A 115343-nucleotide genomic window follows, 5' to 3' on the forward strand; every position below is an offset into this window, starting at 1 on the left:
GCCGTAGGAGAAGGGCTTCTCCGTCGCGGAGCAGGTCGTCGGTGGTGAGCCGGACGACCCGCGTAAGGGGTTGCGCGTAGAGGAGCACGATGATGCCAGCGACACGCAGAAGTTGGGGAACGTCAGCATCGATGAGCAGGCGACGGAGGGCAGCGAGGCGCTCGTTCTCGGTCATGGGGGTTCGGCGGGAGATCTTCATCGGGGGCAGAGACAGTGAGCGTGAGCACTGACGGCTCTTCTTGGCCCAGGTGAGAAAGGCTCGTAGCCGTTTGCGGGCATGTTCGGTGTTCTGGGCATACCAGGCGTCAATGTCGCTCTGGCGGCAAGAGGCGAGCGTGCGGTCGCGCTTGTCGAGCCCTCGTTCTATACGGTTCCCCAAAAAGGCGCGCAGCAGATCGCGGGCGGAGACGGAGACCTGGCCGGCGACCTCATCGTCGGCGTGGGCCGGCACGCCTCCAGCTCCGTGTAGCCGTTGGGCGGCAGCTGCTCGGCGATCGCCACAGGCCGTGCGCTGCGACCACGACTATCTCCCCTCCGGCTGTCAAGTCCCGATATTTCGCGACATGACAGCAGTTCTTTCGAACAGCTCTACTGGAGGCGACTTCGAGCACGGTAACGAACGGGCGCGAGGTCGCCTCCCGCCCTCCGGCGGTGGCACCGACCTGAGGCTGCCGCTTGGTGGGCGCCGAGCGAGCAGCTGACGTTCGGGGTCGTCACCGACAACGAAACGGCAGCCGGGCAAATACAGAGAACGGGGAGACCTATGGGATGGGGATTGGGCGACATTGCCGACGCCGTCTCCGACGTTGCCTCCGGGGCCGGCGGCCTGGTCGAAGATGCCGTCGACACCGCCACCGACCTCGTCGAGGGGGCCGTCGACGAAGTCCTGGACACCGCGGGCGGTTGGCTGGGGGACGCCAACGGGTGGCTATGCGCCAACGGACCCAGCTGGCTGTGTCATACGAGCAACGTCGTGCTAGGAGGCATCCGAGGCCTCGTCAACAACGCTTCCGACCTCGTCGAAGACGCAGCCGACCTGCTGAGAGACGGCGGAGCGATCGTCGCAGACGTGCTGCGCGGCGACTTCTGCAAACTGGTGAACGATCTCGGCAATCTCGGGGTCGATGCCCTCGACGCCGGCGTCGACCTCACACGCACAGTGACGGGCGGCTACATCGTGGGCGGGTGGCTGGATGCCCGCGACCGTGAACACCTTCGCCGATTCATCGATCAGCGCCTCGAGCAGAAGTTCAGCAGCGACCTCCCGACGCTGGAGAAGATCCGCGAGCACATCGGCCTGGACCGAGCCTCGTACGGACTGCCGCTCAAGGCCGAACACTACGTGTGGCGGCTTGACAGCATCAACGCCAAGCTCGCCGAATGGCACCACGAAGGCACCCTCGACCTGTACGCGCTGGCGCATCTCTTCAGCGATCGCGACACCTGCGAACTCTGGAATCTCACCGGCCCCGCCGCCCGCACCGTCGTCAAGTTCGTCGATGAGAACGGCGTCGAGGGCACCGGACCCATCCGCCGCTCTCAACTGCGGAAATACATCGACAGCAACGGCGCCACGGGACGCATCCGCGTCTACGCCATGAAAGATCGGGTCGTCGCCCACAAGACGAACATCGCCACCAAGAAGTGCAAGCGCATCGGCGTCGACCTGAACTGGAATTCCAGCGAACGGTTCCCGCAGTTCGGCCAGTACGCCGTCCGAGACATCACCGAACGCGACGAGTACCTGTTCCGCGTCGAACTCGCAGCCAACGGGGTGAGCGTGAACACCGACCTCGGCGACTACCTTCGCAACGCCGGGCTACGCGCGACGAACCCCGGCCCGCGCTCTCCCGAGGAGTGCATCATCGTCGCCATCGGCGCCTTCCGCTACACCTCAGACAAACTGCTGGGCGCCTGCAGCGGCCGCAATATCGCCGAAGGCGCCACCTGTACAACGCCGCCTGACCGTACCGATCCCTGCTGCGTGACCGTCCATCGAAGCGGCGGCTCAGGGGTCATCCACCGCGACGTTTCACCATACAAGGTCTTCGAGTACGTCCTGGTCCATGAAATCGGACACTACCTGGGGCTGTGTCACAGCGGTCACGACAGCCCGGCGCACATCATGTGGGTTTCACGCACGCAAGGATGGGTCGGGTGGAGCCTGCTTGGCTACTACGCCAACAGCGGCCCCTACTTCACGCGGGCTGACGGCGAGAACGTCTGGCGGTTCCTGATCGACCAGATGCCGCAGTGCCTTGCCGCCGACCACTCCGTACGGCCTCCGAGAACCCCGCAGCTGATGTAGCTCGACCGCATCATCCACGTGAAGGACGCGGGGTGGTGGGCCTGGTGCTCGGGTTCCGGGCACCAGGCCGGGGTCACCGGGTCGCTAGGCGGTCAGGTGGCGCTCCCACCAGTCGAGGATGGCCTCGAAGCGGGCCACCCGGTGGGACGGCAGCCCCGAGCGCGACATCTCGTGCCCTTCGCCGGGGAACAGCAGCATCTCGGTCTCCACCCCGCGCAGCTTCAGCGCCACGAACAGCCGTTGCGCCTGCTCGACGGGGCACCGCCAGTCGTGCTCCGAGTGGATGATCAGGAACGGCAGGTCGATGCCGGACGCGTGGCTGAGCGGGCTGAGCTCCGCACACCCGGCGGGGTCGGCCCCGTAGAGGTCGAGCGCGAACGCCCAGCCGATGTCGCTGGAGCCGTGGAAGCTGTCGATCGCGTTGACGGCCCGCTCGCTGATCGCCGCCCGGAACCGGTCGCCGTGGTGGGCGGCCAGCCACGTGGTCATGTAGCCGCCGTGCGAGCCGCCCAGCACGCCGACGCGTCCGCTGTCGAGGCCGCCGGTGGCGAGGGCTGCGTCGAGGAGGGCGAGCAGGTCGGTGGCCGAGACGGCGCCGACGTCGCCGATGACGGCCTTGCCGTGGGCCTGGCCGTAGCCGGAGGAACCGCGCGGGTTGCCCATGACGACCGCGTATCCGGCGGCGGCGTAGACCTGGGCCTCGTCGAAGACGTGCCAGCCGTACTGGGTGAAGGGGCCACCGTGGATCATCAGCAGCACGGGGTGCGGGCCGTCCCCGGTGGGGCGGACGATCCAGCCGTGCACGGGGTAGCCGTCGGGCGCGGCGGTGGTGATCTCTTCGAGGGGGAGCGGGGTGAGGGCGGCGAAGGCGGTGAGGGTGATCTCCTTGCCGTCGCGGAGGGCGACGAGCTCGCCGGCGCTGGTCTGGTCGGCGACGGTGGCGACGATGGTGCCGGCGGCGTGCGCGGGCGCGTAGACCTCGCGCGCGCCGGAGATCAGGATCTCGGGGTCGGCGCCGTCGTAGGGCACGAGCAGCAGGTCGGAGGCGCCCCGGTTCTCCGAGGGGAACAGCACGCCGTCGCCGGTGGTGGCGATGACGCCGTTGTTGGCCAGGTGGTACGGCTCGGCGGCGGTGAGGCGGCGGGGCGGGGCCGAGCCGTCGGCGGGCACGGACCAGACGCCGTAATGCTCGGCGACGAGGGTGCGGCCGGTGGGGCCGGGCGCGGCGGCCACGAAGCAGACGGTGGCGCCGTCGGGGGTGAAGCGCGGCTGGCCGGCCGACAGGGTGGTGTCGGTGATCTGGCGGAGTCCGGTGCCGTCGGGGCCGGCGAGCCAGATGTCGGCGTAGTGGGTGTGGTGGCGGGTGTCGTGCCGGGCGGCGCTGAAGGCCAGCAGGGTGCCGTCGGGGCTCCAGGCCGGGGCGTCGTGGTCGAAGTCGCCTTCGGTCACCTGGACGGCGGGCGGCACGGCGGTGCGGGAGGCGTGGGGGTCGGTGACGAAGACGTGGGAGCGCCGGTCGGTGTAGAAGCCGAGGTTGTCCAGGCGGTATTTCAGGGTGGTGATGCGCCGGGGCCGTTCCTTGTCCGGCTTGGCGTCGCCGTACCGGCCCTCTTCGGGGACGCGGGCGACGAACGCGATGCGGCGCGAGTCGGGGCTCCACACGGGTTTGCCGGCGCCCAGCGGCTGGTCGGTGACCTTCCATGGTTCACCGCCCGCGGTGGGCATGACGTGCACCTGGGGGCGGCCGCCTGATTCGGCGCGGGTGAAGGCGAGCCACTGGCCGTCGGGGGAGTAGGCGGGTTCGGCGTCCCTGCGTCCGGCGGTGAGCTGCCGGGGTGGGGCGCCGCCGTCGGTGGGCACCAGCCAGAGCTCGCCGCGGTATTCGTCGGCGTCGAGGTCGGGCCGGGTCACGGCGACGACCGCGTGGGTGCCGTCGGGGGACACGGTCGGGGTGCCGAGCGTGTGCAGAAGGGAGATATCTGCGGGTTTCATGGCCGAGACCCTATCTGCCGGGCCTCGGCGGCGACGGCGTTGCGGAGGTCTCGGATGCCGGGGCGGCCGCGGAGCGGGTGGACGGCGTTGGTGAGCAGGACGACGGTCAGCCGGTGGGCCGGGTCGACGATCAGCGAGGTGCCGGTGAACCCGGAGTGCCCGTAGGCGTCGGTGAGCGGGCCGACGATGCCGGGGTCGCCGATGCGGACGCCGAGGCCGTGGCGGAAGGGGGCGTCCTGGACGGGGTGCTCGCGGGTCATCTCGCCGGTGAGGGGAAGGGCGCCGAGGCGCAGCGCCTCGCCGAAGCGGAGCAGGTCGTCGGCGGTGGAGAAGAGGCCGGCGTGCCCGGCGACGCCGCCGAGGGAGTGGGCGGTCTCGTCGTGCACCTCGCCGAGGGCGCGGTGGCATTCGGTCTTGGCGATGCGGGCGAGGTCGGCCTGGTCGCCGGGGGCGCCGATCGGGCGGTAGCGGGTGTCGGCGAGGCCGAGCGGGGTGGTGACCCGGTCGCGGACGAGGGTGTCGAGCGGCGCGTCGCCGGCGATCTCGGCGATCCGGCCGGCGGTGATCATGCCGACGTCGGTGTACAGGTAGGGTCCGCCGACCGGCGAGGTGATGGGGGTGGCGAGGATGGTGTCGAGGCGGTCGGCCGGGGGCACGTCGTCGACGCGGTGGGTGGGCTGGAGCCCCGCGGTGTGGGTGAGCAGGTGGCGCGGGGTGATGTGGGTGCGGTGGCCGTAGTGGTCGGGCAGCCACGTGGCGGCGGGGGCGTCGAGGTCGAGGCGTCCTTCGGCGGCCAGGGACAGGATCACCGCGGTGGTGAAGATCTTGCTGACCGAGGCGAGGTCGAAGACGGAGTCGCGGCGGGCGGGGGGCCGGGCCGGGGCGAGCGTGCCCTGGGAGTCGGTGTAGCGGACGAGCTCGCCTGCCGCCGCGGCGTCGGCGATCTCGCCGTCCACGGCGATCAGCGCGACGGCCGCGGGTACGACGGAGGGGGTGGCGGCGGCCAGGATGTCAGCGAGCATGCCGTACCTCTTCCAGGCGGGAGCCGTGTGATTCCAGCAGCGCCTGTGCCTCGTCGGCGTCGACGCCGTGCTCGATCATCACGACGGCGATCTTGGCCTGGCCGCCGGCGGCGTCCAGCGCCTTCCTGGCCTCCTCGGGGTCGGCGCCGGTGATGTCGCTGACCATGCGGGCGGCGCGGCCGGCCAGCTTGGTGTTCATCGCGGACATCTCGATCATCTTGTTCCCGTAGGTGCGGCCCAGCTTGATCATCGAGATGGTGGAGATCATGTTGAGCACCAGCTTCTGCGCGGTGCCGGCCTTGAGCCTGGTGGAGCCGGTCACCACCTCGGGTCCCACGACGACCTCGATGGCGTGCTCGGCGGCGGCCGACAGGGGCGTCTGGTGGTTGCACGACAGGGCCACGGTGAGGGCGTCACGCCGGCCGGCCTCGGCCAGGGCGCCGAGGACGAACGGCGCCGTCCCGCTGGCGGAGATGCCCACGACGGAGTCGAGCCGGCCGACGTCGAGGTCGGCCAGGGCCCGCTGGCCGGCGGGGAAGTCGTCCTCGGCGCCTTCCACGGACCTGGTCAGCGCGGGCCGGCCGCCCGCGATGACGCCCTGGACGAGCGAGGGGTCGGTGCCGAAGGTGGGTGGGCACTCCGAGGCGTCGAGGACGGCCAGGCGGCCGGAGGTGCCCGCGCCGACGTACAGCAGCCTGCCTCCGGCCTGCATGCGCGTGGCGATCGCGTCGATGGCGGTGGTGATGGCGGGCAGGGCCGCGCCGACCGCGGCGGGCACGGTGGCGTCCGCCTGGTTCATCAACTGGGCGATCTCCGAGGTCGGCAGCCGGTCGATCTGGCTGTAGCGCGGATCGCTCTGCTCCGTGGACAGCTCGGGGAGTCGATCAATCATGACGCTAATTTCCACCTTTGGCATCTCGTATGCAAATAAGCTTCAGGTATGTCTTACGTACGTACCGGAGCCGAACGGCTGGCCATGGATCCAGGCCTCGTGACCGGCGACCGGCTTGGCCTGATCACCAACCAGACCGGAGTGCTGAGCGATCTGACTCCCACGCCCACAGTCCTGCGCGGCCTGACCGCCCTGTTCAGCCCTGAACACGGCATCAGAGGCACGGCGCAGGCCGGGTTCAGCGAAGGCGGGGGAGAGTGTTACGGCCTGCCCGTCCACGACACCTACCAGAAGACGGGGGCGGAGCTGGACGGCCTGGTGGCCGCCTCGGGTGTCGACACCCTGGTGTTCGACCTGTTCGACGTGGGTGCGCGCTTCTACACCTACGTCTGGACGATGAAGGATCTGATGGAGTCGGCCAGGCGGCTCGGTGTCGGCTTCGTCGTGCTGGACCGGCCCAACCCGATCGGCGGGACCGTGGCGGAGGGTCCGCCGCTCGACATGGCGTTCGCCAGCCCCGTGGGCGGCGCGGCCGTTCCCGCCAGGCACGGGCTGACGGTGGGAGAGCTGGCGCGGCTGCTCGACCCCGAGGTGCGGGTGATCACGATGGAGGGCTGGCACAGGGACCTGCCGTTCGCCGAGACGGGACTGCCGTGGGTGATGCCATCGGTGAACATGCCCACACTCGACACCGCGCTCGTCTATCCGGGCACCGGGCTCGTCGAGGGCACGAACCTGTCGGAGGGGCGCGGCACGACCCGGCCCTTCGAGCTGGTCGGCGCGCCGTACCTGGACGACAGGTTCGCGCCGGCGCTCAACGAGCTCGGACTGCCGGGCGTGCGCTTTCGCGACCTGTGGTTCACCCCGACCTTCAGCAAGCACGCCGGTGCCGCCGTCCGGGGGGTGCAGCTGCACGTCACCGACCCGCGGGCGTTCCGGCCGGTGTTCACCGCGGTGTCGCTGATCCACGTGGCGCGCTCGCAGCATCCCGAGGAGTTCGCGACCAACGACTTCCTCGACCACCTGTGGGGGTCCGACACGCTCCGGCGCTGCCTGGAGGCAGGACAGGACCCGCGCGGGCTGTGCCCGGAGCCCACCCTCCCCCGGGGTGAGCTGCTCTACCGGTGATCTCAACGCAGATCGCGCCGGTAGAGCCAGAAGACCCGCTCTGCTCGCGCGCCCACGGCGCGCGAGTAGAAGCGGAGCGGGCCCACCCAGCCGATCTGCGTCTCGGTCAGGCCCGCGGCGTGCTGGTCGGCCAGGCAGCGGCGCAGCAGCCTGCCGCCCACGCCGAGACCGCGCGCCGCGGGGGCGGTGCCCATCGGGCCGAACCACAGCGGCCTGGCGCCCCAGGCCGCGAAGGCGACGATCTCGCCCTCGAGCGTGGCGTAGTGCAGGCCGGTGGCGTTGGCCGCCTCCCAGGCCCAGTTCGCGTTCCACTCCCGCTCGGCGAAGGCGGCCACGCGTGCGCGGTCCTCGCCGGAGGCGGCGGTGTGCAGTTCGACGCCGGGCCGCAGCGGCGGCTCCTCCTCGGCGGCGACGGGCAGCCGGGCGGTCATGTTCCAGGCGACGTGATAGCGCTCGTAGCCGGCGCTCTCGGCCAGGCACGCGGCGGCGGTGTAGCGCACGTCGATGCCGGGCCAGGCGTAGGCCGGCGGGTTGCCGGCGAAGCGCGCCTGCGTCGCCCCCTCGGCACGCAACCACGTCTCGGCGGCGGCGACGAGCTCGCGCCCGCGTCCCTTGCCCTGGGCGTCCGGGTGGACGGCCAGCAGGTCGATGTGCCCGATCGTCGGGTCGCGCTCCGACAGCGAGACCATGACGAGGCCGCCGTCGGTGGTCAGCGCCTTCCACCTGCGGGTGGGAGGCGGCGACATGAGCCGGTCGACCAGGGCGGGAGCCTCGGCGGCGTCGAAGGTGAGCGCCGCGCGCGCGATCTCGCGCGGCCCTGTCATCCGCGCTCCACATGGGTGGCCACGACGCTGCGCCGCTGGGGGTGGAAGCAGGCGTGCCGCTGCGGGACGTCGCCGGTGATGCCGAGCACGGGACGGCTCGCCTCGCACTCGGCCGTCCTGAACGGGCAGCGCCTGGCGAACAGGCAGCCGGCGTCCTGGTGGCTCTCGTCCAGCGACTCGGTCGGCACCACCGGCTCGGCGCCCGGCACCTCCAGGCCGTGCAGCACGGGGATGGCCGACAGCAGCGACTGGGTGTAGGGGTGGACGGGGTCGGCGATGATCGTGTCGACCGGGCCGCGCTCGATGACCTGGCCGCGGTAGATGACGTACAGCTCGCCGTCGTCGCCGATGTAGCGGGCGGTGGCCACGTCGTGGGTGATGAACAGCACGCTCACCCCGAGGCTCTCCCGCAGGTCCTTCAGCAGCGCCAGGATGCCGAGGCGGAGCGACACGTCGATCATGGAGGTGGCCTCGTCGGCGACGAGCATCTCGGGGTCGACGGTCAGCGCGCGGGCGATGACCACGCGCTGGCGCATGCCGCCCGACAGCTGGTGCGGGTAGCGGCCGAGCACGGAGGCCGGGTCCAGGCCGACCAGGGACAGCACCTCGGCGGCGCGCGCCTCGATCCACGACTTCGGCCTGCCGGTCTGCCTGGCGCGCAGCTCGAGCGGGGCCTGGAGCGTCTGGTGGATGGTCCTGGTCGGGTTCAGCGCCGAGTAGGGGTCCTGGTGGATCATCTGGATCTTGCGGAAGTGCGGCTGCCTGGCCTTCGGCTTCAGCGACGACATCTCCACGCCGTCGATGCTGATCTGGCCGTCGTCGTAGCTCTCCAGTCCCGCGATGATCCTGCCGAGCGTCGTCTTGCCGCAGCCGGACTCGCCGATGAAGGAGGCCGCGCCGCCCTTGGGGATCTCGAAGTCGACCCCGCGCAGGGCCTGCACGGTCCGTCCCGACAGGACGCTTCCCCGCTGCTTGAAGGTCTTGGTGATGCCCTTGCCGCTGATCATGCGTTTTCCTTCACCTTGACCGCGTGGCAGGCGACGATCCGGTCCCCGTGCGGCAGCGCCTCGGGGTCGGCGGTCTCGCAGACGTCCATGCGCAGGGCGCAGCGCTCCCTGAACACGCATCCCTCCTTCGGCACGGTGGCCAGCGTGGGCGGCCGGCCTGGCAGGGCCTGCGCCTCGTTGATGTCGCCGGTCAGGCGGGGGATGGCCTTGATCAGGCCGCGCGTGTAGGGGTGCTGGGGGTCGGCGAGCACCTGGCGGGTGGGGCCCTGCTCGACCAGCCGCCCGCCGTACATGACCGCCAGCCGGTCGGCGACCTCGGCCACCACGCCGATGTCGTGGGTGATGACCATGGTGGTCAGCCCGCGCTCGGCGTGGACCTCGCGGATGATCCGCAGGATCGTCGCCTGGGTGATCATGTCGAGCGCGGTGGTGGGCTCGTCGAGCACGACCACGTGGGCGTTGAGCACCAGCGCCAGCATGATGCCGACGCGCTGGCGCATGCCGCCCGACAGCTCGTGCTGGTGGGAGTCGAGCACCCGCGCGCCGTCCAGGCCCATGCGGGCCAGCAGGTCCTTGGCGTCCTTCACCAGGCCCCGCAGGTCCTCGACGCCGTGGGAGCGGCCGAGGTCGAGCAGCTGCTTGCCGACGGTCTTGAGCGGGTTCAGCGAGTTCTGCGCGGCCTGGAAGACGTAGCCGATGTGGGCGCCGCGCGCCTTGCGCAGCCGCTCGCCCTCGAAGGTGACCACGTCGCCCAGGTCGTCGATCTCGACGCTGCCCGCGCTGATCCGCCCGGGCGGCTGCACCGCGTTGAGCAGGGAGAACGCCAGCGTGGACTTGCCGGAGCCGGATTCGCCGACGATGCCGGTGATCGTGCCGGCGGGCAGTTCCATGCTGACGTTCCTGACGGCGGGCAGCTCGCCCGCCGAGGTCTTGTAGACGACCGTGAGGCCGTCGATGCGCACGCCCGGCGCCTGCTTTGCCACTTCCTACTACTCCTCGCGCAGCCGGGGGTTGAAGATCTCGTCCATGGCGTCGACCACGAGCACGATCCCGAGCGTCAGCAGCAGGATCGCCAGCAGCGGCGCCAGCAGGTAGCCGAGCGCGGTCGGCGTGATCATGGCGCCGGCCTGGAAGACGGCGAGGTTGAGCATGACGCCCCAGTTGTCGGACTCGTACGGGAGCACGCCCAGGAAGAACAGGCCGACCTGCGCGTAGACGGCGCCGGTCACCGCGATGAGCATGTTCATCGCGATGTAGGGAGCCATGCTCGGCAGCAGCTCCTTGCTGACGATGTGCGTGGTGGACAGGCCGAGGCCGCGTGCCGCCTCGATGAAGCCGCGCTCCCGCAGAGAAAGGGTCTGCGCGCGTACGGCACGCGCCACACCGCCCCAGCCGAGCAGGCCGAGCACCAGCCCCATCTGGATCGGGTTGCCGAACTTCCACACCGTCGCCAGCACCAGCAGCAGCGGCAGGCCGGGGATGGTGAGCTTCATGTCGGTGATCCGCATGAGCACCGTGTCCCAGCGGCCCCGCCTGAAGCCGGAGTAGAGGCCGAGCGCGGTGCCGAAGACCACCGTGATGAGGGCGGTCACCGCGGCGCTGAGCAGCACGTAGCGCGAGCCGGTGATGACCAGCGCGAGCACGTCCCTGCCCTGCGGGTCGGTGCCGAACCAGTGCTGCCAGCTCGGCGGCTGGGTGATGGCGTCGGGGTTGTCCGGCAGCGGGCTCGGGAAGAACATCGGCCCGAAGACGCCCATGAACGCGAAGCCCAGGATGATGATCACCCCGGCCATACGGCTGGGCTTGCGCTTCATCACGCGCCAGACGCCGTACCAGAAGTTGCGGCGGATGGTCGCCGTGCTGCTCTCCAGCACGATGGCGCTCATCGTCCCCCCTCCCCGCTGCGCACCCGCGGGTCGATCACGGTGTAGAACAGGTCGGCCACGATGTTGGCCACGACGACCGACACGGTGATCAGCAGGAACGCGCCGCCCATCAGGGCGTAGTCGCGCAGGGTGATGCTGTCGATGAGCAGCCACCCGAGGCCCGGATAGTTGAAGATCTTCTCGATGAAGACCGCGCCGCCGAGCAGCAGACCGAGCGAGAGCGCCAGGATCGTGAACAGCGGCAGGATCGCGTTGCGCGCGACGTACCTGAAGATGATCGACCGCTTCATCCCGCGTAGTTCGGCGGCCAGGATGAAGTCGTCGCCGAGCACCGTGACGACGCTCGACTTCATGGCCAGGATCCAGCCGCCGTAGGCCGACAGCGCGTAGGTCGCGACCGGCAGTACGGCGTGTTCGGCCAGGGAGCCGAGGTAGCCGGCGTTGAAGCCGGGCTCGAACAGGATGTCCACCGGGCCGTCCGCCGGCAGGATCGGGATCAGCGTCGCGAAGATGACCACCAGCAGCATCGCCAGCACGTACTGCGGGATGCCGTGCAGCAGCGAGCCGGAGATGGCCAGCGCGTCACCCAGCTTGCCGGTGCGCTTGATGGCCGCGTACACGCCCAGGATCACCCCGACCAGGAAGCTGAGCAGGGTGCCGAGCAGCACCGGTAGAACGGTCCACTTGGCCGCGTCCGTCAGGACGTCGAGGACGGGCGTCCCCGGCCTGGTGACCGAGACGCCGAGGTCGAAGCGGAGCAGGCCGCCCATGTAGTCGACGTACTGCTCCCACATCGTGCCCGAGGGCAGGAAGCCGTACATCACCTTGGTGGCCTGCATGGCCGCCTCCGGCGACATGCCCCCCTCGACGAGCTTCTCGTAACGGGCGGCGACGGGGTCGCCGGGGATGTTGTTGACGATGAAGAAGCTGATCGAGGCGACCACGAGGATCATGACGATCCCGCGGGCCAGGTGGCCCGCGAGTCGCCGAGCGATAACCGTCATGTGCTACTGCTTCTTCTTGACCAGACCCTGCTGGATCCAGACACCAGAGGGAAGGACGCCCTGTCCGAGACGCAGGACCTCGTCGTCGTGCGGCCAGCCGGTGAAGCGGCTGTTGTTGACGAACTGGTTGTTGATGTAGTCCCACAGCTGGATGACCGGGAGGTCCTGGTTGGCGGCCGTGGCCAGCTGCGCCATGATCGGCTTGGCCTCCTCGGGGCCGACCGAGTTCAGCTTGCCGGTGAGCTCGCCGGGGTTGACCTTGGTGCCGTCGACCTCGGTCTCCTCGGGGCTGCCCATCCAGTTGCCGGCCTCGCCGGGGGCGGAGTGCTTGACCTTGCCGCCGACGTTGGCCCAGCCGTTGGAGGCGCCGTAGAGGCGCTGGAAGATGTCGTACGGCGCGGGGCCGAGCGCCATCAGCCAGAAGCCGACGTCGTACTTACCTGCCGCCAGCTCCTCCAGGTAGACCGGGTAGTCGGCGGTGGTGACCACCTCGGCGTCGATCCCGGCCTTGATGAGCTGGCTCTTGATGTTCTCCTGGGCCGACAGCCAGTCGGAGAAGCCGGCCGGCGCGTGCATGGAGACCTTCCACGGCGTGCCGTCGGCCAGCGTCCACTTGCCGTCCTTCTTGGTCAGGCCGGCGGCCTTGAACTCCTCCTCGGCCTTGGCCGGGTCGACCTTGTACGGCTCCAGCTTGGGCAGCGTCTCGGGGATCCAGGCGTTGGCGGCCTTCTGGTGGATGCCGGTGATGGTGGTCGCCGCGGTGCCGCCCTCGGGCGAGGCGACCTTGGTGACCTGCTCGCGGTCGATCAGGTAGGCCAGGCCCTTGCGGACGTGCACGTTGTCGTAGGGCTTCTTGGCCTGGTTGAAGGCCATGCCGACGGCCACGGGGGAGTAGCCCTTGATGACCTCGCTGCCCGGCGCGGCCTTGATCCGGTTCATCACGTCGGTCGGAGCGGCGACGAAGCCGGAGTGGTCGAGCTTGCCCTGGGTGAGGTAGTTCCAGATCTGCTCGTTGCCGGTGTAGTTGAGGAACTTCACCTGGTCGGGCGCCACGTTGGCGGCGTTGAAGAAGTGCTTGTTCTTGACCAGCAGCGCCTCGCCGGGGTTGACCCGCGACAGCACGAACGGCCCGCCCGCGACGTCGGTCGGCGGGGCGAAGGCGATCACCTTCTCGCCCAGCGCGGTGATCTCCTCGCGGGCCTTCTCCGCTTCGGGGCCGTCACCGCGGGCGGTCTTGATCGTGTCCCAGATGGTGGCGGGCACCGCGCTGCTCCACACGTGGGCGGGCAGCACCGTGGTGTCGAGCACGCCGCGCGCGAACTTGGGGCTGGGGTTCTCGGGGTCCTGCGTGATCTTGATGGTCTTCTCGTCGACGACCGTGACCTCGGCCGCCGCGCCGGCCGCGCCGGGGGTGACGGCGAAGGCCGTGCTGCCCTGGGTGTAGGCGAGGGCGATGGAGAGCTTCACGTCTTCGGCGGTGACCGGCTTGCCGTCGGACCACTTGGCGTTCGGCTGCAGCTTGAGCGTGATGGAGGAGTTGTCCGGGGCGATCTCCCAACTGGCCGCCATGCCGGGCAGCGCCTTGTTGGGGTCGGTCAGGTGGTTGACGACCCACCCGATCTTCATCGTGGTGTAGCCCGGGAAGGCGTTGCCCTTGGGGTTGTAAGGGTTGGCAGGGGCGCTCGCGTCGATGCCAGGCCTGTTCACGTCGATCGTGGTGAAGAGGCCGCCGCCGGCGCTCCCACCACCGCCCGCGGACTTGTTGTCGGTGCTGCTGCACGCCGTCGTCGTGGCGAGACCGAGCAGCGCCACTACGGCTGCTAGTCGCTTCATGTACCGCTCCGTGGGGGGCTTATCGATGGGTCCGGTATAGATCGGGGATTGTCCGGACCCTATGGTCAGCCCGCGGATGCGTCAATAATCTCCAGCAGTTGTGAGGTGAATGTAACTTTCCTTCATCACCCGCCATGCTGGAAAAAGGGCGTCACAAGGGGGGTGGGGGCCGCGCGACGCGCAGGGCACGCGCCGGGACCCCCGTAGTGTATCCGCTGGTCAACGGCTTCCAAAGAGTTCGTTGACGCGCGCGTTGGCGGCGGTCAGCGCGGTGGCGGCATCCTTCTGCCCCAGCCAGACCTCCTCCAGCGCCGTCTGCACGATCTGCCCGATCTCGTCACCGTGGTCGCTGACCGGCAGCAGGAAGGTGCCGTCCTCGGCGTCTGCGATGGAGGTGAAGGCCGACACGTCACGCCCCGCCTTCTCGTGCGCCTTCATCGCCCGCTCGGCAGAGGACGAGATGGCGGGGAAGACCACGGCGCTGTCGCCCACCAGGTCCTGGCAGCCGGTCGAGCCCAGGAACTTCACCCACTTCCAGGCCGCCTCCTGGTGCTGGGTGCCGGCGTAGATGACGTCGGCCAGGCCGTTGAAGGACGACTTCCGACCCTGGGGGCCCTCCGGCAGCGGGGCGAAGGCGAACTTCCCGTCCGCCAGATAGGTGTTGATCATCCAGGAGCCGGTGATGCCCAGCGCGGCCTTGCCCGAGGCGAGAACGGCGTCCGGGCCCAGCGAGCTGGTCTTGTCGTAGGAGGCGGTGTAGCCCTTGTCAGCCAGGCGCTTGAACCACTCGACGGTCTCGGCGAGCTTCGGGTCGTCGTAGAAGTACCTGGTGCCGAACGGGTTCTTGTCGATGAAGCCGAAGCCGTTGGAGACGGCCAGGTCGCCCCAGCCGTTCTGGCCGAGCGCGCCGTCGCGCAGCTCCGGGACGTAGCCGTGGACGGCCACCTTGCCCTTGTCGAACCCGGGCTCGTCACCGCGCCTGCCGGCCGAGTCGACGGTGAGCCGGGCGATCGCCTTCTCGAAGGTGCCGCCGTCGGCGGGGTTCCAGGTGAGGTCCTTGAGGTCGACGCCCGCCTTCCCGGCCTGCTCGACGTTGTAGACGACGGCCATCGTGTCCCAGTCCTTGGGCAGGCCGTACCGCTTGCCGTCCTTGACCCACAGCTCGGCCAGGCCCGCGCGGTACTGCGACAGGTCCACCTTGTCGGCCCGCACCATCGGCTCGATGTCGAGCAGTTGGCCGTTCTTGACGAACTGCGGGTAGTAGGAGGCCTGCATGGTGATCACGTCGGGGGCCTCGCCGGAGACCATCTGGGTGGTGAGGTTCTGCCAGTACTGGTCCCAGGCGCTCTGCTGGATCTTGATCGTGATGCCGGGGTTGGCCTGCTGGAAGGCGTCCGCGCACTTCTGGTAGGCGCCCTGCTGGACGTCGTCCCACAGGCCGTAGGTGAGTGTGACGTTCCCGCCGTCCTGCTGCCCGGAGGTGCCGCAGGCGGCCGTCAGCAACAGGACGGCCAGCGCCGCCGCTCTTCTCATGGGGAAACTCTCCTATTTGAGTCCGCTGAACTGGATGGAGTCCACGAGGCGGCGGCCGAAGAAGACCAGCAGCAACAGGACGGGGATCACCGACAGCGCCGAGCCGGCCATCAGGCCGGTCCAGTCGGGCGCGGTGTTGGGCGACTGCTTGAGGAAGATGCCGAGCGCGGCGGTCAGCACGCGCGTCTCCTCGCCCGGCGCGACCAGCAGCGGCCACAGGTAGTCGTTCCAGGCCCAGACCGCGGTGGTCAGGGCGAGGGTGAGCAGCGGACCCCTGGTCATGGGGAGCACCACCCGCCAGAACAGCGTCCACCTGCCCGCGCCGTCGATCGTCGCGGCCTGCTCCACCTCGCGGGGGAAGCCGAGGAAGAACTGCCGCAGGAAGAAGACCGCGAAAGGGGTCATCAACAGGCTGGGCGCGACCAGGCCCTGGACGGTGTTGAGCCAGCCCAGCTGCTTGACCACGGCGAAGCCGGGCAGCAGCGTGAAGATCGGCGGCACCATCAGGGCGGCGACGAACAGCCCGAACAGCGCGTTCCTGAAGGGGAAGCGGAGCCTGGCGAAGGCGTAGCCGGCCATCGCGCAGAAAAGCGTCTGCACCACCGTGATCAGGCCGGTGTAGACCAGGGAGTTGCGCAGGTAGAGGAAGAAGTCGAGGTTGGCGCCCGAGCCGCCGGCCGCCCTGGTCTCCTCGCGGGAGGCCAGGCCGAGCACGCGCTCGAAGTTGACCAGGGTCGGATGCTCGGGCAGCAGCCCGAGGTTGTCGGCGGCCAGTTCCCTGCCGGGGGTGATGGCGGTGCGCAGCATCCAGTAGAAGGGGAAGAGTGTGATCAGGATGGCCAGGGCGAGGCATGCCCACGCGAGGAGTCTTCTCATGCGGGATCCCATCACGCGAGGTCCGAGGTCGAGGCGCGGAGCATGCGCATCTGGACGAAGGTCAGCACGCCGAGGATGAGCACCAGCGTGAGGGCCATCGCCGAGGCGTAGCCCATCTTGAAGTGGGTGAAGGCCTGCTCGTAGATGTAGTAGTAGACGACTCTGGTGGCGTTGACGGGGCCGCCCTTGGTGGTCACGGCGACGGTGTCGAACAGCTGGAACGACCCGATCAGTGACACGACCAGCACGAACGCCAGGATCGGCCGCATGAGCGGCAGCGTGACCCTGAAGAAGGTGCGCAGCTCGCCGGCGCCGTCGAGCGCGGCGGCCTCGTAGACCTGCTTGGGCACCAGGCACATCCCGGCGTACAGCAGCAGGGCGGTGTAGCCGGTCGAGGTCCAGGCGTTGATCATGGACACGCTCGGCATGGCCAGCTCGGGCGAGGTCAGGAAGCCCTGGTTGTCCAGCCCCATGCCGGTCAGCAGGTGGTTGAAGAAGCCGAGGTTGGCGTCCAGCAGCCACATCCAGAGCAGGCCCACCGTCACGTTCGGCACCAGCCAGGGCACCACGAGCAGCGAGCGCAGCACGACCGAGCGGGTCAGCCGGTGCATGAGCGCGGCCAGGAACAGGCCGCCGAGCAGCTGGACGCTGATCGTCAGCACGACGTAGTAGCCGGTGACCTTGAGCGAGTTCCAGAACAGCGAGTCGTGAAGGAGCGTCACGAAGTTGTCGGCGCCCACGAAGGCGGGCTCGGACAACAGGTTCCAGTCCGTCATCGAGTACCAGGCGCCGAGCAGGGCCGGATACACGTAGAAGACGCCGAAGCCGACCAGCGCGGGGGCGAGGAAGAGCAGAGCCACCCGTCTGTCGTCGCGCCCTCGGTTCGGCAGCGAGAGTGTGGACACGGGGCCAACTCTTGGGAACTTGCGAAAACTTGTCAATACCTTCGCTTCGATTCCTATTTTGAAAGACTTGACAAGTCATCGAAGGCGCTGGGACCGTTCCTGCCCATGGCCACAACAGATTTCGACCTGCTCGTCGTGGGAGACGCCAACCCCGACGTGATCGTGGCGGGAACACCGTCCACGCTCGCCTTCGGGCAGCGCGAGCAGCTGGTCGACACGGGGGAGCTGGTCCTCGGCGGATCGGGCGCGATCACCGCCTGCGGGGCGGCCAGGCTCGGCCTGCGCACCGCCTTCGCCGGCCGGGTCGGCGCCGACGCCGCCGGCGACTTCGTGCTCGACACCCTCGCCAGGCACGGGGTGGACGTCTCCGCCTGCGTCGTCGACCCCGCCAGGCCCACCGCGCTCACCGTGGTGCTCGTGCGCGGCGCCGACCGGGCGATCCTGACCGCGCCCGGCTGCCTGTCCGACCCGTGGCAGGTCCCGCCATCGGTGCTCGCCAGGGCCGCCCACGCGCACGTCTCCTCCTTCTTCCTGCAACCCGGGCTGGACGTCGCCGCGCTGTTCGCGACGGCACGCGAGCTCGGCCTCGGCACCTCCCTCGACACCAACGACGACCCGGCCGGCCGGTGGGAGGGGCTGGAGCGGGTCATCCCCCTCACCGACGTGCTGCTCCCCAACGACGCCGAGGCTGTCGCGATCGCCGGCAGCGCCGGTCCCGCCGGTCATGCCGATAGCGCCGGTCCCGCCGGCCACGACGTGCCGGCCGCAGCGCGCGTCCTGGCCGCGACGGGGACGCTCCCGGTCGTGAAGTGCGGTGCCGACGGCGCGCTGGCCTGGACGCCCGACGGCGCCCTGCGGGTCGCCGCCGCGCCCGCTCCCACCTTCGCCGACGCGGTGGGCGCGGGCGACAGCTTCAACGCCGGATTCCTGGCCGCCAGGCTCAACGGGCTGCCGCTGGAGGACTGTCTGCGCCTGGCAGTCAGGGCGGGCACCCTGTCCACCCGAGCCGCGGGGGGCACCGCGGCGCAACCGACCTGGGAGGAAGCCACCTCATGAGAAACCCCAAGATCGTGTTCGTGGGCGCGGGAAGCGTCGTCTTCACCCAGGGACTGCTGGCCGACCTCCTGCGCCACCCCGAACTGTCGTCGCTCCACCTGGCGCTGCACGACATCGACCCCGAGCGGCTCGAGGTCGCCGAGGCCGTCGCCCACCGCATCGCGGCCGCGAGGGGCGCCAGGCCGCGCATCACCGCGACCCTCGACCGCAGGGCCGCCCTCGACGGCGCCGACTTCGTCATCAACATGATCCAGGTCGGCGGGCACGACGCCACCGTCACCGACTTCGAGATCCCCGCCCGCTACGGCCTGCGCCAGACCATCGCCGACACCATCGGCGTCGGCGGCGTCTTCCGCGCGCTGCGCACCTTCCCCGTTCTCGACGCGCTGGCCGCCGACATGGCCGCCGTCTGCCCCGACGCGCTGCTGATGAACTACACCAACCCGATGGCCATGAACGTGTGGTACCTGTCCAGCCGGGTGCGCAACGTCGTCGGGCTGTGCCACTCGGTCTACTGGACGATGCGCGGGCTGGCCGAGCTGGTCGGCGTGCCGTACGAGGAGGTCTCCTACCGGGCGGCGGGCGTCAACCACCAGGCCTGGGTGCTCGGCTTCGAACGCGACGGCGAGGACCTGTACGGCAGGCTCGACGCCCGCATCGACGCCGACGCCGAGCTGCGGCGCAGGGTCCGGGTGGAGATGTACCGGCGCCTGGGCCACTACCCGACCGAGACCAGCGAGCACTCGGCCGAGTACGTGCCGTGGCTGCTGCGCCACGGCGGCGAGATCGAGCGGCTGCGCATCCCCGTCGGCGAGTACCTGAGGGTCAGCGAGGAGAACGTGCGCGAGTACAGGCGCACCCGCGACGCCGTCCGGCACGGGGTGGAGCTGGAGATCGCCGGCACCGACGAGTACGCGCCGCAGATCGTCCACAGCATGGTCACCGGCACGCCGCGCGTCATCTACGGCAACGTGGTCAACGACGGGCTGATCTCCAACCTGCCCGGCGGCTGCGTGGTCGAGGTGCCGTGCGCGGTCGACGGCACCGGCGTGCGACCCACCCGCGTGGGCGCGCTGCCGCCGCAGTGCGCGGCGCTCAACCGCGCCTACGTCAGCGTCAACGAGCTGACCGTCCGCGCGGCCGAGGAGGGCAGGCCCGAGCACGTACGGCACGCCGTCATGGTCGATCCGAACGCCTCGGCCACCCTGTCGCTGGACGACATCTGGCGCATGTGCGACGAGCTGACCGCGGCCCACGGCGACCTGCTGCCCGAGCCGCTGAGGGTCAGGCCGGCGATCTGACCGGCGAGCCGGACCTCCAGCCCCCGCTGCGGGCCACGTCGGCGGCCTAACCGGCGAGCTGGACCTCCAGCCCCCGCTCGCGCAGCCGCGCCACCTCGGCGGGGTCGGCCGACTCGCCGGTGATGAGCAGGTCGACCTCCGGCAGCAGGCAGATGGGGGCCAGCTCGATCCTGCCGAGCTTGGTGGAGTCGGCCACCATGACGCGCCTGGTGGCCGACCGCAGCATGCGCTGCTTCATCTCGGCGTCCGGCAGGTTGACGTTGGTGAAGCCGCTGTCGGCGTGGACGCCGCCGCAGCCGAGGAACACCGTGCCGGCTCTGATGCCCTCGAGGAGCCTGCCCGCCATCGGGTCGACGAGGGAGTGCTGCTGGCGGCGCAGGCTGCCGCCGGTGACCACCACGGAGAAGCGGGGGATGGCGGGCTCCAGCTCCAGCGCCGTGCGCAGGCCGTTGGTGAAGACCGTCACCTCGGTCAGGTCGGCGCGGGCCACCAGCTCCCTGGCCACGTAGGCGGTCGTGGTGCCCGCGCCCATCAGCACGCTCTCGCCCGAGCTGATCAGGCGGGCGGCGGCCTTGGCGATCAGGCCCTTCTCCACGGCGGCGGCGCCGAGCGACATCTCGAACGACGGCTCGGTGAGCGTGGGCCCCGCGGCGACCGCGCCGCCGCGGACCCTGCGCACCTTGCCCTGCTCCTCCAGCGCGTCGAGGTCGGCGCGGACGGTCACGCCGGAGACGCCGAACGCCTCGGCCAGCTCGTTGACCCTGGCGAAGTCCTGCTCGCGCAGCAGGCCGAGCATGCGCTCGCGGCGCACCTCCGTCGGCATCGGCTCCTTCACCGGCGCACCTCCCACGGCCTGGCGGCCGCCCGCCCAGGCCGGCCCCGCCGGACCGGCCGGCTCATCCGCGCACCGCCTCGGGCAGCAGCTCGCCGTGAGCGGCCAGCAGTTCCTCGCACAGCGCCTCGATGGCCGGCAGCGGGAGCGTCGCCGCGGTGTTCGGGTCGAGCATCGCCGCGTGCAGGACGTGGCGCCGGTCGCCGTCGAGCACCGCCCGCACGGTCAGCTCCACCACGTTGAGGAAGGTGCGGTTGAGCGCGGCGAGCTGGATCGGCAGCTCGCCGACCGGTTGCGGACGGATCCCCGTCGCGTCGACCACCGCCGGCACCTCCACGCACGCCTCCTCCGGCAGGTTGCCGATCAGCCCGCCGTTGCGGACGTTGACGTGGACGAGCTTCTCCCGCCCGGTCAGCATGGCCAGCAGCGCCGCCGCCGCCGGCTCCTGGTGCTGCCATCTGATGAGCAGCGGCCGGCCCGCCGCCAGCGCCCGCCTGGTCTCCTCGTAGACGTGCAAGCTCATGCCGGCCCTGCGCAGGTACTCCTCGACCGGCACGCCGAGTCTCGAGGTCTCCTCCGCGTGGCGCATGATCCACGGCACGTACTCGGCGGCGTGCTCGCTGGACTCGGTGGGGAAGAAACCGAAACGGCGGTACATCTCCACCCGCACGTGGCTCTTCAGCTCGGGGTCGGCGGCCAGCGCGGCGTCCAGGTCGGAGTAGAGGCACCGGCCGGCGTCGTCGGCGAAGACGAGCACGAACGACTGGTGGTTGACGCCGGCGCTGCGCAGGGTCAGCTCGTCGAGGTCGCGGCCCACGAGGTCGGCCAGGTAGGCGTGGGTATCGCAGACCGCGTGGCAGACCCCGGCGAACCTGGTGAAGCCCGTCGCCTCGTGCATCGCCCACCCGGTCATCGCCATCGGGTCGGTGTGGCTGAGCAGCCAGGCGTCGGGGCACAGCGCGGCCATCTCACGGCCCAGCTCGACGGCGGCCGGAATGGTGCGCAGGCCGCGGAAGATGCCGCCGATGCCGATGGTGTCGCCGATGGTCTGGCGCAGGCCGTAGCGGTGGGGGATCTGGAAGTCGCGCAGCGTGGCCTCGAAGCCGCCCACCTCGATGGTGGCGACCACGTGGTCGGCGCCGTCGAGCGCCCGGCGCCGGTCGGCGTGGGCGCTGACGCGCGCCCCCGCGCCCGCCTCCGCGTCCAGCGCCCTGGTGAGGGCCTCGGCGGTGGCCAGCCGGGCGGGGTCCTCGTCGTGCAGGACGATGTCGAGCTCGCCGCGCAGCGGCTCGGACAGGAAGAGGTCGGACAGGATCTTGCGGGTCAGCTCGACGCTGCCCGCCCCGACGAAGACGATCCGCGACATCCGCACCTCCTACCTGGGCGACCAGTATTCCACGACGCTCTTGTGCGCGAAGTTGTTGAAATTCCGGCCGACATGGGCAACTCTAGGCATGTGCTGGCGTGGGCACCCCGCCCTTCCCCCGGGCCGCGCCACCGCCTGCGTGCCGTGGGCCTGGCCGCATGAGCGGAGTGAGGAACAGCATCCCGTGCGCCCTTGCCGATCATCTGCGAGGACAAGCATGAGAGCGTGGAAAACCCTGATCGCCGTCCTGCTCACCTGGGCGGCCTGCCTCGTCGTCCCCGCCTCCGCCGAGGCGGGCACCACCGCGCCGACCCCGACCCCCTGCCCGGGCTGCTGGAAGCCGGCGCTCGACACCAGCTGGCAGTGGCAGCTGTCGTCGGTGCCGAAGGAGCCGTTCCTGAACGTCACGATGTACGACATCGACGGGTTCAACGCCACCGCGGCGACCGTCCGGCGGCTGCACGAGACCAGGGCCGGCCGCAAGGTCGTCTGCTACATCAGCGCCGGCACCTACGAGGACTGGCGGCCCGACGCCGGCCGCTTCCCCGCCGCGATCCTCGGCGCCAACCTCGACGAGTGGCCCGGTGAACGCTGGCTGGACATCAGGCAGTACGCGGGCGAGCTCGGCACGATCATGCGGTCGCGCCTGGACATGTGCAAGGCGAAGGGCTTCGACGCGGTCGAGTTCGACAACCTCGACGCCTACACCAACGACAGCGGCTTCCCGCTGACGGCCGCCCACCAGATCGAGTACAACGCCTGGCTGGCCAACGAGGCCCACGCGCGCGGGCTGTCGGCGGGCCTGAAGAACGACATCGCGCAGATCCCGCGGCTGCTGCCGTACTTCGACTGGGCGCTGAACGAGCAGTGCTGGCAGTACGACGAGTGCACCACCGCGCAGAACGGCGGCTACGGCTACGACCAGTTCGTCCGGGCGGGCAAGGCGGTGTTCACCGTGGAGTACGAGCTGGCCGCCAAGGCCTTCTGCGCCAGGTCGAACGCGCAGAACTTCAACTCCCTGCGCAAGAAGTACGAGCTGGACGCGTACCGGGTGGCCTGCCGCTGAGGCACGCACTGGCCGAGGGGCGGTCGAGGGCCGCCCCTCGGCCGATAAACCGGGTGAGCGGACCGACACGCGTCGCTATCCTTCCGGCATGGCAGACGACCTTGGGGTGACCCCGCAGAGTGAGGACTTCTCGGCCTGGTACAACGAGCTGGTCGCCAAGGCACAGCTCGTCGACCGGGGCCCGGCGAAGGGCACCATGGTCATCCGACCGTACGGCTACCGCCTGTGGGAGCTGCTCCAGGGCTTGCTCGACCGGCGGATCAAGGACACCGGCCACGAGAACGCCTACTTCCCGCTGCTGATCCCCGAGAGCTACCTGCGGCGCGAGGCCCAGCACGTCGAGGGCTTCTCGCCGGAACTCGCCGTCGTCACCCACGCCGGTGGCAAGGAGCTCGAGGAGCCGCTGGTCGTGCGCCCCACCTCGGAGACCGTCATCGGCGAGATGATGGCCAGGTGGATCTCCTCGCACCGTGACCTTCCGCTGCTGCTGAACCAGTGGGCGAACGTCGTGCGCTGGGAGCTGCGGCCCCGCATGTTCCTGCGCACCACCGAGTTCCTGTGGCAGGAGGGCCACACCGCGCACGCCGACGCGGCCGACGCGATGCGGGAGACGATGCTCGCCCTCGACCTCTACACCGAGGTGGCGCGGGACATCGCCGCCATTCCCGTGGTGGCGGGCGAGAAGACCGCAGGCGAACGGTTCGCCGGAGCGGTGCGCACCTTCACCATCGAGGGCATGATGCGCGACGGCAAGGCGCTGCAGGCCGGCACCTCCCACTACATGGGCACCAACTTCGCCGCGGCCTTCGACATCCACTACACCTCCGCGGCCGGCCGCCTCGAGCTGTGCCACACGACGTCGTGGGGCATGTCCACCCGGATGATCGGCGGCGTCATCATGACGCACGGCGACGACAAGGGGCTGGTGCTGCCGCCCAGGCTCGCGCCGTACCAGGTCGTCATCGTCCCGATCGGCCGCGGGGAGCAGGGGGAGCGGACGCTGGCGGCCGCCCGTGACCTCGCGGCGCGGCTGACGGCGGCCGGTGTGCGCGCCCACGTCGACGACCGCGCCCAGCTCTCGCCGGGCTTCCGGTTCAACGACTGGGAGCTGCGCGGGGTGCCGATCCGCCTCGAACTGGGCCCCCGCGACCTGGAGTCGGACACCGTGGTCATGGCCAGGAGGCTGGGCGAGGAGGGCAAGCAGTCGCTCCCGCTGGCCGCCGTGCCCGCGAGCATGCCGGGGATCCTCGCGGAGTTCCAGGAGTTCCTGCTGCGCCGGGCCACCGCGTTCCGCGACGAGCGCACCACGCCGGTCGGCACGTGGGAGTCCTTCGCCGCCGCGGTCGGCTCGGGGTGGGCGCTGGCGCTGCACTGTGGCAAACCCTCGTGCGAGGACGACATCAAGGCGCGCACCGCCGCCACCCCGCGCTGCGTTCCGCTCGACGGCGCGGCCGAGACCGGGACCTGCGTGCGCTGCGGGGAACCCTCCGCCTACGGCAAGCGGGTCGTCTTCGGCCGCTCCTACTGAGCCCTGCCCCGGCGGGTCATGGTCAGATCGCGTCCCAGGCGACGTCCTCGTACAGGGCGAGCAGCCGGGCGGCGAACGCCTCGTCGAGCTTGAGGGCGGCCTCCTCGAGCCGGCCGACCATGACCACGCCGTGGGAGTTGGTGAGGAAGACCGCCTCGTAGGCGGGCAGGTCGGCGACCCTGACGGGGCGGCGCTCCTGCGGGATGCCGGCCGGCTCCAGCGCGCGCTCCATCAGCTGCATGGTGATGCCGTGCAGCATCGGCGCGTCGGGCCAGATGACCGCGGTCCCGTCGAAGCAGCCGAGGTTGGTGATCAGGCCTTCGGAGATCAGGCCGTCGGGACCGGTGAGCAGGCCCTCGTCGTAGCCCTCGGCGTGGAGCAGGCTTCCGTAGTACGCCTGGGGGAGGCCGCCCAGGTGCTTGATGTGCGGAAGGAAGCGCTGGTAGCCGACGGGTCTGACGCTGCGCGGCGTGGTGGCGACCGCGATGGGCGGGCGGGCGGTGACGAACACGTGCGGGCGTTCGTCGGCGTCGGCCGCCTGGACGTAGACGCGGACGCTGGCGTCGGTGAGGTCGTCGCCGAGCGCGGTCCTGATCGAGTCGATGACGAGCGCGGTGTCGAGGTCGAGGCCGAACAGCTCGCGGTTGGCCGCCCTCAGGCGGGCCAGGTGCAGGTCGAGGCCGCGGGTGCGCCGGTCGCGCACCTGCATGGCGGTGAAGTGGCCGTAGCGGGCCAGGAGCGGCAGGCCGGCCTCGGGCCCGGCGACCCGGCCGTCGATGACGGTGATCACCCGACCAGCTTACGGGCGGCCGGGACTGTCGTGTGTAGCAAGCGTTTGGTTAGATCCGGGCATGGACGAACGTGAGGTCGCCGACCGGCTGGAGATCGCCGGGCTGCTCGCCCGCTACGCCAGGGCCGTCGACGCCGGGGAGTGGGACCGGCTCGCGGAGGTGTTCACCGCCGACGCCGTGATCGACTACCGGTCGGCGGGCGGGATCGCGGGCGGGCTGGAGGAGGTCAGCGCCTGGCTGGCCGCGGCGCTGGCGCCGTGGCCCGGACGGCTGCACCTGGTCGGGGCGCCGGTCATCGACTTCACCGCCGCGGACGGCGACGCCGATGCCGCGGCTGGTACGGCGGCGGGCACCGAGGCCGTGGTGCTGGCGCCGTTCACCGACACGCTGGCGCCCTCGAGGACGATGCTGGCCGCCGGGGCCAAGGGGGTGTGCCAGGGCGGCGGCTGGTATCACCACCGCATGGTCCGCACCGCCGCGGGATGGCGCAGCAGGGAACTGGTGGAGGAACAGACCTGGCGCACGATCAGCTGACCACGTCGCGGCGGCCCGCCCCGCACGCCGGAGCGGCGTGATGGACGGGCCCCGCCCCGTGACCGCGGTGGCCTCTCGGGGGCTTGCCGTACGAGAGGGGCTGCCGGACGCGGGACTTCTCACCGACGCCGGGCTCCTCGCCGACGCCGCACTCCTCGCCGGACGGGCAGGGGAGCGAGCCGACGGGTCAGGACGTCGCGGGCGACAGGCGCGACAGCGCGAGCGAGGCGTAGAGCGCCGCGCCGTCCGGCAGGACGGCGTCGTCGAACCGCGCCTCGGGGGAGTGGTTGTACGGCGCGCTCGCCGGGTCCCGGTCGGGCGGGCACGCGCCGAGGAAGACGAAGGCTCCGGGCACGTCCTCGAGCACGTAGGAGAAGTCCTCCGAGCCCATGACCGGCTGCGGGGCCACGAAGAAGCGGCCGGGACCGAAGAGCCCGTCGATGGTCTCGCCCGCGAGTGACGCCTCGTCCGGGGTGTTGACCGTGACCGGATAGCCCATGCCGAAGGACGCCTCGACCCGCAGGCCGTGCGCCGCGCCGATGCCCTCGACCAGCTGCACGGCGCGCTGCTTGACGCGGGCCCTGGTGTCCTTGTTGAAGGTCCTGATCGTGGCCGAGAAACGGGCGTCGTCGGGGATGACGTTGTCGACGGTGCCCGCGTGGAAGCTGCCGACGGTCACCACGACCGGGTCGAACACGTCGAAGGCCCTGGTCACCAGAGTCTGCAGGGCGGTGACCATCTCGCAGGCGGCCGGGATGGGGTCCAGCGCCCGCTGCGGGGTGGACCCGTGGCCGCCCCTGCCGATCACGTGCACGTCGAAGGTGTCGGCCGCGGCCATGATGGGCCCGCCGCGCGAGGAGAACGTCGCGGGCGGCAGCATCGCCGAGACCACGTGCATGCCGTAGGCGGCCACGGCCCGCGAGCCGGCCGCGTCGAGCACGCCCTCGTCGATCATGACTTTGGCGCCCTCGTAGCCTTCCTCGCCCGGCTGGAACATGAACACCACGTCGCCGGCGAGCTGCTCCCGCCGGGCGGCCAGCAGGTGGGCGGCCCCGGCGAGCATGGTGGTGTGCAGGTCGTGGCCGCAGGCGTGCATCCTGCCCTCGTGGGTGGAGATGTACGGCAGGTCGTTGCGCTCGGCGACGGGCAGCGCGTCCATGTCGCCTCTGAGCAGGACGGCGGGGCCCGGCCTGCCGCCGCGCAGCACCGCGGTGACCGAGCTGAGCGACTCGCCCGTGCTGATCTCCAGCGGCAGGCCGTCGAGCGCGGCCAGCACCTTCTCCTGCGTGACGGGCAGGTGGAGCCCGACCTCGGGCGTGGTGTGCAGCGAGTGGCGGAGCCGGACGAGCTCGTCCCGCATGTCCTGTGCTGATTCAAGAAGCGACATGGAGCACATTCTTCACACGCCCGCCACTGGCTGGACAAGTGGTCATTTGTAGGATGGCCGCGTGACTGAGCGTAAGCCCATCCAGACCTGGTTGTCCGACATGGACGGCGTCCTGGTGCACGAGGGGCATCCCGTGCCCGGCGCCGAGGTGTTCGTCAAGCGCTTGCGCGAGTCGGGCAAGAGCTTCAAGCTGCTCACGAACAACTCCATCTACACCCCGCGCGACCTCGCCGTACGGCTGCGCGCGGGCGGCCTGGACGTGCCGGAGGAGGCCATCTTCACCTCGGCGATGGCGACCGCGCGCTTCCTGGACGACCAGCGTCCCGGCGGCTCCGCCTACGTGATTGGCGAGGCGGGGCTGACGACGGAGCTGCACGAGATCGGCTACGTGCTGACCGACATCGACCCGGACTACGTGGTGCTGGGCGAGACGCGCACCTACAGCTTCACCCAGATCACCAAGGCCATCAGGCTGGTCGAGGCCGGCGCCAGGTTCATCGCGACGAACCCGGATCCGGTGGGTCCGTCGAACGAGGGCTCGCTCCCGGCCTGCGGCGCCGTGGCGGCGATGATCACCAAGGCCACGGGGGTCGAGCCCTACTTCGTCGGCAAGCCCAACCCCATGATGATGCGCCACGCGCTGAACGCCATCGACGGCCACAGCGAGACCACCGCGATGATCGGCGACCGGATGGACACCGACATCGTCTGCGGCATGGAGGCGGGCCTCTACACGATCCTGGTGCTGAGCGGCGTGACGCAGCGCGAGCAGGTCGACCGCTTCCCCTTCCGGCCGTCGCTGATCGTGGACTCGGTGGCCGATCTCGTCGACCGGATCTGATTCCTGACGCACCCTGTCAGGTACGGCTGGCAGGCTGGCTCTCATGCACCGCATCTACCTGGAGCTCGGCCCCAAGAAGGTGTTCGCCTGCTCGCTCGACTGGCCCGGCTGGTGCCGCGTCGACAGAAGCGAGGAGCCGGCCATCGACCGGCTGACCGACTACGCCCCGCGCTACCGCGTGATCGCCGAGCGGGCGGGCCTCGACTTCGCGCCCGGCGAGCCCGTCGTGGTCGAGCGGGTCAAGGGCTCCAGCACCACCGACTTCGGCGCGCCCGACGCCGAGCCGTCCGCCGACGCCGAGCCCGCCGGCCCGGCGACGCTCGCCCGTGACGTCGCGCTGCTGCGCGCGGCCTGGGCGCTGTTCGACGAGACCGCCGCCGCCACGCCCGAGGAACTGCGCAAGGGGCCGCGCGGCGGCGGGCGCGACCGCACCAGGATGGTCGAGCACGTCACCGAGGCCGAACGCGCCTACGCCCGCCGGCTCGGCGTCAGGTACCCGCCGTACAGGTCGGTCGCCGACCGCGACGCCATGCGGGAGGAGCTGGCGGCGCTCCTGCTGGAGGGCCGTTCGGGCGCCTGGTCCACCCGCTACGCCTGCCGCCGCGTCGCCTGGCACGTCATCGATCACCTGTGGGAGATGGAGGACCGCAGGTCGTTCTCGTAGGCGAGGATGACCAGCTGGACCCTGTCCCTGACGCCCAGCTTGGTGATCGCGCGCGAGATGTGCGTCTTGACGGTGAGCGGGCTGATCACCAGGTGGTGGGCGATCTCCTCGTTCGACAGCCCGGCGGCGATCAGGCCCACGACCTCCAGCTCGCGCGCCGTCAGCGCCTCCAGCGTGCCGGAGGGCCCCGGACGGCCGGCGAAGCGCTCGACGACCTTGCGGGTGACGCCGGGCGACAGCAGCGAGTCGCCCGCGTGGACCACCGCGACCGCCCGGCGCAGCTCGGCGGGCTCCACCTCCTTGGTCAGGAAGCCGCTGGCGCCCGCGCGCAGCGCGGCGAAGACGTTCTCGTCGGTGTCGAAGGTGGTCAGGATGATGATCCGGCACTCGGGCAGCTCGGCGAGGATGCGCCTGGTGGCGGCGATGCCGTCCGAGCCGGGCATGCGGATGTCCATCAGCACCACGTCGGGCCTGAGGTGGCGCGCCTGCCGTACCGCCTCCTCGCCGGTGGCGGCCTCGCCGACCACGGCGATCTCCTCGTCCTTGGCCAGCAGGGCGCGGAAGCCGGCGCGCACCAGCGCCTGGTCGTCGGCGAGCAGCACGTTGATCGTCATACCGGCAATCCTGCCCTGACCGCGAAGCCGTCGTCGGCCTCGATCTCCAGCCAGCCGCCGAGGGCGCCGACCCGCTCGCGCATGCCGGTCAGGCCGTGGCCCTCGGTGTAGGGGACGGGGCCCGTGCCGTCGTCGACCACCTCGAGCCGCACCTGGCGGGAGGAGTAGTCCAGGTGGACGAGCAGACGGCGGGCGTCGGAGTGCTTCAGCGCGTTGGTCATCGCCTCCTGCACGATGCGGAAGGCGGCCATGGCCTGCGCGGCGGGCACCTCGGTGGGGTCGCCGCGCTCGTCGAGGGTGACGTCGAGCCCCGCCTCCCTGGCCCTGGCGACCAGGTCGGCGATCGAGGAGAGCTCGGGCTGCGGCTCGCCCGACACGTCGCGCAGCACGCCGATCAGCGACCTGAGGTCGGCCATCGCCTTCTTGCGGACATCGGCGGCGACCCCGATGGCCGCCCGCGCCTCCGGCAGCGTGTCGGCCTCGGCGGCGACGTTCAGGTGGAGGCCGACGACCGTGAGGGTGTGCGCGACGACGTCGTGCAGCTCGCGGGCGATCTGCAGCCGCTGCTCGGCCAGCCTGGTCGTGGCGGCCTCGCGTAGCCTGGCCTCGTGCTCGGCGCGCCAGCGCAGGTGCTGGCGGTAGCCGTGGGCCAGGGCCAGCACGAGAGCGAGCCACAGCAGCTCAGCCCCGCCCCTGGCCAGGTCCAACGTGGGGGCGACGCCCGCCGCCAGGGTGAGCGTGCAGATCACGCCCGCCCACGGCAGGTTCGCCAGCCCCGCGGAGAAGACCGCGACCGACATCGGCCAGATGACGCCGCCCTCGAACAGCCCGCCGTACTGGGCGCCGACCAGCACCGCGGCCGACAGCGCCAGCACGGTGACCGGCGCGTACCGCCTGCCCAGCAGCAGCAGCCCGAGCGAGATGGAGACGGGGACGGTGCCGTTCCAGGTCAGCGGGGCGCCCACGGAGGCCAGCGAGGTGAGGGCGCAGACCGTCGTCAGGACGGCGAGCGCGGCGTCGAGCCGCAGGAAGGAACGGGACATGCCCCGAACGGTAGCGAGGGCGGCGTCCGGCGGTCGTCCTCCGTCGTGAGTCACCCGGCTACTTCGATCGATGTATGAGGCGGGGCAGCGAGGTGATGTGCGCGGCCAGGTAGTCGCCCAGGGCCTCGGGAACCAGGTGCCGCGAGGTGATCTCGGCCGGGTCGAGGGGCAGCCGCTCGACGTCGTAGGCGCCGCTCGAGGGGTCCTCGCACTCGGGGCCGTGCCGCAGGGCGGGATCCATGCTGACCAGGCGGCAGCCGTACACGTGCTGGGTCTTGACCCCGCCCTGGTGGGGGTAGGTGAGCGTGGTCAGCGGGGTGACCGCGGAGACGACCGCGCCCAGCTCCTCCAGCAGCTCCCTGCGGAGCGTGTGCTCCAGGGTCTGGTCCTCCGGCTCGACATGGCCGCCGGGGACCGACCAGTACAACGCCTTTCCGGGGACCGTGCGCCGGAAGACGATCAGCCGTTCGTCATCATCGAGCAGGACACCTCGGACACTAGGTCGCATAAAGACCCTCCAATTTCTTGGGGTAGCCTAACTTACGGTTGCGTAGCTTGAAGGAGATGAACTTTATGGTGATGAGTCAGACGGAGCTGCTGCACGAGCTCGAGCCGGTGGTGGCGAACGAGCTGGACCGCCATCTCAAGGTGGCCAAGGAGTGGTTCCCGCACGAGTACGTGCCGTGGAGCCAGGGCCGCGACTTCGACGGCGTCCTCGGCGGCGAGGCCTGGCAGCCCAGCGACTCGACCATCCCGGAGGCGGCCCGCATCTCGCTGATCGTCAACCTCCTCACCGAGGACAACCTCCCCAGCTACCACCACGAGATCGCCACCACCTTCGGCCGCGACGGCGCGTGGGGCACCTGGGTGGGCCGGTGGACCGCCGAGGAGGGCAGGCACGCCGTCGCCATCCGCGACTACCTGACCGTCACGCGTGCCGTCGACCCCGTCGCCCTCGAGCGCGCCCGCATGGTCCACATGGAGGGCGGGTTCCAGACCGAGTACACCAGCATGCTGGAGCAGCTGGCCTACGTCTCCTTCCAGGAACTGGCCACCCGCATCTCGCACCGCAACACCGGCAAGGCCGCGGGCGACCCCGACTGCGACCGCCTGCTCGCCAAGATCGCCGCTGACGAGAACCTCCACATGCTCTTCTACCGCAACCTGCTCAAGGCGGCCTTCGAGCTCGACCCCAACCAGACGATGCGCGCCATCACCGACGTCGTGACGACCTTCCAGATGCCGGGCACCACCATCGAGGGCTTCACCCGCAAGGCGATGATCATCGCCAACGAGGGGATCTACGACCTGCGCCTCCACCTCGACGACGTGCTCATGCCCGTGCTGCGCCAGTGGGGCGTCTTCGAGAAGACCGACCTGGACGGCGACGGCGCCAAGGCTCGCGACGAGCTGGCCGCCTTCCTGGCCAGGACCGAGACGACGGCCACCAGGTTCGTCGAGCGCAGGGAGGAGCGCAGGGCACGCGCCGCGGCCATGCGATGATCTGCGGGTGTACCTGCTCATCACCCCCTCGCTAGCCGTCGTCGTCCTGCTGCTGGCGACGGCTACGCAGCGCCTGCTCGACGTCAGGTTCGGCCCGGTCCGCATGGCGCTGGCCGTCCTGCTGGGGATGACGCTCGCCCCGGTGTTCCTGGCGCCGGTCTTCCAGTCGTTCGAGAAGTTCGACCCCAGCCGCGACCCCAGCCTCGGTCCGCTGTGGATCGTGATCCTGGTGTCGATGTGCGTCGTGCTCATCCCCATGGTCATCCTGGTGCTCGGCGAGGCGCTCGTGCCGCCAGGCTCCATACCGGGGCCGATCGAGCTGATCAGGTCGCTGCGCGGGCGACTGGCCCGCGCCCGCCGCTACTCTCAGATCACCAGGATCGCCTTCCGTCACGGCCTGGGCCCCTACCTGAGAGGGAGGGGCGACGACCCCGGCGACCGGAGCGGCAGGGTACGGCTGGCCGCCTCGCTGCGCGAGGCCCTCGACGAGGGCGGCGTGACGTTCGTCAAGCTCGGGCAGGTGCTGTCCACCCGGCGCGACCTGCTGCCGCCCGAGTTCGTCGACGAGCTCGGCAAGCTGCAGGACCACGTCAAACCAGCCTCGTGGGAGGAGATCGCCCAGGTCGTCGACCTCGCCGCCTTCGCCTCCTTCGACCGCACGCCGCTGGCCGCCGCCTCGATCGCCCAGGTCCACGCGGCCCGGCTGCACAGCGGCGAGGAGGTCGTCGTCAAGGTCCAGCGGCCCGGCATCGCGCCGCTCGTCGCCCGGGACCTCGACATCGTCGCGCGGCTGGCCGCCACGCTCGAGGCCAGGACGAGGTGGGGCCGCTCGCTCGGCCTCAAGGAGCTGGCCGCGGGCTTCGCCGTGGCGCTGCGCGAGGAGCTCGACTTCCGCATCGAGGCGGGCAACATGGCCGCCGTCGCGGCCACGGCCACCGGTGCGGTCACCTATCCGACCCCCTACGAGCCGCTGTGCACCGACCGGGTGCTGGTGATGCAGCGCCTGTCGGGCAAGCCGCTGGCGACCGCCTCCCCGGCCGAAGGCCCGGCGCTGGCCCGCACGCTGCTCGAGTGCCTGCTGCGCCAGATCCTGCTCGACGGTGTCTTCCACGCCGACCCGCACCCCGGCAACATCATGCTGCTGTCCGACGGCGAGGTCGGCCTGCTCGACTTCGGCTCGGTCGGGCGCCTGGACGCCTCGCTGCGCGCCTCGCTGCAGCGCTTCCTGCTGGCGATGGACCGGCAGGACCCCCTCGGGGTCACCGACGCGCTCCTCGAGGTCGTGCCCAGGCCGGAGGACATCGACGAGGCGGCGCTCGAGCGCGCCCTCGGCCAGTTCATGGCCCGGCACCTGGGCCCCGGCATGGACAGCGTCGCCATGTTCACCGACCTGTTCAAGATCGTCTCCGCGTACGGCCTGTCGATCCCGCCGGAGGTCGCGGCCGTCTTCCGCGCGCTGGCCACGCTGGAGGGCACCCTCGTCCGGCTCTCGCCGGGCTTCAACCTCATCGGCGAGGCCAGGGCGTTCGCCGGGCGCTACCTGGCCGAGCAGATCAACCCCGCCACCGTGAAGGAGGCGGTGACGCAGGAGGTCACCGCGCTGCTGCCGATGCTGCGGCGGCTGCCCCGGCGGATCGAGCGGATCGCCAGCGCGGCCGAGCACGGCAGGTTCACGATGAACGTGCGGCCGCTGGGCGACGAGCGCGACCGCGCGTTCGTCACGCACCTGCTGCACCAGACGCTGCTGACGGTGCTCGGGGCGACGGCCGGGCTGATGGCGGTGCTGCTTCTCGGCACCGAGGGCGGGCCGGTGGTGATCGCCGGGCAGATGTCGCTGTTCCAGCTGATCGGCTACAACCTGCTGGTGGTCAGCTCGGTGCTCGTGCTGCGCGTGCTCATCCTCATCTTCCGCCGCAGACCACCCGCGTAGCGCCGCGGCACCGGTTCGCGCGGGTCGCGGCGCCGGCCCGCGCGGGGCTCGGGGGTTCCGCGGGTCCGTGGATCGTCGAGTCGTGCGGGTCCGCGGGGTTCGGCGGCGAGGGGGTCGGGGGGGCAAGGGCTCGGCGGCGCGGGGCTCGGGGGGCAAGGGTTCGGGGGCCCGGGGTTCGGGGGCCTGGGGTCGGGGAGGCGGGGGTGCGCGGGTCGGCCGGGTAGCGCCTGAGAGGGACCCGCGAAGATCACGCCGAGGGGCGACGCCCGGCGACGGCCGCGATTCCTAGCGTTCGCCGCATGGTCAGGAAATCCCTCGCAGCCGGTGCGCTGCTGCTCGGCGCCGCCGCGTTCGCCGTCCCATCCTCGCCCGGCGAACGGCTGGTCAGGGTCTACGGCGATCTCGCCACCGCCGACCGCGTCGCGGTCATCGTGCCGGGCACCGACACGACCGCCGCCACCTTCGAGAACGGCACCCACCGCCCGGGAGGAGCGGCCAGGGCGCTGCTGGCCGAGGCGCGCGCGATCGACCCCGGCACGAGGCTGGCGGTCGTCGCGTGGCTCGGCTACGACAGCCCGCGCCTGTGGAGCCTGGGCGCGATCACGCGCGGGGCGGCCGAGAGCGGCGCGGAGGAGCTGCGCGCGTGGATGCGCGGCCTGCCGAAGGTGCCGGTATCGCTGCTGTGCCACAGCTACGGCTCGGTCGTCTGCGCGCGCGCCGCGGCCCGACCACAGGCCGCCGACCTCGCTGACCTCGTCGTCGTGGGCAGCCCCGGCATGGGTGGCGCGCGTACGGCGGCCGCCGTCGGGCCGCGCGTCTGGGCCGGGCGGGGCGCCCGCGACTGGGTGGCCGACGTGCCCCATCTCACGGTGGGCCCGTTCGGGTTCGGCGCCGACCCGATGGGCCCGGCGTTCGGCGCCCGGATCTTCGCCACGGGCCCCGGCGGGCACAGCGACTACTTCGACCCCGGCACCGCCTCCCTGCGCAACCTCGCCCTCATCGCGCTCGGCCGCGGCGCGGAGGTCGGCGGTGCTTGACGTCCGCGGGATCGAGGCCGCCACGCCGGTCGGCCGCGACAGGGGCGTCGACGCCCTGCGGGCGGCGGCCATCGTGGGCGTCGTGTTGGGCCACTGGCTGGTCAGCGCGTGGGAGCGGAACCCGCACCTGGCCATCTCCTCGCCGCTGGCGTACATGCCGGAGCTCGCGCCCGTCTCCTGGGTGCTCCAGACGCTCGCCCTGTTCTTCTTCGTCGGGGGCTACGCGGCCGCCCGGGGACTGCGCGCGCCCCACCGTTCGTGGATCGTGACGCAGCTGGGCCGCCTGGCCAGGCCCGTGCTGCCGCTGCTGCTGGGGTGGGCCGCCCTGGCGGTCATGGTGACGGTGCTGAACGGCCAGCCGATCACGTCGGTCCGCGCGCTGGCCAAGTCCGCCCTCGGCCCGCTGTGGTTCCTCGCCGTGTTCGCCGGGCTGAGCGCGCTCACGCCGTGGCTGGTCAGGACGCGGGCGGTGGTGGTCGGCGTGGCGGTCGCGGTCGTGGCGCTGGTGGATCTGCTGCGGTTCGGGCTGGGCGCCCCCGCCGCGGTCGGGTGGGTGAACCTCGGGGCGGCGTGGCTGGTGCCGTACGTGCTGGGCATCCTGTGGGCCCGCGGCGAGCTGCGCCCCCGCAGGGACGGGGCCTGGCTGCTGGCGGGCGGCGGCGCGGCGGCGTTCGCGCTGGTGGCCTGGGGCGGCTACCCCGCGGCCATGATCGGGATCACCGGGCGGCCGCTCTCCAACCTCAGCCCGCCCACGCTGGCCGCGGTCTGCTTCGGCCTCGCCCAGGTGGGCCTCGCGCTGCTGCTGCACGGGCCGCTGGGCGCGCTGATGCGCCGGCCGCGGCTGTGGGCGCCGGTGGCGCTGGCCAACCTGGGGGCCATGCCGATCTTCCTGTGGCACCAGACGGCGCTGGTGGTGACCGTGCTCGCCGGCGGCCTGTACGGCAGGCCCGACACGCCCGCCTGGCTGCTCGAACGGCTGGCCTGGCTGCCCGTCGTCGCGGCGGTCCTGCTTTTTATGACATGGTGTCACCAACGGCTTGACGTGAGGCGCCGATTTTGGTGACACTATGTCATGACCTTCTCCGAGACGCTGCGCAACGCCACCTGGGGCGACCACGAGTCCGCCGAGGACGAGAGCTACCTCAAGGAACTCATGGCCGGGCGGCTCAGCGCCGAGGAATACGGCGAGATGGTCGCCCAGCACTACTTCGCCTATCTCGCCCTCGACGGCGTCGCCGAGCGCCTGGCCGACCACCCCGTGGCGGGAGCCTTCGTCTTTCCTTCCCTGTACCGGCAGGCCGCACTCGAACGCGACCTGGCCGCCATCTACGGCCCCTCCTGGCGCGAGCGCATCGCCCCCTCCAAGGCGACCAGGACACTGGTGGCCCGCATCGAGCAGATCGCCGACTGGCCGGGCGGCTACATCGCCCACCACTACACGCGCTACATGGGCGACCTGTCCGGCGGCCAGTTCATCAGGATGGAACTGCAGAAGATCTACGGGTACGGCAAGGGCGGCGGCGTCGACTTCTACATCTTCGACGAGGTCGGTTCGCTGCCCCGGTTCAAGAACGAGTACCGGGCCAGGCTCGACGCCCTGACCGCCGACGAGGCCGAACAGCAGCGCATCATCCGCGAGGTGCGCCTGGCCTACCAGCTCAACACCGAGGTCCTGACCGAGCTGCTGCGCGCCATCCGGCCCGCGGCCTAACATGGGCTCATGCCCAGGATCTCCGCCGCGACGATCGGCGAGCACCGCGCCCAGACGCAGGACCGGATCCTGCAGGCGGTCTCCCGGCTGTCGCGCGTCCAGGGCATCCAGGAGATCTCGATGACGGACGTGGCGCAGGAGGCGGGCATCACCCGCACCGTGCTCTACAACTACTACCCCGACAAGGCGGCGCTGCTGCTGGCGTTCACCGAGCGGGTGACCCACTACTTCATCGAGTCCTACACCAGGGAACTGCCCGCCTCCGCCACGCCCGCCGAGCGGCTGCGCGCCTTCATCCGGCTCCAGCTGGCCGGGCTCCTCGCACACCCCCACCCGGGAGCGGCGGGGCTCAGCGCCGCCCTCGGGCCCGACGCCTACCAGCGGCTGGCCGAGCATGTGGCGCCGATGCAGCGGATCCTGGTCGAGATCCTCGACTCCGGGGCGAGCTCCGGCGACTTCCAGATGCAGGACGTGGCGGCGACGGCCCGCATGATCCTCGCGGTGATCGGCGCCGAGCGGGAGTCGTTGATCAGCGGCCGGGTGAGCGTGGAGGCGGCCGAGGAGATCGTCTCCGGGTTCGTGCTACGCGCCCTGAACAGCACCCTCTGACCTGTCCCCAGACCCTTCTCTGCACGCGGCGTTTGTGGGCCGCGTCGGGCTCCTGCGGCGCGCCGGGCGGCACCGCCTCACCCCCCGCCGTCGCGCCCAGCGGGGCTATGTCTCGTCCTCCGCCGTCGCGCCCAAGGCCGGTGTGCTGCCCGCGGTGAGCAGGTAGCAGCCGTTGACCTGGCCCCGACCCGCCCAGCACCGGCTGGTCCGTGTCTCTGGACGCCCGCCCAGTTCTGGCTCGTCCGGGACTCTGGACGCCCGGCAGGTACCGGCTGGTCCGCGGCTTCGGTCACCCGCCCCGTACTGAGGTCCCGGGCTCTGGACGCCCGCCCGGCAGCGGCTCGTCCGTGGCTTCGGCCGCCCGATAGGCGCCCGTCGAGGGCCGGACTCCCACACCTCCGAATCTGTCGGTCCCGTCGGATAGCTTCCGATCACCGATCCGACGAGGAGGTCCACGTTGTTCCGTCAGGGAGACATCCTGATCGTGCCGGTGGCGGAGGAGTCCGTGCCCGCACGGGTCAAAACCCTCCCCCCGGCCCCGCGCGACTCCCGCGGCCGCCTGGTCCTCGCGCTGGGTGAGGCGACCGGCCACGCCCACGCCATCCCCGGCCCTGGCACCCTCCTGCTCGACGACGCCTACACCGGTGCCGACTACCTCCACCTTCCCGCCGGCACCCGCCTCGTCCACGAGGAACACGACGCGATCATGCTGCCGAAGGGCTGGTTCCGGGTGGTGCGGCAGCGCGAGTACGTCCCCGGCTCCTACCGCACGGTCGCCGACTGACCGACCGGCCGGCCGACGCCCGAGACATCCCCCTCTCCCAGGAAGCCTCCGACCCTGATGACGACCCCCGCAGCACCCGCGCCCCTGCCGGCTGAGCTGGCCGGCCACCTGACCGCAGCTGCCCGCCGCTGGCGCGACATCGCCCGCACCGCGGGCCCCGCTGATCGCACCGCCGCCGAGCTCGGGGTACGGCGCGCCTACCGCAACGCCGGTCTTCCCGAGCCCGAGGCGATCGTCTGGCTCGCCTCCCCCGCGCAGGGCGCGCTCGCCGCCGCACTCCTCGTCGGCGACGCGAACACGGTCCGCACGTTCCACGAGGTCGGCCTCACCGCCTACATCGGACCGGTCCTCACCGCCCTCACACCCCGGACGCCCGGCGATCCCACATCCGAGCCGCCCTCCACCCTCACGCCGCCACACTCGTCATCGGCGTCCCCAGGAAACGCCCCGAACCCCATCGCGGCCCCAGGCACCGTTGCCGCCCTGGAGACCGTTGCCACTCCGGATACTGTTGCCGCTCCGGACCCCATTGCGGCCCCGGGCATCATTGCCGCCCTGGAGACCGTTGCCGCTCCGGGCACTGTTGCAGCCCTGGACCCCATTGCGGCCCCGCTCACCGTTGCCGCTCCGGGCGCCGTTGCTGCCTCGGGCGCCGTCGCTGCTCCGAACACCACTGCGGCCCCGGGCACTGTCGCTCCTGCAACCACTGCCGACCCGGACATCCTGGTCGCGCAGCTGAACGATCTCCGCGCCATCGCTGGTGCCTCCGTGCGCCACGCCGTACGGAACCTGCCATGGGAGCGGGCCCGCGCCGCGGCCGCCACCTCCCTGGGCACGGTGGCGTGGCCGCGCGCCTGGGCGCTCACCGGCGACCTGCTGTGGCCGGAGGTGAACACTCTCGCCGCCGATCTGCGCCGCGCGATCGGCAACCTGCCTCAGTCCGCGACCACCGGCGACACCTACAGCGCCCCTCGGGTCGACGGCCGCGACACGGATGACGACGCCGCCGCGCTCCTCCGTGAGCAGGCCGGGTCGCTCCTCCGCCAGGCCACGCTCGACGCGGTCCTCGGCCAGCACGAGGCGCCTTGGCTCGCCCTGTTCGACGGTCTCACTGCCCACGCGACGGCCGGGCCGGACGGCGGGACAGGGGCGCCGGGCAGCTCGATGGGGTCGCTCGACGGCCTGGCGCAGGTGGCGAAGGCGGCCGGGTGGTGGTGGCCGTTCGAACGGCTGGCGATCGTGTGCGAGCGTCCGGCCGACCTGCACCTTGACGACCTGGGACGGTTGCACCGCGCCGACGGTCCCGCGATGGGGTTCCCCGACGGGTTCGCGCTGCACGCGTGGCACGGCATGCCGGTGCCCGCCTCGTTCGGCGTGGCCATGGCCGGGCTCGACGCCAAGCGGATCCAGGCCGAGGAGAACGCCGAGCTGCGCCGGGTGATGCTCGAGCACTACGGCTACGAACGATATCTGGCGGAGTCAGGCGCCAAACCCACACACGAGGACGAGACCGGTGTGCTGTGGCGCATCGACCTGGCGGACGACGAGCCGGTGGTGATGGTGGAGGTGGTCAACTCCACTCCCGAACCGGACGGCACCAGCCGCACGTACTTCCTGCGCGTGCCGCCGTGGGTGACTCGGGCGCGTGAGGGCGTGGCGTGGACGTTCGGGGTGTCCGAGCAGGACTACCAGCCCGAGAAGCAGACCTGACCAGGCCTGACGCGAGCCATCCGGACCTCGCGCCCCAAGACCTGCCGGGGTACGGGGCGCGAGGTCGCACGTAGCTCACCGCCGGAGCGCGCTACGAACTGTTCCGATCGCAACCGCGACTGCCCTCTCGGCCTGAGGGATGCTCTCGGGCCGGGTTCCAGAAGTGCGGGGCCCGAAGTGATGGCCAGATGGCGCGGAGACAGGAACGTGGGCCGGCTCCCCGCCTGCGGGGTGGGCGGACCCGGTCCAGGGGGTCGGGCGGTGCGTGGTTGGAGGCGGCGGTCGGAATCCAGGACGGCAGGTGATCCATGGCACGTGGTCGGAATCCAAGGGGCGGGTGGTTCGTGGGACGTGGTCGGAATTCAAGGGTTAGTGGGACGCAGTCGGAATCCGGGAGGGTGGGCGGCTCGCTGACCTAGGGGTGGGGGACACACTCCAGAAGCGCGGGGCCGTGGCTCATGGAGGTGGTCTGCGGTCCAGGAACGCAGGCGGCCTTCTCGCCGAGGGACCGGCGGCGGTCTCACCGTGGGGAAGTCCATCCGTGCCGGGGGAAGAGCTGGGGGTGGGCCGGCCTCATGAGCGGCGGTTTCCGGTTCAGCGGAGACCCGTCGATACCGAAGCGCGTCCGGTGGTGACCGGATCAGTGTGGGGCCACATGGCCGGGATGCGTTCCAGGATGCCGCCGCTGAACGTGTCGTACAGCCCCAGCGGCTCCAGGTGCACGTAGCCGATGTGGCAGTCGCACACCTCCAGCGGGCATCCGCGAGGAGCGAGCGCCCGCAGGGCGGTCCCGTCGTACAGGTTGCCGAGCACGGCCGGTACGAAGTGGCAGCGGCGCACGGTGCCCTCCCCGTCCACCGACACCACGCTCTCCCCGGTACGGCAGGCCAGCCCCAGGCTCCGGTGCGGGAACCTGCTGTGGCGGAACAGCGGGTCGACGCCGGTCCACGCGGCCGCCTCGTCGTCGGTGTAGGTGTGTCCCTCGGCCGCGTTGATCCACACGTAGACGGAGGGCGGCAGTGCCTCCCGCAGGGCGCGCGCCTCGGCGAGGTGTTCGGGCAGGCCGACGACGCCGACGCTGAAGCGCACGCCGAGTGCGCTCAGTTCCGCGCATCTGGCCAGGAACCGCTGCCTGGTGACCTGCCCCGGGTGGTAGGTGGTCCAGAGGGCGAGCGTCGTGAGGTCGGCGGTGGGCAGCCAAGACGTCCGGAAGCTGAGGTTGGTCTGGATGGCGACGCGTGGCACGTGCGGGAGATGGCTGAGCTCGACGAGCGCGCGACGGTACCAGGATCGGACGGCGCCCTCGCCCCACGGCGTGAACAGCACCGACACCTGGAAGGGCTGCTCGGCGACCCATGCGGTGAAACGTTCGAGGGCGGCCCGGTCGGCACGCAGTTGCTCGGGCGTGTCGCGGCGCTTGGCGAACGGGCAGTAGGGGCAGTCGTAGTCGCAGCTGGCCAGGGGCCCGCGGTAGAGGATCGTCAGGTGCTCAACGCTGGTCATAGCTCTCCATCAGCGCCTGGACCTCGGTGGAGAACAGCGCCGGCCCGATGGTGTCGGAGTGGGCCAGCCCGTCGGCGGTCAGCCAGGCGCGTGCCGTGTCGGTCTCGATCCAGCCGCGGGTGACGAACGGCGTGAGGTCGAAGTCGTCGAGCGCCTCGGTGCCGAACTCCTCCCGGTATCCGGCCAGGGACAGCCCGGGGACCTGGAGCAGCGACTGGATGAGGTGGCGGCGGCGGCGCTCGGCGGCGTCGAGGAGGAAGCCGACGTTGGCGTGGTCGAAGCTTCCGGCTCGGACGTACTCGTCGATGATCGCGCGGACGTGTCGGACGCCGACGGCGTACTCGAAGGAGTAGTGCAGGTGCGAGGTGTAGGAGCGCGCGCCGCAGCCGAGGCCGATCATCCCGTCGGTCTGGCAGCAGTACTCGGTCGAGGCCCCCACCGGGGTCGGCGCGGCCGGCACCGGAGGACCCGCCAGGGCCGATCCGAGAGCCTCCGCCGCCGTCGCGCTACTCGCCAGGCGGAACATGCGCATCGACACCTGTTCGTACCCGCTGGCCAGCAGGTGGTCGCGTCCGATCCGGTACAGCGTGAGCCGCTGGTCGTCCCATTCCTTGCCGAGCAGCCCGAGGCCGGTCAGCGGCCGGACGTACAGCGGATACAGGTAGATCTCTTCCGGTTTCCAGTCGAGCGCGGCGTTCAGCGAGTAGAGCCACGACCGCGAGGTCTGCCCGTCGATGCCGTAGATCAGGTCGATGTTCAGCGTCGGGATCCCGGCCGCGCGGATGGTCTCCAGCGCCCGCTCGACCTCGGTACGGCGCTGCGGCCGGACCGCCGCGCGTGCCTCGGCGTCGATGAAGCTCTGCACGCCGATCGACACCCGCGTGGTGCCGCGTTCGGCGAGGACGGCCAGCCGGTCAGGGGTGGCGGTGGCGGGCGACGTTTCGACACCGAGCGGGATGGCGGTGAAGTCGGCCCCCATGGCCCGAGTCGCCAGGTCGAACAGCCTGGTGAGCTCGGCGGCCGACAGGTAGGTGGGGGTGCCGCCGCCGATGGCGGCGGTCGCGAAGCGCGCGTCCGGTACGGCCCGCCGTACGGCGTGGGCCTGCCGTTCGAGCGCGGACAGGTAGGCGGCGACGAGCTCCTCGGGCGCGCCGGTCCTGGTGAACAGGTTGCAGAAGCCGCAGCGCATCTCGCAGAACGGGATGTGCAGGTAGAGGAAGAGCGCGTCGGTGCGCTCCCGCTCCCACACCGACGCCAGCGACGGCCGCGGATCGAGCGGCCGGTAGGCGGTCTTGTGTGGGTATGCGTAAACATATCCCTGGTATGGCGAACCCTGGTGCGGCGCGCTCACGCCCACGCCCCTTTCTCCAGCACGAACTCCCCGTAGGGGACGGTCCACACCACCGGATGGCCGATGCGGTGCCCGACATGTCCGTCTTCGCCGTAGGCGGTGCCGTGGTCGGAGCACACGATCGCCAGGCACGGCCGCCGCGCCGTCATCACCGCGAACAGCCTGGCCAGCTGCCGGTCGACGTACTCCAGCGCGGCCGCGTGGCTGTCGATCGAGTCGCCTGGCCCGCCGGAGTAGAACCAGTTCGGCTGGTGCAGCGCCGACACGTTGACGAACAGGAAGACGGGCCGTTCCACCCGCTCGACCGCCGCCGCCGCGCACGCGATCTGCGCCTCGAAGGACGAGGGCGACGTCACCCCGAAGGACGGGTCCCAGTGCGACTCGGCGAACAGGGACGGCAGCGCCGAACCCAGTGGCGTGAGCTTGTTGAAGAACCCGACGCCACCGACGCACACCGTGTGATAGCCGGCCGCGGCCAGCCCGGCCGGCAGGTCGGCCGCCTCGAACCGCCACGTGCCCGGCGCGGTCGTCTCGCTGCCGGGGAAGGCGGCGGCGAACAGCCGTGGGTGCGGGCCCGGCGCGACGGGGGTCGGCAGGAACCCGGCCAGGATCGCGGCGTGCGCGGCGTAGGTGAAGCTGCCCGGCGTGTGGCGCTCCTCCCACACCCCGCCGGGCAGGACGGCGGCGAGCGTCGGCAGCCGTCCCGCGGCCAGCAGGTCGGCCGCCACGTCGTAACGCAGCGTGTCGAGCGTCACCAGCAGCAGGTCGTGGCTGCCGATGACGGCGTTCATGTCACGCACGCGCGCCCGCCTCGACCTCGTCGTCACGCCCGGCGCCCGCGCGGGCGCGCACATGTGTCTCGACCTCGTCGTCACGCCCGGCGGCCACGTAGGGGAGCGTCCGCGCCTCGCAGGAGAGGGTCCGCGTCTCGTTGAGGAGCGTCCGAGTCTCGTAGGGGAGGGCCCGCGTCTGGCAGCGGGGCATCTGCGTCTCGTAGGCGCGCACCTGCGTCTCGTAGGTGTCGAGCCCCTCGGCGCCGCTGCCCGGCAGCCCGGTCAGGCCGGGCAGCAGGTCGCCGAACGCGTTGACCTCCGCCACCGCGAAGCGCCGCAGGCCCGCGCCCACCATCAGGTCGACGCCGACCGCCGGGCTGCGCGGGAAGCAGGCCGCCGCCCGCGCGCAGATCTCCAGCGCCCTGGCCCACCCTGCGGGGCCGAGCGCCGCCATGACCGTCTCCAGCGAGCCGCGCGCGCCGCCCAGGTGCAGGTTCGTCATCGGCGCCCGGCTGGTGCGGACGACCGCGTGAGTGGGCCGTCCGGCCACCACGACCACCCGCAGGTCGAACACCCGGCCGCCGACGGCCGCCTTGGGGAACCACTCCTCGACGTGCAGCCCGTCGGGCGCCAGCGCGTCGACGATCGCGGCGACGGTGGTCTCGTCGTGGTAGTCGCGCACCCGCAGCGAGTTGTGCAGCTCGCCCCCGGCCGGCTCGACCGATGTCGTCGCCTTCACCAGCGAGCCGTTCGTCTGGAAGGCGACGACGCCCGAGGCCGACGAGCCGTGCGCGGGTTTGACGAACACCCTGGCCATCCCGCGGTCGGCCATGAGCCGCCGCAGGTCGGCGTAGCCGCCGACGGGCGCGGGGCCGAGCGCCGCCGGGACCGGCACCCCCGCGGCGGCGAGCCGCGCGTGCGTGCGCCGTTTGTCGAACATCTCCGCGATCTCGCCCACGTCGCCCAGCACCCGCGCCCCCGCGGCCGACGCCGCGTCCGCCACCCTGGCGAGCCCGGCGACGAGGCGGGAGTGCCACAGCGCGCCGCCGCCCACCCGGGTCGGCGCGCCGGGGCCGCGCAGCAGCGCGTCGGCGGCGGTGTCCTCGCCCGGCGAGTCGATCCGCACCCGGGCACCCGGCGGGATGGCGATCTGACCCGCCAGCACGTCAGGCCAGGCGACCACCTGGGGCGGGCGCAAGCCGTACCGGGTGAGGGCGGCGGCGAACATCGTCACCCGCCGGTCCCCGGGGGTGCCGACGACGACGTAGGTCATTCCGGCACCGCGACGTGGCGGGTGCCGGGTGACCAGTCGTAGCTGCGGCCGGTGGCGCCGGCCACCGGTTCGACGCCGGGCAGCGCGGCCCGCAGCCGCGCGACGTGCGCGAAGACCGTCATTCGGACACCGCCACGTAGCGCCACTCGTCGTCCTCGTCCTGCCGGTCGGACAGGTCGACCTCGACCCCGGCCAGCGCGGCGCGTACCCGCTGCTGCATGGCGTCGCTCAGATAGTGGTGGCTCAGGTCGAGCGAGCGCAGGTGGGTCAGCGGCTGGCCGGACAGCAGCGCCTCCGCGCCGGTGTCGCTCAGCGTGCCCATCGACAGGTCGAGCGACTCCAGCCTGGCCACGATCGGTGCCGCCGCCACCGCGGCGGCGACCTCGTCCTGCAGCTCGCTGTCCTGCAACCCGAGGTGGCGCAGCGCGGGCAGCCGCTCGCCGCGCAGGATCCGCGCCCAGTCGGCGGGGCGCGAGTCGCCGGAATAGTTCTCCTCGCCCAGCCACAGCTCCAGATGGCGCAGCGCGGGCAGCGAGCTGTCGCCGACCGCGCGCACCACGCCGGCGGGCAGCCCGCCCGACTCGAAGCGGAGCGTCTCCAGCGACTCGTGGACCACGGGGGCGAGCTTCAGCCCGGTGCCGCCGCGCACGTCAAGCCGCCGCAGCCGGGGAAAGGCGGTCAGCAGCGGGGTGACGTCGCCGTGCTCGATCCAGGAGATCTCGCACTCCTCGGACACGATGTCGCCGACGAAGACGGCCTCGAGCGCGGTCAGGCGGTCGGCGGCGGCGGTGATCGACGCGATGGGGATGTCGGAGCGCTGCCCCTCCCACCCCGCACCCCACCAGCCCACGACGAGCGCCCTGATCGAGCCCGGGTCGACGGTCGCCAGCAGCCGCTCGAAGCTGTCGGCGAAGGCGGGCTTCTCCTCGTCGAACGGCGCGGCGGCCACCCGCCAGGCCACGTTCCCCGGGTCCTCGCCGGACGGCACGGCGCCGCGCCAGGCCGCGTCCCCGGGCGCGTCCTCGGCGACGTCCCGAGGGTCGTCGCCCAGCTCGCGGACGGCGAGCCCGTGGAAGGACTCCAGGTGCTGGTAGATGCTCAACGGGTCTCCTTGAAGGGGGGAGTCCAGTCCTACCAGAGCCCTACGACAAGATTGCTGTCATGGACGTCCAGCTCAAATCCGCACGGGGGAGGTGGATCCTGGCGGCGACCGTGCTCGGTTCCGGCCTGGCCCTCCTCGACAGCACGATCGTCAACGTCGCCCTACCGGCGCTGCGCGCCGAGCTGAACGCCGACATGGCCGGCCTCCAGTGGACGGTCAACGCCTACACCCTCACCCTGGCGGCCCTGATCCTGCTCGGCGGCTCGCTCGGTGACCGCTACGGCCGCCGCAAGATCTTCCTCATCGGCACTGTCTGGTTCGCGCTGGCCTCCGCGTTGTGCGGGCTCGCGCCCAACATCGAACTGCTGGTCCTGGCCCGCGCCCTGCAAGGCATCGGCGGCGCGCTGCTCACGCCGGGGTCGCTGGCCATCATCCAGTCGAACTTCGCCCCGGGCGACCGGCCGCGGGCGGTGGGCGCGTGGTCGGGCATGACCGGCGTGGCGGCCGCGATCGGCCCGCTGGTGGGCGGCTGGCTGGTGGAGCACGCGGGCTGGCGCTGGGCGTTCCTGGTCAACCTGCCGTTCGCCGTGCTGGTGGTCGTCATGACGATCAAGCACGTGCCGGAGACGAAGGACGAGCAGGCCGCCGGCAGGTTCGACGTCCTCGGCTCGGTCCTGGCCGCGCTGGCCCTGGCCGGCATCACCTACGGGCTGACCGAGGAAGGCCAGGTGCTGCCGCTGATCGGCGGCCTGGTGGCCGGGATCGCCTTCGTGGTGCTGGAGATCCGCCGCTCGCCCGACGCGCTGGTGCCGGTGGGCCTGTTCAGGAACGCCGTCTTCAGCGCGGTGAACGTGGTCACGCTGATCATGTACGCCGCGATGGGCGTGGTCTTCTTCCTGCTCACCCTGCAGCTGATGACGGTCGCGGGCTTCGACGCCGTCGCCGCCGGTTCGGCGCTGCTGCCGGTGACGATCCTCATGCTGCTGCTGTCGGCGCGTGCCGGCGAGACGGCCAAGAGGTACGGCCCGCGGCTGCCGATGACGGTGGGCATCCTCGTGGCGGGTGCCGGGTTCCTGCTGATGAGCACGATCGACAAGGGCTCCAGCTACTGGCTGCACGTCCTGCCGGCCGTCTCGGTCTTCGGCCTCGGCCTGTCGGCGGCGGTGGCGCCGCTGACCGCGACCGTGCTGGCCACGGCCGACGACCGCTACGCCGGTACGGCGAGCGGCATCAACAACGCCGTCGCCAGGACCGGCAGCCTGCTGGCGGTGGCGGCGATCCCGCCGCTCGTCGGCCTGACGGGCGACGCGGTCAGTGATCCCCGGATGTACGCCGCGGGATTCACCAGGGCGATGCTGATCAGCGCCGGCATGATGGCCGTCGCCGCGCTGATCACCTTCGTCACGATCAGGACGAACGTGCTGGCGCCGGACAGCCGTCAGCGCTCTCAGAACGTGAAGGACTGACTGCGCACGCTGTTGTCGAAGTTGGACACCAGCAGCTCCGGCTCGCCCACCGACCTGACGCCGGGCAACCTGGTCAGCAGCTCGCGGAACATCGTCCGCATCTCCTGCCTGGCCAGGTTGGCCCCGAGGCAGAAGTGCGGCCCCGGGCCGCCGAAACCGACGTGCGGCTTGGTGTCGCGGGTGATGTCGAAGGCGTCAGGGTCGGGGAAGACGTCCTCGTCGCGATTGGCCGAGCCGTAGAACAGAACCACCCGGTCGCCCTTCCTGAGCCGCAGGCCGCGCAAGGAGTAGTCGTCGGTGACGGTCCTGCGGAACTGGATGATCGGCGAGACGTGCCTGACCATCTCCTCGATCGCCCCGTTGATGTGCCCGTCGAAGTCGCTCATCAGCAGCTCGCGCTGGTCGGGGTGGTCGGTCAGCAGCTTGATGCCGTGGGCCATCGTGTTGCGGGCCGTCTCGTTGCCGGCCACCAGCAGCAGCGCGAAGAACGAGCCGAGCTCCTTGTCGGTGAGCTTCTCGCCGTCGGGGTTGGCCGTGACCAGGGCCGAGACCAGGTCGGTGCCGGGGTCGGCGACGCGCTGGTGGCCGAGCTGGATGACCATGCGCTGCAGGGCCAGCAGCGCGACCACGTTCTTGCCGGCCAGGCGGGCGCTCTGCAGCACGCTCGGCCGCACGCCGCTGTAGGCGGTCGAGGCGTCGACGTGCTCGTGGACCTTCGCCCGGTACTCCTCGGGAATGCCCATCATGTCGCAGATGACGTGGATGGGCAGGCGGGCGGCGACCTGCGAGACGAAGTCGCGGGGCCCGGAGGCGATCACGTCGTCGACGATCCGCCGGCACGCCTTCTCGATGTCGGCCTGCAGGTTCTGCAGCATCTTGGGACTGAAGGCGCGCGAGACGATGCGCCGGAGCCTGGCGTGCCGGGGGTCGTCCATGTTGACCATCGACTCGCCGAACACATGCTTGACCCAGCCGGGCGGCTCGGGATTGGTGACCGCGGGCTCGCTGGAGAAGATCTTCGCGTTACGGCTGGCCTCGACGACGTCGGCATGCCTGACCAGGGCGTAGAAACCGGTGCCCGACCGTAGCAGCGGGACCTTCTTCTCCGGGAAGAAGACCGGATGCTCCAGCTGCCGGAGCCTGGCGAACGCCTCCTGCCGTTCCTTGAGTGGCTTGCGCCAGAAATCCAGGTCCGCGAGGTCGATGTCCACCCGTCTATCCTGGCACGTTCCCGAGGTGTTAAGGCCGGGTTCGGCGGGCCTGGGGACCATCCGGGCATGAACGTCTCGCGCACCGCCCTGCTCGCCGCCGCCTGCCTCAGCGCTCCCTTCCTTCCCGCGAGCACCGCCCCCGCGACGATCGCCACCGCGACGATCGCCCCGGCGACGATCGCCACCGCGACCGCCCCTGCGGTGATCCCCGCGGCTGTCGCCGCGACCGCCCCCGCGCCTGCCGCCGCCCCCGCGGGCTCCTGCGGCGGGCGCCCGTCGGACTTCGACGGCGACGGCCTGCCCGACCTCGCCGTCGCGGCGCCGTACGAGAGCGTGGCGGGCCACGCCCGCGCGGGCTCGGTCACGATCATGTACGGCTCCGGGCAGCAGGCCAGGCTCTCCCAGGCCACGCCCGGCGTGCCGGGCGACCCGGAGAACGGCGACTCCTTCGGATCGGCGCTCGCCGTCGGCGACTTCGACGGCGACGGCTGCGCCGATCTCGCGGTCGGCGTGTCGGAGGAGTTCTTCGGCACGCCGGTCCCCGGCTCCGACGGCCACGGCGCCGTGCAGCTCTTCCACGGCTCGCCGCGCGGGCTGGTCCCGGGCAGGCAGCTGTCGTCCTCGCGGCCCGGCTCCGACCGGTACGGCGCGGCGCTGGCGGCCGGCGACCTCGACGGCGACCGGGCCGACGAGCTGGTCATCGGCGCGCCCGCGATGGGCGCCGGTGGCACGGTCGTCGTCCACGGCTTCAAGGGCCGCGCGCGGTACCGGATCACGCAGCGCGGCCTGCGCCAGACGGGCCTGGTCACCGACCAGTTCGGCGCCGCGCTGACCACCGGCGACTTCGACGGCGACGGCAAGGACGAGATCGCGATCGGCGCCCCCGCCGACACGGTCCGCCTCGACGGCCAGGGCTCGGTGACGGTCGTCGACCCGCGCGACCGCCGTGCCGTGCAGTACACCCAGTCCTCACCCGGCGTGAAGGGCGCCGCGGAGAAGTGGGACGCCTTCGGCGCCGCGCTGGCCGCCGCCGACTTCGACGCCGACGGACGCGACGACCTGGCGATCGGCGTGCCGGGCGAGGGCCTGAGCGCCAACCAGCGGGCCATGGACTACGGCGACGGCATGGTCCACGTCCGCTACGGCACCGGCCGCTGGGAGGCCTGGACGCAGCGCCTGCTGAAGGGGACGCCGCGGTACTACGACAGGTTCGGCGCGGCGCTGGCGGCGGGCGACTTCAACGGCGACGGCGACGCCGAGCTGGCGGTCGGCGTGCCGGGGGAGAAGTCCGTGCAGGTCCTGGCCGGAGCCAGGAAGGGCGGCCTGACCAGGCACGGCGACGTGCTGATCAAGGGCAGGGGCCGCGATTTCGGCGCCTCCCTGTCCACGCTCGCCGTCGGCGGGCGCTACCGCACGCTGTCGGCGGCCACCGGCGGCGTCAGGGGTCTCACCGTGAAGGGACGCAGCGTCAAGGGACACAGCGTCAAGGGGCGCAGCGTCAAGGGACGCGGCGTCACGAGCGGCGGCGTCGACGGGCTGGTGGTGGCGGCGCCCGGCACGGGCGTGGTGACCTACGTGCCGGGCTCCCGCCGTCCCGGGCCCCACCACGGGCTGCGGCCGAGCCGGGCGCGCACGCTGGCCAGCGGCGACGGCCTGTTCGGCTACGCCTTCGGCTGACCCGGGCTCATCCCACCTGTCGTGGCAGGGCCGCCAGGTCGCCGGGCCCCCTGAAGTGGACGCCGGTGATGCCGAGCCGCGCGGCGGCCTCGACGTTCTCCAGCCGGTCGTCGACGAACGTCACCTCGTGCGGGCGGGCGCCCAGCCCGTCGAGCACGGCGAGATAGATCTCCGGGTCGGGCTTGACCAGGCCCATCCTGGCGCTGTAGAAGCGCGGCCCGATGCCGGCCAGCCAGGGCAGGCCGTCGATCCCCTCGGCGACGCATTCGGGGGCGTTGGACAGCAGCGCGACGCGCGGCAGCCGTTCCATGACGGCCACGGTGCCGGGGTTGGGGTACGACCAGCTGGCGACGTCCAGCCCGACGAGGGTCGCCAGCTCCTCGTCGCCGACGTCGCGGCCGAGCGCGAGGGACCAGAAGGCGCGCGGGGTCAGCGTGCCCCGGTCGAAGTCCAGGCGGTGCGCCCAGTAGCCGCGCTCGAAGGACTCCAGGTCGGCGCCCGCGGCGCTCGCCATGGCGGCGACGTCCGCCTGCGGCTGGGGGAGGGACAGGACGTTTCCGTAGTCGAAGAGCACCCAGGTCATGACGAAGACGCTAACCCACCGATCGATCACGCGTGGGCGGGCGCCGGGGCGGGTCAGCGGCCGGGCGGGGCGGCGGGGATGGTGAGCGACCTGGCGGTCCTGGCGGGGGCGCCCTTGCGGGAGATGTAGTCGAGGGTCCTGAAGTCGACCGACAGCTCCGACGCGGTGAGCCTGGCGGCGATGTAGCCGCGCCGCTGGTCGATGTAGGAGATGTGCGGGTTCTCGGCCAGCGCCTCGGCGATCCACGCCTTGTCGCGGTAGCCGTCGCCGTCGCTGGCGACGGAGGAGGTCACCAGCTCGCGGGCGACCACGGGCGAGGAGGGGTCGTCGAAGTCGAGCTTGAGCTCGGCCGCGTGGTGCATGTGGGCGTCGCCGGTCAGCACCACCGGGTTGGCGCTCTCCCGCATCCACCCGAGCAGGCGGTCGCGCTCGGGCGCGTAGCCGTCCCAGGAATCCAGGTTGACCTCGCGGCCCGGCCCGACCTTGTAGTCGCGCTGCGCCATGATGATCTGCTGGCCGAGCAGGTTCCACCGGGTGGGCGACGTGCGCAGCCCCTCCGCCAGCCAGCGCCGCTGCGCGTCGCCCAGGAGGGTACGGCCCGCCGACAGGCGCTCGTCGCAGGAGGCGCGCACGCCGTCGAGGCAGGCCTGGTCGTCCCTGAACTGGCGGGTGTCGAGCAGATGGAAGCGGGCCAGCGTGCCCCACGAGACCCGCCGGTTGACCCGCAGGACCGCGCCCTGGACGCTGGCGCGGCGCAGCGGCATGTTCTCGTAGTAGGCACGGAAGGCCATCGTCCTGCGCCGGGCGAAGTCGGGGGCGCCGGTGCTGGAGACGGGCCCCGCCCAGTTGTTCTCCACCTCGTGGTCGTCGAAGGCCACCAGCCACGGCGCGACGGCGTGCGCCTTCTGCAGGTCACGGTCGCTCTTGTACTGCGCGTGGCGCAGCCGGTAGTCGGCCAGGGTCTCGCACTTGCCGGGGGTGTGGGTGCGGACCCTTCCGGCCAGCGCGGTGTATCCGCTCGGGCCGTACTCGTACATGTAGTCGCCCAGGTGCACGACCAGGTCGGGCTCCTGCTCGGCCAGACGGCGGTAGGCGGTGTAGTAGCCGTGCTCGTAGTGGGCGCAGGCGGCCACCACGAAGTTGAGCGGCTGGGCGCCCTGCGGCGTCGTCCTGGTACGGCCGGCCCGCGACAGCCTGCCCTCGGTCCTGAACCGGTAGAAGTACTCCCGTCCCGGCTCCAGCCCCTGCGCTTCGACGTGGACGCTGTGCGCGGTGTCGGGCGTGGCGCTCGCCGTACCGGACCGGACGATCCTGGAGAAGCGCTCGTCGGCGGAGATCTGCCAGTCGACGTCGAAGGAGCGCGAGGGCATGCCGCCGCGCCCGTCCCCGCTCAGCGGGTCGAGCGCGAGCCTGGTCCACAGCACGAAACCGTCGGTGGTGGGGTCTCCCGAGGCGACGCCGAGCGTGAACGGGTCACCGGCGAGGGCCCGCGAGGGCGGCAGGAAAGGCTGCGAGGGCGGAAGGAGGAAGGAGGCGGCCGTGGCGGCGAGGAAGGTTCTGCGTTCCACGCCCCAGGTATGTCCTCCTCCGCTGACCCGGTCATGACAGCCGAGTCAAGCGGAGGTGAACATCACTCCTCCAGCCAGGTGAGCAGCTCGTTCGCCATGTCGGTCGCGCGCTCGTCGCCGAGCTCGGTGAAGCGGCCGACCGCCTCGCGGGCGCGCCGCAGCGCCTCCTCCCGCCTGCCGAGGGCGTTCAGGACGCGGGCCTCGTCGTAGGCGAGGGCGGCCAGCTGGAACGGGTCCCCGGTCAGGGACCGCGCCTCGGCCAGCGCCTCGGCGGCGTCCGCGCTCCGGCCCGACCAGTGCAGCGACATGGCGTGGCGGCGGGTCGTCCTGGCCTGGTCGTCGGTCTCGCCCGCGGCCCGGTAGCGGTCGGCCGCGACGGCGAAGGTCTCGGCGGCCTCCTCGTCGCGGTCCAGCTCGTCGAGGATGCCCGCCGCGGACTCCGCCGCCCTGGCCGACTGCAGCGGATGCGCGTACATCGCGACGAGGGCGGTGAAGTCGGCCAGCGCCGCCTCCTGCTCGCCCATCAGGCGCAGGGCGTTGGCCCGCGTCCACCTGAGGCTGGTGACGTTGTCGAGATCGTGGGCGTCCCCGCCGTCCGTGCCCCCGTCGTCCGTGCCCCCGTCGTCCGTGCCGCCGTCGTCCGTGCGGCTGGGGGCCGGGTCGCCGGCGTCGAGTACGGCCAGGGCCTCCTCGGCCGCGATCGCCGCCTCCATGGGCCGGTCGGTCGCCAGGTAGGCGGCGGCCAGGTCGACCCTGGCGAGGGCGGCGGCGTGGGCGTCGCCGAGCGCGGTGAACAGGGCCACGGCCTCGATCAGGTCCTCGACCGCCTCCGCGGCGCGGTCCACCATGACCAGCACCTCGCCCCTGGAGGCGTGCGCGAACGCGCGCAGCCCCGCCTCCGTGCGCGGCGCCACGGCCAGCGCCTCGCCGAAGGCGCCGAGAAGCTCCTCCAGGTCGCCGCCGTGCCGCCGGATGAGCCGGCCGTGGAACAGCGCCGTCCTGGCCAGGGTGAGCACGTCGCCCTCGGCCCGCAGCGCCTGGCGTGCCGTTCGCGCCGCCTCGGCCGCACGCCCGGGGTCGCCGTCGTCGGCGTGGAGGTGGGCCAGCAGCGCCAGCAGCCCGCCCTCCCGCGCCCCTTCCAGCAGCGTGATCGCCTCGCCGGCCCGGCCGGCGCCCGCGTACGCCTGGGCCAGCCGTGACCGCGCGCCCGCCCGCTGCCGCTCGTCGCCGTGGGCCGACAGCCACCGGTACGACTCCTCCACCAGCGGCAGCCCGTCCTGCGCGAGCAGCCCGAGCCTGCCGAGCGCGACCTGCCTGCGCGCCTCGTCGCCGGCCTGGGCGTGGAGCTCGGCGGCGCGGACCCACAGCTCCCGCGCCCGCTCCACGTCGCCGGCCATGAGCGCGGCCAAGCCGAGCCCGTCGGTGCGCCGCCCGCCGGCCGGGCCGCCGACCTCGTCGTAACGCTCCCACGCGGCCAGGGCCGCGTCGTGGTCGCTGCGCCGCCACGCGTCCTCGGCCAGGTCGAGCAGTTCGTCGGGACCCGCGCCGGCGGGCGGCCGGGCGGGCGCTGCGGACGGGATCGTGACCCTGCGCGCGTGCGGCGTCAGCGGCAGGTGCTCGACCAGCGGCTCGGCCGCCAGTCTCGCCTCCAGCCTGCGGGTCTGCTCGCCGGTGCCGTTGCGGGCGTCGAATCGGGCGGCCAGGTCCCTGGCGGTCGTCTCCAGCTCCTCACGCAGGCGGCCGACGGGCACGTCCGCGCCGTTCCTGCGTACGGTCAGCCCGCCGTGGCCCAGCTCCTCCAGGCGGCGCAGCAGCAGCGCGGCGCACCCGGCGAAGTACATGTGGTCGCTCGGCGTGGGGGAGCGGTCCAGCAGCGGCAGCTCGCGCTGCAGGATCTCCAGGCCGCGGGTCTCGTTGCCGGTGAGGGCGCAGAACTCCAGGTGGTCGCCGAAGTCGTCGACGTAGTTGGCGTCGCCCTGGACGATCCGGTAGGCGCGCAGGTGCGCGGCGGCGGCCTGCTCCAGCCGCCCGGTCCGCACGTACGGCAGCAGCAGGTTGCCGAGAATGCCCTGCGGCTGGACGTGGCAGGTCAGGTGCCCCGCGACGACGGGCGCGGCCAGCTCGATGGCCTCCTCGTCGCGTCCCATCCAGGCCAGGTACCACACCTTGCCGCTGGGGTCGCAGCCCTCGCAGTCGGACATGTCGTCGCGCGGCGTGGTCTGCCACCGGTGGAACCACTCCTCGGCCGCGGCCCTGTCGCCGATGTGCTCGGCGACATAGGTGCGCTGGGTGTGGACGGCGTGCGGGCCGTAGCCCGCCGCGGCGTAGCGCCGCTCCATCTCCGCCAGCGCGTCGTAGGCGCGCTGCAGCGGGATTTCCGGGAAGCGGCGCATGTCGCTGACGATCCACTTGTACTGCCACAGCAGGCTGTAGGTGTGCCAGGCCGACCAGCGCCCGGGATCGGCGTCGTACTCGGCGACGGAGCGGGAGAAGGTGGCGAACGACTTGGCCGGCTCGGCGCCGTACTGGTAGGCCTCGGTCAGCTCCAGCCGCACCTCGAAGGCCAGCTCCGGGTCGTGCGCGCAGGCCTTGAGCGCCTGTTCGAGCAGCACGGACCTGGCCTCGCCGTACGGCATCTGCCTGGCCTGGTCCAGCATCTCCTCAACGTCGGCCATCGGTACTCACTCCTTGCCCAGCACGGCCCAGTCGAGCAGGCCGAGGAACGAGCGGTTCAGCGCGGCGGTGTCGGCCGCGCGCAGCGGGTGGTGTCCGTGCAGCAGCGCCATGCCGTACAGCGCCTCCACCGCGGTGGCGGCCAGCGACAGGTCCTTGAGCAGCACCACGCGGCGCACGAGCGGGTTGCGGTGGTTGAGCACCAGGCGGGGGCGGTCGGCGGCGACGGTCCGCTCCATGGCGCCGAGCACGTCGGCCCACAGGTCGTCGGCGGCCTGCCGTGCCTCGCGCAGCTCGGCCTGATGCTCGGCGGCGCGGCTGGTCAGGTAGAGGGCGGGCAGCGAGGCCGGGTCGAAGTCGCGCAGCACCAGCTCGCAGCCGAGAGGGTCGAGGACCCGGGCGGCCGCGGCGACGAACGGCCTGGCGGCCAGGTCCGCGCCGGGGTCGACGGGGCCGAGGTGGGTGGCCAGCTCGCCCGGGTCGAGGCGGTCGAGACGGGCGTCCGGGTCGATCCTCGGCAGGCGCCGCAGGATGTCGCTGTCGTAGACGTAACCGCCGTTGATCAGGCCGACGCCCTGGGCGCCCGACACGGCCGACAGCTGGCGGAACTCGTCGACGCTCGCGGTGAAACGGCCCTGCGGATGGCGGGTCCTGAACTGGGCGAGCGTCATCGGGCCGTCGCTGGTCTCGAACTCCAGCCACCTGTCGACCAGGCGCAGCATGTCGTCGTCGTGCAGGGCCAGGGCCTTGACGCCCAGGTGGTGCAGGCGCAGGAAGGCGCGCAGCCGGGCCGGGTCGGTCTCGGCCAGCCGGACGAGCCATTCGCGCAGCTGGCGGCCGAGCTGCTCGCGGGTGTGCTCCAGGAGGTCGTCCTCGTAGAGGGCCTCGCGGCTGGCAGTGGGGCGCAGCTCTCCCGCGTCCACGACGCAGCGGGCGAAGAACGCCCAGTCGGGCAGCACACCCTCGGCGCGCTCGGTGAGCAGCATGCGCTTGAGGTAGACCCGGTGGCCGGCGCGGGCGGTCGGGTTGGCGGGGCTGGGCAGCACGAACGCGACACCGGTCAGCGCCGCCTCGGGGACGTCCAGGTCGACGACGTCGAAGGGGGTGAAACCGAACAGCTGCCTGCCGTACTCCAGCAGCGCGGCCCGGCGCGCGTCAGGGCTGTCGTACCGGGCCAGCCACGGCGGGTCGGTGGTCGTCACGACGCCGTCGACCGTGACGGTGATCGGCAGCAGCGAGCCGTACAGGGCGGCCAGCTCGGTGACGGTGCGGGCGTCGACCCATTCGGCGGCGTCCCTGCGGGCCCGCAGGGTGACCGTGGTGCCGGGCGCGGCCCGCTCGGCGGTCGCCGGCGCCACCCGGTAGGTGCCGTCGGACCTGCCGGTCCAGCTCACGGTGGGTGTGCCGGTCACCGACCTGGTCTCGACGTGGATCTCGTCGGCCACCAGGAAGCCCGACAGCAGCCCGATGCCGAACTGCCCGAGGAACTCGTGCCTGGCGAACCCCAGCTCGTCGCGCTTGGACGAGCGGCCGATGGTGGCCAGCAGGGTGTGCACCTCGTCCTCGGTCAGGCCGACGCCGTCGTCGTGGACGCGCACCTGCCCCTCGGCGACCTCGATCGCGACCCGGCCGCCGCCTTCCCCGCGGGCGGTGATGGCGTCGGCCGCGTTCTGCAGCAGTTCGCGCACGTAGACCCGCGGACTGGAGTACAGGTGACGGCTCAGTAGATCGACGACACCCCGCAAATCCACCTGAAAGGCATTTTCCACGCCCGACACTATGCCAGGTATGGCCGCAGATGCTCATGTAACGCGGCACAGCCGAGGTATTTCTCCGCGGTGTGGAAGTCCAGCCAGTCCAGATTCACCAGCGCCTCGACGTCCACCCCGGTGAAGCAGTCACGCAGGGCGGGCGGGATGGCCGCGATGTCGTCCTTGTCGGCGATGTTGACCCAGCGCCGCACCCCCTTCGGCCGCTCGCCCAGGCCGGCCACCGGAGCCGGCAGCAGCCGCTCGAACACCACGTTGCGCATGCCGAGCGGGCTGCCCAGGGTGACCAGCAGGTCCACCTCGATGTCCGGATGGGCGTGCAGGGTCTCGTAGGCGACGACGCTGCCGAGCGAATGGGCGACCACGACCCGGGGCGCGTGCCGCCTGAGCACCTCGGCCACCGCGTCCTGGCACCGCTCGCGCCGTATCTCATCGGTGAGATAGGCGGCCACCTCGGGGCAGAACAGGGCGGCGAAGGCCGCGGCCCTGGTGTCCAGCCGGTTCAGCAACCATCCCGTGAACGCCTTCAGCGCGCCCGTGAAGGTCTCGCCCACACCCGACTGCTTGGCCCAGTCGACGAAGACCTGCTGCTCCCGGGCGCCCATCGTCTCGACCCGCTTGGCCTTGCCCTGGTCGTTGAGATGGTGGGCGTAGTAGGCCACCTCCGCGAAACCGGCCGGTCCGGCGCCGAGATAGCGGTTCCACTTCGCCCGCATCGCCTCGGCCGCGCCTTCCACCGACCGGCCGGCCTGGAGGTAGTAGTTGTACTTGCCGATGCCGTGCACACCGACGATCACCGCCATGATCACTCCCCACGTTGTGCGGGACATGGTGCCATGGCGGGCTTGCGGATGGATGACCGGAAAAACCTTGTTGCTCGGGGCATAGGCCATCCGGATACGGTTTGCAGGGGTTCTCACGAGTTGCTGGGGCTTTCACGAGGGGAGGTGTCCCGATGGCCGGCCTGTTGATCGTCAACGACTCGATCGCCATTCCCGGCGACGAGCTCGTATGGCGTTTCTCCCGTTCCTCGGGCCCGGGCGGTCAGGGGGTCAACACCACCGACAGCAGGGTGGAGCTGCTGTTCGACGTGGCCGCGAGCACGGCGCTGCCGCCCACGCTCAAGGCCCGCGCGCTGGAACGGCTGCCGTCGCCGGTGATCACGGTGGTGGCGTCGGAGTACCGCTCCCAGCTGCGCAACCGCGAGGCCGCCGCCCACCGGCTGGCCCAGCGCGTCCGCGAGGCGATCGCGCCGCCGCCCAAGCGACGCCGTCCGACCAAGCCCAGCAAGGGCTCCATCGAGCGCCGCCTGGCCACCAAGAAGCACCGCTCCGACGTCAAGCGCCTGCGCCGCGACATCTGAGCTTGGGCCGGCGGCCCCTCCGGCACGGCGCGTCGATCCAGGTCGACCTGACCGCGCCGCTCCTGGCGTCCCAGCGGGCGCGCCAAGACGCCGTCCGACGGGACCTCGCGATCGGACGGGCCGCGTCAGCTCCCACCTCAGCCACCCGGGGTGACGGTCGCCCGGCTACCGTCGCTTGTGTCGAACATGTGATCTAAAACTCTCCAAGTCAAGGTTACGATCTTGGTGATGGCCGGCCGTGCCGATCGGCCGGCTCTCCATGCTGAAGGGGCGTGAAGACGCCCCACGACCCGATGGGAGATCGACCTTGAGGCGTGCGCTGATCGCGTTAGGCGTCGGCTTGAGCGTGCTGGGTTCCGCTGTCGTCACCGAGCCGGCCCAGGCCGCGAGCGGGGTGGTGGTCCCGCTGGCCGCCAACGTGACGGCGGCTCAGCAGATCGCGAGATTCTGGCTCGCCGACGGAGCCGCCAACCTGAAGAACGCCACGCCGTACACCGTGCGGACCGAGGTCGGCGGGGAGCGCCTGTCCACGGACGTCGTCCCGGACGGCCTCCCTGGGGCCGTCGCACCGGTGGAGGGGCCGCCCTCGTCGAAGGGGAAGACGCCCACGACCTCGGGCAAGGTGTTCTTCATCGGCAGCGACCTCCAGCCGCACTGGTGCACCGGCACGGCTGTGCAGTCGAACTTCAAGAACCTCGTCGCCACGGCAGGTCACTGCCTGTTCGACACCGAGGCCCCGGACGGCCCTCTGGCCAAGTGGGTCTTCGTCCCCGGCTACTCCGAGGGCACGACCCCGTTCGGCCTGTACGTCGGGAAGCAGGCAAGCGCTCACTACGACTTCGACGTCTACCGGGACTACGACCGGGACTTCGCCTTCGTCAACGTGTACAACGGCGTCGTCTCCCCTTCCCCGGACGTGCTGACCAATGTCGGGAGGCTGGTCGACAACGTCGGCGGCCAGGGGTTCGCGTTCAACCAGCCGCTCGCGCCCACGGTCGACGTCTTCGGCTACCCCGCCGGCCCCCACCCCGACGGCAGGCGGCCCTACACGGGCGAGACCCTCGAATGGTCGACCGGCTCGACGTTCACGATGAAGGTCACGGGCCTGCCCGCGGACCGGCTCATCGGCGTGGACTCCCCGCTCACCGGTGAAGGCGCTCTCGGGTCCTCCTGGCTGACCCATTACAGGAGCGACAGCCGTCTCGGCTATCTCAACGGCATCACGATCAGCGTGTCCGACACCGATGGCGACAATCGGTACGACACCGGCGTCTCGCCGTACTTCGACGGTGAGGTGAAAGAGGTCTACCGGGAGGCCGCCAATTTCTGGGCCGGCCCCATCGCCTAGACAGCCGCCGTCCCCGCCGCGCCCGCCCCGAGTGGCGGGCGCTGTGGCTGTATGTGATCTTGTATTCGGCGACCGCATCATTCCCATCACCTCGGAGACCGCCGAAGAATGGGGACGCCTGAACGCCATCCGCCCGCTCCCGAGCACGGGCGGCCTGATCGCCGCGACGGCCAGAGCGAACGGGTGGACCGCTGGTGGGCAGGAACGTCAAAGACTTCGAGGGGATGGGGCGTGTCCGTCGTCAACCCCTTCGAACCGCCGCGCTGAGATCACGCCCGCGTGTAGCGGTGCTTGGCGCCGGGCGGGAAGTACTCGGGGTCGCCGGTCTCGCGCAGCCTGATCTCCGGCGCCTGTCTCTCCCGGGGGACGTAGGCGGCGAACTCGCTGTTGAGCCTGCGCAGCTGCGCCAGGATCGAGCTTCCGACGGCCCGCGCGGTCCGCTCGTCGGGCCGCAGCCCCGGCATCAGCTCGACCGTGACCGTCAGCCGCCGGTCGCGCTGTTCGTCCTCGACCACCTCCAGCACGAACTTGCCGCTGACCATCCCGCTCACCTCCGGCTGCTCCAACCCGACGGCGATGTTCTCGGGGTAGACGTTCGCGCCGTAGTAGGACACGGTGAAGTGGCTGCGCCCGAAGACGTAGACGAACGGCCGCTCGGGGCCGGGGGCCGACGGGGTGAAGCCGTGCCCGGCGAGCAGGCCCAGCATCCTCTCGTACGGCAGCAGCCCGCCCTCGTCGGCGATGTGGTAGCGGACGAGCGGGATCCCGTTGTCGCCGGAGAACAGCAGCGTGCCTTCGTGCTCCTCGAAGAAGCGCACCTCCGGGTCGTACTGCACGAGCGTCGGCAGCCGCGACTCGCCGAAGATCTCCCTGGCGGTGCCGGGGTGGGCGGCCAGGAAGCGGCGGATCTCGATCGACAGCGGCGTCTCGTTGCCGAGGACGCCCGCGTCGGCGGTGCCGTACAGGGAGGCGGTGTCGCGGGTCGGGTCGGTCATGCCCGCGCGCTCGGCCACCAGCGACCGCCATTCCTCGCTGAAGACCTCGCCCGCGGTGACCATCTTGATCGCGTAGTCGCGCCACGGCAGGCCGCCGGTGTCGATGACGTCCTTGAGGAAGGGCGGGTAGCCGAGCAGGACGACCTGGTCGAAGTGCGGGGCCAGCTCGGGGATCACCCGGACGATCTCGCGCTTGTCGCTGCCGGGCGCGATCGAGGTGATCGGGTAGCCGCGTCCGGCCAGGTGGCGCAGGCAGGCGAGGGTGAACAGGCCGCCGACCCAGGTGCCGAGCGCGAAGCACACGACGGCGAGCGTGCGCTTGTCGCGGGCGCCGAACGCGTCCCTGAAGATCTCCTCGAACCTGGCGGCGATGACCCGCTCGTCCTCAGCCGACCGGGGCCAGAAGGACGGCGTGCCGGTCGATCCGGAGGAGACGGCGATCATGTCGCCGATCGTGCCGCCGCGGCACAGGTCGGGCAGCGGGTAGCGGCGGGTGTAGGTCTGCTTGGTGGTCATGGGCAGCCTGGCGAAGTCACGCAGGCTCGTGACCCGCGCCGGGTCGATGTCGTGCGCGGCGAGGAAGGCGCGGTAGGCGGGGACCGTCGCCGCCGTCCGCCGGAAGAGATCCACCGGGTCCATCAGCCGATGGTACGGCGCAGCGGCAGCCTGGCCCGCACCTCGAAGCCGCCGTCGGGGGCCGGCCGCGCCTCCAGCGTCCCGCCGAGCAGGTCGGCCCGCTCCCGCATGCCGGTGATCCCGTGCCCTCCCGCGCTCATGGGCGCGGAACGGCGCGGCGCCTCGTTGGCGACGGCGACCACGAGCTCGTCGCCGGTCCGGTCGACGTCGACGCGCACGGCCGCGCCGGGCGCGTGCCGCATCGTGTTGGACAGCGACTCCTGGAGGATCCGGTAGGCCGCCTCGCTGACCGGCGCGGGGACGGCGCCGGCGGCGTCGGCGGCGCCGGTCACCGTCACCGGGTGCCCCGCCGCGCGGACCGTCGCGACCAGCTCGTCGAGACGGTCGAGGCCGGGCGCTGGCGCCTGGCGCAAGGTGCCGACGATCTGCCGCATCTGCGACATCGCCTCCAGCGACATCTCCCGCACCTCGGCGAGACCGGTGTCGAGGACGGCGGGGTCGCCGCCGGCGCGCAGCCGTACCGCCTCCGACTGGATGGCGATGGCCGACATGTGATGTGCGACCACGTCGTGCAGCTCGCGCGCGATCCGCAGCCGCTCCTCGGCCACCGCCTGCGCGGCCATGGTCTGCTCGGTCTGCGCCGCCAGCTCCACCTGCGTACGGCGCCGCGCCCCGACCACCTGGCCGAGCACCAGCACCACCGGCAGGAGCAGCAGTTCCAGGCCGAACGGCTGCGGCCGGAACAGGACCTCGGCCAGCGTCGTGCCGATCCACACCGCGACGGCGCCCGCCACTCTGACCCGCGTCGCGATCGTGTAGGCGCACAGCACCAGCGCGAGCCCGCCGACCGAGACGACCCCGATGCCGGGGTAGGGGTTGACCAGCAGCGTGGTGGTCGCCAGTGCCCACGCGGGGATGGGCGCCGGCCTGCGCAGCGCGACGGGCACCGAGGCGACGGCCGCCACCAGCGTGATGATCCCGTCGTGCGTGGGCACGTCGAGGCCGCCCGGCTGGAGCCGCATCGGCCCGCTACTGGAGATCATGTCGCCGGTGGTGAACCAGAACAGCACCAGCGCGGTCACCACGTCGAGGAGCAGCAGCATCCGCGGCGACAGGTGCCACTTCGGGTCATTCACCGGGACGGACCAGCCCCGTCTCGTAGGCGTAGACGATCGCCTGGGCCCTGTCGCGCAGGTCGAGCTTGGTCAGCACCCTGCCGACGTGTGTCTTCACCGTCTGCTCGGCGACCACGAGCCGTTCGGCGATCTCGAGGTTGGACAGCCCCTGCGCGATCAGCGTCAGCACCTCGGTCTCCCGTTCGGTCAGCTCCGCCAGCCGCTTCACCGACGGCGCCCGCGGCCCGCCCAGCCGCGCGAACTCGTGGATCAGCCGCTTGGTGACCGCGGGCGCGATCAGCGCCTCCCCGGCCGCCACGACGCGCACGGCCTCGGCCAGCTGGGCGGCGGAGGCGTCCTTCAGCAGGAAGCCGCTGGCGCCCGCCCGTAACGCCTCGTAGACGTAGTCGTCGAGGTCGAAGGTGGTCAGGATCAGCACCTTGGCGTCACCGGCGGCCATGAGCCTGCGCGTGGCCTCCAGGCCGTCCATGACCGGCATCCGGACGTCCATCAGCACGACGTCGGGCTTCAGCTCGGCCACCCGCTCGACCGCCTCCTGGCCGTTGGCCGCCTCGCCCACCACCTCGATGTCGGGCTGGCTGCTGAGGAAGACCGTGAAACCCGTGCGGACCATGCCCTGGTCGTCGGCGATCAGCACCCGGATCATGAGCCCGACTCCACCGGCAGCACGGCCTCCACCTCGAACCCGCCCCCTTCCGTGGGACCCGCCTCCAGCGACCCGCCGAGCAGGGTGGCCCGCTCGCGCATGCCGATCAGCCCGTGACCGGCGCCGGGCGCGTCGCCTGGCCCGCGCCCGGGGCCGTTGGCGACACGGACCCGCAGGCCGCCGCTCCAGGCGACCTCGACGGCGACGGCCGAGCCCGGCGCGTGCCGCATGGCGTTGCTGAGCGATTCTTGCACGATCCTGTAGGCCGAGACGGCCATGGCCGTGGGCACCTCCTCCAGCTCACCCGAACGCTTCACCCGCACGGTCAGCCCCGCCGAACGGGCGTTGCCGACCAGGTCGTCGAGCCTGTCGAGGGCGGGCGGCGGCGTGGTGTCGGCGCGGCCCTCGTGGTCGCGCAGCACGCCGAGGACCTGCCGCAACTCCTTGATCGCCTCCAGCGACAGCCCGCGGATCTCGGCGAGGCCCGCCTCCAGGCGCGCCACGTCCCCTCGGGCCTCCATGGGTACGGCCTCCGCCTGGATCGCGATGACCGACAGATGGTGGGCGACGACGTCGTGCAGTTCCCTGGCGATCCGCGCCCGCTCGGCCATGACGTACCGTTCCCCGATCGCCTCGTCCCTGCTCGCGGTGGCGCGGCGCCGTACCCGGACGTTGTAGCCGAACAGCAGGATCACCGTCATGGCGACCGAGGCCAGCGCCATCGACTTCGCGTCGACGATCCAGACGGTCAGCACCGAGGTCAGCCAGCCCACCGCAGTGACGCGCCGGTCCGACCGGGCGGCCAGGGAGTAGAGCACCAGCAGGTACATCACGATGGCCGGCTGGAGGTACGGCGGCTGCATGTCGGTGATCTGCCTGACGACGTGCAGGGACGGAAGGATCAGCACCAGTGCCAGCCGCCACGCGGCCAGGGGCCAGCGCGCCCGCATCGCGACCGGCAGCGAGAAGGCGACGGCCGTCAGGTAGACCTGCGCCATCGGCTGCCGTCCGGACGGGATGAGCTCCGTGAGCGTGATCCAGAACAGCATTCCCGCCACGACGAGGTCGGCCAGCTGCACCAGGTCGTAGTGGTCGAAGGGCACCAGTGGCCGCAGCGCCCGCGGCACCCGGCGGCGCAGGCGGGGCGAGCGGGCGGGCGGGGGATCGGCCTCGCCGCTGAAGAACGCGAGCACGAACGGCTGGAGGACGGCCGAGATCACCGCCCCAGCCTAGGTGCGGCCTGACCAGGCACGCATCACCCCTGGGAGTGATGGCCCTCAAGAGCTACTTACACAATTACGATCGCCGTGAGCGAACATCATCAAGGAAGGGAACATCGGCGGGCTCCGATGAATTGAGTGTGTATAACTCAACCCCATTGGAGTTCAGATGAGTGAGAGCTTGATCCTCCCGGTCCTGCCGCTCGACGACGAGGTGGTCCTGCCGGGCATGGTGGTCCCTCTGGACCTGTCCTCCGCGGAGGTCCGGGCTGCGATCGACGCGGCTCAGGCTTCTGGTCTCAACAAGCCGCGCGTCCTCCTCGTTCCCAGGATCGACGGCCGTTACGGGGCCGTCGGCGTGCAGGCCGTGGTCGAGCAGGTCGGCCGGCTTCCCGGCGGCGAGCCGGCCGCCGTCGTGCGCGGCGTCAACCGGGCGCGCGTCGGCAAGGGCACGACCGGCCCCGGCGCGGCCCTGTGGGTGGAGGTCCACACCGTCGACCGGGTGCCGGCGGGCGAGCGGGCGCAGGAGCTGGCCAAGGAGTACAAGGCGCTGGCCACGACCATCCTGCAGAAGCGCGGCGCGTGGCAGGTGGTCGACCAGGTCAACCAGATCGACGACCCCTCCGTCCTGGCCGACAGCTCCGGCTACACCCCCTGGCTGAGCACGGCCCAGAAGGTCGAGCTGCTGGAGGCGCCCGACCCCGCCGACCGCCTGGCCAAGCTGGTCGAGTGGTCGCGCGAGCACCTGGCCGAGCTCGACGTGGCCGAGACGATCCGCAAGGACGTCCAGGAGGGCATGGAGAAGCAGCAGCGCGAGTTCCTGCTCCGGCAGCAGCTCGCCGCGGTCCGCAAGGAGCTGAAGGAGCTCAACGGCGACACCGCCGAGACCGAGGAGGAGGACTACCGCGCCCGCGTGGAGGCGGCAGACCTGCCCGAGAAGGTGCGCGAGGCGGCGCTCAAGGAGGTCGACAAGCTGGAGCGCACCTCCGACCAGTCGCCCGAGACCGGCTGGATCCGCACCTGGCTGGACACCGTCCTCGACATCCCGTGGAACACCACGAGCGACGACACCTACGACATCGCCGGCGCCCGAGCCGTGCTCGACGCCGACCACACCGGCCTCGACGACGTCAAGGACCGCATCATCGAGTACCTGGCCGTGCGCAAGCGCCGCCAGGACAAGGGCCTCGGGGTGGTGGGCGGCCGCCGCAGCGGCGCCGTTCTCGCCCTCGCCGGTCCTCCCGGGGTCGGCAAGACGTCGCTGGGCGAGTCCGTGGCGCGCGCCATGGGCAGGAAGTTCGTCCGCGTCGCCCTCGGCGGCGTCCGTGACGAGGCCGAGATCCGCGGCCACCGGCGCACCTACGTCGGCGCGCTGCCCGGCCGCATCGTCCGCGCCATCCGCGAGGCGGGCTCGATGAACCCCGTCGTGCTGCTCGACGAGATCGACAAGGTCGGCGCCGACTACCGGGGCGACCCGACCGCCGCCCTGCTCGAGGTGCTCGACCCGGCGCAGAACCACACCTTCCGCGACCACTACCTGGAGGTCGAGCTCGACCTGTCGGACGTGCTCTTCCTGGCCACGGCCAACGTCCTGGAGGCCATCCCCGGGCCGCTGCTCGACCGCATGGAGGTCGTCACCCTCGACGGCTACACCGAGGACGAGAAGGTGGCCATCGCCCGCGACCACCTGCTGCCCAAGCAGCTGGAGCTGGCGGGGCTGACCGCCGATGAGGTCACGGTCGAGGAGGCGGCGCTGCGCAGGCTGGCCGCCGAGTACACCCGCGAGGCCGGCGTCCGCTCCCTCGAGCGCTCGATCGCCAGGATCCTGCGCAAGGTCACGGCCAAGGACGAGCTGCCCGCCACGGTGACCGCGGACGACCTGGTCGAGTACCTGGGCAGGCCGCGCTTCGTCCCCGAGGCGTCGCTGCCCGAGTCCAAGCAGCGCACCTCGGTGCCCGGCGTGGCCACCGGCCTGGCCGTCACCGGTGCGGGCGGCGACGTCCTCTACGTCGAGGCGTCGCTGGCCGACCCCGAGACCGGCGACACGGGGCTGACCCTCACCGGCCAGCTCGGCGACGTGATGAAGGAGTCGGCGCGGATCGCGCTGTCCTACCTGCGCTCCCACGGCGCGGAGCTGGAGCTGCCGGTCACCGCGCTGAAGGACCGCTCGGTGCACGTGCACTTCCCCGCGGGCGCCGTCCCCAAGGACGGGCCGTCGGCGGGCGTCACGCTCACCACGGCGCTGGCCTCGCTGCTGTCGGGACGGCTGGTCCGCAACGACGTGGCGATGACAGGGGAGATCTCGCTCACCGGGCGGGTGCTGCCGATCGGCGGCGTCAAGCAGAAGCTGCTGGCGGCGCACCGGGCGGGCATCACCACCGTCCTCATCCCGGCCCGCAACGAGCCCGACCTGGACGACCTGCCCAAGGAGGTGCGCGACGAGCTGACCATCCACGCGGTCGGCGACGTGCGTGAGGTGCTCGACATCGCCCTCACCCCGGCCAAGGTGGCCCAGACCGCCGCGGCCTGACCTCCCACCCGAAGCCGCCCCGCCATCCGTACGGCGGGGCGGCTTCGCCGTTCCCGAGGGGCTTAATGGACAAATCATTCAAGCGCCGTACCCGCTACCAGCTCGACGAGGAGCTCAGCCAGGGGCAGGCCGCTCGTGACCTGCGCGATCTCGCCGCGAAGGGGTGGCTCAAGCCGTACGGGGCGACGAAGGGAAGGTTCTACGCCCCTGGGCCGCGCATGGCGCGTATCAAGGCGGACTTCGCCGACCGGATGACTCCCCTCAAAGACCCCTACCGGCGTGTCGGGGGCGCCTGACAGGATACGGTCACTGCCCGTGATGCCGACAGTGAGGCCGCCCCTGGACGTGGCGCTGGGCAAGGTGCGCCGCAGGATCCTGCCGTTGATCGTCGCCGCCTACGTCGTCTGCTACGTCGACCGCACCAACATCGGCATGGCCCAGTTGCGGATGGGCGAGGAGATCGGCCTGGGCGCGGCGGGGTTCGGGCTCGCGGCGGGGATCTTCTTCGTCGGCTACGCGCTGTTCGAGGTGCCGAGCAACCTCATGCTGCACCGGTTCGGCGCCCGGCTCTGGATCGCCCGGATCATGGTCACCTGGGGCCTGCTGTCGGCCGCGACCGGGCTGGTGACCAGCCCGGAGACGCTCTACCTGGTGCGGTTCCTGCTGGGCGTGGCGGAGGCGGGGTTCGCCCCGGGGATCATGCTCTACTTCACGTTCTGGTTCCCGCAGCGGGAGCGGGCCAGGATGGTCGCGATCTACCTGGCGGGCATCCCCGTGTCGTTCCTCATCGCCAACCCGCTGTCCGGCTGGCTGGTGGAGCACGCGGGCTGGCGCGTCATGTTCGTCGCCGAGGCGCTGCCCGCGGTGCTGCTCGGCGTCGTGGTGTGGCTGTTCCTGCCGGACGGCCCCGCGCAGGCCAGGTGGCTGACCGGTGAGGAGAAGGCGATCGTCCAGGCCGAGGTCGAGGCGGAGGCGCGGCCCGAGCGGTCGGTCCGCGCGACGCTGACCGATCCGCGGGTGCTGCTGATCGCGCTGGTGTCCAGCGGTGGCATCTTCGCCGCCTACCTGCTGAGCCTCTTCCTCCCGCAGATGATCGAGCGGTTGTGGACGGGCGCGGGCGAGACCGGCATCGGGCTGATCTCCGCCGTCCCGTACGGCGTGGCCGTCGTCGCGATGCTCGCCTGGAGCCGCCGCTCGGACCTGACGGGGGAGCGGACCTGGCACACGGTCATCGCGTACCTGGTGTCGGCGGCCGGGTTCGCGGCGGCGGCGGTGGCCGGGCCGCCGCTGCTGGTGCTGGCCGCGCTGACGGTGGCGGCGGCCGGCGAGTTCGCCTCGGTGCCCGTGGTCTACGCGCTGCCCACGGAGTTCCTGTCGGGCAGGGCGGCCGCCGCGGGCATCGCGATGGTCAACTCGGTCGCGCACGTCGCGGCCGTCTTCGGCCCGGTGCTGACGGGGTGGCTGCTGCAGCGCACCGGCGGGTTCGACGCCCCGATGCTCGTGGCGGCCGGCTATCTCGTGCTCAGCGCGTTCGTCGCGGGACTGCTGGGCCAGGCCGGGCGGCGCGACCGTGAGCCACTTCACATCGGCGGCAGGGAATAGGCCCGTACCGGGCGATCGTTGGCCAGAGCGTGAACGAGATGCGAATGCGCATGTGTATGGGCTGTCCGGCCCGCTAGAGCGCACCCTTCCGCCCCCTCTCGTTCAAAGGTATGCCCCGATGATCCGACCCAGCTTCGTGCTGCGCCGCCTGAGTCACCTGCCGTTCCACCCCGGCAGCCGCTGACGTCTCCCCCGACGCTGACCTTCCGTTACCGAATCCGTTGTGGGGAAATTTCGTGATCCAGGCTGCAGGCCTGCGCAAGACGTACGGTGACACCGTCGCGCTGGACGGTGTCGACCTGCACGTGCGCCAGGGTGAGATCTTCGGCGTGCTCGGCCAGAGCGGCGCGGGCAAGAGCACGCTGCTGCGCTGCGTCAACCTCCTCGAGCGCCCGGACCGGGGCACCGTCGCGGTCGCCGGGCAGGAGCTGACCACGCTGGGCGAGCGCGACCTGCGCGCCGCCCGGCAGCACATCGGCATGATCCACCAGCATTTCGCGCTGCTGTCCTCGCTCACGGTCGCGGGCAACGTCGCCTTCCCCCTCGAGGTCATGGGCGTGGGCCGGGCCGAGCGGTCGGCCAGGGTCGCCGAACTGCTGGAGCTCGTCGGCATCGCCGACAAGGCCGACGCGCGCCCCTCACAGCTGTCCGGTGGGCAGAAGCAGCGGGTGGGCATCGCCAGGGCGCTGGCCGGCAACCCCAAGGTGCTGCTGGCCGACGAGGCCACCTCGGCGCTCGACCCCGCCACGACCTCCTCCATCCTGGCCCTGCTCAAGCGGCTCAACGCCGAGCTCGGGCTGACGATCCTGCTCATCACGCACGAGATGAACGTCGTCAAGAGCATCTGCGACTCGGTGGCCATCATGGCCGGCGGGGCGATCCTGGAGTCGGGGCCGATCAGGCAGCTGCTGACCACGCCCGGGTCCAGGCTGGCGGCCGAGCTGTTCCCGCTGCCCGCTCCAGAGGCGGGCAACGTCACGATCACGTTCACCGGAGCGGCGGACGAGCCGGTCATCTCGACGGTCGTGCGCAAGTTCGACGTGGACGTCAGCATCCTCGGCGGCGCGCTGGAGGAGGTCGCCGGCGGCTCGGTCGGCCGCCTGCGCGTCTCGCTGGACGGGGCCGACACCTCGGCCGCCCTGGCCTACCTGCGTGAGCGCGGCCTGATCGTGGAGGTGGCCGCGTGACCTGGGAAGAGATGGTCCCGCTCCTCGGGCAGGCGACGTGGGAGACGGTCCAGATGGTGTTCTGGTCCACGCTCTTCACCGTCGTGTTCGGGCTGCCGCTCGGCGTCGCCCTCGTCGGCACCTCACGTGCCGGCCTGTTCCCCTCGCGGGTGGCCAACCAGCTGCTCAGCCTGATCGTCAACATCGGCAGGTCGCTGCCGTTCATCATCCTGATGATCGCGGTGATCCCCTTCACCCGGCTAGTGGTCGGCACCACGATCGGCCTGTACGCGGCCATCGTGCCGCTGACCATCGGCGCCGTGCCGTTCTTCGCCCGGCTGGTGGAGATCGCGCTGCGCGGCGTCAGCCCCGACGTCGTCCAGGCCGCGCATGCCATGGGCGTCAGCCGTACGTCGATCGTGGCCAAGGTGCTGCTGCCGGAGGCCAGGTCGGCGCTGGTGGCGGGCATCACGGTCACCGTCATCACGCTCGTGTCCTACTCCGCGATGGCGGGCGTCATCGGCGCGGGCGGCCTGGGTGACCTGGCCATCAGGTACGGCTACCAGCGGTTCGAGACGCCGCTCATGATCGCCACCTGTGTGGTCATCATCGTCCTCGTCCAGCTGGCCCAGACCCTCGGCGACGCGCTCGCCGACCGTCTGGCCAAGCGCTAGACACTCCCACCCCTTTTCCGCCCGGGTCCGCCACGAGCGGGTCCTGCTTCCTCATACCCAGACGCTTCCTCATACCCAGACAAGGAGCACAGCCGTGCGCAAGTTGTTCGGTCTCGTGACCGCCGCCGTCCTGGCCGTGACGCTGGCCGCCTGCGGGTCGTCCGCGGCCGGCTCGTCGGCCTCCGGCGCGCCCAGCGACACCCTCAAGGTCGGCGCCACCCCCACGCCGCACGCCGAGATCCTCAAGTACATCTCGGACAACCTGGCCGCCAAGGAGGGCCTCAAGCTGGAGATCGTCGAGTTCAGCGACTACGTGCCGCTGAACCCGCAGCTCCAGGAGGGCCAGCTGGACGCCAACTACTTCCAGCACCAGCCGTACCTCGCCGACTACAACAAGGAGAAGGGCGCCAAGCTCACCTGGGTGCAGAACGTGCACCTGGAGCCGCTCGGCCTCTACTCCAGCAAGGTGAAGGACGTGGCCGCCCTTCCCTCCGGCGCCACCGTGGCGGTGCCCAACGACGCCACCAACCTCGGCCGCGCGCTGAAGCTGCTGGCCGACAACGGCGTCATCACCCTGAAGGACGGCGTCGGCACCGCGGCCACCGAGCGCGACGTCACCGCCAACCCGAAGAACATCACCTTCAAGGCGCTCGACGCCGCCCAGCTGCCGCGCTCGCTCGCCGACGTCGACGCCGCGGTCATCAACGGCAACTACGCCCTGGAGGCCAAGCTCAACCCGGCCACCGACGCGCTCGTCGCGGAGAAGGCGGAGGGCAACCCGTACGCCAACGGTCTGGTCGTGCAGGAGGGCAAGCAGAGCGACCCGCGGGTGCAGAAGCTGGCCAAGCTGCTGCAGAGCCCCGAGGTCAAGAAGTACATCCAGGACACCTACAAGGGCGCGGTCATCCCCGCCTGAACCGTCCTGACCGGCGCCCGGTCGCCACGGCGGGCCGGACGGCTTCGACCCCGGCCGGCTTCGCCCCCGGACGGCTTCCGTTCGGGTCGGCGTGACCTCCACCGCGAGACCGTGATCCCGCACGCGGGATCACGGTCTCGGCGTTTCCGGAACGGGACGTGAGCGGCAGGCCGGGCCTCGCCCGCGGGGCCTTGCGGGGGCCTTCCGAGGGAAGTGGTGACCGAATACTGTTCTGGTCATGTATCCGGGAGCCATCGCAGCAGTCACCCCCGACAAGCCCGCTGTGATCATGGCGGGCTCCGGGGAGGTCGTCACCTACCGCCGGCTCGAGGAGGAGTCGAACAGGCTCGCGCACCTGTTCCGCTCCGCCGGGCTCAAGCCGGGCGACCACATCGCCTTCATGCTCGAGAACCATCCTCTTTTCCTGGTCATCGCCTGGGCCGCGCACCGCTCAGGGCTCTACTACACCGCCGTCGGCTCCCGCCTGCAGAGCGAGGAACTGTCCTACATCGTCGACAACTGCGAGGCCAGGGTCTTCATCTCCTCGGCGCGGCTCGCCGGCGTGGCGGGCGCGATCGAGGCTCCCGGCGTGGAGCTCAGGCTCATGATCGACGGGGTGGCCGACGGTTTCGTCTCCTACGAGGAGGCCGTCGCGGTCCATCCGACGACGCCCATCGCCGACGAGTGCCAGGGCGCCGACATGCTCTACTCCTCGGGCACCACGGGCCGGCCCAAGGGCGTCAAGCCGACGCTCTCGCAGGCGCCGCTCGACAGGCCGGGGCCGCTGCTGCAGCTCATCCAGTTCCTCTTCGCGCCGTCGGCCGACAGCGTCTACCTGTCGCCCGCCCCGCTCTACCACGCCGCGCCGCTGCGCTACTGCCTGCAGTTCCAGCGCCTGGGCGCGACGGTGGTCGTCATGGAGCGCTTCGACCCCGCCGAGTACCTCGCCCTCGTCGAAGGCCACCGGGTCACGCACACCCAGCTCGTGCCGACGATGTTCATCAAGATGCTCAAGCTGCCCGACGAGGTCAGGGCCGGGCACGACCTGTCGTCGCTCCGGTGCGCGATCCACGCGTCGGCGCCGTGCCCGGTGCCCGTCAAGGAGCGGATGCTCGAGTGGTGGGGGCCGGTCATCCACGAGTACTACGCCGGAACCGAGGGCAACGGCTTCCTCTACGCCGGACCCGCCGACTGGCTGGCCCACCCGGGCACGGTCGGCCGCGCCCTGCTCGGCGTGGTGCACGTCTGCGACGAGGAGGGCAACGAGTTGGGGCCCGGCGAGCACGGCACCGTCTACTTCTCCGACGGCCCCCGCTTCGAGTACCACGGCGACCCCGACAAGACCCGCTCCGCGCAGGATCCCCAGGGCAGGGGCTGGACCACCCTCGGCGACATCGGCTACCTGGACACGGACGGCTTCCTCTACCTGACCGACCGCCGCTCCTACATGATCATCTCGGGCGGGGTGAACATCTACCCCCAGGAGGCCGAGAACGTACTGGCCCTCCACCCCAAGGTCGCCGACGTGGCCGTGTTCGGGATCCCGGACGAGGAGATGGGCGAGCAGGTCAAGGCCGTCGTCCAGCCCGCCGACGACGTCGCGGCGGGCCCGGCGCTGGAGGCCGAGCTGATCGAGTACTGCAGGGCACGGCTGGCGCACTACAAGTGCCCCAGGTCGATCGACTTCCGCGACGAGTTGCCGCGCCATCCCACCGGCAAGCTCTACAAGCGGCTGCTGCGCGCGGAATACCTTAAAGTTCCATGAGAGCCGGACCCGGCACCCCCGTCGCGACCTCGCCTGATAAGGCGTGCGTCAGGGGGTGCGCCACGCCCTGTTCGACGGCTTAAGCAGTGCTTACACCCTCATTGGCACCCTGGAAGTACGACGGCACGCCACAGTGGCGCGCCAGAGCGGCTTCTTGGGGATGGACATGAACACGAACGAGCCTCGTGAGCACGGCGAAGGCACTGTGGGTGGGGGTTGGACCCAGTTCGGTTCCAAGCCTCCGGTCGCCGGCGAGTTCCAGCACGGCGCGCCGTCGCCGGGTGGCGACACCACGATCATGCCGGTGCCTGCCGTACCGAAGCGGCAGTCGATGTTCACGGCCGGGCAGAAGGCCGTCGCCGGACTCGCCCTGGCGGCGACGGCGCTGGTCGGTGGCGTGGTGGGGGCCGCGACCGTCAGCGCCCTGGGCGGCGGGGGAACCACGAGCGTGGCGGCCGCGCCCAGCCCGGCCTTCAAGCCGGCGTCGAACGCCATGACCGTGGCCGACGTCGCCCAGAACGTGCAGCCGTCGGTCGTGATGATCCAGGGTCAGACCGGCGAGGGATCCGGCGTGGTGCTGTCGGAGGACGGCCTGATCCTCACCAACAACCACGTGGTGGTCGGCGCCGGCCAGGGCGGCGGGTCCATGACGGTGAAGTTCAGCGACGGCAGGACCGCCAAGGCGTCGGTCGTCGGCACCGACCCGGCCACCGACCTGGCCGTCATCAGGGCCACGGGCGTGTCGGGCCTGACCAAGGCCACCCTCGGCGACAGCGACGCGCTCAGGGTCGGCGACGCGGTGCTGGCCATCGGCAGCCCGCTCGGCCTGGACGGCTCGGTCACCGCGGGCATCGTCAGCGCGCTGGACCGCACGCTCACGGTCGGCGACCAGGACCGGCAGCAGCTGCCGCCCGGCTGGGGCAACCAGCGCGAGCAGTCGCAGTCCTCGACCACCACGATCGGCGGCGCCATCCAGACCGACGCCGCCATCAACCCCGGCAACTCCGGCGGCGCGCTGGTCAACGCGTCAGGCCAGCTGATCGGCATCAACACGGCGATCGCCACGGGCGGTGGCACCGGCAACATCGGCGTGGGCTTCGCCATCCCGATCAACACCGCCAAGCAGGTGGCCCAGCAGCTCATCGACAACGGCAAGGTGAGCCACGCCTACCTCGGCGTCAGCGTCACCGACGCCTCGGGTGACGTGCCGGGTGCTCTGGTACGGCAGGTGCAGGAGGGAAGCCCCGCCGCCAAGGCCGGGCTGAAGACGGGCGACCTGATCACGAAGATCGGCGAGACGCCGGTTGACGGGGGAGATACCGTAGTGGGACAGGTCAGAGGTTTCAAAGTGGGCCAGCAGGTCAAGATCAGCTACATGAGGGACGGAAAGACCCAGGAGGTCACCGTCACCCTCGCGGAGAAGACGGGCGAGTAGAACCCCCCTCGTGAAACGGAGGTGCCGTCGAGATCGCTGCGGACTCGGCGGCACCTCCCCCCATGCGGTTCAGCGGAACCTGCGGCCCTCGTCCCTGCGGTAGGCCCACACGGCGGCCGCCGCGCCCGCCACCGTCCAGACCGCCAGCATGACCAGCGGCAGCGGCCGGGGCGGCACACCCGCCGTGGCGGCCCACACCAGCTCCATCGCGCCCCTGCTGGGCAGGTACGGCGCGACCGCCCCGATGAAGGCGGGCGGGTCGAGCGGGTTGCCGAACATCCCGCCGCCGATCGCGATCGGGAAGAACAGCACCTGCGAGACCGCGATGGCCGCCTTCGACGGCAGCGCGTAGCCGACGAGCAGCCCCAGCATCATGAACGGCAGCGCGCCCACGATCAACGCGCCCAGGCCGGACAGCAGCTGGAGCGGGGTGGCCGTGGCCTCGGTGAGGAAGGCGGCGACCAGCACCACGGGCACGACCGCGATCAGCATGATGGCCAGCGAGGTCAGCATCCGTCCCGCGAACCGGGGGAAGGGGCCCGCGGGCAGCGTGCGCACGTAGGGGTCCCAGGGCTTGCCGCGGTCGTCGGCCACGCCGATGGCCAGCCCCATCAGCGAGCTCGACATGACGGCGAACAGCGTCATCGACGCCGTGCCGACGGTGGCCATCAGCGGGTCGTCCCCGGTGAACGGCACGACGAAGGCCAGCATCGAGATGGTGGGGAAGAAGACGCTCGCCACGATCGCGATCGGGACTCTCAGCTGCTCCAGGAACTGGTAGCGGGTGTGCGTCCAGACCAGGCTAGACACCGGCGGCCTCCTTCGAGGTGATGGCGAGGAAGGCGTCCTCGAGCGTGGCCGGGCTGATCTCGAGCCCGGAGAAGGGGACGCCGCTGGCGACCAGGTCGAGCACCAGCCGGTCGGAGTCCGAGGTGAGCAGCTCGTGCCGGTCGCCCACCCGCTGGGCGTCGACCACGCCGGGCAGCGCGGGCAGCTCGGGGGCCGACAGCGACACCCTGCGCACCCCCACCATGCCGCGCACGGCCTGCATCGTGTCGTCGGCCAGCACCCTGCCCTTGCCGATCACCACGACGCGCTCGGCCAGCGCCTCCACCTCCTCCAGGTAGTGGCTGGTGAGCACGACGGTGCCGCCCTCCGCGTGGAAGGCCCTGATCCCCTCCCACAGCGACCTGCGGGCCTCGACGTCGAGGCCCGTGGTGGGCTCGTCGAGGAAGACGATGCGGGGGTTGCCGGCGAAGGCGAGCGCCACCGCGAGGCGGCGCTTCTGGCCGCCGGACAGGCCGCCGACCTGCCGCCGGGCGAGGTCGTCGAGGCCGAACCTGGCCAATAACTCCGGCGTGCCCGCCCGCTCGGGGAAGTGCGCCGAGACGAAGTCGACGATCTCGCCGACCCGCAGCGCCTCGGGCAGCCCCGTCTCCTGCGGCGTCACGCCCATGCGCTGCCGTACCCGGGGGTCGGAGGGGGCGCCGCCGAGCAGTTCGACCACGCCCTTGGTGGGTCTGCGCAGGCCGACGAAGAGGTTGACGAGCGTGGACTTGCCGGCCCCGTTCGGGCCGAGCAGGCCGACGAGCCGGCCCGCGGGGATCTCCAGGGACACGTCGTCGAGCGCGGTCACCTCGCCGTAGCGTCTGGTGACCCCGATGGTTCTGGCCAGGACGGTCATGCTTCTCCTCCGATCAGGGCGCGGATGGCGACGGTGTACTCCTCGAAGGCCAGCCGTCCGCGTCTGGTGAGCGCGACGTAGGTGACGGGCGTGCGGCCCTTGTGCGTCTTGGTGATCTCGACGTAGCCCGCGTCCTCGAGCTTGGTCAGATGCACCGACAGGTTGCCCGCCGTCATCGCGAGCAGGTCCTTCAGGCTCGGGAAGGCGATCTGGTCGCCTTCGGGAAGGGCGTTGAGCGTGGCCACCACGCGTAGCCGGGCCTGCGCGTGGATGACGGGATCGAGTTCGGGCAGCGTCACCGGCGCCGCCTGAGCACGATCCCGGTGACCAGGAACGCGCCGCCGACCAGCAGCGAGATCAGCAGGGCGTGCCAGCCGGGCCCGAGGGCGGCGCCGGCCGCGTCGACGACCGCGGTCCAGACGCCCAGGAAGAACATCGGCCACTCGCGCCAGACGGCGCCGCCGGCCATGTAGAGGGTGGCGACCACCAGCATCGAGACCGCGGCGTAGAGCAGGCTGACCTCGTCGCGCGGGATCATCGGGGCGAAACGGCTGAGGATCAGGCCCATCGCCATCATCGTGACGAACCACGCGTAGCCGTACATCATCCCGCGCTGGGTGGTCACGCCGCGGGTCTTCAGGCCGGAGGCGCGGGCACACCAGAACAGGAACGCTCCGGCCAGCAGTTGCCCGCCCATCAGCACCGCCAGTGCGAGCTGCCAGGAGATCGGGGCGAGCGGGCGGCCGTCGAGACCGTGGGCCAGGAAGAAGGCGCCGAAGCCGGCCATCCAGGCCACGCCCCAGGGGGCGTAGAGGAGGAGCGGGTCGGGCTGCAGCCTGCGCGTGGCCGCCGCGCTCTGCTCCTCGATGAGCCGCATCATCTCGGCGGGGCTCAGGTCCTCGTCGTCCACATCATTCCAAACCAGTCGAAACCATCAACTGGTTTGCAGCATAAACCTGATTGCGCCACAAACGGAAGCGTGGCCCTCACCTCGGAAGGGTGGGGCCGTTCCATGAACGAAGGAGCGGCCCCTCCCCGGAGGGAGAGGCCGCTCGGTTCCACGATGTCCGGCTAGCTGCCGCCGCCGGGCAGCGACAGGCCGATGACCAGCGGGTCGTGGTCGGAGGAGCGGAAGGCGTCGGGCTGGTAGAGGCCCGGCGGGTTGAACTCGGTGTTGTAGTCGAGGATCCGCGGCTCGTCGGAGTTGACGTGCCAGATCGTCGCGCCCGTCACCCGCTTGAGCAGCTGCTTGCCGACCAGCGCGTGGTCGAGCTCACCGGCCAGCCCGTTGAACAGGTAGCTGTAGCGGAACGGCGCCGGCACGAACCGCTTGGTCACGCTCGTCAGCCCGCCGGCCTCCAGCGTGTCGATCGGGTCCTCCTCGCCGTAGGCGTTGAGGTCGCCCAGCACCAGCGGGTTGGGCAGGTCGAGCGAGGAGAGCAGCCCCAGCACCGCCTCGGCCTGCTTGATCCGCAGCGGGTTCCAGCAGCCCTGGCCGTCGCCCTGGTCGCTGTCCGGACCGCTCGGCGGGCAGGAGCCCTTCGACTTGAGGTGGTTGACGACCATGGTGAACGGCTGGCCGCCCCCGGTGCGGCGGAAGGTCTGGATCAGCGGCGGCCTGCTGAAGACGGGATCCTGCGACGACAGCGCCGCCCCGACGGGCGCCACGCGCGCCGGCTTGTAGATCATCGCCACGTGGATCAGGTCCGTCCCGGGGAACGGGTGCGCGAGCGCGGCGTAGGTGCCGGCGCCCACCTTGGCGTTCAGCGCGTCGACCAGCGCCTGCAGGGCCGTCTGGCCGTTGTTCTCGACCTCCATGAGGCCGACCACGTCGGCGTCGAGGCCCTGGAGCGTGGCCACCAGCTTGTCGAGCTGGCGCTTCTGCTCCTCGGCGGTGGTCGCGCCGCGCGAGCCCAGCGTGGTGAACCAGTTCAGCGTGTTGAGGCTGGCCACCTTGACGTTGCCGCCGACCGGCAGCGGCTTGGGCAGGCGCGGGTTGGTCCGCAGGAAGCTGATCGGCTTGGTGGGCTGGAGACGGTAGGAGCCGAACCCGTAGCCGAGCACGCCGGTCACGCCGATCGCGGTGTCACCGGTGCGCACCACGCGCGGGCTGGTGTAGGGGATCGTGGCCGGGTTCTCCCGGGAGGAGCCGTCGTCGATGAGCAGCGTACGGCGGGCGTCGAGCGCCGCGTCCACGCCGGCCCGGTCGGTCGGCTGGTACAGGCGTCCCTCGGAGGAGACGGTGACCTCGCCGAAGCGGCCGAGGTTGTAGTGCTCGGAGACGGTCAGCGGCTCGGGGAAGGTGACGAGCATGTTCTCGACCGGCTCGAAGGTGGCGCCCTCGGCCCTCGGCAGCCGGTACTGCTGCGCGGGAAGCGTCCCGGTGCCGCACACGTCGACCGCGGTGACGGGCGACAGCTCGGTCCACCCGTTGAACTCGGTCACCTTGCCGGTGACGAGCACCCTGTCGCCGACCTTGACGTCCTTGACCGTGTCGCGGGCGAAGGCGAACAGGCCCTCGGAGGTCTTCGGATCGTCGTCAGGCGTGGGGTCCTGCAGGAAGAAGCCGCTCAGCTCGGTGGACTTCTGGAAGTCGCCGGTCACGACGCCTTCGACCCGCACGGTCTGTCCCGCCAGGGGGCTGGCGTCGCCCGCGCCCTGGACGGCGGCGATCTGGTGGGTCGCGGCCGTGTCGCAGGGCGCGACCGTGGGTGTGGGGGTCGGGGTGGGTGTGGGCGTCGGGGTCGGCGACGGCGTGGGCTCCTGGCCGCCGTCGCAGGGCGCGGCGGCTGTCGCGGTGTTGCGCGGGGCGGGTGCGCCGGCCTCCAGGTCCGCGGCGTTGTCGTCGGTGTCGGCGCAGCCGTGCGTCTTGCGGAGGGCGGCGGTGGTGTTCGTCAGGCCGGGCGCGGCGGCCGTGCCCTCGAAGAAGTTCGCGTTGCCGAAGCCGACCAGGTCGGCGATCTGCGCGGTCTGCTCGGCCGTGCACGCGGTGGGGGTGCCGTTGCAGGCCAGGCCCGTGGCCGAGCGGACCAGCGCGACCTTGCCGGCGCCGGAGCCGACGTTGATGGTGGCGGTGGCGTCGGGGGTGGGCAGTGCCGCCCCCGGGTTGCTGCCGGCGGCGAGCTGCACGAGGTAGTACCGGCCAGGGCCCAGCGTGCCCGACAGCGGGGCCACGTTGGCGGCGAAGTGGCCGGAGCCGGTGGCGCTGGTGTACTGCACCGACCAGCCGTCGAGGGCCACGGGCGCGGAGCTTCTGTTGAACAGCTCCACGAAGTCGTTGGCCAGCGTCGCTCCTGAGTTGCCCCCGCCACCGTAGACCTGGCTGATGACGACGGGGCCGGGCGCCGCGGACGCGGGGGCGATCGAGAGGGTCGCCACGCCCGCGGCGGCGACACCGAGGGCGACAAGGGCGGATAAGGCTCGCATGACCCGCACTTTAGATGGAGAAAACGTAACGTACCGCCACCAAACGATGAAATCATCGACCCTTGCCAGACGGTGCCTGGCGCCATGTCGTCTCATGACCTAGCAACCCGGGTATGACCACGCCATGGACTGGGTCACGTGTTCCCGCTCCCCGTCGTGCACGGGAGTCGCGCGCCAGCCGTACGGCAGCTGCTTGGCCCACCTGTCGCCCGAGCAGCTGGCCGACGCCCTCGCAGCCATCCGCCCAGGAGGGCTGCTCGACCTGCGAGGCACCACGATCGACGGCGAGCTGCTGGCCAAGGTGCTCGCCGCCGCCGGGGGAAGGCCGGGCAGGGCTCGCATGGACCTGGCCCGCTTCACCGGCGAGGCGCGCTTCGCCGAGGTGAGCTTCCAGGGCGACGTGTCCCTGGACGGCGCCAGGTTCGACCGGCTCGCCTCCTTCTTCAACGCCGCCTTCGCCGGCAACGTGTCGTTCACCGGGGCACGGTTCGCCCGCCGCCTGACCTTCCACGGTGCCCGGGTGCGCGGTCACGCCGGGTTCGACCGGTCGGTGGTGGCCGGCGACGCCCTGTTCGGCCAGGCGGTGTTCGCGCGCGGGCTGTCGGCCGAGCGCGCCAGGTTCGACGGGTTCGCCACCTTCGACGGGGCCGAGTTCGGCGAGCGGGCCACCTTCAGGGGCGCCAGGTTCGGCCGCACGCTGTCGTTCAGGAAGGTGCGCGGGCGGGCGGGGTTCGAGTCGGTCCACTTCGCCTCCGGCGCCTACCTGTCGGCGACCGGGCGGCTGGCCGCGACCGGGGCGCGCGTGGACGGCGCGCTCGACCTGGCCGTCCACGACTGCTCGGTCGACCTGCGCAAGGTCGAGGTCAGGGGGACGACCGCGGTCCGGCTGTCGCGCGCCCACGCCGATCTGGAGGCGGCGGTCCTGCGGGGGCCGGCGACGGTGAGCGGGCGGGGCTTCTGCACGATCAGCTCGCTGCGAGGGGCGGTCGCGCCCGATCTGTCGCTGTTCGAGCTCGACCTGTCGAGCTGCCGCTTCGCGGGCCTCGCGCACCCTTCGGGGCTGCGGCTGACGGGCTGCACCTTCGCCTTCACCCCCCGCGGGGTGCGCTTCAGCCTGCGCTGGCCGCCGCTGCGCTGGTTCTCCAGGCGCAGGGCGCTGGCCGACGAGCACGGCTGGCGTGGCTGGTCCCAGGACCCCGGCGACCCGCCGACACCCGACGGCCTGGCCACCCTGTACGACGAGCTGCGCCACTCGCCCGACGACCACGGCACCGCCGCCGACTTCGCCTTCGGCGCGATGGAGATGCGCCGGCACGCCAACCGCCGCTGGTGGCTGTCGATGTACTGGCTGCTGTGCGGCTACGGCCTGCGCACCGGCCGGGCGGTGGCCTGGAGCGCCCTGCTGCTGGCGGTGACGGCGGGCGCGGTGCTGTGGTCCAGCACCTCCCACGCCGCCAGGCGCGCCTCCACGCCGCGCCCCGCCGTCCCCGCGCCATCCGTGCACCACTGACCAGGAGCGGGGGAATCAGGGCTTTCCCCGATGACGGCCCTGCGCGCCCCTTCGTAGACTGGAGACCGTGCTCATCGACGACTACGTGGCCGCGCTGCACCGGGCCCTCGCCGGCCCCTCCGGAGCCAAGCGCGACCTGGTCCTCGAGGCGCGCGACAGCCTTGTCGACACCGCCGAGGCCTACGAGGCCGGTGGGCTGGCCCGGCCGGAGGCCGAGCGGCTGGCGGTGGCCGAGTTCGGCGAGCTGCGGGAGGTGGCGCCCGGCTACCAGCGGGAGCTGACCGCGACGGCCGGGCGCAGGCTCGGCGCGCTGCTGTTCGTCAGCGTGCCGCTGACCACGCTGATGTGGAGCCTGGTCTGGGCGTTCTTCCCGGTGCACGCCGCCGACTGGGCCAACCGGCCCGCGTGGTTCCTGACCGTGGCCCGGACACTCGACGTCTTCCACCTGGCCACCGGCGTGCTCGGCGGGCTGGCGCTGCTCGCGCTGACCCGGGGCGCGCGCTGGGTCCGCGGGCCCGAGCGGGTGACCAGGATCCTCGCGCTGTGGGTGTGGGCGATGCTGCCCGTCACGCTGCTGCTGAGCGCCGCCCTGCAGTACGGCTCGCGCGGCCCGGCCGGGTTCTCCGCCTTCCTGCCCGGCGTGATCCTGTCGCTGACCACGCCGGTCCTGAACGGCCTGCAGCTCTACGGCGCGGCCCACTGCCTGCGCCTCACCCGCCGGACCCGCCCGGCCTGACGCCTGCCTACCCGGCGGCCTCGGGCCGCCTGGCGTCCGGCTCGAGCACGCTGCCGATCACGCCGGTGAACTCCCGCCATGCCGACCGCTCGCCCGCCAGCTGCCTGGTGCCCGAGGAGGTCAGCCGGTAGGTGCGCCGCTTGCGTCCGCCGACCGTCGCCCACTCGCTGACCAGGTAGCCGACGCGCTCCAGCCGGCGCAGCGCGGGATAGACGGTGCCCGTCGGCACGGTCAGCGCCCCCCCGCTGCGCGCGGTCAACGCCTCGATGATGGCGTAGCCGTGCAGCGGTTCGTCCTCCAGCACGGAGAGCAGCAGGGCGTCCATGTGCCCGCGAAGCGCGTCGGGATTCACATCGCCCATCCTAGGTCGGCGTGCTGCATGTAGCCAGTCTACATGTAGGCTCTCTATATGTAGGCAGACACAATGCTCGGAGATGATGCTATGGACGTCCTCGACCTGGCCCGGCTGCAGTTCGCGCTGACCGGCAGCCTGCACTTCCTCTTCGTGGTGCTCACGCTGGGCCTGGCCCCCCTCGTGGCGATCATGCACACGCGCTGGGTGCGCTCGGGCAACCCCCTGCACGAGCACATGACCCGCTTCTGGGGCCAGATCTACGTGATCAACTACGCGCTCGGCATCGTCACCGGCCTGGTGATGGAGTTCCAGTTCGGGCTGAGCTGGAGCGGCCTTTCGCACTACGCGGGCGACGTCTTCGGCGCGCCGCTGGCCATGGAGACGCTGATCGCCTTCTTCCTGGAGTCGACCTTCCTGGGCCTGTGGATCTTCGGCTGGCACCGGCTGCGCAAGGGCCTGCACCTGGCCTGCATCTGGATCGTCACCCTGACCGCCTACGGCAGCGCCTTCTTCATCATGGTCGCCAACTCCTTCCTGCAGAACCCGGCCGGCGCCGTGGCCGACGGCGACCGCCTGCGGCTGGCCGACTTCGGCGCGCTGCTGACGAACAAGATGCTGGTCCTGTCCTTCCCGCACGTCATCGGGGCGGGCCTGACGGCGGGCGGGTTCGTGGTGATGGGCGCCAGCGCCTACCAGCTGTTCCGCCGTACCGGCCACGCGGAGTTCTTCACCAGGTCCCTGCGCACGGGCGTCGTGGTGGCGGCCATCGGGGTCCTGGTGGCCGTCGGCACCGGCTACGCGCAGTTCGGCGTCGTCCAGGACGGCAAGTTCCAGGGCAACACCGGCGCGGCGGTGGGGCTGGGCTTCATGACGCTGATCGGCGAGCTGCTGCAGCTGGTCGTGCCGTTCCTGCTGTTGCCCGTCATCTACTGGCTGCCGCGCTGGCGGTGGACCCACCCGATCCTGATGATCATGACGCCGCTGCCGTTCCTGGCGGCCGTCTTCGGCTGGATGGCCAGGGAGATCGGCCGCCAGCCCTGGATGATCTGGGAGCGCCTCAGCGTCGCCGACGCCCTGTCTCCTGGCCTGACCCCGGGCATGGTCACCGCGTCGCTGATCGGCTTCACCGCCGTCCTCGGCCTGCTCGCGGTCGTCGACTACGTCCTGATCGCCCGCGTCGTCCGGCGCGGGCCCGGCGACCTGGCGCTCGGCGCCTGGCCCGCCACCACCGCTGCCGCGCCCGTCCGCCTGGAGGTCTGACATGGACGTCGTCTGGCTCGTCGTCTTCGCCGCGCTGCTCGTGGGCTACTTCGCCCTGGAGGGCTTCGACCTCGGAGCGGGACTGCTGCTGGTGGGCCGCTCCCAGGAACGCAGGGACCGCACGGTCGCCGCCATGGCGCCGTTCGTGCTGGCCAACGAGGTGTGGCTGGTGGCGGTCGCGGGTGTCCTGTTCGGCGCCTTCCCGCTGCTGGAAGGGGAGGTGATCTTCGCCCTCTACCCCTTCGTCGTGGCCATGCTGCTGGGCTGGGTCCTGCGCGACGCGGGTCTGTGGTTCCGCCGCAGGATCGAGGGCCGGGCATGGCGCGCCTGGTGGGACCTGATGATCTGGCTGGGCTCGCTGGTGCTGGCCGCCGGCTGGGGGATGGCCATCGGCCGGCTCGCCGGCCTGCCGTGGATCGCGGGGCTCGGCCTCGGGGCGCTCACCACCGCGCTGTTCGCCTTCCACGGCAGGACCTTCCTGGCGTGGCGGGAGTCCAGGGGGACGGGTCGCGGCCTGGCACTGTCGGCGCTGGCCGCCGCCGCGCCCGTCGTCGTGCTCCTGGCGGCCGCCGCCCCCCACCTGCTGGACAACGCGGCGCCCGCCGCGACACTGAATGTGCTCAGTCTCATGCTGGTCCCGTTCGCGCCGGTCATGGTCGGCGCGCAAGTATGGGTGTGGCGCACCTTCCGGCCAGTCAAGGGCGTCGACCGCATTCCGTCGTTCTTCTAGAGGACCCGTTGCACAAGGACCTACTGCGGCTCATGCGAGCCGAGCGCGCGGTGCGCACGCACCTGACCGTCACCATGGCCGCCGCCGTGCTCGCGGGTCTGCTCGTCCTGGTCCAGGCCGAACTGCTGGCCGGGGTGCTGTCCGGCAGGTTCACCGCCGTGGCGTTGCTGGGGCTGGCGGCGGTGGTGGGGCTGCGCGGCCTGCTGGGCTGGACGCAGGGCATCTTCGCGGCGCGGACGGCCACGGGAGTGAAGTCCGCGCTGCGCCACCGGCTGCTGGCCAGGCTCCAGGAGCTCGGCCCCGCCCGCCTGACCGGCCACCGCTCGGGTGAGCTGGTCACGCTCACCGGGCGCGGACTCGACGCGCTCGACCCCTACCTGACCGGCTACCTGCCCGCCATGGCGGTCGCGGGCGTGGTGCCCGTCGCGGTCCTCATCAGGCTCTTCGCCGCCGACCTCGCCAGCGCGATCATCGTGCTGATCACGCTGCCGCTCATCCCGATCTTCGGAGCGCTGGTCGGCATGCACACCAAGGCCGTCACCGAGCGGCAGTGGCGGGCGCTGTCCAGGCTCGGCGGCCACTTCCTCGACGTGGTGCGCGGCCTGCCCACCCTGCGCGCCTTCGGCAGGGCCCGCCACCAGGCAGGCGTCATCCGGCAGGTGGCCGACGCGCACCGGTCGGCGACCATGCGGACGCTGCGGGTGGCCTTCCTGTCGTCGCTGGTGCTCGAGCTGTGCGCCTCGCTCTCGCTGGCGCTGGTCGCGGTGCCGATCGGGCTGCGCCTGCTCGGCGGCTCCCTCGACCTGACGACGGCGCTGCTGGTGCTGCTGCTGGCGCCGGAGGCGTACCTGCCGCTGCGGATGATGGGGACGCGCTTCCACGCCTCGATGGAGGGAGTCGCGGCGGCCGACGCCGCCTTCGCCGTCCTGGACGACAGCGCCGACCAGGCGGCACCCGCGTCGCCGGCGGCCTCCGCCGCCGCGCGGACCGGTGGCGAGCCTCCGGAGATCCGCCTGGAGAACGTCACCGTCCGCTATCCCGGCCGCGACGACCCCGCGCTGGAGGACGTCTCCCTCGTCATCACCCCCGGCGAGCGTGTGGCGCTGGTCGGCGAGAGCGGCGGCGGCAAGAGCACGCTGCTCCACCTCCTGCTCGGCTTCGTCCGCCCCACCGCGGGCCGCGTGCTCGTCGACGGGACCGACCTGCGCGATCTCGACCTGGCCGCGTGGCGCGACCGGCTGGCGTTCGTGCCCCAGCGGCCGCACCTGTTCACCACCTCCGTCGCCGACAACATCCGCCTGGGCGCCCCCTCGGCCACCCCCGACCAGGTACGGCAGGCCGCCAGGGCCGCGCACGCCGACGAGTTCGTCAGCGCCCTGCCCGCCGGCTACGACACGCAGGTCGGTGAGCGCGGCGCGAACCTGTCCGCGGGCCAGCGGCAGCGGCTCGCCCTCGCCCGCGCGTTCTGCCGGCCGCGGACCGCGGTGCTGCTGCTCGACGAGCCCACCGCCCGGCTGGACGGGCGCAGCGAGGCCGCCGTGGTGGCCGCCACCGCCGAGCTGAGCGAGCAACGCACCGCCGTGATCGTCGCCCACCGCCCTGCGATGATCGAGCTGGCCGACCGGGTGATCCGCATCCAGGAGGGCCGCGTCGTCTCCGACACCGCGGCCCCTCAACCGCCCGCCGCCATCGGTGCGCCCGCCCTCTCCCATGCCCCGGTTCCCTCCGCCACGGCCGCCTCCGCCCGCGGGGCGCGGGATCCCGGCGGGCGCCGTCCACCCGAGGGCGGCACGAGGGACGACAGGACGGCACAGGCGGGAGACGAGCGATGACCACCACGCGGCAGCGGGACCCGCGGGCCGCCGCACCCGGCGAGGGCGGGCGGATGGGCCCCCGCCTGCTCTGGGCCGTGCTCGCCGGCGCGGCCGCCGAGCTGGCCGGCATCGGGCTGACCGCCTCGGCCGCCTGGATGATCACCAGGGCCGCCGAGCAGCCGCCGCTGGCCGCGCTGAGCGTGGCGATCGTGGCGGTAAGGGCCTTCGCCACCAGCAAGGGCGTCTTCCGCTACGCCGAGCGCCTCACCGGGCACGACGTCGCGCTGCGCGCCCAGGCCGCCACGCGCGAACGCCTCTACCAGTCGCTCATCCCGCCCAAGCGGCCGGCGCACGGCGGCGCCGACCTGCTCAGCCGGATGGTCGACGACACCGACGCCGTGCAGGACCTGCTGGTGCGCTGCCTGCTGCCCGCGACGGCCGCGCTCATCACCGCGCTGGCCGCCTTCGCCATCGCGCTCGTCGTCCACCCGGCCGCCGCGCTGGTGCTGCTGGCGGGGCTGGCGGTCGCCGGCGTGCTGCTTCCCGCGGCGACGGTCGCGGCCGCCCGCCGCTGGTCGGCGCGCATCGCCCCGGCGAGGGCCGCGCTGGCCGCCCGGGTGGCCGACCTGGTGCATGGCTCGGCCGACCTGGCCGCCTACGGCGCCGAGGACCGGGCCCTGGCCGACGCCGGGGCCGCCGACGCCGACCTGTCCACGCTCGAACGCCGCCAGGCCCGCGTCCACGCGGCGGCGCTGGCCGCCGGCGTGCTGGTGCAGGGGCTGACGGTGGCCGCCATCGTGCTGCTGGCCCAGAAGACGGGGGCCGACACCGTCGCGACGGCCGTCCTGGCGCTGACGGCGCTGGTCTCCTTCGAACCGGTGCTGCCGCTGGCCGCCGCGGGGGAGAGGTACGCCGGGATCGCGGCCGCGCTGCGCCGGTTGAAGGAGGTCGAGGCGGTTCCGGCCGCCGTCACCGAGCCCGCGGCGCCCGCTCCCGTGCCGGACGGGCCGCTGACGGTCGAGATCGACGACCTGGTCGTCCGGCACGCCCGCCCCGCGCCGCAGGCGGCAGGGGCGCCGGCGCACCCGGCCGACGCCGAGGCTCACGCGGCCGGGCGCGGCGCCGGCTCGGCGAACGGGGCGGCGGCGGTCGACGGGGTGAGCCTGACGCTGACGCCGGGCAGGCGGGTCGCCCTCGTCGGCCCCAGCGGCGCCGGCAAGAGCACCCTGCTCGCCGCGCTGATGCGCCTGGTCGAGCCCGAGTCGGGGGCGATCAGGGTCAACGGCGTCGACATCACCGCCCTCGACTCCGACGACGTCAGGACGCTGATGACCGGGCTCACCCAGGACCCCTACATCTTCCAGACCACGCTGCGCGACAACCTCCGGCTGGCGGGGCCCGGCAGCAGCGAGGAGGAGCGGGAGCGGGCCGTCCGCAGGGCCAGGCTGGAGCGCTGGGTGGCGCGCGTCGGCTGGGACGCCGAGCTCGGCGAGGACGGCAGGACCGTCTCGGGCGGCCAGCTGCAGCGCCTGGCCCTGGCCAGGGCCCTGCTGTACGATCCGCCCGTGCTGCTCCTGGACGAGCCGGCCGAGGCGCTCGACGAGGTGACCGCCGACGAGCTGATGCGCGATCTGCTCGACGTGACGCACGGCCGTACGACGCTGCTGGTCACCCACCGGCTCAAGGGGCTGGAACAGGTGGACGAGATCGTGGTGCTGGAGCAGGGCAGGATCGTCCAGCGGGGTCACCACGACGACCTCGTCCGCGAACCGGGCTACTACCGGGACCTGTGGCAGTCGGAGGCGCTGATCTCGGGATGATCTCAACTCTGTGTTGAAATCCGGGCATTTCTTGCGAATGTGAGTTTCGTCCCGCGAATGTTCTCCCGAACGGATGCGAGGGGGAAGCCGGATGCGCGGCCGGACGGCATGGGTGCTCAAGCGTGCGGTCAGCGAGCCCCTGCTCCCACTGACGGCGTTCGCGGCCATCCTGCTGGCCACGACGACGCTGGTGGCGCTGTCGATCTCCATCTCCGCGGTGGTCGACGTCGGCGTCAGATGGAGCGTGACAAGGGCCGACCGGGCCGGCACCTCGGCGGAGGTCACCCAGTGGATCAGGCGCGCGAGCTTCCCCCAGGCCGACGCCGCCGTGCGCGCCCAGGCGGCGGAGTCCTTCCCCCGGTTCGCCCCGCAAGTGGTCTCGTCCATCACCTCCGGCCCGTACGAGCGGGAGGACGGCGAGCGGCTGGCGTTCGGCACCCGCTCCGACCTCGAGAGCGTCGCCACGCTGGTGGACGGCGCGTGGCCCGCACCGGGTGAGCCGCTGCGGGCGACGCTCTCCCGGGAGACGGCACAGCGGCTGGGCGTCGAGGCGGGCCAGGAGCTGACGCTACGGCGCCGCGAGACGGACCCGCCGCTGAAGGTACTGGTCACCGGCGTGTTCACCGTACGGGGCGAGCCGTATCCCCGCCTCGGCGAGGCCCTCATGGTCCCCCGGACGACGTTCCTGGACCGGTTCGCCGACCAGGTGCTCGGCTACTGGCACGTCACGCCCGACCTGACCGGGGTCTCCACCGCCGACCTGGGCCCGCTCGCGGCGGCGGCCGCGCGGCTGCCCGACCGGCTCAAGGCCAGGCCCGCGTGCGCCGACTGCACGGTGCGCGAGGAACTGTCGGGCTACCTCGCCCAGCTCGACCGCAGCGCCCTGGTCGGCCAGTCGACGATGCTGGTGCCGGTGCTGCAGCTGCTGATCCTGGCGGGGTACTCGCTGATGCTCACCGCCAGGATGCTGGCCGAGCGCCGCCGCATGGAGGTGGCGCTGCTGCGCGCCCGCGGCGCGGGCATGGGCGGGCTGATGGCGCTGAGCCTGACCGAGGCGCTGCTCATCGCGCTGCCGAGCGTGGTGGTCGCCCCCTTCGCCGCGCCCCACGTGCTCAACGGCGTCAGCGGACTGCTGTGGGCCCAGGCGGGCGCCGTCCGGGTGCCGGCGGCGCCCGGACCCGGCACGTTCGCGATCGCGGCGGCCGCGGCGCTGGCCGGAGCGGCGCTGCTGGCGGCCGCGGCGGTGCGCAGCGCCCGCCGTTCCTACGTCGAGGAGCAGGCGGCGCGCGGGCGCGGCGAGCGCAGGGGCGTGCTGGCCAGGGCGGGCGGCGACGTCGCCCTGCTCGTGGTGGCGGGCCTGGCCGTCTGGCAGCTGACCAGGTACGGCTCGCCCGTCACCGCCACGGCTCAGGGCGCGCTCGGGATCGACCCGATGCTCGTCACCGGGCCCGCGCTGGCGCTGCTGAGCGGCGGCATGCTCGGCATGCGCCTGGTGCCGTGGACCTCCAGGCTCGTCGCGGCGTTCACCGCGCGGCGCGCCACGCTGGCCCCCGCGCTCGGCGCCTGGCAGGTCAGCCGCCGCCCCCTGCGCTACGCCGGCCCCGCCCTGCTGCTGACCATGGCCGTGGCCATCGGGGTGCTGTCGATCATCACCACGACCACGTGGGAGTCGTCGCAACGCGACCAGGCCGCCCACCGGGTGGGCGCCGACCTGCGGATCTCCCCGGCCGCAGGGCAGGGCGAGGTGGGCGGGCCCGGCGCGGGCAGGCTGTACGCCGCGCTGCCCGGCGTGCGCGCCGTCAGCCCGGCCGTCCGCGACTCGGTGGCGATCGGCTCAGGCTCGGCCGAGCTGCTCGCGCTCGACGCCGACCGGCTCGACCGCGTCATGAACCTGCGCGCGGACCTGTCGGCCACCTCGCTGACCGACATCGCCAAGGCGCTCAGGGCCGGGCGGCCCGCGCTCGGTTCGGTGCCGATCCCCGGCACGCCGGCCGAGCTGTCCGTGCTCGTCCGCACCGAGGCGCCCGCCCCGCTGGAGGCCGAGATCCTGGTCAGTGACGCCGACGGCGTCCGCTGGCGGCTGGAGCTGGCCGACGGAGGAACGGGCGGCGAGCGGACGCTGGTGGCCGACCTGGCCGCGCTCGCGGGCCGCTCGGGCAGGATCGCCTACCCGCTGGCCCTGCGCGGATTCGCCTTCGGCCGGACGCCCGCCCCCGTCGTGGTCGCCGCCCTCCGCGCGGGCCAGGCCGACGTCCGGCTGCCCGGCGACCTGGTCTGGTCCGGGTTCGAGCAGGTCGGCCGGGTCCAGGGCGGCGGCGTCGGCGAGGGGAGCGCCAAGCCGGTCCGCGCCGAGCAGGGGACGCTGTTCGGGCTCGACGCCGTGCCGGAACGCGGCAGGGCGGTGGTGCTGGCCGTACCGCGTGACCTGCCGCCGGAGCGGGTCTTCGGCGCCACCGTCGGCGGCAGGGCCACGCTGCCCCAGCCGCTGCCCGTCGTCGTCACCGACGAGCTGGCGGCCGAGGAGAAGCTGGCGCCCGGCATGCGGCTGTTCCTGCCGTTCGACGCCACCACCTCGGGGCTCGTCGTGGTGGCCGTCGTCGACAGCCTGCCCGGCATGACCGTCGGCCAGGCGGGAGTCCTCGTGGACCTGCCCACGCTCGCCGACAGGAACCTGCTCACCGTCACCGCCCCGCCCAGGGTCACCGAGTGGTGGGCGGCGACCCGCGACGGCGATCCCAGCGCCGCCGTCGCGGCGTTGGCCGCCCACCCCGGCTGGAGCTCCCACGTCGTCGACAGGCAGGCGGTCTTCGCCGAGTTGCGCGACGATCCGCTGGCGGGCGGCCTGCAGGGGGCCCTGCTGATCGGTTTCGGCGCCGCGGTGATCTTCGCGGGGCTCGGCTTCGCGGTCAGCGCGGCCGTCGCCGCCCGCGAACGCGCGGCCGAGCTCGGACTGCTGCACGCGCTCGGGGTCAGCTTCCGCCAGGTGCTCGGGCTGCTGGCCGTCGAGCAGACGTTCCTGATCGGGCTCGGCCTGGCGGGCGGCACCCTGCTGGCCGGCGGCACGGCGGCCGTCGTGGTGCCGCACCTGGTGCTGTCCGGGCAGGTCACGGCGGTGACCCCGCCGGTACGGCTGGACATCCCGTGGGCGGCCACCGCGCTCCTGCTCGCGGTCATCGCAGCGGCGCTGTTCGCGATCGTGGCCGCGCTCGCCGGCTCGCTGCGCCGCCGTGGCCGGGTGCGGGCCCGGCACGTCGGGGAGGACGCATGACCGTCATCGGGCTGGCGGCGCGCCTGGCGCTGCTGCACCGGGGGATCGCCGCGCTGCTCGGCGCGCTGGTGCTCAGCATGACGCTGCTGGGCGGCGCGCTGCCCAGGGTGTTCGAGGCCTCCTACGAGCGCTCGCTGCACCAGGCCGTCGGCCAGACCAGACCCGAGCTGCTGGAGATCGGCGTCGACGCGCAGTCGGTCGCGCTCGGCGGACGGCCCGCCGACGCGGCGGCGCTGGCCGCGCGTACGGACGCCCTCCGCAAGGCCATGCCGCCCGCGCTCGCCTCGCTCGTCGGCGAGGTCACCTACGGCGTGAGCACCAACCGGCTCAGGCTCGCCGGCCACGCCGGGCACGAGCCACGCGCCGACAACTTCGTCGACCTGGCGTGGAACAGCGGCGCCGCCCAGCGGGTCCGCTACGTCAAGGGCGTCCCCCCGTCGAAGGTGGCCACCGGGCCCAACCCGCTGACCGCCGGCTCGATGCCCAACCCGCGCCAGGACCCGGCCGTGGCCGTCATGCTGGACCGGCCCCGGGTCACCACCGTCGAGGTCGGCCTGCCCAAGGACGTCACCGAGCTGATGGGCCTCGACGTCGGCTCCCTGATCGTCTCGGCGGGAGAGGTCCTCATCGAGGTCACCGGGCTGTACGAGCCGATCGACCCGGCCGACCCGTTCTGGTCGGCGTTCCCCTCGATGGGCCGCGTCTACATCCCCAACCCCGGCGCCAACGCGGCCTCCTTCGTTGTCACGGGCCTGGCCGACCGGCAGGTGGTCGCGGTGCTCAGCCAGGTCAGGGAGCGGATGAACTACCGCTGGGCGTTCCCGGCGCGGCCGGCGGCCTTCACCATCGAGGGCGCTCCGCTGATCAGGCCCGGCCTCGACGCCTTCACGGCGGCCGCCCGCCGCATGTCGACGCCGGTCATGCCGTACCGGGTGAACAGCCGGTTGCCCCAGGTGACCGACGAGTTCCTCGGCAAGCTCGGTACCACCCAGACCCTCATGGGGCTGCAGCTCGTGGGGCTGTTCGCGGTCGCCTTCGGGGTGGTGGCGCTGGTGCTCGGCCTGCTGCTCGACCGCGTCGCCGCCGGCCTGGTGGCCGCCAGGGCCAGGGCCGCCTCGGCGGCCCAGTTCACGGCCATCGGCGCGACGGTGATCCTGCTGGCCGTCGTCCCCGGCGCGCTCCTCGGCTTCGGGCTGTCGCGGCTGGTGCCGGGCCTGGACAGCGCGATGTCCCTGCTGCCGGCGCCGCTGCTGGCGCTGGCCGCCGTCCTGTACGGCACCGGCCGCCTGCTGCTGGCCCACCGCGGCCCGCTCGCCGAGCACCGCGCCGACCTCGTCGCCAGGCCGTTCACGCCGCGCAGGCTCGTCGTCGACGCCCTCGTCGTCGTCCTGGCCGCGGCGGCCGGCTACCTGGCGATCAGCCGGGGCGTGACGGCCGCCCGGCCAGGCGCGGGCGGCGACCCGCTCCTGGTGGCCGCGCCCACCACGGTCGCGGTCGCCTGCGCGCTCGTCCTGCTGTGGGGTTACCCGTTCCTGCTGCGCCTGCTGTCCATGGCCGCCGCCAGGAGCAGGCGCGCGGTGCTGTTCCTGGCGGTCGCCGCGGCCGCCCGGTCCAGGACCGCCGCCACGCTGCCCGCGCTGATCCTGGTGCCCGCGCTCACCATGTCGGTCTACGGCGCGCTCACCCTGGACGCGCTGGCCGCGGGGCAGAGCGCCGCGGCCTGGCAGCGGACCGGCGCCGACGCCAAGGTGTCGGTCGGCGACGGCACCATCACGCCCCGGCAGGTCGAGCAGGTGCGCAGGCTGCCGGGCGTGCGTGAGGTCATCCCCGTCGAGCTGCGCGCGGGGCGCCTGTCCGGCGGCACGCTCGCCTTCACCTACCTGCGCATGGACACCGCCGCCTACGCCCGGCGCCTCGGCGCGGCCCCGCCCGCCGTGTCGGCGCCCGTCGCCGCCGCCGACCGCGCCGCCGGCTCCAAGGCGGGCACCGGCGCGCCCGTCCTGGTCACCAGGGGCCTGGGCACGGCACGCGCCAGACCTGTCGTGCTGTCGGGCGACGACACCGCGCCCGTCGTCGTCGACCACGTCGGCTTCCTCGAGCGCTTCCCCGGCGTGGATCCCGCCGGTGAGCTGCTCGTGCTGCCCACCTCGGTGCTGCCGGAGGCGAAGGCGGCGCTGCGCCCCAACCAGCTGTTCGTCTTCGGCGAGGGGATCCGGGCCGCCGCGCTGGAGAAGGCGCTCGGCGCCTGGGCGGTGGCCGGCACCCGCGAGGCCGACCTGGCCGCGATCGTGTCGACCCCGCTCACCAGGACGATCACCCTGGCCTTCCGGCTGTCGGCCCTCGTGCTGGCCCTCTACTCGCTGCTGGCCGTCTGGGTCACCGTCGTGTCGGGCGGCGCCGAACGGCGGCGCGGCCTGTCCTACCTGTCCACGATGGGGATGTCCGCCGGGCAGGCGCGGGCGGTGACGCTCGGCGAGGTCGCCCCCCTCGTGGTGACGGCCGCGCCGGCGGGGATCCTGCTCGGCACCGCCTTCCCGGCCCTGTTCGGCGCGGGCGTGGACCTGAGCGGATACGCCGGCGGCCTGCCCGTGGGCCACGCCGGCACCTGGACGACCCCGCTGCTGCTGGGCGCAGGGATCACCGCCGTCGCGCTGCTCGGGGCCGTCGCGCACGTCGCGGTGTCGGGCCGGCGCCGCGTCGGTGTGGCGCTGCGGGTGGGGGAATGAGCGTGTAATGCTTGAGGTTCTAACGGATGCAAGCATGACGACGATATGAGGAGCCACTTGTGGCGACCATCGAAGTAACCGACCAGAACTTCAACGACATCGCCGACAAGGGGATCGTGCTGCTCGACTTCTGGGCGGCGTGGTGCGGGCCGTGCCGTACCTTCGGGCCGATCTTCGAGCAGGCCTCGGAGCGGCACGCCGACGTGACGTTCGGCAAGATCGACACCGAGGCGCAGCCGGGGCTGTCGGAGGGGTTCGAGATCACCTCCATCCCGACGATCATGGCGATCCGTGATGGCATCGTCGTCTTCGCCCAGCCGGGCGCCCTTCCCGCGCCGGCCCTCGAAGACCTCATCGGGCAGGTCAAGGCGCTTGACATGGACGCCATCAGGGCCGAGCTGGCGCAGGAGATGGGCGCCGCTCCCGAGCAGAACTGACGCCGGACGCCCCTGAGCCCCCTGCCCGAGCAGGGGGCTCCGCCGTGTCAGCGCAGCACGCCGACGCCCGCGTAGCCGACCGATCCGGCGCTGTCGCCGACCAGCGGCGGGTGCTCGGGGCGCCAGTCGGTGGGGAAGACCAGGCCGGGCTCGACCAGCTCGTAGCCGTCGAAGAAGCGCTCGATCTGCTCCCTGGTCCGCAGGTTGAGCGCGGCGGTGGCCCGCTTGTAGACCTCCAGCGCCTCGGGCGTGGTGTCCGGCTTGGCGTCGATGGCGTGGCTGATGACCAGGTGACTGCCCGGCACACTGGCCTCGCGCAGGGCGCCGACGAGAGGGTGGGCCTCGGCGTCGGGCAGGAAGTGCAGGACGGCGAGCATGAGGAAGGCCACCGGGCGGGTGAAGTCGATCAGCTCGCCGAGCTCGACGAGCAGCTTGTCCGGCTCCCGCACGTCCCCGTGGAGCATGGTCACGTTCGCGCCGTCGGCCAGCAGCGCCCTGCCGTGCGCGCACACGACGGGGTCGTAGTCGACGTAGACGACCGTCGCGCCGGGCGCGCTCTCGTGGGTGTTGCCCTGGGTGGGCAGGCCCGAGCCGAGGTCGACGATCTGGTCGACGCCCTGGGCGACCAGATGGCGGACGGCCCGGCCGAGGAAGGCGCGGTTCTCCCTGGCCGACTGCCTGGTGTCGGGGAACAGCTGGAGGATCTGGTCGGCGGCCGCCCGGTCGGCGGCGAAGTTGTTCTTGCCGCCGAGGTAGTAGTCGTACATCCGCGCGACGTTGGGGACGTTGGGGTCCACTCCCTCAGGCGCCGGCTGACCATCCACGATGTCTCCCGAGATATCCGATGATTTCCAGGCGATCATAGAAGACGATTCGGTTTCACGTCCGCCGTACCCGCCACTTGCCGGGCCGCCCCGGCGCTCCCGCGAGGGTGGTCAGGAGAGCCGGCGCGGTCAGAACCGCGAGCGACACGAAGGCCCCGGAGGTCCCACCGGACGGACCCGCGAGACGCCGAACGCCCGCCCCCGGAAGGAGGCGGGCGTCGCGCGCTGAGGCGGGTCAGACCGACCGGTACAGCTCCGCCACACGGAAGGCCAGGTCCAGCGACTGGCTCCGGTTGAGGCGGGGGTCGCACGCCGTCTCGTACCGCAGGGCCAGATCGTCCTCGACGATCTCCTGCCCGCCGCCCACGCACTCGGTGACGTCGTCGCCGGTGAACTCGATGTGGATGCCGCCCGGGTGGGTGCCCAGCGCCCGGTGCACCTCGAAGAAACCGGCCACCTCGTCCAGCACGTCGTCGAGCCGCCGCGTCTTGTGACCGCTCGGGGCCTCGAAGGTGTTGCCGTGCATCGGGTCGCAGAGCCACGCCACCTGCGCGCCCGACGCGTTCACCTTCTCCACCAGCAGCGGCAGGTGCTCACGGATCTTGGAGGCGCCCATCCGGGTGATGAACGTCAGCCGGCCCGCCTCGTTCTTCGGGTTGAGCTTGTCGATGAGCGCGAGCGCCTCCTCGGGCGTCGTCGTCGGCCCCAGCTTCACCCCGATGGGGTTGCGGATGCGGGAGAAGAACTCCACGTGCGCCCCGTCGAGCTGGCGGGTGCGCTCGCCGATCCAGACCATGTGCGCCGACACGTCGTACGGCAGGCCGGTGCGCGAGTCGACCCGGGTGAGCGCCCTGTCGTAGTCGAGGATGAGCGCCTCGTGCGAGGAGTAGAACTCCACCGTGTGGAACTCCTCGGGGTCGGCCCCGCAGGCCCGCATGAACGCCAGCGCCTGGTCGATCTCGCGGGCCAGCTGCTCGTAGCGGCGCCCCGCGGGCGACTCGGCCACGAAGTCCTGGTTCCAGGCGTGGACCTGGCGCAGGTCGGCGTAACCGCCCTTGGTGAAGGCGCGGGCCAGGTTGAGCGTGACGGCGGAGGAGTGGTAGGCGCGCAGCAGCCGCCACGGGTCGGGCTCGCGCGACTCGGCGGTGAACTCGAACCCGTTGACCATGTCGCCGCGGTAGGCGGGCAGCTCCACGCCGTCGCGGGTCTCGGTGCCCTTGGAGCGGGGCTTGGCGAACTGCCCGGCCAGGCGGCCGATCTTGACCACGGGGACCTTGGCGGCGTAGGTGAGCACGATCGCCATCTGGAGCAGCGTCTTGAGCTTGTTGCGCACGTTGTCGGCGGTCGCCCCGGCGAAGGTCTCGGCGCAGTCGCCGCCCTGCAGGACGAACGCCTCGCCCCTGGCGACGGCCGCCAGCTGGGCCTTCAGCTGGTCGCACTCGCCGGCGAAGACGAGCGGAGGCAGTCCGCCGAGCTCGGCGACCACCTTCTCGAGCTCGCTGCGGTCGGGCCAGTCGGGCTGCTGGGCCGCGGTCAGAGTGCGCCAGGCGTCAAGGTTGCTCACGGCATATGAGGGTATTCCACCTGCCCCCCGCACGCCGAGCTCGGCGTCCACGTTGTGAGAACGCGGCGACGCCGGTTCCCCGTGGCCGACGCCGCGAACGCCCGCCGGAAGGGACCTGCGCGCGTGCGGCGTGTCATGTCACCTGGAGGCCACATGTTCGGGACGGACGCCGTTGCCGATGAAGGTCCTGGTCAACCTGTTGATCACCGGGATCCGCGCCAGCTCGGGCACCCGGGTCAGCCGCAGCGATCCCTCCAGCGCGGGCGCGATGAGCCGCTTCTGCGCCACCCGCTGGGCGAACTGCGTCACCACGGTCGGGAACATGCGGCGCCGCTGCACCGCGGCCACCGCGGACGGGCCGTGCTTCAGGACGAGGTTGGCCGTGGCGACCGCGTCCTGCACCGCCAGGTTGATCCCCACGCCGAACACCGGCGACATCGCGTGCGCCGCGTCGCCGATGCACAGGAAGCCCGGCCGGTACCACCGGCGCAGCCGGTTCAGCGCGACGGTGAGCACGCTGACGTCGTCGAAGCTTCCCAGCAGCGGAACCCGATCGGCCAGGAACGGCAGCAGCCGGCCGACGTGGTGGCGCAGCTCCTCGATGCCCGCGGCGCGCAGCCGCTCGGCCCCTCCCTTGGGGATGACGTAGCCGAGCTGCCAGTAGGTCTCCCTGTTGATCGCGACCAGGAGCCGGCCCGTCGAGACGCGCAGGAACGTCTCACCCGGGTCGCCGTCCTCGCGCGGCATCCTGAACCAGACGACGTCCATGGGCGCGCCCATCTCCACCGGCGCCAGCCCGGCCGCCACACGCAGGGTCGAGCCGCGCCCGTCGGCGGCCACCGTCAGGTCGGCGCGCAGCTCGTGCTCGCCGTCCTTGTCGTGGTAGCGCAGGCCGCGGACCGTGCCGCCATCGCGGATCAGGCCGTTCGCCTCGGCGTTCATGAGCAGCCGGAACGAGGGGTACTTCGCGGCCTCGGCGGTGAGGAGGTTGAGGAAGTCCCACTGCGGGACGAAGGCGATGTAGTCGTAGCCCCCGCGCAGCCCGCGCAGGTCGGCCAGCCGACTGGCTCCCGTGTCGGTCACCAGCGTCAGCCCGTACGCCTTGCGGTGCGGTATCCGGTGGAAGGCCTCGGCCAGGCCGATCTCGTCCAGCACCCGCAGCGTCGACGGGTGGATGGTGTCCCCCCGGAAGTCGCGCAGGAAGTCGGCGTGTTTCTCCAGCAGCGTCACCTCGACGCCGGCTCGGGCGAGCAGCAGGGCGAGCATCGCGCCCGCGGGGCCGCCGCCTGCTATCACACAGCGCATGAATTCAGCATGCGTTGAAATCTGTCCGGGCGCAAGAGTGGCAGGTCAGGCGAAGTCGGGCGGCGTGCCGTACCGGGCGGTCCACGCCCGGTACGGCACGCCGCGCGCGGCCACGGCACGATGCGCCGCCACGGCCGCTGCCAGCACGCTCGCCGACTGCGCGGCGACGGGACCCGCGCTGCGCCACAGCAGCACGTGCCGCATCCACAGCGGATTGCCCCTCAGCGGCAGCACGGTCACCGCGGGCCCGGCGTCGTAGAGCGCCTGGCAGGCCGAGACCGCGTGTCCCGCGCCGACCAGCTCCCGCCGCACCCCCGCCTCGACCATCTGGTAGCGCGCCCGCGGCGAGAACCCCGCCGCCGTGCACGCCTCCAGCAGGTGCTCGGGCCAGCCCATCCCGTCCGAGGGCGGCAGCACCCACTGCTCGCCCGCCAGCTCCGCCAGGTCCACCTCGGTACGGCCGGCCAGAGGATGGCCCGACGACAGCGCGACGAAGACCGGTTCGACCGCGACCACGCCGAGCCCCAGCGAGGCGTGCGCCCGCAGCGCGTGCCCCGGGTAGTCGGCCACGAGCGCCACGTCCAGCCGGTCGTTGGCCACCATGTCCACCAGCACCCTGACGAAGTGCTCGGTCTGCAGCGTGATGCGCGAGTCCGGCAGCGTCCTCGACAGGCTCTCCAGCAGGGTGACGACGATCGGGTTCTCGAAGCTGCCGACGCGCACCACCGGATGCGCGGGCGGGCGCGCCTGCAGCAGGTCGTCCATGCCGGCGATGACGGAGCGTGCCCTGGCCAGCACGAACTCCCCGAAGGCGGTCAGCGAGACGCCGGTGTGGTCGCGTTCGAAGACCGGGCCGCCGAGCGCCTGCTCGATGCGGCGCAGCTGGGCGGTCAGCGCCGGCTGCGAGACCCCGAGCGACGCCGCGGCCTGGTGACGCTGCCCTGGTCGGCGATGGCCCGCAGCACCCTCAGATGCCTCAGCTCCAACTGCATTTCCGGACCATAACACTGGAGTTATCCAGATATGGGATGTCCCGGTGACCCCGGTGTGGGCTGATATTTCGGGGCATGCGGATATTCGTTGCAGCGGTGCTGGCTCTCGTGTGGCTGGTCCCGCTTCCTGCCCTTGCCGAGCCAGGCAGCGCCACGGTCACGCCGGTCCAGGTGACGGGCCCGCCCGCCAAGCGGTTCAACCTGATCATCATGGGTGACGGCTACACCGCGAGCGAGCAGGCGGCCTTCAGGACCGACGTCGACCGGCACCTCAACGTGATGTGGTCCATCGAACCGTTCAAGTCCTACCGGACCTACATCAACGTCTACCGCGTGGACATCGTCTCGGGCGAGTCGGGCGTCAGCTGCGACCCCGACCTGTCCTCCCCGAGGAAGAACACGCCGCTGAGCATGGGCTTCTGGGGCGGCTGCAACCCCGCGAGCGTGCAACGCCTCATCACGATGAACAACGCCGCCGCCACCCGCTACGCCGACCTGGTCACCGGCACCACCTCCACCAACCGGCAGATCATGGCGCTGGCCAACAGCGGCACCTACGGCGGCGCGGGCGGCTCCTACGCCACCGCCTCCGGCAGCAACGCGATGTCCGCGCTGATCAGCCCGCACGAGCTGGGCCACTCGCTGGGCGGCCTGCAGGACGAGTACGACTACTACCAGCGCGGCGTCCCCGGCGGCGCCTACACCGGCGGCGAGCCGGGCAGCGCCCACCACACCCTGCTCACCGAGCAGCAGATGAAGGACCAGCAGCGCAAGTGGTGGCGCTGGCTGGGCGACGACAGCGAGTCCGGCGGCCCGATCGGCCGCTACGAGGGCGGCCTGTACGCGACCACGGGCGTGTGGCGGCCCAGCAGGCACTCCATGATGAAGACCCTCGGCTACTACTTCGACCAGGTCAGCCGCGAGGTCATGGTCCGGCGCATCACCGCCAAGACCGACCTGGTCCAGGACTCCACCCCGACGGCCGCCCCCGTCGGCGCCGACCGGGTGCTGTGGGTCGAGCCGATGCACCCCGTCAGCCACGGCCTGGTCACCACGTGGAACGTCGACGGCAAGGACCTGCCGGGCGACGTCGACAGCCTCGACCTGCGCACGCTCGGCCTCACCCCCGGCACGCACACCGTGAAGGCCACCGTCACCGACCCGACTGACTTCGTCAGGGACCCGGCGATCCGCGCCGCCATGACCGGCACCCGTACCTGGACGGTCGACACCGCGATCACCACCCCGCCCGACGGCGTCACGCCCGCCATCGTCTCCTCCACCCCCACCGACCGGCCCGTCGGCGGCGGCGACGTCGTCCGCGTCGAGACCACCCATCCCGCGACCGCCGTCCCGGCCGTGACCTGGGCACTGGACGGCAGGCAGGTCGCCACCGGCACGGAGGTGGCGCTCAAGGGCCTGACCACGGGCACCCACACGCTCACCGCCACCCTGGGCGGCCAGACCCTCACCTGGAAGGTCGACGCCGTCGCCCCCACCACCGGCTACGAGCTGTCGCAGCCGCTGCTGAAGCCGGACAAGGACACCTACATCTTCAACGGACCCTTCTCCATGAAGCTGACCGGCGCCGACGACAACGGCGGCCACATCGTCTCGGAGTCGCGCGTGGACGGCGACGGCTGGTTCAACTACTTCGGCTGGCCGACCTCCTCCGAGCTGCCGTGGACCTTCACCGAGACCGGCACCACCATCGACCACCTCGTGTACGGCAGGCTGCCCCGCGGCCGCCACACGATCGAGTACCGCTCGATCGACGCCGCAGGCAACCACGGCCGGGAGCGCGCGTTCACCGTGACCACGATCGCCCCGCCGCCCGCCTGCACGACCACCCTCACCGGCACCCACAGGGGACCCCTGACCGTGCGCGAGGGCGTGACCTGCCTCACCGGCGCCGACGTCACCGGCCCGGTGACCGTACGGCAGGGCGCCTCGCTGGTGATGAGGGGCGGCACGGTCGACGGCGCCCTCACCGCCTCGAACGCCGCCGAGGTCCACGTCCTGGACGGCGAGGTCGCCGGTGCGCTCACCGTCACGGGCGGCGCGCTCACCGTCGTGGGCGCCACCATCCGCGGCGCCGCCGTCCTGAACGGCACCACCGGCGCGATCATGGCGGGCACCACCGTCAGGGGCGCGCTGACCTGCGCGGCTGCCGGGCCCGACGACCTCGGCGCGCCCAACACCGTCACCGGCGCCTCCACCTGCCGGTTCGCCGAGCAGGCGGCCAGGGCGAAGGCGCTGACCGCCGGGACCGGCCAGGGCTACGAGGCGGTGGCCAACTCCACCGAGCCCGAGCACGGCGAGGAGGGCCACCGGCACTAGAGCCGGTCGAGGACCCTGATCAGCGAGGCCGTCGCCAGGTCGCGCAAGGGAGCGTAGTCGGCCTCCGGGTACTGCCGGGGGCCGTTCTCCACCAGCAGGATCAGGTAGAGGTAGGCGCGATAGAGGTCGAGCCGCCGGTGCGCCCCCGCCGACAGCTCCAGCGGGCGCACCGCGCGGTAGCCGGCCAGCAGCGGATCGTCCTCGTCGATCTCGCCGAAGAGCGTCGGCGTGATGAGCTCGGCCAGCGGGTCGCCCCAGAAGGCGCGCTCGTGGTCGATGATCGCCTGGATGCGCGGCCGCCCGGACAGGTCGAGGAAGACGTTGCCGGTCCACACGTCGAAGTGCACCAGGTGCGGCGTGGCCACCTCGTCGAGCACGTCCGACGCGCCCTCCAGCAGCGCCCGCAGCTCGGCGACCGGACGGGGGAGCGGGGTGGCCGGATAGCGCAGCGCGTCGTCCAGCAGCGCCCCGGCCATCCGCAGGTACGCCTCGCGCCACGTCGAGCCGGTCAGCCCGCTGTGCGGGTAGCCGAACACCTCGCCCGTGACGGAGTTGAGCCGCGCCAGGTGACCACCCAGCTCGTGACGGAGCGCGGCGGTGGCCTGCCCGTCGAGGGCCACCTGGTTCCACGGCGTGCCGTCGAGCGCGGACAGCACCAGGTAGTCGCCGCCGAGCACCGGATCGTCGAAACCCGCCTTCAGCAGCGCCGCCACCGGCACGCCCGCCGACGCCGCCAGCGGGTAGGCGGCCGCCTCCATGCGCAGCAGGTCGCGCTCGTAGGTGAGCTGCTCCAGCTCGGGCGACGGCGACAGCTTCAGCACGACGTGGCGGCCGTCGTCGAGCCGCAGCCGCCACACCGCGTTGGCGAAGCCGTCGGCCAGCTCCACCGCCTCGCTCACATGCGCGCCGACCGCCCGATGGGCGAGCAGGGACAGCTCCCGCGCGGTCAACCTGCGCTTGGTCCTGCTCTCCATCAGCGGACCCCGATCGTCCACGCGGCCTCGTGCCGGCCGCCCGGCTCCAGCACGACGAGGTCGCTGCCGGAGCCGAACGCGTCGGGCGGGCAGGTCATCGGCTCGACCGCCACGCCGACGTAGTCGAGGTGCCTGCCGGTGCAGACCTGCACCCACGGCAGCACCGCCGGGTCCCAGCTCACCCTGATGTCATCGACCAGGACCTCACCCGCCGACAGCCCGGTGAAGGTGTGGTCGACGCGGGTGCCGCCGAGGTCGCGAGCCTGCCTGAAGTCGTACGGCGTGCCGGCCACGTCCTCCAGCGAGCGGGGGAGCAGCCGCTCGTCGGCCAGCAGCACCTTCGCGGCGGGCACCCGCAGCCGCTCGCCGAGCAGCCACGGGTGCGGGCCGCAGCCGTAGGGCGCGGCGCGCTCGCCGGTGTTCTCGCAGGTGACCGTCGTCGTCAGGCCGTCGTCGCCGAGCGCGTGGACGACCTCGAAGGACAGGGTGAAGGGATAGCCGGGCGAGGGCTCGAGCGTGTACGCCAGCCGTACCGACGACGGCCCCTGCTCCGTCACCCGCCACTCGGCCGCGTGGACCAGGCCGTGCAGCGCGTGGCCGCGCTCGGGCTCGTTCACCGGAAGCTCGTAGCGGGTGCCCGCGAACGTGTAGGTGGCGTCGCCCACCCTGTTGGGCCACGGCGCCAGCAGCGTGCCCGCGTAGTAGGGGACGGGCCCGCCTTCGGGCCAGCTGGTGAGCAACTCGCGCGCGCCGAGACGCAGGCCGCGAACGGCGGCGCCGAGGGTGCTGATCTCGGCGGTGTAGCCGGCACCGGACAATATGGGCACAGGGGGATCCTTTCGACCGGCAAAGGATACAGAGGAGCGGTCCGGCGCTCAGGCGCTGCCGCGCAGCACCAGATGGGTGTCGAGGATGAGCACGGGCTGGCGCAGTTCCTCACCGTTGATCCTGGCCACCAGCAGGTGCGCCATCTGCCGGCCCATCAGCTCCGTCGGCTGGTGAACGGTGGTCAGCGGCGGGTCGGTGTGCAGCGCCACCTTGGAGTCCTCGAACCCGACCACGGCCACGTCGCCGGGGATCGAGCGGCCCGCGGCCTTCAGCGCCCGCATCGCGCCCGTCGCCATCAGGTCGGAGGCGGCGAACACCGCGTCGAGCCCGGGATGGGCGGCCAGCAGCTCGCGCATCGCCTGCTCGCCGCTCTCCTCGGAGAAGTCGCCGAAGGCGACCAGCTCGCCCATGCCCGAGGCCAGCAGGGCGTCGCGGTAGCCGGCGAGCCGGTCGACGCCCACGCCCATGTCCTGCGGGCCCGCGATCGTGGCGACCCTGGACCGGCCGGCGGCCAGCAGGTGCTTGACCGCCTGCCGCGCCCCCGCCCTGTTGTCGACGTCGACGTAGCTGAAGGCGTCCAGCCCGACCGGCCGCCCGCCGAGGACGGTCGGCACGCCCATCGTCTCCAGCCTGCCCGGCAGCGGGTCCTCGCCGTGCAGCGACAGCAGCAGCACGCCGTCGACGTGCTGCCCCGTCAGGTAGTGCTCCAGGCGCTCGTGCTCCTCCGGCGACTGCGCCATCGCCAGGATGAGCTGCAGCCCCGTCTCGGCCAGCGCCGAGCCGATGCCGCGGATGATGCCCGCGAAGTACGGCTCGTCGAAGATCCGCTGCTCGGACTCCGACACCACCAGCGCCACCGTGTCGGTGCGCCGCGTGACCAGCGCCCTGGCCGCCCTGTTGGGTACGTAACCGAGCTCCTCGATGGCCTTCAGCACCGCGTCCCTGGCCTTCGTGCTCACCTTCGGTGAGCCGTTGACGACGCGGGACACGGTGCCCCTGCCGACCCCGGCGCGCGCGGCGACCGCTTCGAGCGTCGGTCGGTTCATGGCCATTCAGCTATTGTGCCGGATGGTCTCGGCGTACCACAGCGCGCTGTCCTTGGGGGTTCTGCGCTGGGTGGCGAAGTCGACGTGCAGGAGCCCGAAGCGCTTGCCGTACCCCCAGGCCCACTCGAAGTTGTCCATCAGCGACCAGGCGAAGTAGCCCTCCAGCGGCACCCCCTCGTCGATCGCCGCCCTGCAGGCGCGCAGGTGGGCCTCGAGGAAGGCGACCCGGTCGCCGTCGCGGACCCGGCCGCCCGACAGCACGTCGTCGAAGGCCGCGCCGTTCTCCGAGACGACCAGCGGCAGGCGGGGGTAGTCGGCCGCCACCCGCGCCAGGACCTCCCTCAGGCCGCCGTCGTCGATCTCCCAGCCCATCGCCGTGACGGGCCGGCCCCCGCTGACGAACGAGACGTGCTCGCTGCCCACCCAGGGGGAGGCCGCCGCGGTCGGCGCCGCCGCGGCCGAGGCGGGACCACCGGGGGCGCCGGAGACGGTGAAGCGGCTGTAGTAGTTGACCAGCAGCATGTCGATCGGGGCGGCGACGGTCCGCGCGTCGCCGTCCTCCACGAACGCCATGTCGGTGACGGGCTCCAGGTCCGCCAGCACGTCGGCCGGGTAGCCGCCCTTCAGCAGCGCGTCGAGGAAGAACCTGTTCTGCAGCCCGTCGACGCGGCGCGCCGCGTCGAGGTCGGCCGCGCTGTCGGTGGCGGGCGAGACCGCGTACAGGTTCACGCACCCGCCCACCCTGTTGCCCGCGGTCCTGAGCACCCGCGCCGCCAGGCCGTGCGCCAGGTTCAGGTGGTGCGCGGCCCGGACCGCGCTCACCGGCTCACGCCGTCCGGGCGCGTGCTCGCCCGAGGCGTACCCGAGGAATGCCGCGCACCACGGCTCGTTGACCGTCGCCCAGTGGCGCACCCGGTCGCCCAGCGCCTCGTGGACGGCCGCGGCGTACTCGGCGAAACGGTAGGCGGTGTCCCGCTGCGGCCAGCCGCCCCTGTCCTCCAGCGGCTGCGGCAGGTCCCAGTGGTAGAGCGTCACCCACGGGTCGATCCCGTGGCCGAGCAGCTCGTCCACCAGGCGCCGGTAGAAGTCGAGCCCCCGCTGGTTGATCGGGCCCGTCCCGTCGGGCCGCACCCGCGGCCACGAGACCGAGAAGCGGTAGGCGCGCAGCCCCAGCTCCGCCATCAGCGCCACGTCGCCGCGGTAGCGGTGGTAGTGGTCGACGGCCACGTCGGCGTCGTCGCCGCCGAGCACCCGGCCGGGCTTCCTGGTGAACACGTCCCAGATGGACTGGCCGCGCCCGTCCTCGCCGACCGCCCCCTCGATCTGGTACGCCGAGGTCGCCGCGCCCCACGCGAAGCCGGTGGGGAACAGCAGCCGGTCGTCGAGCCGGTCCTGTCGGGTTGTCACGCCTTGACCGCACCTTCCATGATGCCGCCGACGATCTGCCGGCCGAACGCGATGAACACGATGATGAGCGGGATGACGGACAGCGCGGTCCCCGCGAAGATCAGCACATAGTTCGTGGAGAACCGCTCGTTGAGCGCCTGGATGGCGATCTGCACGGTCGGGTTGTCCGGCGTCAGCACGATCATCGGCCACATGTAGTCGTTCCACAGCAGCATGAAGGTGTTGATGCCGAGCACGGCCATGCCCGGCCGTACGGCGGGCAGCACGACGTTCCACCAGATCCGCATCGTCGAGGCGCCGTCCACCCTGGCCGCCTCGACCAGCTCGTGGGGCACCGCCTGCTCGGTGTACTGCGTCATCAGGAACACGCCGAAGCCGTTGAGCAGGTACGGCAGGATCACCGCCGTCAGCGTGCCCGTCCACTCCAGCTCCACCATGAGCCGGTAGAGCGGCACGACGCCCATCTGCTGCAGCGGCACCATCATCGTCAGCAGGATCGTCAGCAGCAGCAGCCGCCTGCCGCGGAAACGCAGCCGCGAGAAGGAGAAGCCGGCCAGCGTCGAGATCAGCACCACCGACACCGTCACGACCGAGGCCACGACGAAGGAGTTGGCCAACCCCGTCAGGAAGTGGGCGTCCTCGTTGGCCAGCACCGCCGCGATGTTCTCGCCCAGGTTGCCGCCGGGCAGGAACGGCGGCGGGACGTCCACGGCGTCGTCGTTGGTCCGCGAGGCGATGACGAGCATCCAGTAGAGCGGGAAGGCCGACAGCGTGATCGCCACGGCCAGCATGACCCTGGTCATGACGGTGGCCTTCCACATCGTCGCCGAGCCGGTCATCCGGTCCCTCCGATACGGCGGACGAACAGGAAGTTGACCAGGGCGCCGAGCAGGATGAGCAGGAACAGCAGCCAGGCCGCCGCGGCGGCGTAGCCGTAGTCGAACTCCCTGAAGCCCTGCTTGACGATGAACATCGCCACCGTCTGGAACTGCCCCTGCGAGCCGCCGTCCACGTTTCCGTTGTAGAAGGTGGTGGGCTCGGCGAACAGGGTGAGACCGCCGATCGTCGAGTTCAGCACGACGAAGATCAGCGTCGGGCGCAGCATCGGCAGCGTGATCTGCCAGAACTGCCTGCGCCGTGAGGCCCCGTCGATCGCCGCCGCCTCGTACAGATCGCGCGGGATGGTCTGCATGCCGGCCAGGAAGATGATCGCGTTGTAGCCGGTCCAGCGCCAGTCGACCATGGTGGCGATCGCCAGCCAGGACGGCAGCCGCTCGGCGCGCCAGTCGACCGGCTCGACGCCGAACCAGCTCAGCGCCCAGTTCACCAGGCCCCAGTCCCTGGCGTACAGCTGGGTGAACACCACGGCGACCGCCACCACCGAGGTGACCAGCGGCAGCAGCACGCTCATCCTGATCGCCAGCCGCAGCCGCAGCCGCTTGTTGAGCGCGTTGGCCAGCAGCAGCGCGAGCAGCAGCTGCGGGATCGTGGCCAGCAGGAAGATCCCGACGGTGTTGCCGACCGCGTTCCAGAAGTCCTCGTCGGCCAGCAGCTGGGCGTAGTTGCCCAGGCCCGCCCACGCGGTTGTGCCCGCCAGGTCGTAGTCGTAGAGCGAGTACCACAGCGTGAACGCCAGCGGGAACAGTCCGAAGACCGCGAAGAGCACGAAGTAGGGGGAGATCAGGACGTACGGCATGGCCCTGATGTCCAGGACCGAGCGCCACCGCCGGCCGCCCCGCGGCGGCGGTGGCGCGGCGACCACCAGGGGCGCCTTTTCCAGGTGAAGGCTCATGGAGACCTCTCGCGTCGGGGACGGGCGGCCGGCCCGCCGGCGACATCGCGCGGCGGCGGGCCGGCGCTGTGGGGGTGCTGGGGGGCTCAGCCCGCGGCCTTCACCGCGTCGTCCACGAGCTGCTGCCAGGCCTTGTCCCGGGCGACCGAGCCGTCGTCCATGCCCTGCACCACCGACTCGATGGCGTTCTTCACCTGCGTGTGCTTCACCCCGAGGAACACCGGCTGCAACGAGGCCGCCGACTTGGCGAAGATGTCGCCGATCGGGGCGTCGCTGAAGAAGGCGTTCCTGGCGCCGGTCACCGCCGGGTCCTGCTGGGCCTTGATGTTGCTCGGCATGTTGCCGAAGTCGGCGAAGACGCTCGCCTGCACCTTGGCGCTGGTCAGGTAGTCGGCGACCCGCGCCGCCTCCTTCGGATGCGCCGACTGCTTCGGTACGGCCAGCCACGAGCCGCCCCAGTTGCCGCCACCGCCCGGCACGGCCGCGACGTCCCACTGGCCCTTGGCCTGCTCGCCCGCGTTGCCGCTGACGACGCCCAGCATCCACGACGGGCAGCCGACGGTGGCGAAGGCGTTCTTCTTGGTGCCGGTCGCCCACTCCTCGGTGAAGTTGCGCAGCTTGGCGGTCAGGCCGAGGGCGGTCATCTTCTGGGCGAACTCGAAGGCGGACTTCACCGCGGGGTTCTTGTCGACGACGAGCGCGTTGGAAGTGTCGAAGTAGGAGACGTTGCCGTTCTTGGCCGCCTCCTGGACCAGCACCACGTTGTAGAGGGTGTTGGTGCCGTCGGTGAACCTGGCGTCCTTCACCTCGGCCTGGAACCGCTGGCCGACCTTGAGGAAGTCGTCCCATGTCGGCCACAGGGCGCTCACCTTGTCGCGCTCGGTGGGCAGGCCCGCCTTCTCGAACAGCGTCCTGTTGTAGCAGATGCTCATGCCGCCGATGTCGGTGCCGAGAGCGAACACCTTGCCGTCGGCGGTGACACCGTTCTGCCACTTCCACGCCGGGTAGTCGGCCTGGCGGCCCGACAGGCCCTGCTCGCCCAGGTCGGCCCACCACTCGGGGTGCGCCTTGGCCAGGCCCATGCCGCCCTCGTCGATGCCGACGACGTCGCCCGCGCCCTTGCCTGCCTGCAGCCACTGGATCATCTGCGGCCAGTAGACCTGCTCGAACTGGTCGGTGAGGACCTCCAGCTTGATCTGGACGTCCTTGTGCTCGGCGTTCCACGCGGCGACGGCGTTCTTGTAACCGAAGTTCTCGCCGCCGCCGAACACCTGGACCCTGACGGTGACGGGAGCGGCCGCTCCTGAGGCGGCGGGGGCGCCGGAGGCCGGGGTGTCGGTCGCGCCCGAGCCGCAGGCGGCGAGCGCCAGGGCGGTCGCGGTCAGGGCGGCGGCCAGGCTGGCGCGGCGCTGGATGGTCATCATTCTGGACCCCTTCTCGGGTGGTCGCGGCCTCGTCCCCGACCGGTGGAACCGCGATAGGCATCTATGGGAGCGCTCCCACGAAGGGTGGCCGAGCGGGGCTGGAACGTCAATACGACGAAACAGAACCGTTACCGGCATGGGGATGTGGCCTGGTGAAACCGGATGATCGGCAACGAAAGGTCCATAGTGATCTTTGGGAGCGCTCCCATCGCGCCGGGCATAAAATTCCAGTTTGTGGAAAATTCTAGAGGGTGTATGTTCGGTCCATGGAGGAGTCGCGTCGCGACCGCAAGAAGCGGCTGACCAGGCAGCGGATCGTCACCGCGGCCATGAGGTTGTTCGCCGAGCAGGGGTACGAGCAGACCACGGTGGCGCAGATCGCCGTGGCGGCGGATGTCGACCCCAAGACGTTCTTCAACTACTTCCGCAGCAAGGACGAGGTGGTCTTCGCCGACACGGAGCACATCGCCGACCTGCTGCTCGGGGTGCTCGCGGAACGGCGCCCGCAGGAGGGGCCCGGCGAACTGCTGGCCAGGATGGTCCAGGAGTACGCCGCCCTCCGCCGGCCCGTCGTGCCGCACAAGGAACCGGAGGAGCTGTCGGCGGCCTCCCGCCTGCTGATGACGACGCCGGCGCTGCAGGCCAAGGGGCTGTACCTGATGGTGGATCTGCAGCGGCGCATCGCCGGCGAGCTGTTGAAGGCGTTTCCCGGCCGGTTGGATCCGATCACCGCGGCGGCGATGACCGGATCCCTGATCGGCGCCATCCAGCAGGCGAGTCTGGCGAGCGTCGAGCTCGGCCGGTCGCAGGACGAGCTGTGGGAGGCCGCCCGGCACGGCCTCGACATCGCCATGCGCGGCCTGCTGTCGGTACGGCCGGACCCCGGCGGTGCGTGACGCGCGCGGCCACACGCGCTCATGACGAGCGCGTCCGGCGACGCCCGCTGTCAGCCAGGTGCGTCTGTGGCAAGCGCGTTGTCACGAGCGTGCTCGCGGGCGCGTCCGGCGAGCCCGCTGTCACGAGCGTCTGTGGCGAGCGTGCTGTCACGAGCGTGCTCGCGGGCGCGTTCGGCGAGCCATCGATCGAGTCATCGACGGGGGCGCGACCCAGCCCTGAGGCGGGCCGGCGTCCGCCCATCGGAGGAAGGAACAGCCCGGCATGACGGAAAACCAGCGGCACTTCACCCGCGACGCGCGCCGTGCCCTGCGGGAAGGCCCCGCGGCCATCGCCCGGCGGCAACGCGCCCGGTTGGCCGAGATCGTGGCCTACGCTCGCGCTCACTCACCCTACTTCCGCGAGGTGTACCGGGACCTGCCGGAGGAGGTGGACGACCCGGCGTTGCTCCCGGTCACCGACAAGAAGACGCTGATGGACCGCTTCGACGACTGGGTCACCGACCGCACGGTGACCCTCGAGAAGGCCCAGGCGTTCGTGGCCGACCCCACGCTCGTGGGCGAGCGGTTCGAGGGGCGCTATCTCGTGGCCACCACGTCCGGCACCAGCGGCCTGCGCGGCATCTTCCTCCAGGACGAGCGGAGCCTGGCCGTGGGCAACGCCGTCGGACAGCGCGCCCGCACCGGGCTGGGAATCGGCGACGTCATCCGCCTCCTGCGCGGCGCCGGCCGTACCGCGATCGTCTCCGCGCCCGGCGGCCACTTCGCCACCGTCGCCGGAGCGGCACGGTTCCGCCGGGACCACCCACGGCTCAGCTGGCTGGTGCGGGAGTTCTCGATCCACCAGCCGCTGCCCGAGCTGGCCGCGCAGCTCAACCGGTACAACCCGAGCTCCCTCACCGGCTTCTCGAGCATGCTCGGACTGCTGGCAAGAGAACAGGAAGCCGGCCGCCTGCGCATCCACCCAGGGATGGTCATCGCCGGCGGTGAGGCGCTGACGGCGGAGAACCGCGCCCGCATCGCCGGCGCCTTCCACGCCCAGGTCCGCTCCGCCTACGCCGCCACCGAGTGCGGCTTCCTCGCGTACGGCTGCGCGCACAACTGGCTGCACGTCAACAGCGACTGGGCCCTGCTGGAGCCGGTCGACGCCGACCTTCGGCCCGTCCCGCCAGGTCAGCCGTCGCAGACCGTTCTGTTGAGCAACCTCGCCAATCAGGTCCAGCCCATCCTGCGCTACAACCTGGGCGACAACGTCCTGCTGCGTCCCGACGCCTGCCCGTGCGGCAGTCCGCTACCCGCCGTCCAGGTGCGGGGCCGCGCGGCTGAGATGCTCGCCTTCCCCACCGAACGGGGCGAGCCCGTCGGCATCTCTCCCATGGCCTTCGGCACCCTGCTGGACCGGGTTCCCGGCATCCAGCAGTTCCAGCTCGTCCAGACCGCGCCCACCGCGCTGCGCGTGCGCCTGAGATCCGCGGACGGCGCCGACCCGGATCACGTGTGGCGGACGGTGCACGACGAGATCACTCAGCTGCTGACCGCGCACAAGGCCGACCACGTCACGCTCGAACGCGCTGAGGAGCCGCCCGAGCGGTCGGCCGGCGGCAAGTTCCGAAGGGTCATCCCGCTGACCACGCCGTGACCCCGCGACCTGGCCCCGCCACGAGATGACGGCGTCACGGTGAGCTTCCCTCCGCCGCGGTGCGCTGCTGCTCGGCGCGTACGGTGACCTGGGCGTCGTGCCCTAGGACGACTGTCTCACGACAGCGGACGGCGAGCCTGGGCCGTCCACCCGCCTGGCCGGGCGGTACGAGAGGACGAAGGCCGCGGCGGCGGTGAGCTGGACGGCGGCGCCCACCAGGAGCGCGGCCGTGGGGGAGTGGCCGGCCAGCGGTCCCGCCGCCGCCGAACCGAGCGCGAACGAGGTGATCTTCAGGCTGGCCCCGGTGGTGAACACCTGGGTGCGCAGGCGGGACGGTGCCTCGCGGTGCCGTACCGCGAAGAGGGCGGTGAGTTGCGGCCCCTCGCCCACCCCCACGAGCGCCACGGCCAGGACCGCCCACGCGAACGTCCCCGCGAAGGCGGCCAGCGCCAGGCCCGCCCCGATGACCAGGGCGCTCACCGGTACGACGGTGTCGGGACGGGTGGCGGGGAACCTGGCGAGCACCGCGTTCGCCACCAGCGCGGCGGCGGCCAGCAAGGACAGCAGCAGCGCGCCGTACCCGGGATCGCCGAGCAGGTCCGCGCCGAGCAGCGGGGCGGAGACCACCAGCATCGCGAGCCCCGCGTAGGAGATCATCGAGGCCAGGGTGGCGCGCCGGAGGCTTCCGTTCCGCGCGAGAGCGGCGAACCCGTCGATCAGCTCGCGGCGCATGCCGGGCTGCGGCTCCCCCGCCGCCGGGGAGGAGTGGGAGACGGCCTGCGACGGGTGCGGTTCGGGTGGGTCCGTGGCGGCTGGTGCAGGTGCAGGTGCAGGTGCGAGGGCGGCGGGCGCGGGTGCGGGCCCGGGGGCGGTGCCGGCCTCCGGTGGCGGCGAGGCCGTGGGTGTCGGTACGGCGGCTGCGGGCCGGGCGGGCAGGAACCAAGCGGCGGGCAGGGCGGCGGCGATCAGCGCGGCCGAGGCGACGACGGCGGACCAGGCACCCCCGGCGGCGGCGACCAGCCCGGCGAGGGCCGGGCCCGCCAGCCCGGCGAGGTTGTAGGCGATGGAGTCGAGGGCGTTGGCGCGCGGCAGCCGGTCGGGCGGGACCAGGAGGGGAAGCTGCGCGGTCCAACCGCCGGACAGGGCCGGGCCGAGCAGCCCTGCCAGCACGGCCACCCCGATCGCCACCGGATCGGGCGCCCTGCCGACCAGCGCGAGGATGATGACCAGACCTGCCGCGTACCCGGCCAGAAGGGCGGCGAGGAGCCGTCCCGGCCTGCGGGTTCGGTCGAGCGCGGCGCCGAGCACCGGGCCGCCCCCGGCGGCGGCGACCGTCAGCCCCGCCAGCAGCCACGACGCCAACGAAGGAGAGCCTGTGGCCGCCAGCCCCAGCAGCAGGAGCGCGGGCCCGGACATCTCGTCACCGGTCCGGGCGGCCACCACGGCGGCCAGGTAACGTCTCATCGCTCGCAAACGTTACAAGAGCCGCTCTACCCCGCGTAGCCGTTGCGCTGGTTGGCTCGTACGGCGCCCTGGTAGGCGTCGATCAGGCCCCACACCCACAGGCCGAAGGAGACCGGCAGGATCAGCAGGCCGACGACGACGAACGCCAGGATGAACCCGAGGAACATCGTCATGTACGACCCGAGGAGAATGCCGACCCCCTTGCCGGTGTCGCCGTTGACGATCGACCCCACCCCCGGCAGGAGGAACGACAGCAGCAGCGAGATCGCCGGCTCCTTGCGCGGCGGCCGGGGGACGGGCGGGCCCTGCCTGTACGGCACGGCGGGGTGGCCGAAAGGTCCCGGGATCTGCTGGCCGTACGGGATCGGCGCGCTCGACGGCATGTCGTAGGACCCCCGCGGGCTGTACGAAGTCGGAGCGTTGGACGGCATGTCGTAGGAGCCTGACGGGTACCCCGGGCCGTGCGAAGTCGGAGCGTTGGACGGTATGTCGTAGGAGCCTGACGGGTACTGCTGGCCGTACGGGTCGGACGAGCCGTACGGATATGGCTGCTGGTCGGACAAAACGCCCCCAGGGACGAGACGGGTTCGTCCCACAACCCTATGCCGGGCACCGCCGGCGCAGCAGGAATCCTGGCTACCCTGACCGTGTGCAGGGACTGTTGCTGCGCCTGTCCGCGCTCGACACGGGCGCCGAGAGCGCGGTGCGGGTGATCGCGTACTTCGACTCGCTGGTGCGTGACCACGCCGGGGTGGCGACCCTGCTGCAGGCGACGGCGACGCTGGCGCAGTGCCCGGTGGGGCTGTTCGACGCCTCGACCGGACGGCGATGGCGCGCCATTCCCGGGCAGCGGGCCACCGCCGAGCGTGAGTCCGCCGCCCAGGGGCCCGCCGCCGCGCGTGGATCCGCCCACGCGCAGGTCTCCAGCCCTTCGCCAGGGGCCGCCGACGTCCAGGGTGCCGGTCCCCCGAAGGGGCTCGTCGAGGTCGAAGGGGCCGGCTGCTCGCCAGGACCCGTTGACCCGCCGGAGTCCGGTTCCTCACCAGGGACCGGCAGCGGTCGGGGACCGGGCCCCGCGCCCGCGTCCCACGGCGGGCCCGAACCCAGAGGACAAGCCGGCGCCGGGCCGCTCACCAGGGAGCTCGGCGCGGGGCTCGGCACGGTCTGGATGGAACGTGAAGGCGACCTGCACGGCCTCGACGAGATCGTGCTCGAGAGGTTGGCCGTCGCGGCCGAGGTGACGCTCGAACGCGCCGCCCCGGCGGCCGATCCCGCCCTGGTCGAGCTGGCCCTGTCGGCCGACACCGGCGAACCTGAACGCGCCAGGGCCCTGCGCCTGCTCGGCTTCGACGCGGGCGTTCCGCTGCAGGTGCTCGCCGCGCCCGCCGCCTGCCGGTCCGCGCTCATGGCGGGTCTGCGCGCGGACGGCCTGCACGCCAGGAGCGCCGCGGTCGGCGAGCTGGCCGTGGTGATCGTGACGGCCGAGGTCGCCGGGCTGCCGCCGGCCGTACGGGCCGGGGTGGGACCGCCGGTGAGTCCGGCCAAACTCGTCGAGTCGTGGGAGGCGGCCCGCCTGGCGCTGCGCTTCACCGGCGACGGGGCACGGGACCGGGTGGTGCGCTGGGCCGATCTGGGCGCACTCGCGCTGCTGGCCGCTCACGTGCCTGACGCGGCCGTCGCCGCGCTGCCCGACGTGCGGGCGGTGCGCTCGCTGCCGCCCGAGGTGGCCGCCGCGGTGCGGGCGCTGTGCGAGGAGGGCTCGGTACGGCGGGCCGCCGCGGCCGCGCACCTCCACCACAGTTCGATGGCCGCCCGTATCGCCAGGGCGGAGGTGGCGCTGGGCTTCCCGCTGGCCGCGCCGGCGGGCAGGCTGCGCGCTCACCTCGCACTGTCACTGGCCCGCCTGGTCACCTGACCCGTCACCCGGACGGTCACCACCCGCCGCGTCCGGTGAGTGCAGACGAACACCTCCCGGACGGAGCCGACAGATCCCGTGGAAGACACCGTGGTCAGTCAGAGCAAGGGCCAGGCTCCACCGGGAGGCGTTCACCTGCATCCTCGTTGTCAGGCATCCTCGCTGTCAGGGCAGGAGGGCCCGTCGCAGGGCGCTGATGCGCGCCGCCCCCGCCTGGCGGCTCACCTCCACGTCCGGGATGATCATGTCGAAGCCGTGGAAGGTCCCCGCGTAGAGGTGGAACTCGGTGGACACCCCCGCCTGCGCGAGCCGCTGCGCGTAGGTAAGGCACTCGTCGCGGAACACCTCCAGAGCGCCCACGTCGATGAACGCGGGCGGCAGCCCCGTCAGGTCGTCCGCCCTGGCCGGAGCCGCGTACGGCGAGACGTCGGCGGTGCCCCTGCGGTCGCCGAGCAGCGCGCTCCAGCCGAAGACGTTGGCCGCGCGGTTCCAGACCACCGCCTCCTCGAACTCCAGCGTGGACGGCGTGGCGTCGCGGTCGTCGAGCATCGGGCAGATCAGCAGCTGGTAGGCGACGGCGGGACCACCCCTGTCCCTGGCCAGCAGCACCGTGCCCGCCGCGAGCCCGCCACCGGCGCTCGCCCCGCCCACCGCCAGGCGTGCGGGGTCGACGCCCAGCTCGGCGGCGTTCTTCGCGGTCCACAGCAGGCCCGCGTAGCAGTCTTCGACCGGCGCGGGGTCGGGGTGCTCGGGCGCCAGGCGGTAGTCGACGGCGACGACCACGCACCCGACCTCCTTGACGAACCGCGCGGCGAACGCGTCGTCGCCGTCGGCCGAGCCGACCACCATGCCGCCGCCGTGCACCCAGTAGAGGCACGGCAGCGGGCCGGGCGCGGGCTGCGCGGGACGGCTGATGCGCAGCCGTACGTCGGGAGCGCCCTCCGGGCCCTGCACCCACCTCTCCTCGACCGAGACGAGCGGGTCCTCGACCACGGTCGCCGCGCGCATGGCGGCCGCCTGCGCCCGCAGCGCGGGCAGGTCGTCGAACGTCAGCGTCGAGATGTCGGGGAAGGACATGTCGAGCAGGTCGAGCGCGGCGGCGAGTTCGCGTGCGAGGTGCGGGTGGTGGGGCATCATGCGGAACCTTCCGGTCGACGGGCGTGCATCTCGATGGTGCGTGGCGGTGCGCGCCCCGCACAACCGCAAGGCGGCGGGCATGCGCGCCGATCCCACCGCCGGATGGCGGTCCCCGGCGGCACCGGCGAGCGGCCC

General features: G+C 72.0%; 98 protein-coding genes. 42 read left to right on the forward strand and 56 right to left on the reverse strand.

Going from position 1 to position 115343, the window contains the following annotated elements; genetic code table 11:
- Positions 1–451: hypothetical protein (locus tag ACWDLG_RS29070; RefSeq protein ID WP_449925822.1), on the reverse strand; the 451-nt coding region annotated here is incomplete at its 3' end.
- Positions 452–775: 324 nt separating this feature from the next.
- On the opposite strand from ACWDLG_RS29070, the gene ACWDLG_RS29075 reads away from it, so the two are divergent.
- On the forward strand, positions 776–2308 hold the full coding sequence (locus ACWDLG_RS29075) for a hypothetical protein (protein ID WP_449925825.1): 1533 nt from the start codon (positions 776–778) through the stop codon (positions 2306–2308).
- A gap of 84 nt (positions 2309–2392) precedes the next feature.
- On the opposite strand, the gene ACWDLG_RS29080 is transcribed toward ACWDLG_RS29075, so the two are convergent.
- The 3 genes from ACWDLG_RS29080 to murQ are packed head-to-tail and all read right to left on the reverse strand — an operon-like array spanning position 2393 to position 6214.
- The gene (locus tag ACWDLG_RS29080; RefSeq protein ID WP_449925828.1) at positions 2393–4300 is read right to left on the reverse strand and encodes a S9 family peptidase; all 1908 of its coding nucleotides are present in this window, start codon (positions 4298–4300) and stop codon (positions 2393–2395) included.
- Positions 4297–5322: a serine hydrolase domain-containing protein gene (locus ACWDLG_RS29085; protein ID WP_449925831.1), complete on the reverse strand. Its 1026-nt coding sequence runs from the start codon at positions 5320–5322 to the stop codon at positions 4297–4299. Before ACWDLG_RS29085 ends, ACWDLG_RS29080 begins: the two co-directional genes overlap by 4 nt.
- Positions 5312–6214, reverse strand: a complete 903-nt coding sequence (murQ, locus tag ACWDLG_RS29090) for an N-acetylmuramic acid 6-phosphate etherase (RefSeq protein ID WP_449925834.1) — start codon at positions 6212–6214, stop codon at positions 5312–5314. The genes ACWDLG_RS29085 and murQ overlap by 11 nt, the downstream gene beginning before the upstream one ends.
- Before the next feature lie 48 nt (positions 6215–6262).
- On the opposite strand from murQ, the gene ACWDLG_RS29095 reads away from it, so the two are divergent.
- A complete protein-coding gene (locus tag ACWDLG_RS29095; RefSeq protein WP_354920937.1) occupies positions 6263–7342 on the forward strand; it encodes an exo-beta-N-acetylmuramidase NamZ family protein in 1080 nt (359 codons plus the stop codon).
- A 2-nt stretch (positions 7343–7344) separates the two neighbouring features.
- On the opposite strand, the gene ACWDLG_RS29100 is transcribed toward ACWDLG_RS29095, so the two are convergent.
- The 9 genes from ACWDLG_RS29100 to ACWDLG_RS29140 form a co-directional block, all read right to left on the reverse strand.
- Positions 7345–8166 carry a GNAT family N-acetyltransferase gene (locus tag ACWDLG_RS29100; RefSeq protein ID WP_449925839.1) on the reverse strand — a complete coding sequence of 274 codons (822 nt, stop codon included), beginning with the start codon at positions 8164–8166 and terminating at the stop codon, positions 7345–7347.
- Positions 8163–9173 (reverse strand): ABC transporter ATP-binding protein, encoded by a 1011-nt coding sequence (locus tag ACWDLG_RS29105; protein WP_449925842.1) that lies wholly within the window; start codon positions 9171–9173, stop codon positions 8163–8165. Before ACWDLG_RS29105 ends, ACWDLG_RS29100 begins: the two co-directional genes overlap by 4 nt.
- Positions 9170–10156 (reverse strand): ABC transporter ATP-binding protein, encoded by a 987-nt coding sequence (locus ACWDLG_RS29110; RefSeq protein ID WP_449925845.1) that lies wholly within the window; start codon positions 10154–10156, stop codon positions 9170–9172. The genes ACWDLG_RS29105 and ACWDLG_RS29110 overlap by 4 nt, the downstream gene beginning before the upstream one ends.
- Before the next feature lie 6 nt (positions 10157–10162).
- Positions 10163–11059: an ABC transporter permease gene (locus ACWDLG_RS29115; RefSeq protein WP_354920925.1), complete on the reverse strand. Its 897-nt coding sequence runs from the start codon at positions 11057–11059 to the stop codon at positions 10163–10165.
- Positions 11056–12063: an ABC transporter permease gene (locus ACWDLG_RS29120; protein ID WP_354920922.1), complete on the reverse strand. Its 1008-nt coding sequence runs from the start codon at positions 12061–12063 to the stop codon at positions 11056–11058. Before ACWDLG_RS29120 ends, ACWDLG_RS29115 begins: the two co-directional genes overlap by 4 nt.
- Positions 12064–12066: 3 nt before the next feature.
- Complete coding sequence (locus tag ACWDLG_RS29125) at positions 12067–13896, reverse strand: ABC transporter substrate-binding protein (protein ID WP_354920919.1); 1830 nt, start codon at positions 13894–13896, stop codon at positions 12067–12069.
- A 219-nt stretch (positions 13897–14115) separates the two neighbouring features.
- On the reverse strand, positions 14116–15429 hold the full coding sequence (locus ACWDLG_RS29130) for an ABC transporter substrate-binding protein (RefSeq protein WP_449925850.1): 1314 nt from the start codon (positions 15427–15429) through the stop codon (positions 14116–14118).
- Between the two features lie 12 nt (positions 15430–15441).
- Positions 15442–16305, reverse strand: a complete 864-nt coding sequence (locus ACWDLG_RS29135; protein WP_449925853.1) for a carbohydrate ABC transporter permease — start codon at positions 16303–16305, stop codon at positions 15442–15444.
- Between the two features lie 11 nt (positions 16306–16316).
- A complete protein-coding gene (locus ACWDLG_RS29140; RefSeq protein ID WP_449925856.1) occupies positions 16317–17165 on the reverse strand; it encodes a carbohydrate ABC transporter permease in 849 nt (282 codons plus the stop codon).
- A 150-nt stretch (positions 17166–17315) separates the two neighbouring features.
- On the opposite strand from ACWDLG_RS29140, the gene ACWDLG_RS29145 reads away from it, so the two are divergent.
- Positions 17316–18266 (forward strand): carbohydrate kinase family protein, encoded by a 951-nt coding sequence (locus ACWDLG_RS29145; RefSeq protein ID WP_449925859.1) that lies wholly within the window; start codon positions 17316–17318, stop codon positions 18264–18266.
- On the forward strand, positions 18263–19567 hold the full coding sequence (melA, locus tag ACWDLG_RS29150; protein WP_449925862.1) for an alpha-galactosidase: 1305 nt from the start codon (positions 18263–18265) through the stop codon (positions 19565–19567). Before ACWDLG_RS29145 ends, melA begins: the two co-directional genes overlap by 4 nt.
- Before the next feature lie 46 nt (positions 19568–19613).
- On the opposite strand, the gene ACWDLG_RS29155 is transcribed toward melA, so the two are convergent.
- Together ACWDLG_RS29155 and ACWDLG_RS29160 are read right to left on the reverse strand one after the other, a co-directional pair.
- Complete coding sequence (locus ACWDLG_RS29155; RefSeq protein ID WP_449925864.1) at positions 19614–20402, reverse strand: DeoR/GlpR family DNA-binding transcription regulator; 789 nt, start codon at positions 20400–20402, stop codon at positions 19614–19616.
- Between the two features lie 61 nt (positions 20403–20463).
- Positions 20464–21765, reverse strand: a complete 1302-nt coding sequence (locus ACWDLG_RS29160) for a family 4 glycosyl hydrolase (RefSeq protein ID WP_449925867.1) — start codon at positions 21763–21765, stop codon at positions 20464–20466.
- 217 nt (positions 21766–21982) lie between these two features.
- On the opposite strand from ACWDLG_RS29160, the gene ACWDLG_RS29165 reads away from it, so the two are divergent.
- Positions 21983–22831, forward strand: a complete 849-nt coding sequence (locus ACWDLG_RS29165) for an endo alpha-1,4 polygalactosaminidase (protein ID WP_449925870.1) — start codon at positions 21983–21985, stop codon at positions 22829–22831.
- An 88-nt stretch (positions 22832–22919) separates the two neighbouring features.
- Positions 22920–24359: a proline--tRNA ligase gene (gene proS, locus ACWDLG_RS29170; protein ID WP_449925873.1), complete on the forward strand. Its 1440-nt coding sequence runs from the start codon at positions 22920–22922 to the stop codon at positions 24357–24359.
- Positions 24360–24381: 22 nt separating this feature from the next.
- On the opposite strand, the gene ACWDLG_RS29175 is transcribed toward proS, so the two are convergent.
- A complete protein-coding gene (locus ACWDLG_RS29175) occupies positions 24382–25149 on the reverse strand; it encodes an aminotransferase class IV (protein WP_449925876.1) in 768 nt (255 codons plus the stop codon).
- Positions 25150–25210: 61 nt separating this feature from the next.
- Here ACWDLG_RS29175 and ACWDLG_RS29180 point away from each other — a divergent pair, with 61 nt between their 5' ends.
- Entirely contained in the window at positions 25211–25684 is a 474-nt protein-coding gene (locus ACWDLG_RS29180) for a nuclear transport factor 2 family protein (protein ID WP_449925879.1), read from the forward strand.
- Positions 25685–25871: 187 nt separating this feature from the next.
- Here ACWDLG_RS29180 and ACWDLG_RS29185 read toward each other — a convergent pair whose 3' ends face one another.
- Positions 25872–27071, reverse strand: coding sequence for a M20 metallopeptidase family protein (locus tag ACWDLG_RS29185; RefSeq protein WP_449925882.1), 1200 nt, complete (start codon positions 27069–27071; stop codon positions 25872–25874).
- Between the two features lie 61 nt (positions 27072–27132).
- Here ACWDLG_RS29185 and ACWDLG_RS29190 point away from each other — a divergent pair, with 61 nt between their 5' ends.
- Together ACWDLG_RS29190 and ACWDLG_RS29195 are read left to right on the forward strand one after the other, a co-directional pair.
- On the forward strand, positions 27133–27912 hold the full coding sequence (locus ACWDLG_RS29190; protein ID WP_449925885.1) for an HAD-IIA family hydrolase: 780 nt from the start codon (positions 27133–27135) through the stop codon (positions 27910–27912).
- Between the two features lie 43 nt (positions 27913–27955).
- On the forward strand, positions 27956–28576 hold the full coding sequence (locus ACWDLG_RS29195; protein WP_449925888.1) for a hypothetical protein: 621 nt from the start codon (positions 27956–27958) through the stop codon (positions 28574–28576).
- On the opposite strand, the gene ACWDLG_RS29200 is transcribed toward ACWDLG_RS29195, so the two are convergent.
- The 3 genes from ACWDLG_RS29200 to ACWDLG_RS29210 are packed head-to-tail and all read right to left on the reverse strand — an operon-like array spanning position 28537 to position 30741.
- Positions 28537–29190, reverse strand: a complete 654-nt coding sequence (locus tag ACWDLG_RS29200; protein ID WP_354920895.1) for a response regulator transcription factor — start codon at positions 29188–29190, stop codon at positions 28537–28539. The two genes, ACWDLG_RS29195 and ACWDLG_RS29200, sit on opposite strands and share 40 nt — an antisense overlap.
- On the reverse strand, positions 29187–30233 hold the full coding sequence (locus tag ACWDLG_RS29205) for a sensor histidine kinase (protein WP_449925891.1): 1047 nt from the start codon (positions 30231–30233) through the stop codon (positions 29187–29189). Before ACWDLG_RS29205 ends, ACWDLG_RS29200 begins: the two co-directional genes overlap by 4 nt.
- A 58-nt stretch (positions 30234–30291) precedes the next feature.
- Positions 30292–30741, reverse strand: coding sequence for an NUDIX hydrolase (locus ACWDLG_RS29210; RefSeq protein ID WP_354920889.1), 450 nt, complete (start codon positions 30739–30741; stop codon positions 30292–30294).
- A 71-nt stretch (positions 30742–30812) separates the two neighbouring features.
- Here ACWDLG_RS29210 and ACWDLG_RS29215 point away from each other — a divergent pair, with 71 nt between their 5' ends.
- The 8 genes from ACWDLG_RS29215 to ACWDLG_RS29250 all read left to right on the forward strand — a co-directional run bounded on the left by ACWDLG_RS29215 (position 30813) and on the right by ACWDLG_RS29250 (position 39517).
- Entirely contained in the window at positions 30813–31736 is a 924-nt protein-coding gene (locus tag ACWDLG_RS29215; RefSeq protein WP_449925895.1) for an acyl-ACP desaturase, read from the forward strand.
- Between the two features lie 7 nt (positions 31737–31743).
- Positions 31744–33666: an ABC1 kinase family protein gene (locus ACWDLG_RS29220; RefSeq protein WP_449925898.1), complete on the forward strand. Its 1923-nt coding sequence runs from the start codon at positions 31744–31746 to the stop codon at positions 33664–33666.
- Between the two features lie 299 nt (positions 33667–33965).
- Positions 33966–34703, forward strand: a complete 738-nt coding sequence (locus ACWDLG_RS29225) for an alpha/beta hydrolase (RefSeq protein WP_449925901.1) — start codon at positions 33966–33968, stop codon at positions 34701–34703.
- Positions 34696–35766, forward strand: coding sequence for an acyltransferase family protein (locus ACWDLG_RS29230; RefSeq protein ID WP_449925904.1), 1071 nt, complete (start codon positions 34696–34698; stop codon positions 35764–35766). The genes ACWDLG_RS29225 and ACWDLG_RS29230 overlap by 8 nt, the downstream gene beginning before the upstream one ends.
- Positions 35767–35775: 9 nt before the next feature.
- A complete protein-coding gene (locus ACWDLG_RS29235) occupies positions 35776–36414 on the forward strand; it encodes a biliverdin-producing heme oxygenase (protein WP_354920875.1) in 639 nt (212 codons plus the stop codon).
- Positions 36415–36423: 9 nt separating this feature from the next.
- On the forward strand, positions 36424–37023 hold the full coding sequence (locus ACWDLG_RS29240; protein ID WP_354920872.1) for a TetR/AcrR family transcriptional regulator: 600 nt from the start codon (positions 36424–36426) through the stop codon (positions 37021–37023).
- A 457-nt stretch (positions 37024–37480) separates the two neighbouring features.
- Positions 37481–37807, forward strand: coding sequence for a hypothetical protein (locus ACWDLG_RS29245; protein WP_449925909.1), 327 nt, complete (start codon positions 37481–37483; stop codon positions 37805–37807).
- Positions 37808–37864: 57 nt separating this feature from the next.
- The gene (locus tag ACWDLG_RS29250) at positions 37865–39517 is read left to right on the forward strand and encodes a DUF6745 domain-containing protein (RefSeq protein WP_449925910.1); all 1653 of its coding nucleotides are present in this window, start codon (positions 37865–37867) and stop codon (positions 39515–39517) included.
- Positions 39518–40111: 594 nt separating this feature from the next.
- Here the strand turns inward: ACWDLG_RS29250 and ACWDLG_RS29255 are convergent.
- The 6 genes from ACWDLG_RS29255 to ACWDLG_RS29280 are packed head-to-tail and all read right to left on the reverse strand — an operon-like array spanning position 40112 to position 45519.
- Positions 40112–41020 (reverse strand): STM4011 family radical SAM protein, encoded by a 909-nt coding sequence (locus tag ACWDLG_RS29255; RefSeq protein WP_449925912.1) that lies wholly within the window; start codon positions 41018–41020, stop codon positions 40112–40114.
- Complete coding sequence (locus ACWDLG_RS29260; protein WP_449925915.1) at positions 41007–42377, reverse strand: STM4012 family radical SAM protein; 1371 nt, start codon at positions 42375–42377, stop codon at positions 41007–41009. The genes ACWDLG_RS29255 and ACWDLG_RS29260 overlap by 14 nt, the downstream gene beginning before the upstream one ends.
- On the reverse strand, positions 42368–43162 hold the full coding sequence (locus ACWDLG_RS29265; RefSeq protein ID WP_449926435.1) for an STM4013/SEN3800 family hydrolase: 795 nt from the start codon (positions 43160–43162) through the stop codon (positions 42368–42370). The genes ACWDLG_RS29260 and ACWDLG_RS29265 overlap by 10 nt, the downstream gene beginning before the upstream one ends.
- A gap of 1 nt (position 43163) precedes the next feature.
- Positions 43164–44417: an STM4014 family protein gene (locus ACWDLG_RS29270; RefSeq protein WP_449925918.1), complete on the reverse strand. Its 1254-nt coding sequence runs from the start codon at positions 44415–44417 to the stop codon at positions 43164–43166.
- Positions 44414–44539, reverse strand: coding sequence for a hypothetical protein (locus ACWDLG_RS29275; RefSeq protein ID WP_449925920.1), 126 nt, complete (start codon positions 44537–44539; stop codon positions 44414–44416). Before ACWDLG_RS29275 ends, ACWDLG_RS29270 begins: the two co-directional genes overlap by 4 nt.
- Positions 44536–45519 (reverse strand): STM4015 family protein, encoded by a 984-nt coding sequence (locus tag ACWDLG_RS29280; RefSeq protein WP_449925923.1) that lies wholly within the window; start codon positions 45517–45519, stop codon positions 44536–44538. The genes ACWDLG_RS29275 and ACWDLG_RS29280 overlap by 4 nt, the downstream gene beginning before the upstream one ends.
- A gap of 59 nt (positions 45520–45578) precedes the next feature.
- On the opposite strand from ACWDLG_RS29280, the gene ACWDLG_RS29285 reads away from it, so the two are divergent.
- Positions 45579–46985, forward strand: a complete 1407-nt coding sequence (locus ACWDLG_RS29285) for an MFS transporter (RefSeq protein WP_354920848.1) — start codon at positions 45579–45581, stop codon at positions 46983–46985.
- On the opposite strand, the gene ACWDLG_RS29290 is transcribed toward ACWDLG_RS29285, so the two are convergent.
- Positions 46967–48196 (reverse strand): cytochrome P450, encoded by a 1230-nt coding sequence (locus tag ACWDLG_RS29290; RefSeq protein WP_449925926.1) that lies wholly within the window; start codon positions 48194–48196, stop codon positions 46967–46969. The two genes, ACWDLG_RS29285 and ACWDLG_RS29290, sit on opposite strands and share 19 nt — an antisense overlap.
- A 66-nt stretch (positions 48197–48262) precedes the next feature.
- Here ACWDLG_RS29290 and ACWDLG_RS29295 point away from each other — a divergent pair, with 66 nt between their 5' ends.
- A complete protein-coding gene (locus ACWDLG_RS29295) occupies positions 48263–49873 on the forward strand; it encodes an FG-GAP and VCBS repeat-containing protein (protein ID WP_449925929.1) in 1611 nt (536 codons plus the stop codon).
- Positions 49874–49880: 7 nt separating this feature from the next.
- Here ACWDLG_RS29295 and ACWDLG_RS29300 read toward each other — a convergent pair whose 3' ends face one another.
- The 5 genes from ACWDLG_RS29300 to ACWDLG_RS29320 all read right to left on the reverse strand — a co-directional run bounded on the left by ACWDLG_RS29300 (position 49881) and on the right by ACWDLG_RS29320 (position 57296).
- Entirely contained in the window at positions 49881–50456 is a 576-nt protein-coding gene (locus tag ACWDLG_RS29300) for an HAD family hydrolase (RefSeq protein ID WP_449925932.1), read from the reverse strand.
- A 53-nt stretch (positions 50457–50509) separates the two neighbouring features.
- Positions 50510–52024 (reverse strand): alkaline phosphatase D family protein, encoded by a 1515-nt coding sequence (locus ACWDLG_RS29305; protein WP_449925934.1) that lies wholly within the window; start codon positions 52022–52024, stop codon positions 50510–50512.
- A gap of 62 nt (positions 52025–52086) precedes the next feature.
- On the reverse strand, positions 52087–54699 hold the full coding sequence (locus ACWDLG_RS29310; protein WP_449925936.1) for a hypothetical protein: 2613 nt from the start codon (positions 54697–54699) through the stop codon (positions 52087–52089).
- Positions 54700–54705: 6 nt separating this feature from the next.
- Positions 54706–56466, reverse strand: coding sequence for an HSP90 family protein (locus ACWDLG_RS29315; protein ID WP_449925938.1), 1761 nt, complete (start codon positions 56464–56466; stop codon positions 54706–54708).
- A gap of 8 nt (positions 56467–56474) precedes the next feature.
- Positions 56475–57296 carry a hypothetical protein gene (locus ACWDLG_RS29320; protein ID WP_449925941.1) on the reverse strand — a complete coding sequence of 274 codons (822 nt, stop codon included), beginning with the start codon at positions 57294–57296 and terminating at the stop codon, positions 56475–56477.
- Positions 57297–57421: 125 nt separating this feature from the next.
- On the opposite strand from ACWDLG_RS29320, the gene arfB reads away from it, so the two are divergent.
- Positions 57422–57829 carry an alternative ribosome rescue aminoacyl-tRNA hydrolase ArfB gene (gene arfB / locus ACWDLG_RS29325; RefSeq protein ID WP_354920825.1) on the forward strand — a complete coding sequence of 136 codons (408 nt, stop codon included), beginning with the start codon at positions 57422–57424 and terminating at the stop codon, positions 57827–57829.
- A 307-nt stretch (positions 57830–58136) separates the two neighbouring features.
- Entirely contained in the window at positions 58137–59177 is a 1041-nt protein-coding gene (locus ACWDLG_RS29330) for a trypsin-like serine peptidase (protein WP_449925946.1), read from the forward strand.
- Positions 59178–59446: 269 nt separating this feature from the next.
- On the opposite strand, the gene ACWDLG_RS29335 is transcribed toward ACWDLG_RS29330, so the two are convergent.
- Genes ACWDLG_RS29335 through ACWDLG_RS29350 form a run of 4 tightly spaced genes read right to left on the reverse strand, consistent with a single transcriptional unit; the run spans position 59447 to position 63810 of the window.
- Positions 59447–60811, reverse strand: a complete 1365-nt coding sequence (locus ACWDLG_RS29335) for a phenylacetate--CoA ligase family protein (RefSeq protein ID WP_449925949.1) — start codon at positions 60809–60811, stop codon at positions 59447–59449.
- Entirely contained in the window at positions 60811–61944 is a 1134-nt protein-coding gene (locus ACWDLG_RS29340; RefSeq protein WP_449925952.1) for a sensor histidine kinase, read from the reverse strand. The genes ACWDLG_RS29335 and ACWDLG_RS29340 overlap by 1 nt, the downstream gene beginning before the upstream one ends.
- Complete coding sequence (locus tag ACWDLG_RS29345) at positions 61937–62590, reverse strand: response regulator (RefSeq protein WP_449925955.1); 654 nt, start codon at positions 62588–62590, stop codon at positions 61937–61939. The genes ACWDLG_RS29340 and ACWDLG_RS29345 overlap by 8 nt, the downstream gene beginning before the upstream one ends.
- A complete protein-coding gene (locus tag ACWDLG_RS29350) occupies positions 62587–63810 on the reverse strand; it encodes a sensor histidine kinase (RefSeq protein ID WP_449925958.1) in 1224 nt (407 codons plus the stop codon). Before ACWDLG_RS29350 ends, ACWDLG_RS29345 begins: the two co-directional genes overlap by 4 nt.
- A 169-nt stretch (positions 63811–63979) precedes the next feature.
- On the opposite strand from ACWDLG_RS29350, the gene lon reads away from it, so the two are divergent.
- From lon to ACWDLG_RS29390, 8 genes are all read left to right on the forward strand, one after another.
- On the forward strand, positions 63980–66340 hold the full coding sequence (lon, locus tag ACWDLG_RS29355) for an endopeptidase La (RefSeq protein ID WP_449925960.1): 2361 nt from the start codon (positions 63980–63982) through the stop codon (positions 66338–66340).
- A gap of 65 nt (positions 66341–66405) precedes the next feature.
- On the forward strand, positions 66406–66636 hold the full coding sequence (locus ACWDLG_RS29360; protein ID WP_449925963.1) for a hypothetical protein: 231 nt from the start codon (positions 66406–66408) through the stop codon (positions 66634–66636).
- A gap of 22 nt (positions 66637–66658) precedes the next feature.
- Complete coding sequence (locus ACWDLG_RS29365) at positions 66659–67942, forward strand: MFS transporter (RefSeq protein WP_449926438.1); 1284 nt, start codon at positions 66659–66661, stop codon at positions 67940–67942.
- 236 nt (positions 67943–68178) lie between these two features.
- Positions 68179–69129 carry a methionine ABC transporter ATP-binding protein gene (locus ACWDLG_RS29370; RefSeq protein ID WP_449925966.1) on the forward strand — a complete coding sequence of 317 codons (951 nt, stop codon included), beginning with the start codon at positions 68179–68181 and terminating at the stop codon, positions 69127–69129.
- Positions 69126–69782 carry a methionine ABC transporter permease gene (locus ACWDLG_RS29375; RefSeq protein ID WP_449925969.1) on the forward strand — a complete coding sequence of 219 codons (657 nt, stop codon included), beginning with the start codon at positions 69126–69128 and terminating at the stop codon, positions 69780–69782. Before ACWDLG_RS29370 ends, ACWDLG_RS29375 begins: the two co-directional genes overlap by 4 nt.
- A gap of 94 nt (positions 69783–69876) precedes the next feature.
- The gene (locus ACWDLG_RS29380; protein ID WP_354920787.1) at positions 69877–70698 is read left to right on the forward strand and encodes a MetQ/NlpA family ABC transporter substrate-binding protein; all 822 of its coding nucleotides are present in this window, start codon (positions 69877–69879) and stop codon (positions 70696–70698) included.
- 238 nt (positions 70699–70936) lie between these two features.
- On the forward strand, positions 70937–72463 hold the full coding sequence (locus ACWDLG_RS29385) for an acyl-CoA synthetase (protein ID WP_449925974.1): 1527 nt from the start codon (positions 70937–70939) through the stop codon (positions 72461–72463).
- A gap of 166 nt (positions 72464–72629) precedes the next feature.
- Positions 72630–73898, forward strand: a complete 1269-nt coding sequence (locus ACWDLG_RS29390; RefSeq protein ID WP_449925977.1) for a S1C family serine protease — start codon at positions 72630–72632, stop codon at positions 73896–73898.
- Between the two features lie 69 nt (positions 73899–73967).
- Here the strand turns inward: ACWDLG_RS29390 and ACWDLG_RS29395 are convergent, their stop codons facing one another.
- The 5 genes from ACWDLG_RS29395 to ACWDLG_RS29415 form a co-directional block, all read right to left on the reverse strand.
- Positions 73968–74708 carry an ABC transporter permease gene (locus tag ACWDLG_RS29395; protein WP_449925979.1) on the reverse strand — a complete coding sequence of 247 codons (741 nt, stop codon included), beginning with the start codon at positions 74706–74708 and terminating at the stop codon, positions 73968–73970.
- On the reverse strand, positions 74701–75582 hold the full coding sequence (locus ACWDLG_RS29400) for an ABC transporter ATP-binding protein (protein ID WP_354920776.1): 882 nt from the start codon (positions 75580–75582) through the stop codon (positions 74701–74703). The genes ACWDLG_RS29395 and ACWDLG_RS29400 overlap by 8 nt, the downstream gene beginning before the upstream one ends.
- A complete protein-coding gene (locus ACWDLG_RS29405; RefSeq protein ID WP_354920773.1) occupies positions 75579–75881 on the reverse strand; it encodes a transcriptional regulator in 303 nt (100 codons plus the stop codon). Before ACWDLG_RS29405 ends, ACWDLG_RS29400 begins: the two co-directional genes overlap by 4 nt.
- A complete protein-coding gene (locus tag ACWDLG_RS29410; RefSeq protein WP_449925984.1) occupies positions 75878–76492 on the reverse strand; it encodes a hypothetical protein in 615 nt (204 codons plus the stop codon). The genes ACWDLG_RS29405 and ACWDLG_RS29410 overlap by 4 nt, the downstream gene beginning before the upstream one ends.
- Positions 76493–76653: 161 nt before the next feature.
- Positions 76654–79008, reverse strand: coding sequence for an ExeM/NucH family extracellular endonuclease (locus ACWDLG_RS29415; protein ID WP_449925986.1), 2355 nt, complete (start codon positions 79006–79008; stop codon positions 76654–76656).
- A 124-nt stretch (positions 79009–79132) separates the two neighbouring features.
- On the opposite strand from ACWDLG_RS29415, the gene ACWDLG_RS29420 reads away from it, so the two are divergent.
- Both ACWDLG_RS29420 and ACWDLG_RS29425 read left to right on the forward strand, forming a co-directional pair.
- The gene (locus tag ACWDLG_RS29420; protein ID WP_449925989.1) at positions 79133–80518 is read left to right on the forward strand and encodes a pentapeptide repeat-containing protein; all 1386 of its coding nucleotides are present in this window, start codon (positions 79133–79135) and stop codon (positions 80516–80518) included.
- Positions 80519–80585: 67 nt separating this feature from the next.
- Complete coding sequence (locus tag ACWDLG_RS29425) at positions 80586–81254, forward strand: permease prefix domain 1-containing protein (protein WP_354912490.1); 669 nt, start codon at positions 80586–80588, stop codon at positions 81252–81254.
- 7 nt (positions 81255–81261) lie between these two features.
- On the opposite strand, the gene ACWDLG_RS29430 is transcribed toward ACWDLG_RS29425, so the two are convergent.
- Entirely contained in the window at positions 81262–81606 is a 345-nt protein-coding gene (locus tag ACWDLG_RS29430; RefSeq protein WP_449925993.1) for a helix-turn-helix transcriptional regulator, read from the reverse strand.
- Between the two features lie 90 nt (positions 81607–81696).
- On the opposite strand from ACWDLG_RS29430, the gene ACWDLG_RS29435 reads away from it, so the two are divergent.
- The 7 genes from ACWDLG_RS29435 (at position 81697) to ACWDLG_RS29465 (ending at position 93664) form a co-directional block, all read left to right on the forward strand.
- Entirely contained in the window at positions 81697–82869 is a 1173-nt protein-coding gene (locus tag ACWDLG_RS29435; protein ID WP_449925996.1) for a cytochrome ubiquinol oxidase subunit I, read from the forward strand.
- A 1-nt stretch (position 82870) separates the two neighbouring features.
- Complete coding sequence (locus tag ACWDLG_RS29440; RefSeq protein ID WP_449925999.1) at positions 82871–83599, forward strand: cytochrome d ubiquinol oxidase subunit II; 729 nt, start codon at positions 82871–82873, stop codon at positions 83597–83599.
- Positions 83600–83631: 32 nt separating this feature from the next.
- On the forward strand, positions 83632–85431 hold the full coding sequence (gene cydD, locus ACWDLG_RS29445; RefSeq protein WP_449926002.1) for a thiol reductant ABC exporter subunit CydD: 1800 nt from the start codon (positions 83632–83634) through the stop codon (positions 85429–85431).
- Positions 85428–87233 (forward strand): thiol reductant ABC exporter subunit CydC, encoded by a 1806-nt coding sequence (cydC, locus tag ACWDLG_RS29450; RefSeq protein ID WP_449926005.1) that lies wholly within the window; start codon positions 85428–85430, stop codon positions 87231–87233. Before cydD ends, cydC begins: the two co-directional genes overlap by 4 nt.
- A 91-nt stretch (positions 87234–87324) precedes the next feature.
- Complete coding sequence (locus ACWDLG_RS29455) at positions 87325–90501, forward strand: FtsX-like permease family protein (RefSeq protein ID WP_449926008.1); 3177 nt, start codon at positions 87325–87327, stop codon at positions 90499–90501.
- Positions 90498–93227 carry an FtsX-like permease family protein gene (locus ACWDLG_RS29460; RefSeq protein WP_449926011.1) on the forward strand — a complete coding sequence of 910 codons (2730 nt, stop codon included), beginning with the start codon at positions 90498–90500 and terminating at the stop codon, positions 93225–93227. Before ACWDLG_RS29455 ends, ACWDLG_RS29460 begins: the two co-directional genes overlap by 4 nt.
- A 59-nt stretch (positions 93228–93286) precedes the next feature.
- Positions 93287–93664 carry a thioredoxin family protein gene (locus ACWDLG_RS29465; RefSeq protein WP_449926013.1) on the forward strand — a complete coding sequence of 126 codons (378 nt, stop codon included), beginning with the start codon at positions 93287–93289 and terminating at the stop codon, positions 93662–93664.
- Between the two features lie 47 nt (positions 93665–93711).
- Here the strand turns inward: ACWDLG_RS29465 and ACWDLG_RS29470 are convergent, their stop codons facing one another.
- The 4 genes from ACWDLG_RS29470 to ACWDLG_RS29485 all read right to left on the reverse strand — a co-directional run bounded on the left by ACWDLG_RS29470 (position 93712) and on the right by ACWDLG_RS29485 (position 98365).
- Positions 93712–94488, reverse strand: coding sequence for an SAM-dependent methyltransferase (locus ACWDLG_RS29470; protein WP_449926016.1), 777 nt, complete (start codon positions 94486–94488; stop codon positions 93712–93714).
- Positions 94489–94723: 235 nt separating this feature from the next.
- A complete protein-coding gene (locus ACWDLG_RS29475) occupies positions 94724–96052 on the reverse strand; it encodes a class II 3-deoxy-7-phosphoheptulonate synthase (RefSeq protein ID WP_354912471.1) in 1329 nt (442 codons plus the stop codon).
- Between the two features lie 138 nt (positions 96053–96190).
- Positions 96191–97357 (reverse strand): FAD-dependent oxidoreductase, encoded by a 1167-nt coding sequence (locus ACWDLG_RS29480; RefSeq protein WP_449926021.1) that lies wholly within the window; start codon positions 97355–97357, stop codon positions 96191–96193.
- Positions 97358–97402: 45 nt separating this feature from the next.
- Complete coding sequence (locus ACWDLG_RS29485; protein WP_449926023.1) at positions 97403–98365, reverse strand: LysR family transcriptional regulator; 963 nt, start codon at positions 98363–98365, stop codon at positions 97403–97405.
- 59 nt (positions 98366–98424) lie between these two features.
- Between ACWDLG_RS29485 and ACWDLG_RS29490 the strand changes: the two genes are divergently transcribed.
- Positions 98425–100689, forward strand: a complete 2265-nt coding sequence (locus tag ACWDLG_RS29490; RefSeq protein WP_449926026.1) for a M64 family metallopeptidase — start codon at positions 98425–98427, stop codon at positions 100687–100689.
- Here the strand turns inward: ACWDLG_RS29490 and ACWDLG_RS29495 are convergent.
- From ACWDLG_RS29495 to ACWDLG_RS29525, 7 genes are all read right to left on the reverse strand, one after another.
- Positions 100686–101684, reverse strand: a complete 999-nt coding sequence (locus ACWDLG_RS29495) for a phosphotransferase (protein ID WP_449926029.1) — start codon at positions 101682–101684, stop codon at positions 100686–100688. The genes ACWDLG_RS29490 and ACWDLG_RS29495 overlap by 4 nt on opposite strands.
- Complete coding sequence (locus ACWDLG_RS29500) at positions 101663–102490, reverse strand: aldose 1-epimerase family protein (RefSeq protein ID WP_449926031.1); 828 nt, start codon at positions 102488–102490, stop codon at positions 101663–101665. Before ACWDLG_RS29500 ends, ACWDLG_RS29495 begins: the two co-directional genes overlap by 22 nt.
- 48 nt (positions 102491–102538) lie before the next feature.
- Entirely contained in the window at positions 102539–103543 is a 1005-nt protein-coding gene (locus ACWDLG_RS29505) for a LacI family DNA-binding transcriptional regulator (protein ID WP_449926034.1), read from the reverse strand.
- Positions 103544–104944 carry a GH1 family beta-glucosidase gene (locus ACWDLG_RS29510; RefSeq protein ID WP_449926036.1) on the reverse strand — a complete coding sequence of 467 codons (1401 nt, stop codon included), beginning with the start codon at positions 104942–104944 and terminating at the stop codon, positions 103544–103546.
- The gene (locus tag ACWDLG_RS29515) at positions 104941–105783 is read right to left on the reverse strand and encodes a carbohydrate ABC transporter permease (protein WP_354912458.1); all 843 of its coding nucleotides are present in this window, start codon (positions 105781–105783) and stop codon (positions 104941–104943) included. Before ACWDLG_RS29515 ends, ACWDLG_RS29510 begins: the two co-directional genes overlap by 4 nt.
- Positions 105780–106736, reverse strand: coding sequence for a carbohydrate ABC transporter permease (locus ACWDLG_RS29520; RefSeq protein ID WP_449926040.1), 957 nt, complete (start codon positions 106734–106736; stop codon positions 105780–105782). The genes ACWDLG_RS29515 and ACWDLG_RS29520 overlap by 4 nt, the downstream gene beginning before the upstream one ends.
- An 86-nt stretch (positions 106737–106822) precedes the next feature.
- Positions 106823–108160: an extracellular solute-binding protein gene (locus ACWDLG_RS29525; protein WP_449926043.1), complete on the reverse strand. Its 1338-nt coding sequence runs from the start codon at positions 108158–108160 to the stop codon at positions 106823–106825.
- Between the two features lie 266 nt (positions 108161–108426).
- Here ACWDLG_RS29525 and ACWDLG_RS29530 point away from each other — a divergent pair, with 266 nt between their 5' ends.
- Together ACWDLG_RS29530 and ACWDLG_RS29535 are read left to right on the forward strand one after the other, a co-directional pair.
- A complete protein-coding gene (locus ACWDLG_RS29530; RefSeq protein WP_449926045.1) occupies positions 108427–109056 on the forward strand; it encodes a TetR/AcrR family transcriptional regulator in 630 nt (209 codons plus the stop codon).
- 262 nt (positions 109057–109318) lie between these two features.
- Positions 109319–110692 carry a hypothetical protein gene (locus ACWDLG_RS29535; protein WP_449926048.1) on the forward strand — a complete coding sequence of 458 codons (1374 nt, stop codon included), beginning with the start codon at positions 109319–109321 and terminating at the stop codon, positions 110690–110692.
- Between the two features lie 102 nt (positions 110693–110794).
- On the opposite strand, the gene ACWDLG_RS29540 is transcribed toward ACWDLG_RS29535, so the two are convergent.
- Together ACWDLG_RS29540 and ACWDLG_RS29545 are read right to left on the reverse strand one after the other, a co-directional pair.
- The gene (locus ACWDLG_RS29540; RefSeq protein WP_449926051.1) at positions 110795–112156 is read right to left on the reverse strand and encodes an MFS transporter; all 1362 of its coding nucleotides are present in this window, start codon (positions 112154–112156) and stop codon (positions 110795–110797) included.
- Between the two features lie 26 nt (positions 112157–112182).
- Positions 112183–112587 (reverse strand): hypothetical protein, encoded by a 405-nt coding sequence (locus ACWDLG_RS29545; protein ID WP_449926054.1) that lies wholly within the window; start codon positions 112585–112587, stop codon positions 112183–112185.
- A gap of 218 nt (positions 112588–112805) precedes the next feature.
- Here ACWDLG_RS29545 and ACWDLG_RS29550 point away from each other — a divergent pair, with 218 nt between their 5' ends.
- Positions 112806–114071: a helix-turn-helix domain-containing protein gene (locus ACWDLG_RS29550; RefSeq protein WP_449926057.1), complete on the forward strand. Its 1266-nt coding sequence runs from the start codon at positions 112806–112808 to the stop codon at positions 114069–114071.
- 165 nt (positions 114072–114236) lie between these two features.
- Here the strand turns inward: ACWDLG_RS29550 and ACWDLG_RS29555 are convergent, their stop codons facing one another.
- Positions 114237–115208 carry an alpha/beta hydrolase gene (locus ACWDLG_RS29555; protein WP_449926059.1) on the reverse strand — a complete coding sequence of 324 codons (972 nt, stop codon included), beginning with the start codon at positions 115206–115208 and terminating at the stop codon, positions 114237–114239.
- Between the last annotated feature and the right edge of the window lie 135 nt (positions 115209–115343).

The sequence above is a fragment of the Nonomuraea sp. NPDC003727 genome (assembly GCF_053586935.1).

Excerpts from the sequence above, each read along its gene's own strand:
- ACWDLG_RS29250 (WP_449925910.1), top strand. The coding sequence starts at position 37,865 with ATGACGACCCCCGCAGCACCCGCGCCCCTGCCGGCTGAGCTGGCCGGC.
- ACWDLG_RS29535 (WP_449926048.1), top strand. The coding sequence starts at position 109,319 with ATGACGGAAAACCAGCGGCACTTCACCCGCGACGCGCGCCGTGCCCTG.
- ACWDLG_RS29420 (WP_449925989.1), top strand. The coding sequence starts at position 79,133 with ATGGACTGGGTCACGTGTTCCCGCTCCCCGTCGTGCACGGGAGTCGCG.
- ACWDLG_RS29415 (WP_449925986.1), bottom strand. The coding sequence starts at position 79,008 with ATGCGAGCCTTATCCGCCCTTGTCGCCCTCGGTGTCGCCGCCGCGGGC.
- ACWDLG_RS29080 (WP_449925828.1), bottom strand. The coding sequence starts at position 4,300 with ATGAAACCCGCAGATATCTCCCTTCTGCACACGCTCGGCACCCCGACC.
- ACWDLG_RS29435 (WP_449925996.1), top strand. The coding sequence starts at position 81,697 with ATGGACGTCCTCGACCTGGCCCGGCTGCAGTTCGCGCTGACCGGCAGC.
- cydC (WP_449926005.1), top strand. The coding sequence starts at position 85,428 with ATGACCACCACGCGGCAGCGGGACCCGCGGGCCGCCGCACCCGGCGAG.
- ACWDLG_RS29125 (WP_354920919.1), bottom strand. The coding sequence starts at position 13,896 with ATGAAGCGACTAGCAGCCGTAGTGGCGCTGCTCGGTCTCGCCACGACG.
- ACWDLG_RS29525 (WP_449926043.1), bottom strand. The coding sequence starts at position 108,160 with ATGATGACCATCCAGCGCCGCGCCAGCCTGGCCGCCGCCCTGACCGCG.
- ACWDLG_RS29115 (WP_354920925.1), bottom strand. The coding sequence starts at position 11,059 with ATGAGCGCCATCGTGCTGGAGAGCAGCACGGCGACCATCCGCCGCAAC.
- ACWDLG_RS29520 (WP_449926040.1), bottom strand. The coding sequence starts at position 106,736 with ATGAGCCTTCACCTGGAAAAGGCGCCCCTGGTGGTCGCCGCGCCACCG.
- ACWDLG_RS29490 (WP_449926026.1), top strand. The coding sequence starts at position 98,425 with ATGCGGATATTCGTTGCAGCGGTGCTGGCTCTCGTGTGGCTGGTCCCG.
- ACWDLG_RS29480 (WP_449926021.1), bottom strand. The coding sequence starts at position 97,357 with ATGCGCTGTGTGATAGCAGGCGGCGGCCCCGCGGGCGCGATGCTCGCC.
- ACWDLG_RS29185 (WP_449925882.1), bottom strand. The coding sequence starts at position 27,071 with ATGTCGCTTCTTGAATCAGCACAGGACATGCGGGACGAGCTCGTCCGG.
- ACWDLG_RS29255 (WP_449925912.1), bottom strand. The coding sequence starts at position 41,020 with ATGACCAGCGTTGAGCACCTGACGATCCTCTACCGCGGGCCCCTGGCC.
- ACWDLG_RS29530 (WP_449926045.1), top strand. The coding sequence starts at position 108,427 with ATGGAGGAGTCGCGTCGCGACCGCAAGAAGCGGCTGACCAGGCAGCGG.
- ACWDLG_RS29515 (WP_354912458.1), bottom strand. The coding sequence starts at position 105,783 with ATGACCGGCTCGGCGACGATGTGGAAGGCCACCGTCATGACCAGGGTC.
- ACWDLG_RS29310 (WP_449925936.1), bottom strand. The coding sequence starts at position 54,699 with ATGGCCGACGTTGAGGAGATGCTGGACCAGGCCAGGCAGATGCCGTAC.
- arfB (WP_354920825.1), top strand. The coding sequence starts at position 57,422 with ATGGCCGGCCTGTTGATCGTCAACGACTCGATCGCCATTCCCGGCGAC.
- ACWDLG_RS29285 (WP_354920848.1), top strand. The coding sequence starts at position 45,579 with ATGGACGTCCAGCTCAAATCCGCACGGGGGAGGTGGATCCTGGCGGCG.
- melA (WP_449925862.1), top strand. The coding sequence starts at position 18,263 with ATGAGAAACCCCAAGATCGTGTTCGTGGGCGCGGGAAGCGTCGTCTTC.
- ACWDLG_RS29390 (WP_449925977.1), top strand. The coding sequence starts at position 72,630 with ATGAACACGAACGAGCCTCGTGAGCACGGCGAAGGCACTGTGGGTGGG.
- ACWDLG_RS29165 (WP_449925870.1), top strand. The coding sequence starts at position 21,983 with ATGAGAGCGTGGAAAACCCTGATCGCCGTCCTGCTCACCTGGGCGGCC.
- ACWDLG_RS29215 (WP_449925895.1), top strand. The coding sequence starts at position 30,813 with ATGAGTCAGACGGAGCTGCTGCACGAGCTCGAGCCGGTGGTGGCGAAC.
- ACWDLG_RS29335 (WP_449925949.1), bottom strand. The coding sequence starts at position 60,811 with ATGGACCCGGTGGATCTCTTCCGGCGGACGGCGGCGACGGTCCCCGCC.
- ACWDLG_RS29320 (WP_449925941.1), bottom strand. The coding sequence starts at position 57,296 with ATGTCCCGCACAACGTGGGGAGTGATCATGGCGGTGATCGTCGGTGTG.
- ACWDLG_RS29275 (WP_449925920.1), bottom strand. The coding sequence starts at position 44,539 with ATGACGGTCTTCGCGCACGTCGCGCGGCTGCGGGCCGCGCTGCCCGGC.
- ACWDLG_RS29385 (WP_449925974.1), top strand. The coding sequence starts at position 70,937 with ATGTATCCGGGAGCCATCGCAGCAGTCACCCCCGACAAGCCCGCTGTG.
- ACWDLG_RS29120 (WP_354920922.1), bottom strand. The coding sequence starts at position 12,063 with ATGACGGTTATCGCTCGGCGACTCGCGGGCCACCTGGCCCGCGGGATC.
- ACWDLG_RS29295 (WP_449925929.1), top strand. The coding sequence starts at position 48,263 with ATGAACGTCTCGCGCACCGCCCTGCTCGCCGCCGCCTGCCTCAGCGCT.
- ACWDLG_RS29240 (WP_354920872.1), top strand. The coding sequence starts at position 36,424 with ATGCCCAGGATCTCCGCCGCGACGATCGGCGAGCACCGCGCCCAGACG.
- ACWDLG_RS29145 (WP_449925859.1), top strand. The coding sequence starts at position 17,316 with ATGGCCACAACAGATTTCGACCTGCTCGTCGTGGGAGACGCCAACCCC.
- murQ (WP_449925834.1), bottom strand. The coding sequence starts at position 6,214 with ATGATTGATCGACTCCCCGAGCTGTCCACGGAGCAGAGCGATCCGCGC.
- ACWDLG_RS29100 (WP_449925839.1), bottom strand. The coding sequence starts at position 8,166 with ATGACAGGGCCGCGCGAGATCGCGCGCGCGGCGCTCACCTTCGACGCC.
- ACWDLG_RS29400 (WP_354920776.1), bottom strand. The coding sequence starts at position 75,582 with ATGACCGTCCTGGCCAGAACCATCGGGGTCACCAGACGCTACGGCGAG.
- ACWDLG_RS29300 (WP_449925932.1), bottom strand. The coding sequence starts at position 50,456 with ATGACCTGGGTGCTCTTCGACTACGGAAACGTCCTGTCCCTCCCCCAG.
- ACWDLG_RS29200 (WP_354920895.1), bottom strand. The coding sequence starts at position 29,190 with ATGACGATCAACGTGCTGCTCGCCGACGACCAGGCGCTGGTGCGCGCC.
- proS (WP_449925873.1), top strand. The coding sequence starts at position 22,920 with ATGGCAGACGACCTTGGGGTGACCCCGCAGAGTGAGGACTTCTCGGCC.
- ACWDLG_RS29455 (WP_449926008.1), top strand. The coding sequence starts at position 87,325 with ATGCGCGGCCGGACGGCATGGGTGCTCAAGCGTGCGGTCAGCGAGCCC.
- ACWDLG_RS29440 (WP_449925999.1), top strand. The coding sequence starts at position 82,871 with ATGGACGTCGTCTGGCTCGTCGTCTTCGCCGCGCTGCTCGTGGGCTAC.
- ACWDLG_RS29270 (WP_449925918.1), bottom strand. The coding sequence starts at position 44,417 with ATGACCTACGTCGTCGTCGGCACCCCCGGGGACCGGCGGGTGACGATG.
- ACWDLG_RS29265 (WP_449926435.1), bottom strand. The coding sequence starts at position 43,162 with ATGAACGCCGTCATCGGCAGCCACGACCTGCTGCTGGTGACGCTCGAC.
- ACWDLG_RS29210 (WP_354920889.1), bottom strand. The coding sequence starts at position 30,741 with ATGCGACCTAGTGTCCGAGGTGTCCTGCTCGATGATGACGAACGGCTG.
- ACWDLG_RS29360 (WP_449925963.1), top strand. The coding sequence starts at position 66,406 with ATGGACAAATCATTCAAGCGCCGTACCCGCTACCAGCTCGACGAGGAG.
- ACWDLG_RS29105 (WP_449925842.1), bottom strand. The coding sequence starts at position 9,173 with ATGATCAGCGGCAAGGGCATCACCAAGACCTTCAAGCAGCGGGGAAGC.
- ACWDLG_RS29345 (WP_449925955.1), bottom strand. The coding sequence starts at position 62,590 with ATGATCCGGGTGCTGATCGCCGACGACCAGGGCATGGTCCGCACGGGT.
- ACWDLG_RS29205 (WP_449925891.1), bottom strand. The coding sequence starts at position 30,233 with ATGTCCCGTTCCTTCCTGCGGCTCGACGCCGCGCTCGCCGTCCTGACG.
- ACWDLG_RS29460 (WP_449926011.1), top strand. The coding sequence starts at position 90,498 with ATGACCGTCATCGGGCTGGCGGCGCGCCTGGCGCTGCTGCACCGGGGG.
- ACWDLG_RS29540 (WP_449926051.1), bottom strand. The coding sequence starts at position 112,156 with ATGAGACGTTACCTGGCCGCCGTGGTGGCCGCCCGGACCGGTGACGAG.
- ACWDLG_RS29095 (WP_354920937.1), top strand. The coding sequence starts at position 6,263 with ATGTCTTACGTACGTACCGGAGCCGAACGGCTGGCCATGGATCCAGGC.
- ACWDLG_RS29195 (WP_449925888.1), top strand. The coding sequence starts at position 27,956 with ATGCACCGCATCTACCTGGAGCTCGGCCCCAAGAAGGTGTTCGCCTGC.
- ACWDLG_RS29545 (WP_449926054.1), bottom strand. The coding sequence starts at position 112,587 with ATGCCGTCCAACGCTCCGACTTCGTACAGCCCGCGGGGGTCCTACGAC.
- ACWDLG_RS29180 (WP_449925879.1), top strand. The coding sequence starts at position 25,211 with ATGGACGAACGTGAGGTCGCCGACCGGCTGGAGATCGCCGGGCTGCTC.
- cydD (WP_449926002.1), top strand. The coding sequence starts at position 83,632 with ATGCGAGCCGAGCGCGCGGTGCGCACGCACCTGACCGTCACCATGGCC.
- lon (WP_449925960.1), top strand. The coding sequence starts at position 63,980 with ATGAGTGAGAGCTTGATCCTCCCGGTCCTGCCGCTCGACGACGAGGTG.
- ACWDLG_RS29225 (WP_449925901.1), top strand. The coding sequence starts at position 33,966 with ATGGTCAGGAAATCCCTCGCAGCCGGTGCGCTGCTGCTCGGCGCCGCC.
- ACWDLG_RS29160 (WP_449925867.1), bottom strand. The coding sequence starts at position 21,765 with ATGTCGCGGATCGTCTTCGTCGGGGCGGGCAGCGTCGAGCTGACCCGC.
- ACWDLG_RS29365 (WP_449926438.1), top strand. The coding sequence starts at position 66,659 with ATGCCGACAGTGAGGCCGCCCCTGGACGTGGCGCTGGGCAAGGTGCGC.
- ACWDLG_RS29135 (WP_449925853.1), bottom strand. The coding sequence starts at position 16,305 with ATGAGAAGACTCCTCGCGTGGGCATGCCTCGCCCTGGCCATCCTGATC.
- ACWDLG_RS29505 (WP_449926034.1), bottom strand. The coding sequence starts at position 103,543 with ATGGCCATGAACCGACCGACGCTCGAAGCGGTCGCCGCGCGCGCCGGG.
- ACWDLG_RS29085 (WP_449925831.1), bottom strand. The coding sequence starts at position 5,322 with ATGCTCGCTGACATCCTGGCCGCCGCCACCCCCTCCGTCGTACCCGCG.
- ACWDLG_RS29555 (WP_449926059.1), bottom strand. The coding sequence starts at position 115,208 with ATGATGCCCCACCACCCGCACCTCGCACGCGAACTCGCCGCCGCGCTC.
- ACWDLG_RS29235 (WP_354920875.1), top strand. The coding sequence starts at position 35,776 with ATGACCTTCTCCGAGACGCTGCGCAACGCCACCTGGGGCGACCACGAG.
- ACWDLG_RS29130 (WP_449925850.1), bottom strand. The coding sequence starts at position 15,429 with ATGAGAAGAGCGGCGGCGCTGGCCGTCCTGTTGCTGACGGCCGCCTGC.